The organism is Clostridium tagluense (assembly GCF_003865095.1).
Classification (GTDB): Bacteria; Bacillota; Clostridia; order Clostridiales; family Clostridiaceae; genus Clostridium_AD; species Clostridium_AD tagluense.
In genome coordinates this window covers 1-115,343 of record NZ_BHYK01000005.1, presented here as the reverse complement: position 1 = coordinate 115,343, position 115,343 = coordinate 1, and the positions used below count along the sequence as shown (strand labels likewise).

At 30.8% G+C, this 115,343-nt stretch carries 116 protein-coding genes and 2 pseudogenes (1 of these 118 running past the window's edge); 14 read left to right on the top strand and 104 right to left on the bottom strand.

Going from position 1 to position 115,343, the window contains the following annotated elements:
• The 25 genes and pseudogenes from Ctaglu_RS06090 to Ctaglu_RS05970 form a co-directional block, all read right to left on the bottom strand.
• Window positions 1-836: the beginning of a polyribonucleotide nucleotidyltransferase gene (locus Ctaglu_RS06090; RefSeq protein WP_124999102.1), read on the bottom strand. It extends 1,276 nt beyond the left edge of the window; only the first 836 of its 2,112 coding nucleotides appear in the window; the start codon lies at window positions 834-836; its stop codon lies beyond the left edge, outside the window.
• Between the two features lie 110 nt (window positions 837-946).
• A complete protein-coding gene (rpsO, locus tag Ctaglu_RS06085) occupies window positions 947-1,210 on the bottom strand; it encodes a 30S ribosomal protein S15 (protein WP_124999100.1) in 264 nt (87 codons plus the stop codon).
• A 138-nt stretch (window positions 1,211-1,348) separates the two neighbouring features.
• The gene (locus tag Ctaglu_RS06080) at window positions 1,349-2,266 is read right to left on the bottom strand and encodes a bifunctional riboflavin kinase/FAD synthetase (RefSeq protein ID WP_124999098.1); all 918 of its coding nucleotides are present in this window, start codon (window positions 2,264-2,266) and stop codon (window positions 1,349-1,351) included.
• A gap of 13 nt (window positions 2,267-2,279) precedes the next feature.
• Window positions 2,280-3,149, bottom strand: coding sequence for a tRNA pseudouridine(55) synthase TruB (gene truB / locus Ctaglu_RS06075; RefSeq protein WP_124999096.1), 870 nt, complete (start codon window positions 3,147-3,149; stop codon window positions 2,280-2,282).
• The gene (locus tag Ctaglu_RS06070; RefSeq protein ID WP_124999094.1) at window positions 3,146-4,108 is read right to left on the bottom strand and encodes a DHH family phosphoesterase; all 963 of its coding nucleotides are present in this window, start codon (window positions 4,106-4,108) and stop codon (window positions 3,146-3,148) included. Before Ctaglu_RS06070 ends, truB begins: the two co-directional genes overlap by 4 nt.
• A gap of 73 nt (window positions 4,109-4,181) precedes the next feature.
• A pseudogene (gene rbfA / locus Ctaglu_RS06065) lies at window positions 4,182-4,538 on the bottom strand (30S ribosome-binding factor RbfA); the annotation flags it as partial.
• 21 nt (window positions 4,539-4,559) lie between these two features.
• Window positions 4,560-6,632 (bottom strand): translation initiation factor IF-2, encoded by a 2,073-nt coding sequence (gene infB / locus Ctaglu_RS06060; RefSeq protein ID WP_124999090.1) that lies wholly within the window; start codon window positions 6,630-6,632, stop codon window positions 4,560-4,562.
• Between the two features lie 23 nt (window positions 6,633-6,655).
• Window positions 6,656-6,967 carry a ribosomal L7Ae/L30e/S12e/Gadd45 family protein gene (locus Ctaglu_RS06055; protein ID WP_124999088.1) on the bottom strand — a complete coding sequence of 104 codons (312 nt, stop codon included), beginning with the start codon at window positions 6,965-6,967 and terminating at the stop codon, window positions 6,656-6,658.
• Between the two features lies 1 nt (window position 6,968).
• Window positions 6,969-7,244 (bottom strand): RNase P modulator RnpM, encoded by a 276-nt coding sequence (gene rnpM, locus Ctaglu_RS06050; RefSeq protein WP_124999086.1) that lies wholly within the window; start codon window positions 7,242-7,244, stop codon window positions 6,969-6,971.
• 11 nt (window positions 7,245-7,255) lie between these two features.
• Complete coding sequence (gene nusA / locus Ctaglu_RS06045) at window positions 7,256-8,362, bottom strand: transcription termination factor NusA (protein ID WP_124999084.1); 1,107 nt, start codon at window positions 8,360-8,362, stop codon at window positions 7,256-7,258.
• Between the two features lie 13 nt (window positions 8,363-8,375).
• Window positions 8,376-8,837 (bottom strand): ribosome maturation factor RimP, encoded by a 462-nt coding sequence (rimP, locus tag Ctaglu_RS06040; protein ID WP_124999075.1) that lies wholly within the window; start codon window positions 8,835-8,837, stop codon window positions 8,376-8,378.
• 221 nt (window positions 8,838-9,058) lie between these two features.
• Window positions 9,059-13,396 carry a PolC-type DNA polymerase III gene (locus tag Ctaglu_RS06035; RefSeq protein WP_124999073.1) on the bottom strand — a complete coding sequence of 1,446 codons (4,338 nt, stop codon included), beginning with the start codon at window positions 13,394-13,396 and terminating at the stop codon, window positions 9,059-9,061.
• Window positions 13,397-13,420: 24 nt separating this feature from the next.
• Window positions 13,421-14,470: a flavodoxin-dependent (E)-4-hydroxy-3-methylbut-2-enyl-diphosphate synthase gene (gene ispG, locus Ctaglu_RS06030; protein ID WP_124999071.1), complete on the bottom strand. Its 1,050-nt coding sequence runs from the start codon at window positions 14,468-14,470 to the stop codon at window positions 13,421-13,423.
• Between the two features lie 12 nt (window positions 14,471-14,482).
• A complete protein-coding gene (rseP, locus tag Ctaglu_RS06025) occupies window positions 14,483-15,520 on the bottom strand; it encodes an RIP metalloprotease RseP (RefSeq protein ID WP_124999069.1) in 1,038 nt (345 codons plus the stop codon).
• 14 nt (window positions 15,521-15,534) lie between these two features.
• Complete coding sequence (gene dxr, locus Ctaglu_RS06020; RefSeq protein WP_124999067.1) at window positions 15,535-16,695, bottom strand: 1-deoxy-D-xylulose-5-phosphate reductoisomerase; 1,161 nt, start codon at window positions 16,693-16,695, stop codon at window positions 15,535-15,537.
• A 326-nt stretch (window positions 16,696-17,021) separates the two neighbouring features.
• Complete coding sequence (locus Ctaglu_RS06015) at window positions 17,022-17,828, bottom strand: phosphatidate cytidylyltransferase (RefSeq protein ID WP_124999065.1); 807 nt, start codon at window positions 17,826-17,828, stop codon at window positions 17,022-17,024.
• An 11-nt stretch (window positions 17,829-17,839) separates the two neighbouring features.
• Entirely contained in the window at window positions 17,840-18,544 is a 705-nt protein-coding gene (gene uppS / locus Ctaglu_RS06010) for an undecaprenyl pyrophosphate synthase (RefSeq protein ID WP_233439701.1), read from the bottom strand.
• Between the two features lie 144 nt (window positions 18,545-18,688).
• Complete coding sequence (gene frr, locus Ctaglu_RS06005) at window positions 18,689-19,246, bottom strand: ribosome recycling factor (protein ID WP_124999061.1); 558 nt, start codon at window positions 19,244-19,246, stop codon at window positions 18,689-18,691.
• A gap of 21 nt (window positions 19,247-19,267) precedes the next feature.
• The gene (gene pyrH, locus Ctaglu_RS06000; RefSeq protein WP_124999059.1) at window positions 19,268-19,990 is read right to left on the bottom strand and encodes a UMP kinase; all 723 of its coding nucleotides are present in this window, start codon (window positions 19,988-19,990) and stop codon (window positions 19,268-19,270) included.
• 71 nt (window positions 19,991-20,061) lie between these two features.
• On the bottom strand, window positions 20,062-20,982 hold the full coding sequence (tsf, locus tag Ctaglu_RS05995; protein ID WP_124999057.1) for a translation elongation factor Ts: 921 nt from the start codon (window positions 20,980-20,982) through the stop codon (window positions 20,062-20,064).
• 137 nt (window positions 20,983-21,119) lie between these two features.
• Window positions 21,120-21,821 (bottom strand): 30S ribosomal protein S2, encoded by a 702-nt coding sequence (rpsB, locus tag Ctaglu_RS05990; protein ID WP_124999055.1) that lies wholly within the window; start codon window positions 21,819-21,821, stop codon window positions 21,120-21,122.
• Window positions 21,822-22,110: 289 nt separating this feature from the next.
• A complete protein-coding gene (codY, locus tag Ctaglu_RS05985; protein WP_124999053.1) occupies window positions 22,111-22,887 on the bottom strand; it encodes a GTP-sensing pleiotropic transcriptional regulator CodY in 777 nt (258 codons plus the stop codon).
• A gap of 234 nt (window positions 22,888-23,121) precedes the next feature.
• Complete coding sequence (gene topA / locus Ctaglu_RS05980) at window positions 23,122-25,233, bottom strand: type I DNA topoisomerase (RefSeq protein ID WP_124999051.1); 2,112 nt, start codon at window positions 25,231-25,233, stop codon at window positions 23,122-23,124.
• Between the two features lie 34 nt (window positions 25,234-25,267).
• Window positions 25,268-26,350 carry a DNA-processing protein DprA gene (dprA, locus tag Ctaglu_RS05975; RefSeq protein WP_124999049.1) on the bottom strand — a complete coding sequence of 361 codons (1,083 nt, stop codon included), beginning with the start codon at window positions 26,348-26,350 and terminating at the stop codon, window positions 25,268-25,270.
• Window positions 26,351-26,385: 35 nt separating this feature from the next.
• Window positions 26,386-27,909 (bottom strand): YifB family Mg chelatase-like AAA ATPase, encoded by a 1,524-nt coding sequence (locus Ctaglu_RS05970; protein ID WP_124999047.1) that lies wholly within the window; start codon window positions 27,907-27,909, stop codon window positions 26,386-26,388.
• A 156-nt stretch (window positions 27,910-28,065) separates the two neighbouring features.
• Between Ctaglu_RS05970 and Ctaglu_RS05965 the strand changes: the two genes are divergently transcribed.
• Window positions 28,066-28,440, top strand: a complete 375-nt coding sequence (locus Ctaglu_RS05965) for a YraN family protein (RefSeq protein WP_124999045.1) — start codon at window positions 28,066-28,068, stop codon at window positions 28,438-28,440.
• Between the two features lie 53 nt (window positions 28,441-28,493).
• Here the strand turns inward: Ctaglu_RS05965 and rnhB are convergent, their stop codons facing one another.
• The 20 genes from rnhB to pta form a co-directional block, all read right to left on the bottom strand.
• Window positions 28,494-29,276 carry a ribonuclease HII gene (rnhB, locus tag Ctaglu_RS05960; protein ID WP_373861663.1) on the bottom strand — a complete coding sequence of 261 codons (783 nt, stop codon included), beginning with the start codon at window positions 29,274-29,276 and terminating at the stop codon, window positions 28,494-28,496.
• A gap of 239 nt (window positions 29,277-29,515) precedes the next feature.
• Entirely contained in the window at window positions 29,516-30,361 is an 846-nt protein-coding gene (ylqF, locus tag Ctaglu_RS05955; RefSeq protein ID WP_124999341.1) for a ribosome biogenesis GTPase YlqF, read from the bottom strand.
• A 109-nt stretch (window positions 30,362-30,470) separates the two neighbouring features.
• Complete coding sequence (rplS, locus tag Ctaglu_RS05950; RefSeq protein WP_124999339.1) at window positions 30,471-30,818, bottom strand: 50S ribosomal protein L19; 348 nt, start codon at window positions 30,816-30,818, stop codon at window positions 30,471-30,473.
• 184 nt (window positions 30,819-31,002) lie between these two features.
• Entirely contained in the window at window positions 31,003-31,725 is a 723-nt protein-coding gene (trmD, locus tag Ctaglu_RS05945; protein WP_124999337.1) for a tRNA (guanosine(37)-N1)-methyltransferase TrmD, read from the bottom strand.
• Window positions 31,722-32,213: a ribosome maturation factor RimM gene (rimM, locus tag Ctaglu_RS05940; RefSeq protein ID WP_124999041.1), complete on the bottom strand. Its 492-nt coding sequence runs from the start codon at window positions 32,211-32,213 to the stop codon at window positions 31,722-31,724. The genes trmD and rimM overlap by 4 nt, the downstream gene beginning before the upstream one ends.
• A gap of 130 nt (window positions 32,214-32,343) precedes the next feature.
• The gene (locus Ctaglu_RS05935; RefSeq protein WP_124999039.1) at window positions 32,344-32,571 is read right to left on the bottom strand and encodes a KH domain-containing protein; all 228 of its coding nucleotides are present in this window, start codon (window positions 32,569-32,571) and stop codon (window positions 32,344-32,346) included.
• A gap of 34 nt (window positions 32,572-32,605) precedes the next feature.
• On the bottom strand, window positions 32,606-32,848 hold the full coding sequence (rpsP, locus tag Ctaglu_RS05930; RefSeq protein WP_124999037.1) for a 30S ribosomal protein S16: 243 nt from the start codon (window positions 32,846-32,848) through the stop codon (window positions 32,606-32,608).
• A 43-nt stretch (window positions 32,849-32,891) separates the two neighbouring features.
• Entirely contained in the window at window positions 32,892-34,241 is a 1,350-nt protein-coding gene (gene ffh, locus Ctaglu_RS05925) for a signal recognition particle protein (RefSeq protein WP_124999035.1), read from the bottom strand.
• 10 nt (window positions 34,242-34,251) lie between these two features.
• Window positions 34,252-34,599, bottom strand: coding sequence for a putative DNA-binding protein (locus Ctaglu_RS05920; RefSeq protein WP_124999033.1), 348 nt, complete (start codon window positions 34,597-34,599; stop codon window positions 34,252-34,254).
• 108 nt (window positions 34,600-34,707) lie between these two features.
• On the bottom strand, window positions 34,708-35,619 hold the full coding sequence (ftsY, locus tag Ctaglu_RS05915; protein ID WP_124999031.1) for a signal recognition particle-docking protein FtsY: 912 nt from the start codon (window positions 35,617-35,619) through the stop codon (window positions 34,708-34,710).
• Window positions 35,620-35,666: 47 nt separating this feature from the next.
• Window positions 35,667-39,221, bottom strand: a complete 3,555-nt coding sequence (gene smc / locus Ctaglu_RS05910) for a chromosome segregation protein SMC (RefSeq protein WP_124999029.1) — start codon at window positions 39,219-39,221, stop codon at window positions 35,667-35,669.
• A gap of 339 nt (window positions 39,222-39,560) precedes the next feature.
• Window positions 39,561-39,821 (bottom strand): stage V sporulation protein S, encoded by a 261-nt coding sequence (locus Ctaglu_RS05905; RefSeq protein ID WP_124999335.1) that lies wholly within the window; start codon window positions 39,819-39,821, stop codon window positions 39,561-39,563.
• Window positions 39,822-39,886: 65 nt separating this feature from the next.
• Window positions 39,887-40,978: an elongator complex protein 3 gene (locus tag Ctaglu_RS05900; protein WP_124999027.1), complete on the bottom strand. Its 1,092-nt coding sequence runs from the start codon at window positions 40,976-40,978 to the stop codon at window positions 39,887-39,889.
• Window positions 40,971-41,672 (bottom strand): ribonuclease III, encoded by a 702-nt coding sequence (gene rnc / locus Ctaglu_RS05895; protein WP_124999025.1) that lies wholly within the window; start codon window positions 41,670-41,672, stop codon window positions 40,971-40,973. The genes Ctaglu_RS05900 and rnc overlap by 8 nt, the downstream gene beginning before the upstream one ends.
• Window positions 41,673-41,857: 185 nt before the next feature.
• The gene (gene acpP, locus Ctaglu_RS05890) at window positions 41,858-42,091 is read right to left on the bottom strand and encodes an acyl carrier protein (protein ID WP_124999023.1); all 234 of its coding nucleotides are present in this window, start codon (window positions 42,089-42,091) and stop codon (window positions 41,858-41,860) included.
• A 35-nt stretch (window positions 42,092-42,126) separates the two neighbouring features.
• Window positions 42,127-43,149 carry a phosphate acyltransferase PlsX gene (plsX, locus tag Ctaglu_RS05885; RefSeq protein WP_124999021.1) on the bottom strand — a complete coding sequence of 341 codons (1,023 nt, stop codon included), beginning with the start codon at window positions 43,147-43,149 and terminating at the stop codon, window positions 42,127-42,129.
• Between the two features lie 184 nt (window positions 43,150-43,333).
• A complete protein-coding gene (rpmF, locus tag Ctaglu_RS05880) occupies window positions 43,334-43,519 on the bottom strand; it encodes a 50S ribosomal protein L32 (RefSeq protein WP_124999019.1) in 186 nt (61 codons plus the stop codon).
• Between the two features lie 12 nt (window positions 43,520-43,531).
• Window positions 43,532-44,032 (bottom strand): YceD family protein, encoded by a 501-nt coding sequence (locus Ctaglu_RS05875; RefSeq protein ID WP_124999017.1) that lies wholly within the window; start codon window positions 44,030-44,032, stop codon window positions 43,532-43,534.
• 218 nt (window positions 44,033-44,250) lie between these two features.
• Window positions 44,251-45,444: an acetate kinase gene (locus Ctaglu_RS05870; protein WP_124999015.1), complete on the bottom strand. Its 1,194-nt coding sequence runs from the start codon at window positions 45,442-45,444 to the stop codon at window positions 44,251-44,253.
• A gap of 45 nt (window positions 45,445-45,489) precedes the next feature.
• Entirely contained in the window at window positions 45,490-46,491 is a 1,002-nt protein-coding gene (gene pta / locus Ctaglu_RS05865) for a phosphate acetyltransferase (protein ID WP_124999013.1), read from the bottom strand.
• Between the two features lie 344 nt (window positions 46,492-46,835).
• Between pta and Ctaglu_RS05860 the strand changes: the two genes are divergently transcribed.
• Both Ctaglu_RS05860 and spoVV read left to right on the top strand, forming a co-directional pair.
• Window positions 46,836-48,059, top strand: coding sequence for a nucleotidyltransferase (locus Ctaglu_RS05860; protein ID WP_124999011.1), 1,224 nt, complete (start codon window positions 46,836-46,838; stop codon window positions 48,057-48,059).
• A gap of 118 nt (window positions 48,060-48,177) precedes the next feature.
• The gene (gene spoVV, locus Ctaglu_RS05855) at window positions 48,178-49,356 is read left to right on the top strand and encodes a dipicolinic acid transporter SpoVV (protein WP_373861661.1); all 1,179 of its coding nucleotides are present in this window, start codon (window positions 48,178-48,180) and stop codon (window positions 49,354-49,356) included.
• Here spoVV and Ctaglu_RS05850 read toward each other — a convergent pair.
• From Ctaglu_RS05850 to Ctaglu_RS05825, 6 genes are all read right to left on the bottom strand, one after another.
• The gene (locus tag Ctaglu_RS05850) at window positions 49,339-49,863 is read right to left on the bottom strand and encodes an ATPase (RefSeq protein WP_124999008.1); all 525 of its coding nucleotides are present in this window, start codon (window positions 49,861-49,863) and stop codon (window positions 49,339-49,341) included. The genes spoVV and Ctaglu_RS05850 overlap by 18 nt on opposite strands.
• Window positions 49,864-49,873: 10 nt before the next feature.
• Window positions 49,874-50,356: a pantetheine-phosphate adenylyltransferase gene (coaD, locus tag Ctaglu_RS05845; RefSeq protein WP_124999006.1), complete on the bottom strand. Its 483-nt coding sequence runs from the start codon at window positions 50,354-50,356 to the stop codon at window positions 49,874-49,876.
• A gap of 39 nt (window positions 50,357-50,395) precedes the next feature.
• The gene (gene rsmD, locus Ctaglu_RS05840) at window positions 50,396-50,959 is read right to left on the bottom strand and encodes a 16S rRNA (guanine(966)-N(2))-methyltransferase RsmD (RefSeq protein WP_124999003.1); all 564 of its coding nucleotides are present in this window, start codon (window positions 50,957-50,959) and stop codon (window positions 50,396-50,398) included.
• Window positions 50,960-51,035: 76 nt separating this feature from the next.
• Window positions 51,036-53,072: an ATP-dependent DNA helicase RecG gene (gene recG / locus Ctaglu_RS05835; protein WP_124999001.1), complete on the bottom strand. Its 2,037-nt coding sequence runs from the start codon at window positions 53,070-53,072 to the stop codon at window positions 51,036-51,038.
• Window positions 53,073-53,133: 61 nt separating this feature from the next.
• Window positions 53,134-54,777: a DAK2 domain-containing protein gene (gene fakA, locus Ctaglu_RS05830; protein ID WP_124998999.1), complete on the bottom strand. Its 1,644-nt coding sequence runs from the start codon at window positions 54,775-54,777 to the stop codon at window positions 53,134-53,136.
• Between the two features lie 13 nt (window positions 54,778-54,790).
• Window positions 54,791-55,141 carry an Asp23/Gls24 family envelope stress response protein gene (locus Ctaglu_RS05825; protein WP_124998997.1) on the bottom strand — a complete coding sequence of 117 codons (351 nt, stop codon included), beginning with the start codon at window positions 55,139-55,141 and terminating at the stop codon, window positions 54,791-54,793.
• Window positions 55,142-55,338: 197 nt separating this feature from the next.
• Here Ctaglu_RS05825 and rpmB point away from each other — a divergent pair, with 197 nt between their 5' ends.
• A complete protein-coding gene (rpmB, locus tag Ctaglu_RS05820; protein ID WP_124998995.1) occupies window positions 55,339-55,530 on the top strand; it encodes a 50S ribosomal protein L28 in 192 nt (63 codons plus the stop codon).
• 208 nt (window positions 55,531-55,738) lie between these two features.
• Here rpmB and Ctaglu_RS25030 read toward each other — a convergent pair whose 3' ends face one another.
• From Ctaglu_RS25030 to Ctaglu_RS25025, 22 genes are all read right to left on the bottom strand, one after another.
• Window positions 55,739-55,909, bottom strand: a complete 171-nt coding sequence (locus tag Ctaglu_RS25030) for a hypothetical protein (RefSeq protein ID WP_164944224.1) — start codon at window positions 55,907-55,909, stop codon at window positions 55,739-55,741.
• 145 nt (window positions 55,910-56,054) lie between these two features.
• A complete protein-coding gene (locus Ctaglu_RS05815; RefSeq protein WP_124998993.1) occupies window positions 56,055-56,690 on the bottom strand; it encodes a thiamine diphosphokinase in 636 nt (211 codons plus the stop codon).
• A gap of 1 nt (window position 56,691) precedes the next feature.
• Window positions 56,692-57,342: a ribulose-phosphate 3-epimerase gene (gene rpe / locus Ctaglu_RS05810; protein ID WP_124998991.1), complete on the bottom strand. Its 651-nt coding sequence runs from the start codon at window positions 57,340-57,342 to the stop codon at window positions 56,692-56,694.
• Entirely contained in the window at window positions 57,339-58,208 is an 870-nt protein-coding gene (rsgA, locus tag Ctaglu_RS05805; RefSeq protein ID WP_124998989.1) for a ribosome small subunit-dependent GTPase A, read from the bottom strand. The genes rpe and rsgA overlap by 4 nt, the downstream gene beginning before the upstream one ends.
• Window positions 58,209-58,275: 67 nt before the next feature.
• Window positions 58,276-60,168 (bottom strand): Stk1 family PASTA domain-containing Ser/Thr kinase, encoded by a 1,893-nt coding sequence (gene pknB, locus Ctaglu_RS05800; RefSeq protein ID WP_124998987.1) that lies wholly within the window; start codon window positions 60,166-60,168, stop codon window positions 58,276-58,278.
• Window positions 60,143-60,889, bottom strand: a complete 747-nt coding sequence (locus Ctaglu_RS05795) for a Stp1/IreP family PP2C-type Ser/Thr phosphatase (protein ID WP_124998985.1) — start codon at window positions 60,887-60,889, stop codon at window positions 60,143-60,145. The genes pknB and Ctaglu_RS05795 overlap by 26 nt, the downstream gene beginning before the upstream one ends.
• A 2-nt stretch (window positions 60,890-60,891) precedes the next feature.
• Window positions 60,892-61,938 carry a dual-specificity RNA methyltransferase RlmN gene (gene rlmN, locus Ctaglu_RS05790; RefSeq protein WP_124998983.1) on the bottom strand — a complete coding sequence of 349 codons (1,047 nt, stop codon included), beginning with the start codon at window positions 61,936-61,938 and terminating at the stop codon, window positions 60,892-60,894.
• Window positions 61,939-61,958: 20 nt separating this feature from the next.
• Complete coding sequence (gene rsmB, locus Ctaglu_RS05785) at window positions 61,959-63,287, bottom strand: 16S rRNA (cytosine(967)-C(5))-methyltransferase RsmB (protein WP_124998981.1); 1,329 nt, start codon at window positions 63,285-63,287, stop codon at window positions 61,959-61,961.
• 29 nt (window positions 63,288-63,316) lie between these two features.
• The gene (locus tag Ctaglu_RS05780; RefSeq protein ID WP_124998978.1) at window positions 63,317-63,994 is read right to left on the bottom strand and encodes a zinc metallopeptidase; all 678 of its coding nucleotides are present in this window, start codon (window positions 63,992-63,994) and stop codon (window positions 63,317-63,319) included.
• 16 nt (window positions 63,995-64,010) lie between these two features.
• Complete coding sequence (gene fmt, locus Ctaglu_RS05775; RefSeq protein WP_124998976.1) at window positions 64,011-64,940, bottom strand: methionyl-tRNA formyltransferase; 930 nt, start codon at window positions 64,938-64,940, stop codon at window positions 64,011-64,013.
• Between the two features lies 1 nt (window position 64,941).
• Window positions 64,942-65,394, bottom strand: a complete 453-nt coding sequence (gene def, locus Ctaglu_RS05770; RefSeq protein WP_124998974.1) for a peptide deformylase — start codon at window positions 65,392-65,394, stop codon at window positions 64,942-64,944.
• A gap of 19 nt (window positions 65,395-65,413) precedes the next feature.
• Window positions 65,414-67,615 carry a primosomal protein N' gene (priA, locus tag Ctaglu_RS05765; RefSeq protein ID WP_124998972.1) on the bottom strand — a complete coding sequence of 734 codons (2,202 nt, stop codon included), beginning with the start codon at window positions 67,613-67,615 and terminating at the stop codon, window positions 65,414-65,416.
• 47 nt (window positions 67,616-67,662) lie between these two features.
• Window positions 67,663-68,853, bottom strand: a complete 1,191-nt coding sequence (coaBC, locus tag Ctaglu_RS05760; RefSeq protein ID WP_124998970.1) for a bifunctional phosphopantothenoylcysteine decarboxylase/phosphopantothenate--cysteine ligase CoaBC — start codon at window positions 68,851-68,853, stop codon at window positions 67,663-67,665.
• Window position 68,854: 1 nt separating this feature from the next.
• Window positions 68,855-69,073 carry a DNA-directed RNA polymerase subunit omega gene (rpoZ, locus tag Ctaglu_RS05755; protein ID WP_124998968.1) on the bottom strand — a complete coding sequence of 73 codons (219 nt, stop codon included), beginning with the start codon at window positions 69,071-69,073 and terminating at the stop codon, window positions 68,855-68,857.
• Window positions 69,066-69,677: a guanylate kinase gene (gene gmk / locus Ctaglu_RS05750; RefSeq protein WP_124998966.1), complete on the bottom strand. Its 612-nt coding sequence runs from the start codon at window positions 69,675-69,677 to the stop codon at window positions 69,066-69,068. Before gmk ends, rpoZ begins: the two co-directional genes overlap by 8 nt.
• The gene (remA, locus tag Ctaglu_RS05745) at window positions 69,677-69,949 is read right to left on the bottom strand and encodes an extracellular matrix/biofilm regulator RemA (protein WP_124998964.1); all 273 of its coding nucleotides are present in this window, start codon (window positions 69,947-69,949) and stop codon (window positions 69,677-69,679) included. The genes gmk and remA overlap by 1 nt, the downstream gene beginning before the upstream one ends.
• A 14-nt stretch (window positions 69,950-69,963) precedes the next feature.
• A complete protein-coding gene (locus tag Ctaglu_RS05740; protein WP_124998962.1) occupies window positions 69,964-70,842 on the bottom strand; it encodes a YicC/YloC family endoribonuclease in 879 nt (292 codons plus the stop codon).
• Between the two features lie 208 nt (window positions 70,843-71,050).
• Window positions 71,051-72,205, bottom strand: a complete 1,155-nt coding sequence (locus tag Ctaglu_RS05735; protein WP_124998960.1) for an aminotransferase class I/II-fold pyridoxal phosphate-dependent enzyme — start codon at window positions 72,203-72,205, stop codon at window positions 71,051-71,053.
• 149 nt (window positions 72,206-72,354) lie between these two features.
• The gene (locus Ctaglu_RS05730; RefSeq protein ID WP_124998958.1) at window positions 72,355-73,776 is read right to left on the bottom strand and encodes an NCS2 family permease; all 1,422 of its coding nucleotides are present in this window, start codon (window positions 73,774-73,776) and stop codon (window positions 72,355-72,357) included.
• Window positions 73,777-74,040: 264 nt separating this feature from the next.
• Entirely contained in the window at window positions 74,041-75,036 is a 996-nt protein-coding gene (locus Ctaglu_RS05725) for an asparaginase (protein ID WP_124998956.1), read from the bottom strand.
• A 280-nt stretch (window positions 75,037-75,316) separates the two neighbouring features.
• Window positions 75,317-75,517, bottom strand: coding sequence for a hypothetical protein (locus Ctaglu_RS05720; RefSeq protein WP_124998954.1), 201 nt, complete (start codon window positions 75,515-75,517; stop codon window positions 75,317-75,319).
• Between the two features lie 254 nt (window positions 75,518-75,771).
• Window positions 75,772-75,915 (bottom strand): hypothetical protein, encoded by a 144-nt coding sequence (locus Ctaglu_RS25025; RefSeq protein ID WP_164944240.1) that lies wholly within the window; start codon window positions 75,913-75,915, stop codon window positions 75,772-75,774.
• Between the two features lie 449 nt (window positions 75,916-76,364).
• Between Ctaglu_RS25025 and Ctaglu_RS05715 the strand changes: the two genes are divergently transcribed.
• Window positions 76,365-76,550 carry a hypothetical protein gene (locus tag Ctaglu_RS05715; RefSeq protein ID WP_124998952.1) on the top strand — a complete coding sequence of 62 codons (186 nt, stop codon included), beginning with the start codon at window positions 76,365-76,367 and terminating at the stop codon, window positions 76,548-76,550.
• Window positions 76,551-76,674: 124 nt separating this feature from the next.
• Here Ctaglu_RS05715 and Ctaglu_RS05710 read toward each other — a convergent pair whose 3' ends face one another.
• A complete protein-coding gene (locus tag Ctaglu_RS05710; RefSeq protein WP_124998950.1) occupies window positions 76,675-77,166 on the bottom strand; it encodes a ferritin family protein in 492 nt (163 codons plus the stop codon).
• A gap of 283 nt (window positions 77,167-77,449) precedes the next feature.
• Between Ctaglu_RS05710 and Ctaglu_RS05705 the strand changes: the two genes are divergently transcribed.
• The 3 genes from Ctaglu_RS05705 (at window position 77,450) to Ctaglu_RS05695 (ending at window position 81,829) form a co-directional block, all read left to right on the top strand.
• Entirely contained in the window at window positions 77,450-80,401 is a 2,952-nt protein-coding gene (locus Ctaglu_RS05705; protein WP_124998948.1) for a glycoside hydrolase family protein, read from the top strand.
• Between the two features lie 252 nt (window positions 80,402-80,653).
• The gene (locus Ctaglu_RS05700; protein WP_124998946.1) at window positions 80,654-81,199 is read left to right on the top strand and encodes a glutathione peroxidase; all 546 of its coding nucleotides are present in this window, start codon (window positions 80,654-80,656) and stop codon (window positions 81,197-81,199) included.
• Window positions 81,200-81,382: 183 nt separating this feature from the next.
• Window positions 81,383-81,829 carry a MarR family winged helix-turn-helix transcriptional regulator gene (locus Ctaglu_RS05695; protein ID WP_124998944.1) on the top strand — a complete coding sequence of 149 codons (447 nt, stop codon included), beginning with the start codon at window positions 81,383-81,385 and terminating at the stop codon, window positions 81,827-81,829.
• Between the two features lie 81 nt (window positions 81,830-81,910).
• Here Ctaglu_RS05695 and Ctaglu_RS05690 read toward each other — a convergent pair whose 3' ends face one another.
• Window positions 81,911-82,333, bottom strand: coding sequence for a putative ABC transporter permease (locus Ctaglu_RS05690; protein WP_124998942.1), 423 nt, complete (start codon window positions 82,331-82,333; stop codon window positions 81,911-81,913).
• A gap of 210 nt (window positions 82,334-82,543) precedes the next feature.
• Between Ctaglu_RS05690 and Ctaglu_RS05685 the strand changes: the two genes are divergently transcribed.
• The gene (locus Ctaglu_RS05685) at window positions 82,544-83,308 is read left to right on the top strand and encodes a YkgJ family cysteine cluster protein (RefSeq protein WP_124998940.1); all 765 of its coding nucleotides are present in this window, start codon (window positions 82,544-82,546) and stop codon (window positions 83,306-83,308) included.
• A gap of 91 nt (window positions 83,309-83,399) precedes the next feature.
• On the opposite strand, the gene Ctaglu_RS05680 is transcribed toward Ctaglu_RS05685, so the two are convergent.
• On the bottom strand, window positions 83,400-84,677 hold the full coding sequence (locus Ctaglu_RS05680) for an FAD-dependent oxidoreductase (protein WP_124998937.1): 1,278 nt from the start codon (window positions 84,675-84,677) through the stop codon (window positions 83,400-83,402).
• The gene (locus Ctaglu_RS05675) at window positions 84,674-85,633 is read right to left on the bottom strand and encodes a sulfide/dihydroorotate dehydrogenase-like FAD/NAD-binding protein (RefSeq protein WP_226170961.1); all 960 of its coding nucleotides are present in this window, start codon (window positions 85,631-85,633) and stop codon (window positions 84,674-84,676) included. Before Ctaglu_RS05675 ends, Ctaglu_RS05680 begins: the two co-directional genes overlap by 4 nt.
• Window positions 85,634-85,791: 158 nt before the next feature.
• On the opposite strand from Ctaglu_RS05675, the gene Ctaglu_RS05670 reads away from it, so the two are divergent.
• On the top strand, window positions 85,792-86,451 hold the full coding sequence (locus tag Ctaglu_RS05670) for a phosphatase PAP2 family protein (RefSeq protein WP_124998933.1): 660 nt from the start codon (window positions 85,792-85,794) through the stop codon (window positions 86,449-86,451).
• Window positions 86,452-86,523: 72 nt separating this feature from the next.
• Here Ctaglu_RS05670 and Ctaglu_RS05665 read toward each other — a convergent pair whose 3' ends face one another.
• Both Ctaglu_RS05665 and Ctaglu_RS25020 read right to left on the bottom strand, forming a co-directional pair.
• Window positions 86,524-88,860 (bottom strand): ATP-dependent Clp protease ATP-binding subunit, encoded by a 2,337-nt coding sequence (locus Ctaglu_RS05665; protein ID WP_124998931.1) that lies wholly within the window; start codon window positions 88,858-88,860, stop codon window positions 86,524-86,526.
• Window positions 88,861-89,032: 172 nt separating this feature from the next.
• Window positions 89,033-89,197, bottom strand: a complete 165-nt coding sequence (locus tag Ctaglu_RS25020; RefSeq protein WP_185732597.1) for a hypothetical protein — start codon at window positions 89,195-89,197, stop codon at window positions 89,033-89,035.
• 229 nt (window positions 89,198-89,426) lie between these two features.
• Here Ctaglu_RS25020 and Ctaglu_RS05660 point away from each other — a divergent pair, with 229 nt between their 5' ends.
• On the top strand, window positions 89,427-91,028 hold the full coding sequence (locus Ctaglu_RS05660) for a recombinase family protein (RefSeq protein ID WP_124998929.1): 1,602 nt from the start codon (window positions 89,427-89,429) through the stop codon (window positions 91,026-91,028).
• Window positions 91,029-91,257: 229 nt separating this feature from the next.
• Here the strand turns inward: Ctaglu_RS05660 and Ctaglu_RS05655 are convergent, their stop codons facing one another.
• Entirely contained in the window at window positions 91,258-92,388 is a 1,131-nt protein-coding gene (locus Ctaglu_RS05655; protein WP_124998927.1) for a D-alanyl-D-alanine carboxypeptidase family protein, read from the bottom strand.
• Window positions 92,389-92,510: 122 nt separating this feature from the next.
• On the opposite strand from Ctaglu_RS05655, the gene Ctaglu_RS05650 reads away from it, so the two are divergent.
• Together Ctaglu_RS05650 and ytfJ are read left to right on the top strand one after the other, a co-directional pair.
• On the top strand, window positions 92,511-93,095 hold the full coding sequence (locus Ctaglu_RS05650) for a DUF2953 domain-containing protein (protein ID WP_124998925.1): 585 nt from the start codon (window positions 92,511-92,513) through the stop codon (window positions 93,093-93,095).
• A complete protein-coding gene (gene ytfJ, locus Ctaglu_RS05645; RefSeq protein WP_124998923.1) occupies window positions 93,088-93,510 on the top strand; it encodes a GerW family sporulation protein in 423 nt (140 codons plus the stop codon). The genes Ctaglu_RS05650 and ytfJ overlap by 8 nt, the downstream gene beginning before the upstream one ends.
• 108 nt (window positions 93,511-93,618) lie before the next feature.
• Here ytfJ and scpB read toward each other — a convergent pair whose 3' ends face one another.
• The 24 genes from scpB to spoIIIAC form a co-directional block, all read right to left on the bottom strand.
• On the bottom strand, window positions 93,619-94,218 hold the full coding sequence (gene scpB / locus Ctaglu_RS05640) for an SMC-Scp complex subunit ScpB (RefSeq protein ID WP_124998921.1): 600 nt from the start codon (window positions 94,216-94,218) through the stop codon (window positions 93,619-93,621).
• A 1-nt stretch (window position 94,219) separates the two neighbouring features.
• Window positions 94,220-94,960 (bottom strand): segregation/condensation protein A, encoded by a 741-nt coding sequence (locus Ctaglu_RS05635; RefSeq protein ID WP_124998919.1) that lies wholly within the window; start codon window positions 94,958-94,960, stop codon window positions 94,220-94,222.
• A 188-nt stretch (window positions 94,961-95,148) separates the two neighbouring features.
• Window positions 95,149-96,297 (bottom strand): D-alanyl-D-alanine carboxypeptidase family protein, encoded by a 1,149-nt coding sequence (locus tag Ctaglu_RS05630; protein WP_373861662.1) that lies wholly within the window; start codon window positions 96,295-96,297, stop codon window positions 95,149-95,151.
• A gap of 240 nt (window positions 96,298-96,537) precedes the next feature.
• Entirely contained in the window at window positions 96,538-96,762 is a 225-nt protein-coding gene (locus tag Ctaglu_RS05625) for an endonuclease III (RefSeq protein WP_124998915.1), read from the bottom strand.
• Entirely contained in the window at window positions 96,759-97,409 is a 651-nt protein-coding gene (gene spoIIM, locus Ctaglu_RS05620) for a stage II sporulation protein M (RefSeq protein ID WP_124998913.1), read from the bottom strand. Before spoIIM ends, Ctaglu_RS05625 begins: the two co-directional genes overlap by 4 nt.
• Before the next feature lie 178 nt (window positions 97,410-97,587).
• Entirely contained in the window at window positions 97,588-98,403 is an 816-nt protein-coding gene (gene spo0A / locus Ctaglu_RS05615) for a sporulation transcription factor Spo0A (RefSeq protein WP_124998911.1), read from the bottom strand.
• A gap of 203 nt (window positions 98,404-98,606) precedes the next feature.
• Window positions 98,607-99,830, bottom strand: a complete 1,224-nt coding sequence (gene spoIVB, locus Ctaglu_RS05610; protein ID WP_124998909.1) for a SpoIVB peptidase — start codon at window positions 99,828-99,830, stop codon at window positions 98,607-98,609.
• Window positions 99,831-100,171: 341 nt separating this feature from the next.
• Window positions 100,172-101,860 carry a DNA repair protein RecN gene (gene recN, locus Ctaglu_RS05605; protein ID WP_124998907.1) on the bottom strand — a complete coding sequence of 563 codons (1,689 nt, stop codon included), beginning with the start codon at window positions 101,858-101,860 and terminating at the stop codon, window positions 100,172-100,174.
• A gap of 11 nt (window positions 101,861-101,871) precedes the next feature.
• Window positions 101,872-102,324 carry an arginine repressor gene (locus tag Ctaglu_RS05600; RefSeq protein WP_124998905.1) on the bottom strand — a complete coding sequence of 151 codons (453 nt, stop codon included), beginning with the start codon at window positions 102,322-102,324 and terminating at the stop codon, window positions 101,872-101,874.
• The gene (locus Ctaglu_RS05595; RefSeq protein WP_124998903.1) at window positions 102,293-103,174 is read right to left on the bottom strand and encodes an NAD(+)/NADH kinase; all 882 of its coding nucleotides are present in this window, start codon (window positions 103,172-103,174) and stop codon (window positions 102,293-102,295) included. Before Ctaglu_RS05595 ends, Ctaglu_RS05600 begins: the two co-directional genes overlap by 32 nt.
• A 60-nt stretch (window positions 103,175-103,234) precedes the next feature.
• Complete coding sequence (locus Ctaglu_RS05590; RefSeq protein WP_124998901.1) at window positions 103,235-104,065, bottom strand: TlyA family RNA methyltransferase; 831 nt, start codon at window positions 104,063-104,065, stop codon at window positions 103,235-103,237.
• 35 nt (window positions 104,066-104,100) lie between these two features.
• Complete coding sequence (dxs, locus tag Ctaglu_RS05585; RefSeq protein ID WP_124998899.1) at window positions 104,101-105,963, bottom strand: 1-deoxy-D-xylulose-5-phosphate synthase; 1,863 nt, start codon at window positions 105,961-105,963, stop codon at window positions 104,101-104,103.
• Window positions 105,964-106,207: 244 nt separating this feature from the next.
• Window positions 106,208-107,077, bottom strand: a complete 870-nt coding sequence (locus tag Ctaglu_RS05580) for a polyprenyl synthetase family protein (protein ID WP_124998897.1) — start codon at window positions 107,075-107,077, stop codon at window positions 106,208-106,210.
• Window positions 107,078-107,358: 281 nt separating this feature from the next.
• Window positions 107,359-107,589: an exodeoxyribonuclease VII small subunit gene (locus tag Ctaglu_RS05575; RefSeq protein WP_124998895.1), complete on the bottom strand. Its 231-nt coding sequence runs from the start codon at window positions 107,587-107,589 to the stop codon at window positions 107,359-107,361.
• A gap of 129 nt (window positions 107,590-107,718) precedes the next feature.
• Window positions 107,719-108,924, bottom strand: a complete 1,206-nt coding sequence (gene xseA, locus Ctaglu_RS05570) for an exodeoxyribonuclease VII large subunit (protein ID WP_124998893.1) — start codon at window positions 108,922-108,924, stop codon at window positions 107,719-107,721.
• Window positions 108,914-109,762: a bifunctional 5,10-methylenetetrahydrofolate dehydrogenase/5,10-methenyltetrahydrofolate cyclohydrolase gene (locus tag Ctaglu_RS05565; protein WP_124998891.1), complete on the bottom strand. Its 849-nt coding sequence runs from the start codon at window positions 109,760-109,762 to the stop codon at window positions 108,914-108,916. The genes xseA and Ctaglu_RS05565 overlap by 11 nt, the downstream gene beginning before the upstream one ends.
• A 142-nt stretch (window positions 109,763-109,904) precedes the next feature.
• Entirely contained in the window at window positions 109,905-110,300 is a 396-nt protein-coding gene (gene nusB / locus Ctaglu_RS05560) for a transcription antitermination factor NusB (protein ID WP_124998889.1), read from the bottom strand.
• A 137-nt stretch (window positions 110,301-110,437) separates the two neighbouring features.
• Window positions 110,438-110,827 (bottom strand): Asp23/Gls24 family envelope stress response protein, encoded by a 390-nt coding sequence (locus Ctaglu_RS05555; RefSeq protein WP_124998886.1) that lies wholly within the window; start codon window positions 110,825-110,827, stop codon window positions 110,438-110,440.
• 81 nt (window positions 110,828-110,908) lie between these two features.
• Window positions 110,909-111,409: a SpoIIIAH-like family protein gene (locus Ctaglu_RS05550; RefSeq protein WP_124998884.1), complete on the bottom strand. Its 501-nt coding sequence runs from the start codon at window positions 111,407-111,409 to the stop codon at window positions 110,909-110,911.
• Window positions 111,410-111,447: 38 nt separating this feature from the next.
• On the bottom strand, window positions 111,448-112,098 hold the full coding sequence (gene spoIIIAG / locus Ctaglu_RS05545; protein ID WP_124998882.1) for a stage III sporulation protein AG: 651 nt from the start codon (window positions 112,096-112,098) through the stop codon (window positions 111,448-111,450).
• 111 nt (window positions 112,099-112,209) lie between these two features.
• Window positions 112,210-112,803 carry a stage III sporulation protein AF gene (gene spoIIIAF / locus Ctaglu_RS05540; protein WP_124998880.1) on the bottom strand — a complete coding sequence of 198 codons (594 nt, stop codon included), beginning with the start codon at window positions 112,801-112,803 and terminating at the stop codon, window positions 112,210-112,212.
• A gap of 43 nt (window positions 112,804-112,846) precedes the next feature.
• Window positions 112,847-113,995: a stage III sporulation protein AE gene (gene spoIIIAE / locus Ctaglu_RS05535; protein WP_124998878.1), complete on the bottom strand. Its 1,149-nt coding sequence runs from the start codon at window positions 113,993-113,995 to the stop codon at window positions 112,847-112,849.
• Window positions 113,996-114,004: 9 nt separating this feature from the next.
• The gene (spoIIIAD, locus tag Ctaglu_RS05530) at window positions 114,005-114,388 is read right to left on the bottom strand and encodes a stage III sporulation protein AD (protein WP_124998876.1); all 384 of its coding nucleotides are present in this window, start codon (window positions 114,386-114,388) and stop codon (window positions 114,005-114,007) included.
• A 17-nt stretch (window positions 114,389-114,405) separates the two neighbouring features.
• Window positions 114,406-114,603 carry a stage III sporulation protein AC gene (spoIIIAC, locus tag Ctaglu_RS05525; protein WP_124998874.1) on the bottom strand — a complete coding sequence of 66 codons (198 nt, stop codon included), beginning with the start codon at window positions 114,601-114,603 and terminating at the stop codon, window positions 114,406-114,408.
• A 184-nt stretch (window positions 114,604-114,787) separates the two neighbouring features.
• Here spoIIIAC and Ctaglu_RS05520 point away from each other — a divergent pair.
• Window positions 114,788-115,343 (top strand): annotated as a pseudogene (locus Ctaglu_RS05520) (hypothetical protein); the annotation flags it as partial.

Below are 115,343 nucleotides of genomic sequence, written 5' to 3'. Positions count from 1 at the left end.
AATTCAAGGCTTATTTTTTGTTTTATTTCATCTACCATTTTATTTCTCTCATCTTTATCCATTATGTACATCGCTGTCTTAAACATATCAAATGAGAAATCTCTAACTTCACTTTGGAGAGTTTCATCTATTTTACTTATTTGAGGAATGACTTTTTCTTTTCCAAACTTAGCCACAGCTTCTTCTTGGAAAGCTACAATTTTTTTACATGCTTCAAAAGCAAAATCAATTGCATTTATCATTACATCTTCTGGTATTTCATTTCCACTAGCTTCTATCATTGTTACATTGTCTTTTGTTGCACAAACTGTAAGATTCATAGAACTAGCATTTCTCTCTTCTACAGTAGGGCTCAATATGAACTTATCATCAACAAGACCCACTGAAACCGTTGCAACAGCATCAGTAAAAGGTATACTTGATATACATAATGCCATTGATGCTGCATTCATAGCAAGTATCTCAGGTGAATTATCTTGTTCAACTGATAATACAGTACAAACAATTTGCACATCGTTTTTATATCCTTTAGGAAATAATGGTCTAAGTGGCCTATCAATACCTCTTGCTGTTAAAATTGCTCTTTCTGATGGTCTTGCTTCTCTCTTTATGAACCCACCAGGAATCTTACCAACGGCATAAAGTCTTTCTTCATATTCTACACTTAGTGGAAAGAAATCAATACCTTCCTTTGGTTTTTCTGATGCATTTGCATTGACCATAACTACTGTTTCGCCATAGCTCATGAATATTGAACAGTTTGAAAGCATTCCAACCTTACCATATTCAACTTTAAGAGTTCTACCTGCAACAGTAGTTTCTATAACATGAATCATATATTTGCCTCCCTTCAATTTTTACTAATATTATTAGCTAATATATGTGTTTTTAAAATCTAATTTTATTACTATTACTTAAAATAATAGAGCGGCTAAGCCGCTCTTAATTACTTTCTTAGTCCAAGCTCTGCAAGAATTGCACGATATCTTTCAATATCCTGGTTCTTTAAGTAACCTAACATACCTTTTCTTTGTCCAACCATCATTAATAGACCTCTTCTTGAATGGTGGTCTTTTTTATGAATTTTTAAGTGTTCAGTTAACTCTAAAATTCTTTCAGTAAGTAGTGCGATTTGCACCTCTGGAGAACCTGTGTCTCCTTCATGTCTCGCATGTTTAGTCATTATTTCTTGTTTTGTAGCTTTTTGCATTTTACAACACCTCCGAATATAATCCCCATATTCCAAGTACACCGTTAGCAATTCGGTGAACTTAGCATAAGGTTCAAATCAATTATAACAAACTAAAATTAAATTGTAAATTAGTTTTTATATCTTAATGATATTTTTCTACTTTTTTTGCTTAATAGCGTATTCTTTATCCTTTATAAGCTGTTGTCTTAATTCCTCAACGGTATCAAAATTAACTTCATCTCTTATCCTATTTACAAAGTTAATTTTAACCTTTTCACCATAGATTTGTTTATCAAAATTCAAAATATAGGTTTCTACTGATAGTTTTCCACCTTCTACAGTAGGATTATACCCTATATTTGTTATAGCTTTATAAATATTATTATCATACTGGGCTAAAGTATAGTATACCCCTCCCTTAGGAATGATATATTGCTTATTGTAATTTAAATTTACAGTTGGAAATCCAATAGTTCTTCCAAGTTGTTTCCCTTTAATTACTTCACCAGTAATAGAATGCGGTCTTCCTAAAAGTTCATTTGCTTTAATGATATTCCCCTCAGCTATAAGATGGCGTATATTTGAACTACTTACAACCTCATTGTTATTACTAATAGCTTCACAAACATATAGCTTATAACCTAGTATACCACTGTACTTTTGAAGCATTTCTACATCGCCTAAATTTTTATATCCAAATCTATAATTAAAACCAACAACTATTCCCTTTGTATTATAGAAATTCACCATGTCTTTTATGAACTGCTCTGGAGTTATCTTCATAAAATCCTTATCAAAACTAACTAAATTAACAATATCAATACCTGTTCCCTCTAGTAATTTTATTTTGGTGTCATTATCCATTATTAGCTGTGGACAAATTTCTTTGTTGATAACAGATAATGGATGATTTTTAAAAGTACAAATCATACTTTTAGCATTATTCTCTTTTGCTAATTCCACCGCTTTATTTACAAGATGCATATGTCCTAAATGGAGTCCATCAAAACTTCCCAGTGCAATGTATGTTGGATATTCAAGTTTAGTTTTAAAATTATCTTTTATAATTATCATTTTTAATATGCTCCTATATAAATGATTTTATTAGCCTAACACCATCATTTCCTTTATCCGCAATCCCAATAAAGTCGTTGTCATTATTATAGATACTATACATTTTTTCGCTTTCAAACTTAGAAGCTAAAGCTTTATCTTTTACTACAACACCATTTAATAAGAACTTAACAAATCTATCCTCTATGGTAATTTTAGTATTATTTTTAAAAATACTTTCTATAGGCATAATATGTCCATTTATATTTTCTTCATTTAAATCATTAATATTTATAGCATCTTCAATATGAAATTGCCCTGTAGCTGTTCTTTGCAAGTTCCACATCATTCCACCACATTTTAATAATTCTCCAATATCATAACATAGACTTCTAATATATGTACCCTTAGAGCATTTTACCCTAAAGCTTACGTAAGGTATTTTAATAGAACTAATTTCTATGTCATAAATTGTTATAGCTCTTGCTTCTCTCTCTATTTCTATCCCAGCCCTTGCCAGTTCATAAAGTTTTTTTCCATTAACCTTTAAAGCTGAGTACATAGGAGGAACTTGTTTTATTTCTCCTATAAATGAATTAATCGCCCGTGTAATTTCATCTTCACTCAAATTGACCTCACACTCATGTAGAATTTTACCTTCTCTGTCATAAGTATCTGTAATAACGCCTAACTTAAGTTCAGTTTCATAAATTTTAAAATCCGCCATTATATAGTCAATAGCTTTTGTTGCTTTTCCTATACAAACAGGTAAAACCCCGCTAGCCTCAGGGTCTAGAGTGCCAGCGTGGCCTACTTTTTTTATATGACTGATTTTTTTTATTATGCGAACTACATCAAAAGAGGTCATTCCTGTAGGTTTAAATACATTTAATATACCATTCATTTTATCAACTCTTTTTCTATAATTTCCAGCAATTTCACTTTAGTGTCATGGAAATCCCCTTCTGTGAAAAAACCTGAAGCTCTAATATGTCCGCCACCGTTAAATACCTCGGCAACTTTACTAACATCTACTAGTGATTTAGATCTTAAACTCACCTTAACACCATTTTCAGCATCTTTTATAAGAATAGTAACTTCAACCGTATCTATGGAAGCACCAAAAGCAATAACATCTGATGTATCTTCGGAAACGGTCTCATATTTTTCAAGCATGGTTTTAGATATATACATAATACACACTTTAGCATTGAGTTCTGAAGTCATACTATTAATAACTTCTCCATAGAATTTTATTTTTTCAAATTTCTTGTTTTCAAAAATCATTCTATGGATGTTACTAAACTCTATACCTGTATTAATAAGTTCACCTGCTATATTATGAGTTACTGCTGTGGTGCTGGAATGCCTAAATGATCCCGTATCTGTAAGTAGTGAAGTGTACAAGCATCTGCTTATTTCTTTGTCTATTTCTATATGAAGAAGTTTAAGCACTTCATACACAATTTCTCCAACTGCAGAAGCGCTTGTATCAACAAAATTTAAATCTCCATATAAATCATTAGATAAATGGTGATCCATATTAATTAATTCAAAATTCTTATTTTGCATACATAAATTTGCATTAATTCTTTTAAAATCACCACAATCTAATACTATAACACACTCTGTATCCTTTAATGGCTCAATTGTTTCACCATTAATTTCATTTGAGCATGGCAAAAACTGAAAAGTTTGTGGTATAATTTCTTTTGAAATTATATAGACTTCCTTTTTTAGTTTTCTAAGTCCAATAAGTAAAGCTAGTGCACTACCTAAGGAATCACCATCTGGTGAAGTATGAAAAGTTATAGCAATTTTTTTGAATAGCTTTATTCTATCAATAATATCATTAATTTTCATCGCTATCTTCGTTACTTATATCTTCTTCATTCATATCCTCATCATCTATATCTTCATCGCTTACGCTTTCTCCATCAATCTTTTCTTTTGCCTTTATCTGGTTGAAAATGCCCTCTAAATGTATTGCTTTTTCTATAGTTTCATCTACCTCTATGAGAACTTGAGGAACATGTCTTAGCTTAACATGAGCCCCTATTTCTTTTCTCATAAGTCCAGTTGAACTTTTAAGCGCTTGAATTGTTTCTTTTTTAGAAGCTTCACTACCAAATATACTAACATAAACCTTTGTATATGTTAGGTCTTTTGTTGTATCTACTTTTGTTACACTTACCATAGCACTTTTTCTTGGATCTTTTATTTTGTTTTGAATTGTATTGCTTACTTCTTTTTTGATTTCTTCGTTTATTCTACCATTTCTATAATTAACCATACAACCCACCACTCCTTATACTTATAATTTTGGTTTTACTTCTTCCATTATGAATGCTTCGATAATGTCGCCTTCTTTAAGATCATTGAATTTTTCTACACTTAATCCACATTCATATCCAGCAGCAACCTCTTTTGCATCATCTTTAAATCTCTTCAATGAAGCCAGTGTTGATTCAGTTATTACTATTCCATTTCTAAGCACACGTACACTACTATTTCTTGTAATCTTACCAGTTAATACATAAGACCCAGCTATTGTTCCTACATTTGAAACTTTGTATATTTGTCTTATTTCTACTCTACCTAGAACAACTTCTTTATATACAGGATCGAGCATTCCAACCATTGCAGCTTTTATATCATCAAGAGCATCGTAAATTACTCTATAAGTTTTAATTTCTACCTTTTCTTTTTCACCAACTATTGCAGCATTATTATCTGGTCTTACATTAAACCCTATAATTATTGCATTTGAAGCTGCTGCAAGTGTAACGTCTGTTTCTGTAATCGCTCCAACTCCAGAATGTATAACTCTTACTTTAACATTATCAGTAGATAATTTTTCTAGGGATTGACGTACAGCTTCTACAGATCCTTGAACATCAGCTTTTACAATAACACCAAGTTCCTTAACAGATCCTTCTTGTATTTGACTATATAGATTTTCCATAGAAACTCTATTACTAGATTGAAAATGTTCTTCTCTTGATTTTGATTTTCTAGTTTCAGCCATATTTCTTGCCGTTTTCTCATCTTTAACTACATTAAATCTATCTCCAGCTTCTGGTACTTCAGATAATCCAAGTATTTCTACTGGTATAGAAGGTCCTGCAGTTTTTATTTTGTTACCCTTATCATCAAACATCGCTCTTATTCTTCCGTAAGTTGAACCAACTATTATAGAATCACCAGTGCTTAATGTACCATTCTGTATTAATAGTGTAGCAAGTGGTCCTCTACCTTTATCAAGTTTCGCTTCTATTACAGTTCCTTTTGCACGTCTGTTAGGGTTTGCTTTGAGTTCTAACATTTCAGCTGTAATAAGCACCATTTCAAGTAGTGTATCTATACCCTCTTTAGTATGAGCTGATACTGGAACACAAATTGTATCTCCACCCCAATCTTCTGCTACAAGTCCATACTCTGTTAATTCTTGCTTAACTTTATCAACATTAGCTCCTGGTCTATCTATCTTGTTTATAGCTACTATCATTGGTACCTTAGCAGCCTTACAATGATTTATAGCTTCTGCAGTTTGTGGCATAATACCATCATCTGCAGCTACAACAAGTATAACTATATCTGTTATTTGAGCACCTCTGGCTCTCATTGCTGTGAACGCTTCATGACCAGGTGTATCTAAAAATGTAATTTTTTCTCCATTAATATTAACAGTATAGGCACCAATATGTTGTGTAATTCCACCTGCTTCTGTTTCAGTTACCTTAGCTTTTCTAATACAGTCAAGTAGTGATGTCTTACCATGATCAACGTGACCCATAACTGTTACAACAGCTGGTTTTTTTGCTATTGCTAAATCAGCTTCAACTTCTTCAACTTCTTCATCATCAGCAATTTTGCCTTCTTCTGCATCTTTGAGTACTGCAAGCGCGCCATATTTTTCTATTACTTTTTCAGCTGTAGCAAAATCAATTTCTTGATTCATTCCAGCCATAACGCCTATGAAAATAAGTTGTTTTATTACTTCAACATAAGGTCTCTTTAGCGTGTCAGCTAAGTCTTTAACTGTAATAGAAGCTTCAATTACTACAACCTCATCATCTATTGCTTCAACACCATTGTTACCATTTCCAAGCTCATCTCTACCTTTTCTACCTCTTTTTCTAATAATGACTTTGTTAGCATCTTCATTAGCTATATTTTCATAATGCTCTACTGTTTCATTTTTTTCATCTTTAAGTCCTGAATTTTCGTCATTATAAAGTTCCTTTATTAATTCAGCATCTTCTTCCTCAATTACACTCATATGATTCTTGGCTTTTATACTAAACTCTTCGAATAGTACATTAATTAATTCTTTACTTGACACCTCTAACTCTTTTGCTAATTCATATATTCTGACTTTTGCCAAATCATTCACCCCCGAAATTTAATTTATTCATTACTTTCATTCCATAAGCTAAGTAGCTTATCGCTCATTCTTTTATCACTTACGCACAAAACATTAATTTCTGCTCTTCCTAGACAATTTCCTAGAACCTCATTGGATACTCCTTCTATAAGGGGTATATTATTTTTAATACTAAATCTCTTAAATTTATCTTTAGTATTTGTGGCGCTTTCCTGAGACATTATTATAAGGGTTCCTCTCCTATGTGATAGTGCTTCTTCACATTGATTGTAACCTTCAATAAGTTTGCCGGCTTTCTTAGTCAAACCCAAAAATTGAAAAAATTTATTGTTCATGCTATACCTCACCTTCAGGATTTATTTGTTCCTTCAGTGTTCCATAAATTTCTTCACTTATTTTTCCACCTAAATTTCGCTCTAATCTTTTTGTCTTAAAAGATTTTTCAAAGCATTCTATACTTTTACAAATATATGCACCTCTGCCTGGCTTTTTCCCGATTAAATCTATAGAAATTTCGCCTTCTTTACTACGAACTATACGTAATAACTCTTTTTTACATTTCATTTCCATACAACCTGTACACATGCGCTGAGGTATTTTTTTAACTTTCATAAAGCCATCACCTACTCTTCAGTAATTGTCTGGATTACTTCATTTTCAATAGTTTCGATTGTTTCCATCTGATATTGTGCTTGGGTTCTACTTTTAATGTCAATTTTCCAACCTGTAAGTCTTGCTGCCAATCTAACATTTTGGCCTTCTTTTCCTATAGCCAGGGATAATTGATTATCTTCCACTATAACCTTTGCAGATTTAGAAGCTTCTTCAACTACTACATTCAATACCTTTGCCGGACTTAAGGCATTTGAAATATATTCTTCAGATCTTTTGCTCCACTTAATAATATCAATTTTTTCATTTCTTAATTCATTAACTATATTTTGAACTCTAATACCTTTTGGCCCAACACAAGCTCCCATAGCATCAACATTTTCATCATTTGAATATACTGCGATTTTAGTTCTTGAACCTGCTTCTCTTGAAATACTTTTTATTTCAACAACTCCACCAAAAACCTCTGGCACTTCCAGTTCAAATAAACGTTTTACAAGACCTGGATGAGTTCTTGATACTCCTACTTGAGCACCTTTAGTAGTATTTTTAACCTCAACAATATATAGTTTTAGTTTTTCATTGAAATTATATTCCTCACCAGGCATTTGCTCACTGGCTCCAAGCACAGCTTCAATTTTACCCAAATCTATAAATACATTTCCTCTATCTTTCCTTATAACACTTCCTGTAATAATATCAAATTCTTTGGTGATAAATTCATTGTAAATTATATTTCTTTCGGCTTCTTTAATTCTCTGAATAACAACTTGTTTTGCAGATTGTGCAGCTATTCTTCCGAATTTTCTTGGAGTTACTTCAATATCAACGATATCATCAATTTGATATCTAGGGCTATACTCTTTAGCTTCTTCGAGTGATATTTCATTAACTTCTTCAATCACTTCTTCTACAACTACCTTTTGACCATAAACATGTATTTCGCCTGTTTCTCTATTCATTGATACTTTTACATTTTGGCTATTGCTGGACAAAGTAGCATAATTTTTTTTATATGCTGCAACTAATGCATCTTCAATAGTTTGAAAAAGTAAATCTTCACTGATTCCCTTTTGATCTACAATTTCTCTCAATGCTTCAATAAATTCCTGATTCATTTTAACATCCTCCTTACAGCACTGGTTTCAAATTCACAATGGAAATCTTTTCTTTAGGAATAGATATATTATTCCCATCATATTGAATTTCTATTTGTATATCAGAAAATCCTAATAAATTGCCCTCAAGTTTTTTCTTGCCCTCATATAGACTATTTAAATTAACTAGTACATTCTCACCAATGTATTTTTTCAGATGATTATCATCATATAAAGTTCTCTCAATACCTGGAGAGGATACTTCTAAACAGTAACTATCAGTTATTGGGTCTTCTACATCTAATATCTCGCTTGTGGCTCTGCTGACCTTTTCACAATCTTCTAAAGATATTCCATTATCACTATCTATATAAATTCTCAGAAAATTTTCTCCTGCTTCTTTTACATACTCTATATGATATAATTCAAGATTATTTTTTTCTGCTATTGGCTCAGTTATTTTTCTAAGTTTTTGTATCAAGGTATCATTTTTCATTTTAACACCCTCCTTTTATTAATATTTTCTACAATTATTAACATAATTAATCATAATATTATAATTAAAACGCAACCATGAGTTGCGTTTCAATAAATAGAGAGTAGGCGGGCCTACTCTCTTACAATAAAATTCTCTCTTACAATAAAATTATCAGCCATAACCAATATATATTATTCTATCATATAAAATTTGCTATTTCAAGGGCTAATTATATTTCGCTAAAAAAACGACAGCTGATTTGTCTCAGGCAGTCCTTTTAAGCATCCATGATTCGCTAATGCTTCAACTACTGTTTTAGAAATTTTGCAACGAGTTCTCAAATCTTCTTTTGAGATGAACTCACCTTCATCTCTTATTGCAACTATGCTTTTAGCCGCATTTTCTCCTACACCCTCAAGACCGTTTAGTGGTGGTCTTATTGCATCATCTTCAATTTTAAATTTAACAGCATCAGATTTATAAAGATCCACATTTAATAATTTGATTCCTCTTTTAAACATTTCATAAGATAACTCAAGGGTTGTTAGAAGTCCTTTTTCTTTAGTTCCTATATCATTACCCATAGCCACTAGTTCATCCATTTTAAGTTTTATAGCACTCTCACCTTTTGCAATCAAATCCGCATCAAAGTCATCTGCTCTTATTGTAAAGTAAGTAGCATAGTATTCCTTAGGATAATATACCTTATGGTAGGCTATTCTTACCGCCATCATTACATAAGCTACTGCATGCCCCTTAGGAAACATATACTTTATTTTTTTGCAAGATTCTATATACCAATCAGGAACATCATGTTCTCTCATTATCTTTTCATCATCTTCCTTAAGTCCCTTACCTTTTCTTACACTCTCCATGATAGTGAAAGCAGTTTTAGGCGGAAGTTCTTTCTGCATTAGATATACCATAATATCATCTCTTGTAGAAATACAATCTTTTAATGTTGTAAATCCTTCTTTAATATAATATTGTGCATTATTAATCCATACGTCCGTACCATGAGATAATCCTGAAATTCTAACAAGATCTGCAAAAGATTTTGGCTGAGTATCGAGTAGCATCTGTCTAACAAATTTTGTACCAAACTCTGGCAGACCATAACTTCCTACTTCACAACCCAATTCTTTAATGGTAAGCCCCAATGCTTTTGGTGATGTAAATAAACTTATAACCTTAGGATCTGACAATGGAATAGTTTTGGGGTCAAGTCCTGTTAAGTCTTGAAGCATCCTAAGTACCGTAGGGTCATCATGACCAAGTATATCAAGTTTGAGTAGCCTACCACTTATGGAATGGTAATCAAAATGTGTTGTAACAATATCTGATGTTGGATCGTCTGCAGGATGTTGTACTGGGCAAAAATTATATATCTCATTGTCGCTTGGAACAACCATTATTCCACCTGGATGTTGCCCTGACGTCCTCTTAACACCAGTACACCCAAGTACAAGCCGTTCTATCTCGGCTTGGGGCACCATAATATCTTTTTCACCTAAATATTTTTTTACATATCCATAAGCAGTCTTGTCAGCAATAGTTCCAATTGTCCCTGCCTTAAAAGTATGCCCTTTTCCAAACAGCACCTCTGTATACCTATGGATGTCTGCTTGATTTTCTCCTGAAAAATTCAAATCTATATCCGGTTCTTTATCTCCTTCAAAGCCTAAGAAGGTTTCAAATGGGATATCATGACCATCTTTCATATATTGTGCACCACAATTTGGACACTCTTTTCCAGGCAAATCAGCGCCTGATCCAATAGATCCATCTAAAAAGAATTCACTCTTTTTACAACTCGGACATACATAATGGGGTGGAAGGCCATTTACTTCTGTTATATTAGACATATTGGCTACAAAAGAAGATCCAACTGAACCTCTCGAGCCTACTAAATAACCGTCAGCAAGAGATTTGGCTACTAGTTTTGCAGCTATTAGATACAGTACAGCATATCCATTATTTATAATAGAGTTTAATTCCTTGTCCAATCTTTTTTGGACTACTTCTGGTAAGGATTCGCCATATATTGAATGAACTTTATCCAAGGTCATCTCGCGAATTTCATCTTCTGCACCCGCTATTTTAGGTGGAAACGTTCCATCCGGTATTGGTTTTATAACTTCTATAAGTTCAGCGATCTTATTTGGACTTACAATTACTACTTCCCTGCATTTTTTTTCTCCTAAATAAGCAAACTCCTTTAACATCTCATTAGTTGTTTTAAAATATAGAGGTGGTTGGTCATCTGCATCTGAAAACCCTTTACCAGCCATTAAAATCCTTCTAAACACTTCATCTGAGGCATCTAAAAAGTGCACATCCCCTGTAGCCACTACTGGCAAATTATTTTTTTCTCCTAAAGCACATATTTTTTTATTAATATCCATTAATTCATTTTCATCTTTTACCATACCATTTTTAATCAAAAATTTATTATTTAGGAGTGGTTGTATTTCTAAATAGTCATAAAATTCTACAATGCTTTTAATATCTTCTTCCGATTTCCCTTGGAGCACTTCCTTATATACTTGCCCAGCTTCACAGGCGGATCCAATTATAAGACCTTCTCTATATTTTTCAATTAATGTTTTAGGAAGTCTAGGTCTTCTATGGAAATGTTCTAAATTTGAAATTGAAATAAGCTTATAAAGATTTTTAAGACCTATTAGATTTTTCACTAAAATAATCACATGATAGGTATTTGCCTTTTTTATATCGAAATCGCCTAAAAACTTTTTATTTAATGTATCTAAGTCTAAAATATCTTTTTCTTTTAATAAACCAAAGCAATGTAATAGTATTTCTGCAGTAGCTTTAGCATCATCTACAGCTCTATGATGATTTTCTAATGAAATGCCTAAATGCTTAGCCACAGTGTTTAGCTTAAAGCGTTTCAGAGTTGGAAGTAAAAACTTTGCTAGTGGGATTGTATCCATAATTGCATTTTCAAAGAGGAGTCCTAACCTCTTTGCATTTTTTATAATAAAAGCTGTATCAAAAGCAGCATTATGAGCTACCACCACGCTACCTTGTGTAAACTCTAAAAACTTAGGAAGAATTTCGCAAATGGAGTCTGCATCCTCCACCATTTCGTTTGTTATTCCAGTAAGTTCTGTGATCTTGTAAGGTATATCTATTCCTGGATTTACAAATTCATTAAATCTATCTACTATTTTCCCATTTTCGATTTTAACTGCCCCAATTTCAGTAATTCTATCATTTTCACTGGATAGACCAGTTGTTTCTATATCAAAGACTACAAAACAATCATCTAAAGTTTCATTTTTATTATTAATAACAATAGGAACTCCATCATCTACAAGGTAACCCTCAACGCCGTATATAATTTTAATATTATTTTTTTTTGCTGCATCCATGGCTTCAGGAAAAGCTTGCACTACACCATGATCAGTTATTGCTACTGCGCAGTGTCCCCATTTAGCAGCTCTTTCAATAAGTTTAGAAGTTGGAGTCATGCCATCCATTGCACTCATTTGAGTGTGCATATGAAGTTCAACTCTTTTCTCTTGCGCATTGTCCATTCTTTCTATTTTCTTTAGCTTTACTATATCTCTTGCCATTATAACAACTTCTTTTGCATAGGTATCATAACTTGCTTCTCCACGTAGCTTACAATATAGTCCTACTTTAATTTCTTCCATAATCTTTTCTACATCTTTAGGCTTTGGAAAACATTTAACTGTAATTGAACTTGTGTAATCCGTAATAAAAAACGTTATAATTATTCTTCCTGTTTTTGTTTCTATTATATTTACTTTAAAAATATCACCACAGGCACATACTATTCCTGAAGTTTCATTTATATCTTGTATTTCTATATTTTCACCATTTATATTTCTTCCCATTATTGTGTTTTCATCGGCAACCTCATTTTTTTTATAACCTTGCCCGTTACCTTTATTCCATTTATTACCGTTGCTGAAATCTTTATTTTGACTACTGGTCTGTGGTTTATCTTTCTTTTCTACATTTATATTTTTAATGATCTCATTAATTATAGTTTGATTTTCCTTTTCTTTTTTGCCAATATCCTCTTCTTTAGAAAGTTCACTGTTATGCTCTAATTTAACAAGTGAATTAACTCCGAACATATCATTTATAGTGTTTTTCAAAAGAAGTTCTATGTTTTTGTCTCTTAGAATTTTGCACATAAAATCATTACCACACTGAATTTTCAACGTACCATTTTCAATAGTTCTAGAAGATTTTAACAAACTATCTTTACTTGATGGTTGCGTGGTAGCTATTACATTGACAACATCTAACCAAAACTTATCTGCTACATCTTCTATTGTGGCATTTGATACATCTTGGTAACAAATTAATTGTATATCTTCAAAACTACTTAACCGTTTTGAAATAATATTTTTGATTAGTAGTTTTTTATAATCATCTATATTCACAAAAGATTTGATTATCACCCTTAATTTGTTGCTTTTTTTAAGGTATTGAACTCGGAGCACCTTAATATCATCTACTAATGTTTGTTCGTTTGAATCAAAATCATTTTTTAACATTTCAGCTAGGCTTACATTCATTAGTATTCCTCCTGATTTGGCATTTTATAGTTTATCTATCTCGCGAAGAAGTTCTTCCACTAAATCTTCTTCCTTAACAGTTTTAATTATTTCGCCTTTTTTAAATATTAGGCCAACTCCTTTGCCTCCAGCGATTCCAATATCCGCTTCTCTTGCTTCACCAGGACCATTAACGGCGCACCCCATTATTGCAATTTTTATGTTCTTATGGCAATTTGTGAGTCTCTGCTCTACTTCATTTGCAATTTTTATAAGATTAATTTGAGTTCTTCCACAAGTAGGGCATGATATAAATTTAATTCCATCATCAATATAGCCCAAAGATTTTAAAATTTCTATAGCAACTTTAACCTCGTCTACTACATCTCCAGTTAGAGATACTCTTATAGTGTCTCCAATTCCCTCCGCTAGTAGTGCTCCAATGCCCACACTTGATTTTATTGTTCCTCGCCATGTAGTTCCAGCCTCAGTAACGCCTAGGTGCAGTGGGTAATCTACCTTACCTGATATTAATTTATAACTTTCAATCATCATGACTACATCAGAAGATTTTATAGAAATAACTATATCATAGAAATTTAAACTCTCTAATATTTCAACATGCCTTAAGGCACTTTCCACTAGTGCCTGCGCACATACATGACCATATTTTTCAAGAATATCACTTTCTAAGGATCCTGAATTTACACCAATTCTAATAGGAATGCCCTTATCACTTGCTGCTTTTGCAACTAATTTTATTTTATCAATACTACCAATATTACCTGGATTAATCCTTAATTTAGCTATGCCATTTTCAATAGATTTTAATGCTAGCTTATAGTCAAAATGAATATCTGCAACTAAGGGTATATGAATTCTTTTTACAATATCTTTAATAGCCTCCGCCGCTAGCATATCAGGCACTGCGCATCGTACAATGTCACAGCCCGCCTCTTCGAGTTGAAGAATTTGTGCTACAGTAGCATCTACATCTCTTGTATCAGTGTTTGTCATAGACTGCACCGCTACCTTCGAGTCTCCGCCTATATATATACTTCCAACTTTAATCTTCTTGGTTTTGCGTTTTTTCATAGTCCTCATCTCCTAGAATTTTATTGGACTGACTATATCCTTAATGACTACCAATACCATTATTGCCATTAAAACCATAAATCCAATATTATTTACAGCTCCAACTTTATTTTCATCTAATTTTTTACCTGATATTATTTCAAATAACAGTATAAAAATCCATCCTCCATCCAAAGCCGGGAAAGGTATTATGTTGAATATTCCCAGTTGCACACTAAGTAGTGCAGTAAGAAAAAGTAATTTTACAAGGCCAGCGTGTGCCGCCATTGTTGATATTTTTATTATACTTACTGGTCCCCCAACATCATTGGCAGAAACTTGACCGCGAAATAAGCTACCGAAAAATCCAAAAGTTTGTTTTGCTGTACCAATAGTTTGATTAAATCCATATTCCACAGACTGACCAAAGTTCAATTTTTTTTCTACATTAGAAGCTGCAATTCCTATCATGAATCTTTTTTCTTTGGCATTCATAATAGGTTTTACTGTAATTTTTTCAGCCTTTGAATTTCTTACTATTTCAATATTCATACTTTCACCTTTAGAAGCGAAAATCTCATTTAAAGCTTGATCCCATCTATCTACTTTAACTTTATTAACCTTAGTAATTTCGTCTCCAACTTTTATTCCGGCCTGCATTGCTGGACTATTAGGAGATACTTGCCCTATTATTGGTAATACATACCCTTCTGAAGCTCCTACAATAGCAAATAAAACCACTGCTAAAATTAAATTCATAATTGCACCTGCTGAAACTATGCTTAATTTTTGACCTGGAGTCTTATTGTTGAAAGCTCTCGGATCATTGCTTCCTTCATCTTCACCTTCCATTTTAACATATCCACCAATAGGAAATGCCTTAATTAAATACTCGGTTTCTTTTCCTTTTATCCCAAAAATTTTTGGACCCATTCCTAGTGAAAATTCATATACTTTTACTCCATTTAGCTTACACATAGCAAAATGGCCTAATTCATGTATTATAATCAAAAGACTAAATGCTAATATGGCCATGATAAAATATGGTATATTTGCTATAATACTACTCATAGTAATTCTCCTCTCTATTCTTTATCATAATTATTTCTTACGTATTCTCTTACCCTTAAATCAATTTCTAAAATTTCTTCTAAATTAGGCCTGGTTTGGTGCTCAAATTTATTCATACATTTTTCTATAATATATTCTATTTGAAGATACTTTATTTTATAATCTAAGAATAATTCAACCGCTACTTCATTAGCTGCATTCATTATAGCAGGCATATTACCGCCCATTCTTCCTGCGCTATAAGCTAATTTAAGACATTTGAAAGTATCCATATCTGGCTTTTCAAAAGTCAAATTACCCATATTATAAAAATCTAACTTATCAATAACAGCGTTATTTCTTTCAGGATAGTTAATTGCATATTGAATAGGTAATCTCATGTCAGTAGAACTTAGTTGCGCTATTACACTTCCATCTACATATTCTACCATAGAATGTATTATACTTTGAGGATGAACTACTACTTGTATATTTTCGTAATCTACACCAAATAACCAGTGTGCCTCTATAACTTCAAGCCCTTTATTCATAAGCGTTGAAGAATCAATAGACACTTTTTTGCCCATATTCCATTTGGGGTGTTTTAGCGCCTCTTCCGGTTTTATTTCCACTAATTGCTGTTTGCTTTTCCCTCTAAATGGTCCACCTGATGCAGTTAGTATTATTTTATTAACATTCTCTAACCTATTACCTTGAAGACATTGAAAAATAGCACCATGTTCTGAATCAACCGGTAAAATATTTACATGGTTTTTTCTAGCTGCCTCCATTACAAGTCCACCAGCCGCCACTAGTGTTTCCTTATTAGCTAAAGCGATGTCTTTTCCAGCATTTATAGCTTTTATAGTAGGAACAAGTCCTATCATGCCTACAACTGATGTTACTACAACATCAACTTCTGCTAGTGTGCTTATATAGTTTAAGCCTTCCAGTCCTTGCAAAATTTCTGTTGAATAATTTTTCTCCCTGCAATGTTTTTCAAGTTTCACTGAAGCTTCCCTGTCCATCATGGCAACATATTTAGGTTTAAATTCCTCTATGATGGGTATAATTTTTTCCCAATTTGTATTAGCAGATATTCCTACAATATCAAAATTATTAATATCATTTCGAATAACATCTAAAGTTTGAGTTCCTATGGACCCCGTAACTCCTAAAATAGTAACCTTCTTCATGCAAATCTCTCCATTCGTGTATTGCTATAATTAAATCATCACTTGCGTAGCTATTTATCTTCTTCGAATCTACAATATTAGTTTTACCTTATTATACAGCATTTAATATAACATATTTATCTACTAAAATAAAGCGAGTAGCAACATTTCCTATTATATAAGATATTATTATATATGTAGTATAATTCCATAATCAGTGCAAATATTACTTTGAAATATAAAATCATATATTTTCGCCAATGCCAATTATTCAATTAAGTTAATAATAACTACGAATAGTTTTTTGCATTCTGCTAAATATATGTTTTTTTAAACATTATGTGAATTTATAATCCTAATACAAATGTAATGTAATAAAATGCTCCCACGGACACAAATAGAATACTATCAAACCGATCCAAAATTCCGCCATGTCCCGGTATAAGACTACTATAATCTTTAGCTCCTACAAATCTTTTTATAGATGAAGCAATTAAATCTCCAAATTGTCCAACAATGCCACAAAGAACACCAATTATAACGAAATGATATAATTGAATAGGAACACCATATTTTGAAATAGCATAACCATAAATTGTGCACCCTATAGTACTTCCAAGTAAGCCTCCAATCGAACCCTCAATTGTTTTATTAGGGCTAACTTTAGGGCATAGCTTATGAATACCTCCTTTACCAAAAAATCTTCCAGAGTAGTAAGCTGAGGTATCACAAACCCATGAGCAAATAAATATAATCCATACTAAATATCCACCATAGGGTTTACTATTTGTAAATACTATAAAGCTAAAAAACACTGCCACATACAAAAAACCGAATATAGTTATAGCCACATCCACAAAATTATAATTTGTATAAATCACAGGAACACATAACATCAAGAAAATTGCCCCTATCAAAATGTATATATTAAAACTACTTGAAAAATCATTTCCCATGTTTAAGTAATATCCTATACATAAAATATATCCTATAAGTCCCATGGGCTTATAGTGTTTTTTCCTAGAAACTTTGTAGAATTCATACATACCCAAAAGTGAAAGTACCATTACAAGATATTTTAGGTAATCTCCCCCTAAAAATAAAAATATTATTAGCGGTGCTAGAATAAGTGCTCCTATATATCTATTATTCATAATTTTCTCCCCTATTTAACCTTTCCAAATCTTCTGTCTCTTTTTTGGTAATCTACTATTGCAAGTGTTAGATGCTTCTCATTAAAATCTGGCCAATTGATATCTGAAAACCAAAATTCTGAGTATGCGCTTTGCCAAAGTAAAAAGTTGCTTAATCGAAGCTCCCCGCTAGGCCTTATTATAAGATCTGGATCTGGCATTTCCCCCGTATACATATATTTTGAAAATAACTCTTCAGTTATTTCATCCTTTGATATTTTTTTGTTAATTAAATCTAGTGAAATTTCTTTTACAGCATCCACTATCTCGTTTCTTCCACCGTAATTTAAAGCTAAATTTAAAACTAAGCCTTTATTATTCTTTGTTTTTTCATAAGCATTGTCCAGTTCCACTCTACATATCCTTGGTAACTTTGATATGTTGCCAATAGAATTGATAACAACATCATTAGCGTTTAATTCCTCGAATTCATTTTTTAAATATTCTACTAATAATTTCATTAGTGCATCTATTTCTTGCATTGGCCTATTCCAATTTTCAGTAGAAAATGCATATAGTGTTAAATATTTAACCCCTAGTTTGTTACATTCTTTTACAATTTTTCTTATTGTTTCTACGCCAGCCTTATGCCCAAGTGCTCTAGGAAGATTACGTTGCTTGGCCCATCTTCCATTTCCATCCATTATAATAGCAATATGCGCAGGTATTCTTTTCATATCTAAATCAATATTAGTACTTATATTTTTATCTTTTTTAAAAAAAGCGAATAATTTTTTCAATAAAATTCTCTCCTTTTTATTAGTTATAGTATAATTTTAAATAGAACCTGCATAACTGCAGGTTCTATTTAAAATTATATACTAAACTACCATTATTTGTTTTTCTTTAGTGTCTATCATTTTGTCTACTTCTTTAATAAATTTATCTGTTTCCTTTTGGATGGTATCTTCTGATTTTTTCACTTCATCCTCAGTAACTTCATTGTTTTTTTTCAAAGCCTTAATTTTATCATTAGCGTCTCGCCTAATAGACCTTATGGCTACTTTAGCATCTTCTCCTGCTTTCTTAACAGTTTTAAGCAGCGCTTTTCTTGTTTCCTCAGTAAGTTCAGCAATAATCAATCTAATCGCTGAACCATCATTTGATGGGTTTAATCCTAAATCAGATTTCAATATAGCTTTTTCTATATCTTTCATAGATGATTTATCCCAAGGCTGAATAAGCAATACTCTAGGTTCTGGTGCAGAAATGTTTGCTAGTTGACTTAGTGGCACAAAACTACCATAACATTCAACCTGAACCCTATCTAGCATTTTAGGATTTGCTCTTCCTGCTTTCATACTTTCAAACTCATGTTTTAAAACTGCAATAGTTTTATTCATTTTTTCATCAGCAATACTAATAATTCCCTTAATCATAGAATTCCCTCCATATTATTGTTATTCTTTAATAGAAGCAGTTACTAAAGTACCAATTTTTTCTCCTAAAACTGCTCTTTTTATATTTTCTGGTTTATCAAGTCCAAAGACTAATATAGGTATATTGTTATCCATACATAATGATGTAGCAGTAGAATCCATAACTTGAAGTCCTTTTTCAAGCACATTAATATAACTTAGCTCCTCAAACTTCACAGCATCCTTATAAATATGTGGATCCTTATCGTAAACACCATCAACTTTTTTAGCAAGCAGAATTACTTCAGCTTCTATTTCTGCTGCTCTGAGTGCTGCCGTTGTATCAGTTGAAAAATATGGATTACCTGTACCCGCTGCGAATATAACAACTCTACCTTTTTCCAAATGTCTCATTGCTCTTCTTCTTATAAACGGTTCTGCTACTTCTTTCATTTCAATGGCAGTTTGCACTCTAGTATTAACACCTAGATTTTCTAGTGAATCTTGAAGCGCTAATGCATTGATGCAAGTTGCCATCATCCCCATATAATCTGCAGTAGTTCTGTCCATACCTTCACCACTTCTACCACGCCATATATTTCCACCACCAACAACTATTCCTATTTCAACACCCAGTTTTACCAATTCTTTTATTTGAAGTGCTATATCATTTGTAGTATCAAAGTCTATTCCAAATCCCTGCGCGCCGGCTAGTGCTTCTCCGGAAATCTTTAACATAATTCTTTTATACTTAGCAACCTCCATAAACATTACACCTCCAAATTTAAAGTATTACTTATTTTAAAAAAGAGAACACGCAGTGTTCCCTTTAATTATTATTTACCTTGCACTTGTCTTTGAACTTCTTCAGCAAAGTTTTCTTCCTTCTTTTCTATTCCTTCGCCTCTTTCAAATCTTACAAATCTTGTTATCTTTATTTCAGCACCAAGTTTTGCAGATTCTTCTTGAAGATATTTCGTAATAGTATAGTCAGCGTTTTTAACCCAAACTTGTTCAAGCAAACAAACTTCTTTATAATATTTATTCACTCTACCCATAACCATTTTTTCAACGATTTTTTCTGGTTTTCCTTCGTTTAAAGCTTGAACCCTGTATATTTCTTTTTCTTTTTCTAAAGTTTCATGATCAACGCATGTATTATCTAAGAATAGTGGACTAGCAGCTGCTATTTGCATTGCAACATCTTTAGCAATTTGAATTAACGCGTCATCTTGTTTCTCGCAAGCTAGTTCTACTAAAACTCCTATTCTTCCGCCACCATGTATATAACTTTGAACTATACCTTTTTCAATAGCAAACTTTTGAAATCTTCTCACAGACATGTTCTCGCCCAATTTTGCTATTAGTGCTGTAACAGCATCATTAATAGTAATTGCTCCATCAGCTATGTATTTTTCTGAAACAAATTCATCAATAGTAGTTGAAGAAGTTTGTGCTGCTTGAATTGCTACGTTTTTTGCTACAGTAACAAAATCTTCATTATCAGCAACGAAATCTGTTTCACAGTTAACTTCTACAATAGATCCAGACTTCATATCTTCTGAAATAGATGTACATACTAATCCTTCTGCAGCTATTCTTCCAGCTTTTTTAGCTGCTGCTGCTAACCCTTTTTCTCTTAAAAGTTCAATGGCTTTCTCCATATCACCCTCTGTTTCACTTAGAGCTCTTTTACAATCCATCATTCCAGCCCCAGTTCTTTCTCTTAACTCTTTAACCATGCTTGCAGTAATCATTATTTATTTCCTCCTATTCCTATCTAACTTAAAAGGTAAATGAAAGAATTAACTTCCACCTACCCCTCAAATGTTATTTCATAATTATGTTTTAGATAAATATAGCTACTATTCTTATTAGATAAATATAGTTACTATTATTCAGCTAATTGTTCGCCTTGTCTTCCTTCTATAATAGCATCAGCTAATCTTTCAGTTATTAATTTAACTGCTCTTATAGCATCATCATTACCTGGAATTACATAATCAACTTCATCTGGATCACAGTTAGTATCAACTATAGCAACTACAGGGATTCCAAGAATTTTAGCTTCAGAGATTGCATTTTTTTCTTTTCTTGGGTCTACGATAAATAGAGCTCCAATTTTATTCGCATCCATACTTCTGATTCCGCCTAAATTCTTTTCTAGTTTTTCTCTTTCATTTAAAAGTTTACTAACTTCTTTTTTAGGAAGAACTTCAAAAACTCCATCTTCTTCAATTTTATATAATTCTTCTAATCTTTGTATTCTTGTTTTAATTGTTTTGAAGTTTGTTAACATTCCGCCTAACCATCTATTGTTTACAAAATGCATTCCTGATCTTATAGCTTCAAATTTAATAGCTTCTTGAGCTTGTTTTTTTGTTCCTACGAATAGGATATCCTTACCTTCTTCAGATACAGATTTAATAAAGTCATATGCCTCATCGATTTTTCTAACTGTTTTTTGTAAATCGATAATGTATATTCCGTTTCTTTCTGTAAATATGTAGGGAGCCATCTTAGGGTTCCATCTTCTAGTTTGATGTCCAAAATGAACACCTGCCTCTAATAATTGTTTCATTGAAATAACTGCCATTAATAGTAACCTCCTTGGTTTTTACCTCCATTACTATCATCTTATTGAAGACCAAATATTGGCACCCTTCCATAATCAAGCAATGTGTGTATTTTCTCACGGACTTATTGTATCACATGCTAAATATCTATTCAATAAAAATTTTCAATAAAACTAAAAACTTTTAATCGACTAAAGGATTTTTAATAGAATTTAAAAATAATACATTTATTAAAATGCTCATTTAATAAATATTTATACTTTAAAAAACAAAAAAAAATGGGTCAGGGCCTCATTGCCCTGACTCAATCTATTTTATTTTTTTAAGTTCGTCCATTAGTTTATCATTTAAAATTTTAATATGAGTACCCTTCATTCCAAGTGATCTTGATTCTATTACTCCTGCACTTTCAAATTTTCTAAGTGCATTGACTATAACAGACCTCGTTATTCCAACTTTATCTGCTATTCTAGATGCTACTAGCAATCCTTCAGTACCATCTAATTCGTTAAAAATATGTTGTACTGCCTCGAGTTCTGAATAGGATAAAGTTCCAATAGCAAGTTGTACTACAGCTTTCTTCCTTGCTTCTTCCTCTATCAAATCATTTTTCGATCTCAAAATTTCAAGACCAACTATAGTAGCACTATATTCAACTAAAACTAAATCTTCATCTGTAAAATCTTTATCAAATCTTGCAAGTAAAAGAGTACCTAGTCTTTCTCTATTTCCATTTATCGGCACAATTGTTGTTATTTTATTTTCTATTGCACATCCCTTACTATCTTCGAATACACAGTTTTTTTTGTTAGTAAGATTTTCTCTTGTTTCATTGATATTAAGTAAACTATTATTGTAATTTTCTGGGAACCTCATGTTTTTTATAATTTCATCTTTCATAATATCACATTCATATCCGCTTGATAAATTATAACCAAGTATTTTCCCTCTTCTGCTAATGATATACACACTACACTGTAGTACATCGCTTAGCAAATTACAAATATCATCAAAAACTACAGGCTCTGTTCCTGATTTTTGCAATATTTTATTTAACATTCTTGTTTTAGCTAATAGTGACACAATATTCCTCCTCGTTTATGTTATAAAACACAATCTATATTATTTAACCCAACTCATAAAGCAACTTTTTCAAAAACTACTTCTGAATAGATAGAAATCAAAATATTTTAAATTTTTAGAATCGTTCCTTCTCTATTTAATAATATCATAGTATTCATTCTATATCAACAGTGTTTTCATAAATTTCGACATAATATTTATAAATTTATTAAAAAATATGGTGATTTTACCTCGATTTTACTTTTCTTCGGCATTTTCTTCGGTATTCTCCTCTACTTTGTATTCCTTGTGTTTACATTCTTTATTTGAACATTCCATATATTCCCCTTTAGTTTTGCTATACCTTTTTAACATATACACACCACACACAGAACATTTTATTTCAGTGGGTTCAAACCAACTTACAAAATCACACTCTGGATAATTACTACATCCGTAGAATTTAGTGCCCTTCTTACTTCTTCGTTCTAAAATTTTCCCTCCACATTTAGGGCAAGGAACTTCTAACTCTTTAGTAATTGCTTTTGTATTTTTGCACTCTGGATACCCAGGGCATGCCAAAAAATCTCCAAATCTCCCATGTTTTATTACCATGAACTTACCACATTTATCGCATTCTACCTCTGTAACTTCATCCTCAATGGTAATTTTAGCTATCTCTTTTTCAGCAATTTCAATATCTTTTTTTAGTGGCGTAAAAAATTCATCAACTATATTTTGCCACTTTTCTTGTCCTTCTTCTATAAAATCTAAATTATTCTCCATTTGTGCTGTAAATTCAATATCCACTATTTGTTTGAAATATTCACTTACAATGTTATTTACTATATGCCCCAGTTCTGTTACTTCCAATGTTTTTTTATCTTTTTCTACATATCTCCTGTTTAGGAGAGTTGTAATAATTGGTGCATAAGTACTCGGTCTGCCTATACCATTTTCTTCTAATGATTTCACTAGAGATGCCTCTGAATATTTTGCAGGCGGTTGCGTAAAATGCTGTTTCCCTTCAGTTTTTTCACTTTGTAGAATATCATCTTCATTCAATTCTGAAATTTTCAAATTATTTTCTTCTTCATCAAGCTCTTCATTATAAATTTTTCTAAATCCATCAAAGGCTACTTTAGACCCGGATGCCTTAAGCATATATTCTCCGTTAATAATGTCTATAGAAATAGTGTCAAGTAAACATGATGCCATTTGGCTTGATACATATCTATTCCAAATCATTGTATACAGCTTATATTGTGGAGCTTTTAGAGTCTTTTTCGCTATTTCTGGCGTTATTTCAACATAAGAAGGTCTAATAGCTTCATGAGCATCTTGTATATTTTTTTTACTTTTAAATATTCTAGGAGTACCGGGATAGTATTGCTCCCCATACTTACTACAAATAAAGTCTTTTGCATTTATTTGGGCTTCTTCAGATATTCTAGTGGAATCAGTTCTCATATATGTAATTAGTCCTACTGTCCCATGTCCTTCTATCTCCATGCCTTCATACAATTCTTGCGCAATAGACATAGTTCTTTTAGTTGCAAAATTAAGTTTTCTGTATGCGTCTTGTTGAAGGGTACTTGTTGTAAATGGTGGTAGTGGATTTTTACTTTTAGATAATCTTTTTATCTTGCTTACAATAAACTCTTTTTCATTAAGTGAATTAATAATAATCTCGCTTTCTTCTTTAGAATTTATTTCAATTTTTTCTCCACCCTTAGAAGTTAATTTAACATTTAGCTTCTGTTTATCTCCGCCCTTAAAGAGCTGACATTCTATGCTCCAATACTCTTTAGTGATGAATTTTTCTATTTCTTTTTGTCTATCACAGATTATTTTAAGCGTAACTGATTGAACACGCCCAGCGCTAAGTCCCCATTTAACTTTTCTCCAAAGTATAGGACTAATTTCATATCCAACTAATCTATCCAGTATACGCCTTGCTTGTTGCGCATCTACTAGAGTTGCATTTATTACTCTTGGAGTTTTTATAGCATTTTTAACAGCTGCTTTTGTTATCTCATTAAATTCTATTCTGCATTTTTCTTTGTCATCTATCTTCAAGGCTTTTGCTAGATGCCAAGCTATAGCTTCACCTTCTCTATCAGGGTCAGTAGCCAAGTAAATTTTGTCACATTTTTTTGCTTCTTTTCTTAATTTATCAAGTAGTTCGCCTTTACCACGAATAGTTATATATTTAGGTTGATAATTATTTTCTGTATCAACCCCTAATTGACTCTTTGGCAAATCTCTAACATGTCCCATGGACGCCTCAACTATATAATTACTACCTAAATATTTTTTTATAGTTTTAGCTTTTGCTGGTGACTCAACTATAACAAGTTTTTGTCCCATCTTATCCCCTCCATCAATGTATTATATCTTTAACTTATATTTTGTTGTTTACTCTTACATAATAGTTTCCTGATAAACATAATATTTCATTTTTAATCTGCATTTCAAATAATACCTCATATAATTGTTTTATGTCAATGTTAGTTATTCTAATAATATCGTTAATATGTAACGGAGTATCATTTATAATGCTATATACTCCACTATGAATTTCACTATTAAAAGACCTTACAATGGTCTCATTTTGATTTTTCATTTCTATTCCAATTAAATTAAATATATCATTTGCGGATGTCAATGGGAAGGCTCCATCTTTAATTAATTTGTTTGTTCCTTTACTTTCCGCTGAAAATATAGACCCTGGAACAGCCATAACATCTTTACCTTGCTCAAGAGCTAAATTTGCTGTAATTAGGGACCCACTTTTCTCACCAGCCTCTATTACTATAATAATATCACTTAGAGCGCTTATTATTCTGTTCCTTAGTGGAAAATTGTAGGCATATGGCGGTGTTCCTGGTAAAAATTCTGAAATAACGCAGCCTTTTTGGACTATTTTATTGAAAATTTTAAAGTTTTCTTTAGGGTACACTATATCAAGGCCCGAGCCCAAAACTGCACAAGTATAACCTTCATTATCTAAACAGCTCTCATGAGCAAAAGTATCAATTCCCCTAGCCATTCCACTAATAATATTAATGTTATTAGCACATAAATCTTTGCATATAATTTTAGTAACATCCTTTCCGTAATTTGAATACTTCCTTGCTCCCACTATAGAAATATTATATCCTTCATTTATGGGCGTTATGTTCCCTTTATAAAATAATGCAAATGGTGCATCCTCATAATTTTTTAATTTCTTAGGATATCTATCTTCGTGATAGGATATTGATTTTATTTCATTTATTTCTAAGCTTGTTTTTATATTAGCAATTTCAATTTCATTCCAGGCATTATTTAGTATATCCATTAAATTATTTTTAAAATATTCTGTTTTTTTGCTACGTACACTATAATACCATATTTTTTCTGTGTCATGGAAATCATTTATTAATTTCAGCTTAACTTTAGGGGCTAATTTAGCTAGTGAAAACCATATATCATAATCATTCATATCATTATACCTCCAGTATATTAATTTTTTATTAATTAAATTATTCTCTCATCTATAAATTTTCTGTATTGCATAGCTTCAATGATATGTATATCTAAAATATTTTTACTGCTATCCAAATCTGCAATAGTCCTAGCTACCTTAAGAATTCTAGAATACGCCCTTGAACTTAGATTGAATTTATCATACATAAGTTCCATGATTTTACTAACACTGTTATCTAAATGACAGTATTTTTTAATTAGTTTTTGACCCATTTCTGCATTACAATGAATTACATCCTGGCTAAATCTTTTTTCTTGGATTTTTCTTGCTGCTTCAACTCTTTTTTTTATAATCACAGATTTTTCGCTACTTTCTACACCCGCTATTTTATTATAGGGCAAAAGATTCACTGCTGTAAAAATATCAATGCGGTCCAGTAAGGGTCCACTCAGTTTACTCAAATACCTTCGCCTTTCATAATCACTACAACTACATTGCTTTTCATAAGAGCCGTAATATCCACAAGGGCATGGATTTAAAGCACTTACAAACATAAAATTTGATGGGTATTCAACAGTTCCGTTATGCCTCGAAATAGTGATTTTTCTCTCCTCTAGAGGCTGCCTTAATATTTCTATTACACTCTTTTTAAACTCTAATATTTCATCTAAAAACAATACCCCTTTATGTGCTAAAGATATTTCTCCAGGTATTATTTTATTTCCACCACCAACTAAAGCAATCCGTGATATAGTATGATGAGGGTTTCTAAAAGGTCTTTGCAAAATGATGCCACAATTACCATCAAGCTTTCCAGAAACACTATAAATTTTAGTAACCTCCAGTGACTCCTCTTGACTTAGGGATGGTAATATAGTGGGAATCCGCTTTGCCATCATTGATTTTCCGGAACCTGGCGGTCCATACATAAGCAAATTATGACCTCCAGCCGCAGCTACTTCAATGGCACGTTTTGAACTCTCTTGCCCCATAACATCCTCATAATCTAACTCTTCATTAATTAATATCTCTAAATCCCTGCACTGCTTATAAGGCATTAAATCCTTATAATTTAAAAAATCCACTACTTGCTTTAAATTATCTAAAGGAAATATCTTTGCAGTTTTAACAAGACTACATTCTTTTGCATTATTCGTCGGAACTATAAACTTTTCAATTTTATTTTCTATCCCCTCCATGACTACCGGTAATGAACCTCTTACTTTTTTAAGTTCACCTGATAGTGATAATTCACCTATAAAAAGATAATCATTTATATCATTAACTATTATTTGTTTAGTTGCTAGCAGGATACCTATAGCTATTGGTAAATCAAATAGAGAACCTTCTTTTTTGAGGTCCGCTGGTGCTAAATTTATAGTTATTCTATTTACCGGGAAATCAAAGCCTGAATTTAGTATTGCAGATCGTACTCGTTCTTTTGATTCTTTAACTGAAACATCTGCAAGACCAACAATGTTTAGCGCAGGGAGTCCGCGAGTAATATCAATTTCAACTGTAACTAAAACTCCTTTAATTCCTGTAAATGCAGCAGACATAATTTGTATTGCCATATTATCACCTTCACCCTTATTATTTGTTATTACATAATTATTGACAAAATAAAACTCAGTAAACTTAATATTAAATTAAATTTACATTAATTTTTAATTTTATGTACATAATTATTAGTATGTGCATTAATAAGCTTATGGAAGGGTGTTTTATTCATGAAGGCTTTCAATAAAGATATCGGATCACTTGGTGAAGGTATATCAGAAAATTATTTAAAAAATTTAGGATATAGAATTTTAGAAAAAAATTTCAGATGTAAATGTGGTGAAATAGACCTAATAGCAACAAATAAAGGTTACATTTGTTTTATAGAAGTCAAAACTAGATATGCAACGAATTTTGGTGTGCCCGCTGAATCAGTCACTTTTTCAAAGCAGCATAAAATTCATAAAACGGCCGAGGTATATATTTTAAGAAAAAATATTATTGACTGTAATTTTAGATTTGATGTTATAGAAGTCTTACTGAGTCATGATAATAATAATTTTTCAGTTAATCATATCCAGGATGCTTTTCAATTAGGATTTTAGGCAAAAAAACAAAGGCACTTTTGTAATTTAAAAGTACCTTTGTAAATTTTCCGTTAATTATTATTTTCTAGTATGTTTCTCAAAAAACTTTTTCTATGTATTGGAGTAGTTCCATATTTTTTTATTGCAAGCACATGTTCCTGTGTACCATATCCAACATTTCTGTCAAAACCATAATTAGGATACTCCTCATGATACTTTAGCATCAGTTCATCTCTGTATACTTTTGCAATTATAGAAGCACAAGCGATACTTATACTTTTAGTATCTCCTTTTATCACAAACTCATTTAAACTAGAAAAGTTTTTTATTTTGTATCCATCTAATAAAACTAAATCAGGCACAATAGAAATCTCCTCACAGCAGTCTAAAAACACTTGATTATTACAAAATCCAACACCCTTTTCATCAATAATTTTATTATCAATAGCAATAATTTTATAGGCTAAGGCTTTTTCTTTAATAATATATGATAGTTCTTTTCTGCAAGCTATTGATAATTTTTTAGAATCGTTTGCTCTTAGGATTAAATCACTGGACCCATTTGCCTTTAAATCTAATATTACAGCCGCTGCTACTATAGGGCCAGCTAGAGGACCTCGTCCCACTTCATCAACCCCAGCAATGTATTTATAGTTTCCAAAATTTTTATCGAATTCGTACATTTTTTTTACTCGCTGAATTTCCTTTTCTTTTAACTCAATGCTTTTATACATTTTGTCACCTAGTTTTTGAACGGTTTTCCTACCGTCTTGTAATAACATTTTTATTATACTTTCTCTATTGATATCGTTTTCAATTTTTAATACATAATTGTGAATTTCACTATAGCTCATGTTTGAAAAATCAATATTAAACTCCATTACATTTTCTCCTTAAATCATGACATGTGCAGCTGTCTATCTTCTTCCAAGCTGCAATATTAACTTATCTAGATTAATCCTAAAAAAAGACAACCTTCCGTTATTTTTACAAGTAGATAGCAATTAATGCTCGTAATCTACTTTTAAACAGAAAGTTGTATATTTAATAAATTTAAAATTAAATGTGATTATCCTTATAAAATATTTTAAACTTATTTTACTCTTTCTAGAGATATAGCACCTAATTTTCCGCCTCTAAATTCATCTAAAAGCATAACCGCTATCCTATTATAGTCAATGTTACCCCCAGAAATTACAGCTCCTCTTTTTTTCCCTATGTTATCCATATTGTCTAGTGGATTCTCCATGATTTCTGAAAGTTTATATCTTTCCATTAATCTTTGTGCATTATTGGTCTGAAGTCTTTCAATTAATCTAAGGGCTAATTCCTCAATATCCATAATTTCATCTTTTATAGCTCCTGTAAATGCTAAATTAAGCCCAACTTCTTCATCTTCAAATCTAGGCCATAATACTCCTGGAGTATCCATTAGTTCTATGCCTAAGCTAGTTTTTATCCATTGCTTACTTTTAGTAACCCCTGGTCTATCGCCAGTTTTAGCAATATTGTTTTTGGCCAACTTATTTATAAAAGAAGATTTACCAACATTAGGTATACCAACTACCATAACTCTAGTAACTATATTAACTAATCCTTTTTTTCTCTGTCTATCTTGCTTTTCTTTTAATAATTCATCAAGAATAGGCTTTATACTTTTTAACCCTTCACCTGTAATACTATTTACAGCCAATGGTTTTACAGTATCAGTTGTAAGATTTTTAATCCATTCTTTAGTTACTTTATCTTCAGCTAAATCACTTTTGTTTAATAAAATGACTCTAGGCTTATCTTTACAAATCTCATCAATTTGTGGATTGGCACTTGATTTAACTATTCTTGCATCTCTAATTTCTATTACAGCATCAACAAGTTTTAAACTCTCTTGAATTTGTCTTCTTGTTTTCGCCATATGACCTGGAAACCAATTTATGGTCATACTCATGCTTATCAAATCCTTTCCATACTATTTAATGGATAAAGCCTTATAAAGGCTCTTCCTTCTTAAAGTAGCTTAAAAATAAAAAGGGACTCTGCAGCCCCCAATTTTATCTCATTCTTTCTTTAACTTTTGCAGCCTTACCAACTCTATCTCTTAAGTAGAATAGTTTAGCTCTTCTAACTTTACCTAATCTTACGATTTCAATTTTCTCAATAACTGGAGCGTTTACTGGGAATGTTTTTTCAACACCAACACCAGATGCTACTCTTCTTACTGTGAAAGTTTCTCTTAAACCGCCATTTTGTCTTTTAAGAACAGTTCCTTCAAATACTTGAACTCTTTCTTTGTTACCTTCACTGATTTTGATGTGAACCTTAACAGTATCACCTGCACCAAATTTCGGTAAGTCTGTTCTAATTTGTTCTGCTTCTATTTCTCTTATAATTTCTAACATGTGCATTCCCTCCTAAAATTTTATTGTGACGTTCATACTCATTATAATATGGGCAGAGGACCGTCCGTACTAGCACAAGCTACATTTTATCATATATATATATATATATCAACATAAAAATATTTTTTATACCCATATATATGATATTATTTATTTTATTTCAAATAAATCTTTGTTGCTTATACTACTTTTTTTCTAATTCCACACTTAATAGTTTTTTATCTTCCTTGGTAAGTTTAAGCTTTTCAAACATATCAGGTCTTTTTTCTTTAGTTATTAAAAGTGACTGCACTCTTCTCCACTTTCGTACGTTTTCATGATGTCCTGAGGTCAATACCTGTGGTACCAGAATGCCCTCAAAAGATTCCGGTCTTGTATATTGAGGATATTCTAGTACTCCATCATAAAAAGATTCTTCTGTATAACTCTCACTACTAGATAATACCCCTGGAATTAACCTACAAATGCTATCCACTATAGGAATACATGCCATTTCTCCACCTGTCAAAACATAATCGCCCAGAGATAGCTCCATATCTATATAATCATAGGTTCTCTCATCAATACCTTCGTAATGGCCACATATGAATATCAATTCACTTTCCTCGCATAGCTGCTTTGCAATTTCTTGAGTAAAGGTGACCCCTCTTGGCCCCAAAAATATTACCTTTCCAGCATTATGCAATTTGACATCCTTAATACTATCAACTAGTGGTTGAGCTTGCATTACCATTCCTGCTCCACCACCATAAGGGTAATCATCTACTTTTTTGTGCTTATTTAAGGCATAATCGCGAATATTATGAGGTGTAATATCCAGTATATTTTTCTCTATGGCTCTTCCAATAATACTTTGGTTGAAAATTTCAAACATTTCAGGAAATAGAGTTAAAATGTCTATTTTCATTCTTGCCATTCATTCACTGGCTTAATTATTATCTCGCGTTTATCAATATCTATACTAACCACGATATCCTTAAGTACTGGAATAAGCACTTCTTTATTTCCCTTAACCCAATATACATCATTACCTGGAGTATGAAGAACATCAAATACTTTTCCTAGTTCTTCTCCCTCTGAGTCGTAAACACTGCAATCTATAAGGTCAGCTACATAATAGCTACCCTCCGGAAGTTTAATAGCATCTTCACGACTAATCATCAAATACTTGTTTCTATATAATTCTGCCTGTTCTATGCTGTCTATACCTTCAATTTTTAGTATTGCTTTATCTGCTTGAAGTTTACAGCCTTCAACTTTTCTAATTTCCCCATCAATATACACACTTTTTAATTTTTTAAATCTTTCAAGCGAATCTGTTAATGAAAAAACCTTAACTTCACCTTTTAATCCATGTGTTTTACCAATCTGACCTACACTCATAAAATCTTTCATTTAAAACCCTCCTTTCAATATTGCTTATATGAATAGCTATAATTTTAACAATAAAACCTATTTATTTAAATTTTCCTTGTAGATAAAGCCCAATATTTAATTAAAATAAGAGTTAGGCAGAACCCAACTCTTACTTTATTTCAACAACTACTTTTTTGTTTTCTTTAACAGCAGCTGCCTTTACAACAGTTCTAATAGCTTTAGCTATTCTACCTTGTTTCCCTATAACTTTCCCCATATCCTCATGAGCAACAGATAATTCAAGAACTACTGTATGCTCATGTGCTACTTCGTTTACTACTACCATTTCTGGTTTATCAACTAAAGACTTTGCCAATACTTCAAGTAACTGTTTCATGGAAAACTCCTCCATTCATTACTTACAAACTTTTCTAGTTGACTGCTATTTTTTTAAGTAATCTTTTAACTGTATCAGAAGGTTGTGCACCATTCTTAATCCAACTAGCTGCTTTTTCAACATCAATTTTAATAGTTGTTGGCTCTGTTGTTGGGTTATAGTATCCTATTTCTTCGATAAATCTTCCATCTCTAGGTGCTCTTGAATCTGCAACTACTACTCTATAAAATGGAGCATGTTTAGCGCCCATTCTTTTTAATCTTATTTTAACTGCCATGTATATCACCTCCTTAAATTTATTCACTACCAAAGTTTTTTTATTAAAAAGGCATTTTACCAAATAAACCTTTTTTACCAGGCTTTTGGAATCCTTTTGCTTGCTTCATCATTTTTTTCGCCATTTCAAAATCCTTCAACAACTTATTTACCTGTTGTACCAAAGTTCCTGACCCATTTGCAATTCTCTTTTTTCTAGAAGAAGAGCTACTAATCATACTAGGATGTTTTCTTTCTGATGAAGTCATTGATTTTATAATAGCTTCAACTTTTCCCATGTCCTTTTCGCTTTTGGACAAATCTAGACCCTGCAATTCTTTTTTATTAGCACCTGGCATCATTTCAAGTATCTTGTTTAATGGTCCAAGCTTTTTCATCTGCTGTATCATTGCTAAATAGTCATCTAAATTAAATTCTTGAGAAAGCATTCTATTTCCAAGTTCTTTTGCTTCATCTTCATTTATAGCTTGCTGTGCCTTTTCTATTAATGAAAGTACATCACCCATACCAAGTATCCTTGATGCCATTCTATCTGGGTAAAAAACTTCTAAATCATTCATTTTTTCACCAACACCAACAAATTTTATAGATTTGCCAGTCATTGCTTTAATAGATAACGCTGCTCCGCCTCTTGTATCTCCATCTAATTTAGTCAAAATCACTCCAGTTATATCTAGCTGCGAGTTAAAACTTTCTGCTACATTAACTGCATCTTGTCCTGTCATAGAATCTACAACAAGCATTATTTCACTTGGCTGCACACTGGATTTTATATTTTGAAGTTCTTCCATTAAATTTTCATCTATATGAAGTCTTCCTGCTGTATCTATTATAACTACATTATTACCATTATCCTTGGCAAATGCTAAGGACGCTTTTGCTATATCTACAGGACTAACCTTATCTCCCATAGTAAATACCGGAATATCAATTTGCTTTCCTACTACTTGCAATTGTTTAATTGCAGCTGGTCTATATACATCGCAGGCAACTAATAGTGGTTTTTTGTTTTTCTTTTTCAATGAAAGAGCAAGTTTTCCACCCATTGTAGTTTTACCAGCACCTTGAAGACCTACCAGCATTATTACTGTTAATCCATTTACAGAAAACTCTAATTTACTTTCTGCATTACCCATTAAATTAGTTAACTCATCATTAACAATTTTGATAACCTGTTGCCCAGGTGTTAAGCTTTCTAACACTCCATTACCTAAACACTTTTCACTAACATTTTTCACAAAATCCTTAACTACTTTATAATTAACATCTGCCTCAAGCAATGCTAATTTTACTTCTCTCATAGCTTCTTTAATATCTTTTTCGGAAAGCTTACCCTTACCTTTTAATTTTTTTATGGTATCTTGTAACTTAGAAGATAATCCTTCAAAAGCCATAATAAACCTCCTAAATGTTTTCACTAATCTGAGCTTTTATATCATATATAAGCTGATGCATTTTTTCATCTTTTATATCAATTTGTAAATTATCTAATTCTAATATAATGTTTTTTAAAGTTTCTTTTAGTTTATGGTCTTTATTTAATAATTTTAATTTCTCTTCATATACTAAAAGCACTTTTTCACATGTTTTAATTGTATCATGAGTGGCCTGCCTACTAGTATTGTTTATCTCTGCTATTTCTGATAGAGACAAATCATTATTAAAATATAAATCCATTACATCTCTTTGCTTTTCAGTAAGCAATTCACCATAAAAATCAAATAATAGGGAAATTTCAAATCTTTTTTCCATTTAATCACCCTGCTCACAAGTCATATAATATCAGAATTCAAAGACCCTGTCAAGTAGTTTTACTTAACAGTTTAATATTTTTATAAATTAACCTAAAAAGTATTCATTTTAAAACAGTGCCTCTACAAAATCTCTTGAATTAAACTCTTGCAAATCATCTATACCTTCACCAACGCCTATATATTTTACAGGTATATTAAGTTGTTTTTTTATTGATATTACAACACCGCCTTTAGCGGTACCATCCAATTTAGTTAGTATTATCCCATCTATAGGACATATCGCCATAAATTGTTTAGCTTGTTCTACACCATTTTGACCAGTTGTAGCATCAAGAACTAATAAAGTTTCCATATTAGCCTCACTATACTCCCTCTGAATTACCCTATTTATTTTTGCCAGTTCATCCATAAGATTTTTTTTATTATGAAGTCTACCTGCAGTATCACAAATAAGCACATCAACTTTTCTTGCTTTTGCTGCTTGAACCGCATCAAAAACTACAGCAGCTGGATCCGAGCCCTCTTGATGTTTTATAAGTTCCACAGAAGCTCTACTACTCCAAACCTCTAACTGGTCAATTGCTGCTGCTCTGAATGTATCTGCTGCTGCAATGAGAACTTTATATTTTTCAGCTTTTAGTGCTGCGGCGATTTTTCCAATAGAAGTAGTTTTTCCAACACCATTAACACCAATTATGAGCATTACCTTTGGTAATTTTTTAGGGTTTATTGAATTCTCATCTTCCCCTAATAATTCAATTAAAACTTCTTTTAAACAAGGTCTAATCTCTGTTGGATCTTTTATTTTATTTTCCTTTACCTTTTTTTTAAGTTTCTCAATAACATAAATAGAAGTCTCTGCACCTATATCTGCTGTTATTAATATTTCTTCTAGTTCCTCATATAATTCATCATCAATTCTAATGGCTAAGTTTAATACTTCACTAACTTTTTCCGTTATGCTATTTCTAGTTTTAGTTAGGCCATCTTTTAGTTTGTCAAAAAATCCTCCGAACATTTTTAGTCCTCCTTTTAGTCTTACATTTATTATAACTTTGCTACTTTTTACTTATTAAAATCCACAGACACTATTTTTGATACTCCCTTTTCTTCCATTGTAACCCCATACATTACATCACTAGCTTCCATGGTTCCTTTTCTGTGAGTTATTATAATGAACTGAACATTATCAGAGAATTTCGTTAAAAACTCTGCATATCTAACTACGTTTGCATCGTCAAGAGCTGCCTCAATTTCATCTAAAATGCAAAAGGGCGTTGGTTTCATCTTTAAAATAGCAAATAATAATGCAATGGCGGATAGCACTTTCTCCCCACCAGACATTAAACTTATGTTTTGGAGTTTTTTTCCTGGTGGTTGTACGTTAATATCAATTTTAGCTGTAAGTTCATCACCTTCTGTAAGTATTAAATCCGCACTTCCACCTTTAAACAATTCTACAAAGGTCTCATGAAAATTTTGCCTTAATATATCAAAGTTTTCTGCAAATATCTCTTTCATTTTTTTGGTCATTTCACATATTACCGTTAATAATTCATCTTTAGATAACACTAAGTCTTGTTTTTGCACATCCATAAAAGTAAATTTCTCTTTTACTTCTTTATACTCCTCAATAGCGCCTACATTAACTTTTCCCAGCATGGATATATTCCCTTTTAGTATTAAAATTTCTTTTTTAAGCTTATCAATATCATCAATTTCATTTTTAAATTCTAAGGCTTCTGCATAGGTTAATTCAAAGTCTTCATTCAATTTTTGATAGTAATTATCCTTTTCCGTGCCTATTTTCTCAAGAATCAGCTCACTTTTATAGGAATCTTTCTCATTTTTTTCTAGGATTTGCGAAACATTCTCTAACTGTTCCAGACTTATTTTTATTTTTTCTTTAATTTTAATTCTTTGAATTTCACTCTCTTCAAAGTTTTTTTCCATATTTTCTAATGTTGCCTTTATTTCACTTGCTTTTTCTTCACCACTTTTTATTTCATCTTCACTTATATTCTTATTTTCCATTGCTTCTTGTATTTCTTTAGAACATATTATTATTTTTTTATTATATACTAACATTTCCTCATTTAACCTTTGAATTTCAGAAACCTTATTACGTATTGTTTCGTCGACTCCAGCTTTTTTTATCTTAGCATCAATAATAGATGCTTTTATATTTTCAATTTCTTGTAATCTATCTTTTAATTTTAAAAAAGCCACACTTCGTTTTTGCTGTATTTCATCTTTTGAACGTGTCAATTTACAAACAGACATATTCTTTTCTTCTACTTCACTCTTGTCATTTTTCAGCTTACTCTCTTCTGACAATTTTTCAGTATTTAAAGTCCTCACATTATTTTCAAGCCTATTTGTTTCATCTTCTATTGTATTTATTTTAGCTTCCATTTTCGTTTTTTCAATATTTTCTAAATGAATATTATCCTTTAAGTTTGTATTTTCCTGTTCTAACCTTAAAGTTTCAGATTTATTTTGTTTAATTTTTTCTAAATAAATAAGTGATTCACTTTTTAAGATATTTAAATCTTTAGCCAGTTCTTGTAGTTCCCTTTTTCGTCCAATTATACTTGAGGTTTTTGAATATACACTTCCACCAGTTAATGATCCACCAAGGTTTATAACCTCTCCTGATAATGTCACTATTTTATATCTATAATTATTTTTTTTAGAAATGTTTAAGGCTGAGTCCATATCTTTACATATAATTGTTCTACCAAGTATAAAAGAAATTACTTCACTAAACTTTTCGTCATAGCCTATTAGTTCGCTAGCAATTCCAACAAAACCAGGATTATTTTTAGTTTCAATATCAATTGTGAGCTTTTTACCTTTAATAATGTTTAAAGGCAAAAATGTTGCACGTCCAAGATTATTTACCTTCAAATATGTAATTAATAATTTTGCCACAATTTCATCTTTAGTTATCATGTGTGATATTGTGCCGCCTAAAGCAATTTCTATAGCTACTTCTAAGTTTTTTTCAACTTTTATAACTTCTCCAAGTACAAAGCATTCATTAATATTGCCTACTTTACCTTCACTAATATGTTGCATTAAATTTTTTACTGATTTATTATACCCTTCATGCTTCTTTTCTAAAGCATTTAGCACATTAAAATTAGCTTCATTTTTATTTATTTTGAAATTACAATTTTTCATAGTTATTTCATGGTTATTTAAATCCTTTTGAAGTTTACTAATCTTTTGCTTGTTTTCCAGGAGTATACCATCATAATTGAGTATTTTCTCTTTAAATTCTTCCATTTGGCTCTGAAACATTATTTTTGTAGTGGCATTAACTTCTATTAAATCACTAAAATCTTCAATATTATTTTTCAAAAAAGCTATCCTTTTTTTAGCACTATCTATATTATTATTTAAAATTAATAATCTATTAGTAAATAAAATAGTTTTCTCAATGCTTTTTTGTTCTTCTTCCTTAAGAGATTTAGCTTCAGTATTTTCAACTTCTATATTCTCTTCGATAATCTTAATTTTCATTTCCTCAGATTGAATTTTTTCTTCTATTTCTATTTGAGTGTTTTTTATATTACTTAAAGAATTATCTATTCCGTGTAGATTAAGTTTAAAATCTGACAGTTTTTCATTAATGCCATCGCTGTCCTTTGATGTCTTATTGATTAGTTTTACCAAATTTTCTATTCTCTCATTTAAAATATTTATTTCTGAAATACTATTTTGGTAAATTAACTTATTGTTATAATATAGTTGCTTTTCTTCCCGATTCTTATTGTCAAACTTTTCAAATTCACTATTCCAGTATTCAACATCCTGCTTTAACTGGTTTTTTTCACCTGTAATTTTTATAACTTCTAGCTTTAATCTAGAACATTCTTCTTGCGTTATTTTAATTTTTTTTTCAACTTTATTTATAGAATCAATTATTATGCTAACTTCTTTACTTTTTAATTGTTCAAAAAATTTTAAAAATTTCTTTGCCTTTTCACTTTCATTCATTAATGGTTCTAATCTCTCTTCATAAGTACTTAATATATCTTCTATTCTAATAAGATTCTGCTGGGTAATGTCTAATCTCTTTTCTGCTTCTTCTTTTCTGCTCTTAAACTTCACAATTCCTGCAGCCTCTTCAAACAATCTTCTTCTTTCTTCAGTTTTTCCACTTAATATAGCATCAATTTTACCTTGACCAATAATAGAGTATCCTTCTTTTCCTATGCCTGTATCCATAAAAAGCTGTTGAACATCTTTTAATCTACAAGATGTATTGTTTATTAAATATTCACTTTCTCCAGAGCGATATAATCTTCTGGAGATGGTGACATTAGAATAATCAATATCCAATTCGCAATCACTATTATCTAGTGTCAAGGCAACCTGTGCAAGGCTAACAGGTTTCCTAAACTGTGTGCCTGCGAATATAACGTCCTCCATCTTATCTCCTCTTAGATTTCTTACACTTTGTTCTCCAAGAACCCATCTAACAGCATCAGAAATATTGCTTTTACCACTACCATTAGGTCCTACTACCGCTGTAATACCCTTCTTAAATGTTAATTCTGTTTTATCTGCAAAGGATTTAAATCCTCTTATTTCAATAGACTTTAAAAACATGATAACACTCTCCTATTTTACCTAAATAACATGGGTAGTACGATACTTAATGTAAAAATTATAACCACTCCATAAATCATTACCTTTGTATACTTATCTCTTTTTTTCTTATTCATAATTCACCTCATATTTTTATTTTGTAATATCTTTAATATAAAAAATAAAAGTATATATTACTACAAATTTAGTAATCGTAATATATCCTTTATTTAATGTGCTAACTTTTAGAGCTTATATGTATAATTCAAAATTATACTATTATATAGTCTATAGCATTTATATGAAAATATCAATTGCTAGACTAACAATAAATTAAGAAAACCGTGCATGCACGGTTTTTTATCTTGGTTCAACTATGAATTTTATAGCTGTCCTTTTTTCTCCATCTATGCTTATTTCCACAAAAGCTGGAACTACTACTAAGTCCATACCATTGGGTGCAACAAAACCCCTTGTAATGGCAATAGCTTTTACAGCTTGATTAACGGCTCCCGCACCTACAGCTTGTAACTGCGCAATTGAATTTCCCCTTAGTGCTGCTGCTAATGCTCCTGCTACTGATTTAGGTTGTGAATTTGCCGACACCTTTAATACTTCCATCATATATTACCCCCTACTAAATTCCTTGTTACAAGTACTATAGGTAATATATTCTATACAGTAAATTAAAATCCTTTTTTATATTTTGCATGTGCATATTCATATATGCTCATATTAATACATTTTTCTCCTATGCACACTCTAATACTTCCACGTTCTATAGTGATATCTTGAAATACTTCTATCAAAATTGTAGCTATTTGTTTCTTTATGTCATAAAAAAAGCTTTTGCCATTAGCGTAAAGTTTTGAAATGTCTTTTGGATTTATTTTAACTAAAACCCTATTAACAGTGTGATCATTTTTAACATTATTAATTATAGCATCATATAGTATATCATTATATATACTGCCTTCAACCAACTCCCTAAATGCGGGATGAAATGGTCCTGCAACTAAATCATTCCCCTCTGAGATTTCTTCAGTGGGCTGTAATCCTATTCTAATAACGTTTATTTTGTTTACCATCATCATAAGGTAAATTATTTTGCTTATATTTACTGCCTCACTTAATGAATAAGGTTTGAATGTTTGATTTTCATACATTTTTTCCATAGGCGTATCTTTAATTACAAGAGCCGGATATATTCTACAAATATCTGGCTTAAGAGCAATAACCCCTTTAGCTGTATCCATATCTTTGTTTATATTATCTCCTGGCAGACCTATCATAATTTGATGCCCTAATATAAAACCATATTCCTTTATAAGTTTTGAAGCAAGCTCTACATCTTTTGCAGTATGCCCTCTGCCTGATTTTAATAGAACTTCCTCGTCCATGGACTGCACTCCTAGTTCTATAATATCTACAGTGTATTGTTTAAGAACGCGAAGTACACTATCGTCAATATAATCTGGTCTTGTAGATAACCTAATGAATTTTATTTTGTTACTATCTTTAAACTTCTTCGCAACAGTTAGAAGTTCTATCTGCTTTTCTGTTTTTATAGCTGTAAAAGTTCCTCCAAAAAATGATACCTCAATAATAGCTTCATCATTGTTTATTGTTTTTAAATATTCATTTACTGTTTTCTCAACATAAGCTGCATCAACTTTTGATTTTGTTCCTGTTATGCTATTTTGATTACAGAACACACAATCATGTGGACAGCCTTCATGTGGAACGAAAATTGGAATAATGTAATGCAAATTACTCATGCATATCCTCCCGACTTATCATAACTTCTTTGGCTGCATTTTGCTCTGCTTCCTTTTTACTAAGCCCTTGCCCTGATCCACTTATAGAACCATTTATTAATACGTCAACAAAAAATTTCCTTTTATGCGGTGGTCCTTCAAATTTTACAAGTTCATAGCAAATATGAACTTCTCCATTTTGCTGTAATATTTCCTGAAGCTTAGTCTTGTAATCCAAAACTATCTCATTACTAATTGCTTTATCGATAGTTGCCTTAAAGTTAGTAAGTATAAAAGTCTTTGAATATTCTATTCCGGAGTCTAAGTATACAGCAGCTATTACCGCTTCAACGCAATCAGCCAATATTGAAACCCTATTTCTACCACCAGTAATTTCTTCACCTTTGCTCATGTTCATATACATTCCAAGGTTCCAACCACTCGCAATATCACACAGTGAATTTTCACAAACAATTAGGGACCTAATTTTAGTTAGATATCCTTCATACTTTTCAGTGAAATTAGTATATAAGTATTCGGATATAATAAGTTGTAACACTGAATCTCCGAGGAACTCAAGTCTTTCATTAAATTCAACTTTTTTTTTCTGATTTGCAAAAGAACTATGGGTTATTGCGGTTTTTAATAACTCCTTATCACTAAAATTTAGTCCTAGCTGGTTCTCAAGGTCCTGTAACTTTATATCGCACTTCATTAATCATTGCTCCTTTAGGAATTTTATTTAAATATTTTTTATTCTATGCACCTTAGCCATATTTATCAAGTTTATTATTCAATTTACTTCGCCAATCCTAATAAAACAACTAGATTTGATTTTTATAATAAATTCAAAAATAAGTTTGAAAAAGCTAAAGGCCCGCAATACTGCGGAGCCTTATATTATTCTTCGGTGTGGGCTTTAATATATTCTACTACATCGCCTACAGTAGCAATTTTCTCAACATCTTCATCTGGAATTTCTATTTCATACTCTTCTTCCAATGCCATGATTAATTCAACGATATCAAGAGAATCAGCTCCTAAATTATTCATAAAAGATGATTCCATTTTTATCTCTTCTTCATCTATACTTAACTGTGATGCTATAGTAGCTCTAATTTTTTCAAACATAATATTTTCACCTCCTTAACTTTCTCCAAAATATTTTTTTACAAATTATTACTTATGTTTTTTTCCTGCTCAGATAATTTTTCAATTTCCAATTTTAATTTTTCTACAACATTATTTTCATTAAATATTACAGCCTGTTTAATGGCATTTTTAAAAGCTTTGGCATCTGAACTCCCATGAGCTTTTATACAAATCCCATTTACTCCTAGAAAAGCAGCACCACCATATTCTTTATAGTCAAAATCAGCTTTAAACTTTTTAAAGACTGGTTTTAATAACATTCCTCCAAGCTTGGTTCTAAAGGAACTCATTATACCAGTTTTTAATATATCAAATATATTAGCAACTGCGCCTTCGTATAATTTTAAAATTACATTTCCTACAAACCCATCACATACCAAAATATTAGTATCGCCAGTTGGTATTTCTCTAGCTTCTACATTTCCTACAAAATTTAAATTTGCTTCTTTAAGTAGTTTATGAGCTGATTTAGAAAGTTCATTACCCTTTTCTTCCTCAGTTCCTATATTTACAAGGCCTACAGATGGATTTGATATTTTAAGAATATTTTCGAAATATGTTTTACCCATAAGTCCAAATTGCACTAAATAATGAGGCTTACATTCTGCATTAGCTCCACAGTCAATTATCATAAACGGGCCATTCTTACCCGGCATTATAGGTGCAAGTGCAGGTCTATCTATGCCTTTTATCCTTCCTACTATAAGCGTAGAGCCAGCTAAAAATGCACCAGTGCTTCCTGCTGAAATAATAGCATCTGCATCCCCACTTTTTACAAGATTCAATGCTTTTACAAGGCTTGAATCTTTTTTACGCTTAATAGCCATTACTGGATGTTCGCTTGTACTAATAACCTCTTTGGCATCAACAATTTTTATTCTATTACAATCATATGTATATTTCAATAGCTCGCATCGAATTAATTCCTCAGACCCAGTTATTAATATATCTATATCATATTCTTTTAAAGCCTCAACGCAACCTTCAACCACAGCACTTGGAGAAAAATCTCCTCCCATGCCATCTACAACAACTACCATTTTAAAACCTCACTTTGAATTTGCCTTATAAATAAATATAATATATATAAATTATATTTATATATATTATATACTATATAGTGCAAATATTTCTAGTATTATTAATACCAGACTGAAATATAATTATATTTTATTTACCATAATTATATTTAAATAATAAAAAAAAAGTCTTTCGACTTTCTTTTTATTTTGGTTCCATAACAATAACTTCTCTATTTTTGTAATAACCACAGTTTTTACATACTCTGTGAGAAAGTTTCATATCGTGGCATTGAGGACACTCAACTATTCCCGGTAAACCAAGTTTAAATGTTTGCGCTCTTCGAGAATCTCTTCTACCTTTAGAAAATTTTCTAGCTGGATTTCCCATTGTAACACCTCCTTAATCAGTTAAAAACAGTTCTTTTAATTTTGCCAACCTTGGATCAACATCGTCAATAGCACATTTACACGTACTATGATTCAAATTAATTCCACAATGATGGCATAAGCCTTTACAACCTTTACTACAAAGTCGTTTTATAGGCAACATAGAAATGATATTATTTTCCACGATTTCATCTAAATCTAATCTATCATTATTAATAAAAATAATATCCTCATCTTCACTCTTTAGAGTTTTCGACAATCTCTCATTTAATTCAATGTTTACTGAATATGAAAAAGTCTCAAGACACCTAGAACAAGCAAGCAATAGTTCTGTCTCTATTTCCCCAGATAAATCTATTTCATCACCGTTCGGTTTTAAAATCAAATCTAACTTAACTGGTTTAGAAAATTGTACAAATTCATTTTCATAAAAAAACTTATCTTTTTCTAAATCTAAATGAATTTTTTTTCTTGTGTTTTTATTACTAAACAATTCTGAAACATCTATTACCATATCATCCACTCTGAAAAACTAAATAACATTTAGTTTTTTCTCATATAAAGAAAAACTTTATACCTTGTATAAAAAATATACAGCTCGAGCAAAGCTTCTGCGTCCCTCCTAACTAAATAGTTTTTTACTTACATCAAACACAGACTATTATATAAACAATACAGTAAAAAGTCAAGATTTATTTATCATAGCAATTAGCAATGACTTTATTAAAGTCTTTATTTTATTAAAGCCTGCGTGTCTCTTGCAATTACTAATTCTTCATTTGTTGGTATAACAAATATTTTAGTTTTAGAATCCACTGTATTTAATTCCACAGCTTTTCCGCGAACCTTATTTTTAGATTTGTCTAAAACTGCTCCTAAAAATTCTAAGCCATTACATACGTCTTCTCTTGTTTCCGGAGAGTTTTCGCCAAGTCCAGCTGTGAATATAATTGCATCTACGCCACCCATTACTGCAGCATAAGATCCTATGAATTTTTTAACTTTATAGGAGAATATATCAAGTGCTAACTGTGCTCTATGATTTCCATCTTCCCATGCAGCTTTTTCTATATCTCTAAAATCACTGCTTACTCCAGATATTCCTAGAACTCCTGATTTTTTATTCATTAAATCATTTACTTCATCAATTGTTAAATTTAGCTCTTGCATTATATATACTATTATAGCTGGGTCTATGCTTCCACATCTAGTTCCCATAGCTATTCCTTCAAGTGGAGTAAATCCCATACTTGTTTCTATAGATTTACCATTTTTTATAGCAGAAATACTTGCTCCATTTCCTAAGTGGCAAGTTATTAATTTTAAATCTTTTATGTCTTTGCCCATCATTTCTGCAGCTTTTTCTGAAACAAATTTGTGAGATGTACCATGGAAGCCATATTTTCTAACGCCATTGTTAGTATAAAGCTCATATGGTAGTGGGTATACATATGCAACCTCTGGCATTGTTTGATGGAATGCAGTATCAAATACAGTTACCATAGGAGTATTTGGCATTAATGCTTTGCAAGCATTGATTCCAATTATATTAGCTGGATTGTGAAGTGGTGCAAGTTTTGAACATTCCTTAAGATTCTTCATCACTTCATCATTAACCACAACTGATGAAGCATATTTTTCTCCACCATGAACAATTCTATGTCCCACAGCATCGATTTCTGATAGTTCTTTAATAACACCATGCTTCGGATCTACAAGTGCTCCAAGTACTAATCTAATTGCATCTGTATGATCTTTCATGGACTCTTCAATAATATATTTCTCTCCACTCGCCTTTTGAGTTAATATTGATCCTTCTATTCCTATTCTTTCTACCAGGCCAAGCGCTAAGCATTCTTCATTTTCCATGTTTATTAATTGATACTTTAATGATGAACTTCCACAGTTTATAACTAATATTTTCATTAAATTCGCCTCCCGAGCTGTATGTGTTTTTAAATATATATAAAACTATTTTTGAATTTGAGCTTGAACTGCAGTTACAGCAACAACATTAACTATATCTTGAACACTGCATCCTCTTGATAAATCATTTATTGGCTTTGCAAACCCTTGACAAACTGGTCCAATAGCTTCAGCTTTTGCAAATCTTTGTACTAATTTGTACCCAATATTTCCAGATTGTAAATCCGGGAAGACTAATACATTTGCATTTCCAGCTACAGTGCTATTTGGTGCTTTTTGTTTTGCTACACTAATATCTATAGCTGCATCTAGTTGAAGCTCTCCATCAATTTGTAAATCTGGTCTAGCATTTTTTGCAATTTCAGTAGCTTTTGCAACTTTATCAACTAATTCATGCTTTGCACTTCCCATAGTTGAAAAAGATAACATTGCAACCTTAGGTTCAAAATTACATAAACATTTTGCATTATCTGCAGTACTTATAGCTATAGACGCTAATTCCTCTGCATTAGGATTTGGATTGACAGCACAATCTGCAAATAAAAGCAGTCCGTCTTCACCATATTCATTGTTAGGTAATTCCATTATAAAGAAACTTGAAACAACCTTAATTCCCGGTGCAGTTTTAATAATTTGCATTCCAGGTCTAAGTAAATCTCCTGTAGTATGTACTGCTCCTGATACCAATCCATCCGCATCTCCCATTTTAACCATCATGGTTCCAAAATACAGTGGATCCTTTAATGTCTCTGCGGCTTTTTCCGGAGTCATTCCTTTATTTTTTCTTAATTCATAAAATGCTTTTGCATATCCATCAGTTTTTTGAGAAGTTTTTGGATTTACAATTTCTATCCCCTCAAGGTTAACTCCAAGCTGAGTTGCTTTTGTTTTTATTACAGTTAAATCACCTATTAATATTACCTCAGCTATTGAGTTATTTTTTATGATTTCACTAGCTCTTATAGTTCTTTCTTCCTCACCTTCTGGAAGTGCTATTATTTTCACATCTGATTTTGCCATTTTACATATTTTCTCTATAAATGCCATTCTTATTTCTCCTCTCCCTTATTATCAACTTATATACACTAATAATATACTACTTTTCTGGTATACATTTCAACCTAAAATATGAAAATCCACTACATATATTGTATTTTATTTATTCGCCCTATTCGTAATTTTCTCTTATTTTTATTTTATCCTTGAATATATATGCTTTTATTAATTTGTATTATATAATATAAACTAATAAATAGAAGTTTTCACCGCACTCCAAAATAAAATTTTTCCGCTTTTTCTTTAGCTTATATTTATACATAAATTTTAGCTTATATTTAGTATGGTGGGAATTTATCTACTTGTATTTATATAAGCTTTCATGAGGTGATTAAATGAATATTTCAGGTATAATTGTTGAATATAACCCATTACATAATGGTCACGTGTATCATATTAATAAAACCAAAGAAATCACAAATTGTGATGCACTAATCTGTGTTATGAGTGGGAATTTTGCGCAAAGAGGAATTCCATCTACTATAGATAAATGGACAAAAACTAGAATGGCACTAAACAATGGAGTAGATTTAGTAATAGAACTACCCGCAATTTACAGTGTTTCTTCAGCAGATTTTTTTTCCTATGGCTCTGTAAGTCTTCTAAATAGCCTAGGCATAGTGGATAATATTTGTTTTGGTAGCGAACAGGGGAATATAAAGGACATATACGATATTTCCAATATACTGCTTAAAGAACCTATTGAATTTAAATCATTATTAAAAACTTATTTATCCAAAGGTATTGTCTACCCACGAGCTAGATCTAATGCACTTTATGATTATTTAATTAATTCAAAAAATGACATATCAAAATTATTATTGGAGGATTTTCTTAAATCTCCTAATAATATACTAGGTATCGAGTATTGCAAAAGCTTAATAAAGTTAAATAGTTCAATTAAACCCTATACCTTAAAAAGAGAAGGTGCCTCCTATAACAGTAACATGTTGCATAATGAATTTTCAAGTGCCACGGCTATAAGGAAATTCATTAAAGAAAATGGTTCGCTAGGGGAGCTAGAAGGTCATGTTCCAAATTCAGTATTAGCTGAAATCTTAAATTTATACTCAAATAATTACGGATTCACCTTTGAAGATTCAATGTTTCCGTACATAAAACATAAATCTGCTACATCAAAAAACTCATTAGTAAACTTACCAGACGTGTCAGAAGGTATTGATAATAAGATTATTAAATCCTTACAAAACAATTTAAACTACGGAGGCGCCCTAGAAGATATAAAAAGTAAACGCTACACATATACCCGAATTAGCAGGATATTATGCCAATATTTTATAGGATTTGATAGCTTTGATTCCAAAAAATTAAGAGCAATGGCTTGCCCTTATGCACGTGTCTTAGGATTTAATTCAAAGGGAAAATCAATTCTAAAATCTATAAAATCAAACAGTAGCATTCCACTTTATACTAAACTCCCTAAAGATCAAAATGATACCTTGCAGCTAGATATTCAGTCTACAAGAGCTTACAGCATAATAAATAGCAGTATAAATCCTAATAGTGATTATTTAATATCCCCAATAATTGTAGATTAAATAAATAGTACTATCATAAAAATATAGTAGTATTTATTTTATTTTAACCACTTCAATACATAAGTTTATTAAAATTCAAATATATTTAATACAGAAATACTTTAAAAGGGGTTTAAAATTGAAGTTACTATTAGTTATAATATTACTTCTCATAATGTTCTTATTGTTTAAACTATTTAAAACTTTGAATATAAATATTTTAATAACAATAATTTGTTCCCTTGCTATTCTCCAAATAATATTGGCACCAAATATTTGTATAAAGTACACTATATCTGGTGCAAAATTGTTTTTCAATGCTGTTTTTCCCTCTCTTTTCCCGTTTTTAGTCGTAATAAATATTATAATAAGCTACGATGGTATTCATATTTATTCTAAATTATTAGGTAATATAATTTGCAAACCATTAAAACTGACTAAAGAATGTAATTTTGCACTGTTAATTAGTATATTATGCGGTTACCCCTTAGGCGCACGATATACTTGTGATTTATATGAAAAAAATCTAATTGATTTAAATACCTGTGAAAGGTTGCTAAACATAGCTTCCAACTCCAGCCCTTTATTTATTATAGGTTCAGTAGGTGCTTCTATGATGCTTAGTGCTAAGATTGGCTATATATTATTGCTTTCTAATCTTCTATCTTGCATGTTTATGGGATTTATTATTCCATCAAAAAATTCACTTTATAAAATTAAAAGTAAAAATACTAATTCTTCTAAAATGGCAGATTCAACTAAAAATATTGGTATAATATTTAAAAATAGTATCGAAGATGCCCTAAAGAATTCCTTAAATATAGGTGGTTTTGTCATCGTATTCTCTGTAATAACAGGCATAATTAAAGACAATGCGCTATTCCACATTGTCATTAATAAGATTTCTTTGATTATTGGTTTTTCTAGAAGTTTTATAGAGGGATTAATATTAGGATTACTCGAGGTAACTAATGGATGTTATTTAATATCTTCTAGTAATTCAAGTTTATATATAAAACTTCCAATTTTAAGCTTTTTAATTGCTTTTAGCGGTTTATCTATCATTTCGCAAGTTTATAGTTATACCTATAAACACAATGTGTCAATAAAAAAATACATCCTTCGAAAATTTATTCAAGGCATAATTTCTTCAATTTTAACAATAATTTTATATTATGTTTTTCTTCAAACTTCATCTATCTTCACCTTTAATGATATAAATTTATATAGCAGTAGTAGTTTGTACTTTTTAATACTATTGATTTTGTTTGTCCCACTACTACTCATAAACATAATTAGACTATTTCATAGTTCTTAATTCTTTAACATTTTCTCTTATTAAAGTTGTGGTATCCGTAACTTCTTCTTGCAAAGAGATTAAAAATGTTTGAACATCCGCTTTAATCTTATGAAGCATTTGTTGACCTTTTAACTCAATTTCTTTATCTAATTGAGATAATATTTCATCCGCATAGTCTTTAGCACCTAGCCTCATGATTTTAGCGTCTCTTTGCGCTGCAGCTATGATCTCTTCAGCTCTTGTTTGCGCTTCTTTAACTAGGTCTTGCTTTTCAACTCTTCTTCTTATTTTGTCAATGGTTTCTTCCTCGAAAATTTTAGCTTGTTTTTTTGCATCAATAAGAATTCGCTCTTTTTCATCACAAATCCACTGAGCCTTCTTAAATTCATCTGGCAAGTGATTTACAACTTGATCAATTATATCCAATATTTCTCTTTTGTTTATCACTGACTTACCTGTAACAGGTATTTTAGATGAACTCTCAATAATTTCTTGAAGATATTCTAAAAGCTTTATAACATCCATATTTACCCTCCTATTTAGAATTAATTTTCCTCATAATATCTGGAATAATCTGGTCAGGTACTAATCCCTTAATACATCCCCCAAACATTGCAACCTGCTTAACTGATGAAGAACTTAAATAGCAATATTCTGCCTTCGTCATCATAAACATAGTTTCCTTAGTTGGATCCAATTTATTATTCATGGATGCCATTTGAAACTCATATTCAAAATCTGAAAAAGCTCTAAGGCCTTTCACAATAACTCCTGCTTCCTCTTTATTCATCAGATCAACAAGTAAGCCGCTAAACTTCTTTACCCGTACATTAGGTAAATCCCTCACTAAGCTTTTTATTTGTTCTACTCTCTCATCTACAGAAAAGAGATTTTTTTTCTCAGGGTTAACAAGCACTCCTACAATCAATTCATCAAAAACCCTAGCCGCCCTCTCAATAATATCTAAATGTCCATTGGTTATTGGGTCAAAACTTCCAGGGCAAATCGCTTTTTTCATGTTATTCCTCCATGTCTTCCTTTGGTATACTAATAATTTTTAACTATTAGCTCCCTTATATTCATAAAATAAAACAGTGGTATTCCCATATTTCCTCAAATCAGAAAGATGAATAATATTATTTCCTTCATATATTTCTTCTGAAGAATCTATTTTACAAACAATCAATCCATCCACGCTTAAAAGTTTATTTGCTGAAATAATCTCAATTGCAGGCGGAATCATATCTTTAGCATATGGCGGGTCTATAAAAATTAAATCAAAAACAACTTTTTCCTGCGCAAATTGTTGCATATATTTATATGTGTCACCTTTTAAGCAGATGCATTTATCGTTAAACTTTAAATTATCTACATTCTTCTCTAACATGGCAAAAGTAGTATCTCCCATGTCAATTAGATAGCATTTTTCAGCTCCTCTACTTGCAGCTTCTAGACCTAAGCTCCCCGTACCTGAAAACATATCTACCACTACTGCATTCCTTGTTCTGTCTTGGATTATATTAAATATAGCTTCTTTTATTCTATCTAACGTGGGCCTCGTTCCCATCCCAACAGGGGACAACAACTTTCTTCCTCGTGCACTTCCCGAAATTATTCTCATATGTTTATTCCTCCATCTAGCCAGTTTCGATAATATTTTAACATATTTATGTAATATATACAAAGATATTTTTCCCCTAATTAAAACAAATATAATTAGAACTTTGCTGTATTTTTTCTGTTATTTCATTCTTTACCTTTATGTCTTCAATGTTATTACTTTTTATTAACTCTTTTGCTTCACTATTTGCTAGTTTTAATATATTAATATCTTCAATTACATCGGCTATTATTAGACCTGATTCACCATGCTGCTTAAACCCAAATAATTCTCCTGCGCCGCGAGTTTTCAAATCCTCTTCAGCAATAAAAAAACCATCATTACTTTTTATCATTATTTCTAATCTTTTTCTTACTATTTTGTTTGTTATATTAGCAAGTAAAATGCAATAGGACTTATGCTCTCCTCTTCCTACGCGTCCTCTAAGTTGGTGAAGTTGTGCAAGACCAAACCTTTCTGAATTCTCAATTATCATAACAGTAGCATTGGGAACATTCACTCCAACTTCTATAACAGTGGTACAAATCAATGCTTTAATTTCTCCAGTTTTAAATTTATCCATGATTTCATTTTTTTGCTTACTAGGCATTTTACCATATACCATTGCTATTTCTGTAGAGTTAAAATATTCACCCTTTAGTTTTTCATAAAGCACCTGAACTGAACTTAATTTCATTTCTTCATTTTCTTCTACCAAGGGGCAGACTATGTAAACTTGTCTTCCTTTATTAATTTCACTTAATGCAAATTCATATACGTGTCTACTGGAGGTCATACTTTCATAGGAGGTGTCAATATTCTGCCTACCTGGTGGCAATTCATCTATTATAGATACGTCTAAATCACCATATAAATATAAAGATAGTGTTCTTGGTATAGGTGTAGCTGTCATTACAAGAATATCTATATTTTTACCTTTATTAGAAAACCTATTTCTTTGTGACACTCCAAAGCGATGCTGCTCGTCAGTAACAATCATACCTAAGTTTTTAAATTGTACATTATCTTCAATAAGTGCATGTGTTCCAATAATAACATCAATGGTTCCATTCTTTAGTTCTTGTTTTATTAATTCCTTATTTTTAGGGGTTGTACTTCCAGTTAATAGCTTTATGGTAAGCGGAAAATCTTTTAATACATTTTGAATTTCCTCATAATGTTGATTGGCTAGAATTTCAGTTGGTGCCATCATAGCTGCTTGATAACCATTTTTCACCACATTAAACATGGTAATTATAGCAACTATTGTTTTACCGCTTCCAACATCCCCCTGCAAAAGCCTATTCATGCCTTTATCCTTCTTTTGATCTATTAAAATTTCCCGAACAACTTTACTTTGTGCTTTTGTAAGGTTAAAGGGAAGTCGCTCTTTTAATGTTGTAAGTTCTGGAGCTATTTTAAACTTGATGCCATCATTATTAGTTTTTATAAACTCTTTTAACATTAATATTTTCAATGAATATGTGAATAGCTCTTGAAATTTTAGTCTTTTTTTAGCTGAATTAAGTAATTCTAAACTTTTAGGGCTATGAATACTTCGAATAGCTTCATCTAAAGAACAAAATCTGTATTTATCCAGGAGCCATTTAGGCAAGTTCTCTGTTATTTCAATATTACAGAGAACGTCAGATATAATTTTATTGAAAAAATTATTTGTAACATTATTTTTAAGTGGATATGTTGCAATAATTTTATTTGTATCCATCGACGTATTTTTCACTATTTTTGGATTCATCATTGTGATTTCACCCTTAAAATTATTCACTTTGCCAGTGATGATATAACTATTTGAATTTTTAAAGCTATTCTTTGCATAAGTTTGATTAAACCACTTACCTTTGAATTTATTTTCACCTTGGCAAAATAGTATCGTAGAAAGAGTTTTATTATTTTTTAACCTCTGATCTTTTAATATATTTAAAACAGTGCATTCTACAATGATTTTTTGATTATCTTCGCAATCCATAATATTTTTCACAGCAGATACATTCTCATAATTTCTTGGAAAATATAATAAAAGATCTAATACATTAAAAATTCCACATTTATTCAATGTTTCTGCCATTATAGGCCCAACACCTTTTATATATTTTATATCACTATAAATATCCACAAATACCACTCCAAAAATAAGATTTTAATTAATATACCTAAGAAAAAAAGCCCTAGGGCTTTTATTCAACTGAAGCAATAAAATAATATAGTGGCTGTTTTCCATTGTAATGTTGAACATCTATATTTGGATATTTATTCTCTAACTCCGAAATAAATGCTTCCACTTCACTTATTATACAATCTTCACCATAGAAAATCGTAACAAGCTCGCTATCTTCAGTAATCATACTATCTATAACATCGGTGCAAACTTTGTAAATATCTGTTCCAACTTCTTTAATTTTGTTCTCAACTAAACCTAGGATATTTCCTTGTTTTATTGTTTTACCATCAGATTCAGTGTCTTTAACTGCATAAGTCACAGAAGCGGTTACAACATTTTTAATTGCTTCTTTTAGTGTATTTTCATTTTCTTCTACACTAGCTTCTGCGTTAAACATTGTTACGGCAGTTATTCCTTGAGGAATAGTTTTAGAAGGAATAACTATTACATTTTTATCTGACAGTTCCACTGCTTGTAGCGCTGCCATAAGTATATTTTTATTATTAGGTAATACAAATATATTATCCGCATTAACTTTATTAATACTATCTAATATATCTTGTGTACTTGGATTCATAGTTTGGCCGCCCTCTATTACAACATCCACACCTAAATCCTTAAAAATATTTCTAATGCCCTCACCAAGTGCAACAGATACAAATCCGTATTTTTTATTTTCAGTGGTATTTTCTGCTGCGGATTGCTCTGCTACTTCCTCTTGAATCCCTAATAAATTTCTATGTTGCTCTCTCATGTTTTCAATTTTTATCTTAGAAAGCTCACCTAGTGTTACTGCTTTTGAAAGCACTAAACCTGGATCATTTGTGTGTATGTGAATTTTAAGAAATTCATCTTGGGTCACCACAACCATTGAGTCTCCATGTTTTTCTAAGTAAGTCTTTAATTCATTAGTATCAACATTTTCAGCAATAACTAATAATTCAGTACAGTATCCATACTTTATGTTTACAGGCATATCTGTAGCTACAGGTGGTATTATTTCTGATTTACTACTTTGCTTGTCTGATTTATTAATGGTAGCTTCCATATTGTTTTTTAAAGCTTCATGCATGCCCTTAAATATTATTAAAAGTCCCATGCCACCTGCATCAACAACTTTTGCTTCTTTTAATGCTTGAAGCATATCTGGAGTTTTATCTAACATAATTTGACTATGCGTGCAAACTTCTTCCATAAGCTCAACGACATTGGTTGCTCCGCTACTAACTGCACTTTCACCAGCAGCTTTAATTATTGTTAAAATAGTTCCTTCAGTAGGTCTCATAACAGCCTTATATGCAAAAGTGGCACCTTCCAAAATACTTTTAGCAAATTCTTCAGAAGTAACTTCATTTTTACCTTCTAGGCCTTTTCCAATACCTCTAAATATTTGTGATAGTATAACGCCTGAATTGCCTCTTGCACCCATCAGCGCGCCTCTAGCTATCTTTTGTGATATCTCACTAATAGATGTAGTTGACATATTTTCAATTTCACACACTGCAGCCTTAAATGTCATTGACATATTAGTGCCTGTATCTCCATCTGGAACTGGAAACACATTAAGTGCATTTACGTATTCCTTTTGATCTTCTAACCTATTAGATGCATTAATTACCATATTACGGAAGTGTTGTCCGTTTATTTTTAAGTATTCCACTGTCTTTACCCCCTTAAACCCTTACACCTTGTACGTTTACTGTTATTGCTGCCACTTTTAGTCCTGTATAATTTTCAACATTATATCTTATTTTTTGAATTATATTATTTGCAATTACAGAGATTTTTGTGCCATATTCAACTATTATATACAATTCAATAAATAGTTGATTTTCTTTAGAATGAATTTTAACCCCTTTATTTAAACCATCACTTTTAATTAATTGCCAAAATCCATCCTTAGCATCTTTTAATGCCATTCCCACAACTCCATAACACTCCATTGTAGAAATGCCAACTATATTAGCTAACGATTCCTCTGAATAATATATAATACCATTCTCGCTCGTAATGTTACCTTTCATTGTAATTCCTCCTTATAACGCTATATAGATTATTTTATAGTATAAAGCTAATTTATTCAAGAAAATTAATTGTTAAATTACTTTAGTCAGTAATAATTTTGTATTCTACTTGCAAGAGTAGTAGTATCTATGTTACAATAATGCGTGTTTCAATTGAGAAATTTTTTTTTCTTATTAGTCTTAAGGAGGTGTTTTCATTGTCAAGAAAATGCGATATATGCGATAAAGGTGTTATTTCTGGTGTTCAATATAGTCACTCACACCGTCAATCAAAGAGAAAATGGGCTCCAAATATCCAAAAGGTTAAAGCTATAGTTAGCGGAACGCCTAAATCTATACATGTATGTACTAGATGTCTTCGTTCAGGTAAAGTACAACGTGCTATATAATTAGGAACAAAAAATGCAGCTTATAAAGCTGCATTTTTTTATTTTAACGACATTAGTGAGAATATTAACATCATTATAAACTTTTCTATGTTATTTTCTAAAGAAAAATCTGATTATTCGAGATATAAACCTGGGTACTTTAATAGCCACAATTTTCATCTTTATTCCCCCCTAAACCTGAGCTATAGACCTGCCTATCACCACATCACTAACAATGATCGTTGTGATTCATTATAGTAAAGCCGCAGTAAACAATTCCTCCTCCCGCAGCAATCAGCCACCACCAAAATGGAACTATTACTGCTGCTATAATCCCTATTCCTACACATGCAACAATTACTCCAAGTTGATCTCCTAGATGCTTATAATACTTTTTCATAAGTTGTTATCCTCCAAAAGTATTCCAATATTATTATATGATTTACTATCAGTAATGTTGCAAAAATAAAAAACTATTTTTTTATCGAAATTATCAATAAAAAAATAGCTTATATATATATATATATATAGTTTCTATAAAAATTTTAATCTGATGATAATATTATCATTAGAGTTCCAGATTTAAATTTAAGTTCAACTTGAGGTAGCACAAACTCGTTTGAAATAGTTATACTCTGTCCAGTTTTCAAATTATAATTATTTAATGGATATTTTGAACCCTCAATGGTTAATCCAATTATTTCATCACCATAAGATTGCAGTGAGAATATCTGCCCCACAGTGCCACTTAATGATGTTGAGGTATTAACTAACCTAATATCATTGTTTTCATCCTTTATGCAAGCATCAACGCCATTTTCCATGCAAATTTTCAGCATTCCAATATTGCCAAGCAAATGATCAACTCTACTTCCTATGCAACCGAGAAACACTATTTCATTTGGTTTCATACAGAGAGCCTTTTGGGCTGCAATTTCAGTATCAGTAAAATCTTTTTCTGCAGGATAAATGTCTATAATACATTTGCCTTTTTTAAAATACTCAAATGCCCCTTTATCAATGGAGTCAAAATCTCCTACTAATAAATGAGGCTCTATATTATAGTCATATAGACAATTTGCCCCACTATCAGCTCCAATTAAAAATGTATCCTCAGTGATTTCCTTTGTGATAAATTCCTTGGATGGCGGATTACCTCCTGATATTATTATGACCTTCATTCTAAATACCAGCTCTTAATTCTTTTATATTTTTCTGAATTTCATCATTCTTAAATATAGCAGACCCAGCTACAATTACATTAGCACCGCTACGCACGACTTCCGAAATATTAACTTTATCAATGCCACCATCTACTTGAATCATAAGGTCTTTATTATATTTATCCGAAAGAGCTCTGACTTCTTTAATTTTGTCTGAGCAATATTTAATATATTTTTGCCCACCAAATCCAGGGTTTACAGACATAATAAGTACCATATCAAGATTACTTATTAAATCTTTAATACAGTCTACAGGTGTAGCAGGATTTAATGCAATTCCTGCTTTAACACCAAAACTTTTTATGTAATTAATAGTTCTATCAATATGCCTATCTGCTTCATAATGAACAGTTATAATGTCAGCTCCTGCCTTTGCAAAATCTTCTACATATCTAGATGGTTCTTCAATCATAAGATGCACATCAAAGGTTAATTTTGTTAGTTTGCGAACACTCTTAATAATTGGAATACCAAAAGAAATGTTAGGTACGAACATACCATCCATTACATCAATATGAATCATATCAGCACCATATGCATCTAGCTGCTTTATATGTTCTCCTAGCCTTGAAAAATCCGCTGACAATATAGACGGTGATATTTTAATCATTTTCTATTCCCCCTAGCAATAATTTCTTCTAATGTTTTTACATAAAACTTATACCTATCCCCGTAAATTTCATTATTTTCTACAGCTTCTTTAACTCTGCAGTTAGGTTCCTTATGGTGCATACAATTAGAAAACCTACATTCACATCTATGTTTTTCAAATTCTGGAAAACAATATTGTAATTGTTCTTTGTCTATGAAATCTAAACTTAAAGAGGAAAATCCTGGTGTATCTAACAAAAATCCTTCTTCATATTCAATAAGTTCACTGTGCCTTGTAGTGTGCTTACCTTTTTGGGATTTCTTACTTATATCTCCGGTTATCATAGCTTCTCTTCCAACTATACTATTTAGTATAGTTGATTTTCCCACTCCAGAAGGTCCACAAAAAACACTAATATTATTTTTTATTTTTGTTTTAAGTCCGTCTAAACCTTCGCCTTCCTTTGCTTTTAAAAATACTATATCACATCCCACACTCTTTAATTCTTTTATAAGGTCCTCATTAACTTCTTCAACTAAATCTAGCTTATTTAAACAAAGAACTATTTTTAACTTATAAAATTCACAAAGCACTAAGAATTTATTGAGCAAATCCATATTTAAATCAGGTTGCTTAAAAGCAAAAACCACAAAAGCTTGAGTGACATTAGCAACTACTGGGCGTATCATCTCATTATCTCTTTCAAAGATTTTTTCGATTACACCTTTGCTCTCGTCTACCTCTAGCATTATTTCTACTTTATCACCAATAACAGGGGAAAGCCCAGCATACCTGAACTTCCCTCTTGCCTTACATTTAATAACTTTATCTTCAACTTTTACAAAATATAATCCGCCTACACCTTTTATGATTACTCCTTGCATATATCCTCCAATGTTTAACTTTAATTTAATTTTTTTAAATGTATTTCATATCCTACTTTATATTTTTTTATTGACCGGTTGGCGGTGTTACTGGAGCCTGGGCCTTTGAAGTTAATGTTATAGTATCTCCAACATTTACCTTAGCCCCTGGCTCCTTATCTTGTTTATCAATGATATCTGCATCATTACCACTAAGAACTATAGTTATGTCATTTTTAGCAGCTAAATCTCTTGCATCCTTAACTGTTTTTCCTATAAAATCTGGAACAGTAAATTGCTCTTTTGGGGGTTCTTTATATCTATAATAACTAAAACCTACAGAATTACCTTGCTCAACTTTTGTATTTGCAGGAATTGTTTGATTGAAAATTTTACCATCCTGTGACTTATCCTTAGTTTCCACTTCGCTTGTATTACCTAATTTTAAATTTGAATTTTGCAATTTTTCTTGTGCTTCATTTTGAGATAATCCGATTAGTTCTGGAACTTTTGACCACTTAACATCTGCTCCCTTACTTATTACTAAATTTACTTTATCACCTTTTTTGGCTAAACTTTCTGCACTTGGATCTTGATTTATTACTATACCACTAGCAACAGATTCACTGGATTCCCTTACAACATTACCTAATACAAAACCCTTTTGTTCAATAGCAGATTTAGCGGAAGCTTCGTCAAGTTCTTTAACATAAGGAACTGGCAAACCCTCTGGCCCTTTACTCACCCTAACTCTTACTTCTTTATTAGCTTCTATTTCTGTTCCTTCCTTTGGCCAGCACTCTACCACCGCACCTTTGGGTTTTTCACTATTTTCTTCTCCAATTTCTGTATAAATCAAACCTTTTTCTTCAACTGTTTTTTTTGCTTCCACTTTATCTAACCCGACAATTTTAGGCACTAGTAATTGAGCTGTAACTTTAACATTATTCTTAGAAAAACCTTTATATATTACGCCTGCTGCACCCAGTAGCACAATTAATAAAATTACTGCAACAGATACTATTATTTTTGTTTTATTTTTTTTATTAATTTTTGGTTTTTCATTTTTGGGAACCTCTGGTTTTTCGTAATCCTCTACATTTACAGGTGCCATAACTCTAGTATATTCATTTTCCATGGTATTTGTTGTGACAGTATACTCACTATTTTTTTGTATCCTTTGTAAATCCAAAAGCATTTCATTGGCAGTTTGATATCTCTTTATAGGTTCCTTCTCTATTGCTTTTAATATTAATTTATTTAAATTTTCAGGAACATTGTCATTTATGTCCTTAGGTGGCACAACTGGTTCCTGTATATGTTTCAAGGCTACGGATACAGGACTTTCAGCATCATAAGGCACTCTCCCTGTAACCATCTCATAGAGAACTATTCCAAAAGAATAAATATCCGTTCGAAAGTCTACAAAGCTGGCCTTAGCTTGTTCTGGTGAAAAATAATGAGCTGACCCCATTACTGTACTAGTATTAGTTATAGTTACAGAACTAGAAGCCTTTGCTATACCAAAATCTGTAACTTTCACTGTCCCATCTTCAGTCACTAATATATTATGCGGTTTTATGTCCCTATGTATAATGTTATTCTTATGAGCACACTGGAGTGCTTTTGCAATTTGAATACCATAATCTATTACCTGACTATTATTCATACTACCATTTTGAAGTATAACTTGCTTTAGTGTTTTACCTTTTATATATTCCATTACAATATAGTTAATGTCATTCTCTTGACCAACATCATAAATGTTAACTATATAATTTGATGAAAGACTAGCTGCAGAAGCGGCCTCTTTTTTAAATTTTTCCATGAAATCTATATTATTTGAAAATTCTTCTTTTAATATTTTTACAGCAACATTACGATTAAGAAGATGACACTTAGCTTTATAAACTATTGCCATTCCACCTTCTCCAATTTTTTCAAGGAGTTCATATCTACTCCCTAACATGGTTCCTATCATCTCTGCACTCTCCTTCAAATACGATAACTGATATGTTATCGCGTCCACCCTTAGATTTGCTTAAATCCACTAACATTTTGCAGCTAGAGTCATTGTCATTTTTGATAATAATATCATACATTTCATCATAAGTCACATCATTGGTAAGACCATCTGTACATAAAATACATTTAATTACGCTAGTCAAATCCACATCAAATAAATCAACTTCTACTTCTACATTTGTTCCAAGTGCCCTTGTAATAATATTTTTATTTGGATGATTTCTAGCCTTTTCTTCAGTAATAGTACCATTATCTAAAAGTTGTTGTACAAGTGAATGATCTCTTGTAATTTTTGATAATTTTCTTTTATTATCGATAACATAACAACTACTATCACCAACATTTGCAACAACCATCTTATCTTGCTTTTTAAAACAAATTGTTATAGTTGTGCCCATACCTTTAAGTGAATCATCCTCACTTGCCATATCATAAATTTCCTTATTTGCATGTTTTATTCCTTCAGAAAGCACTTCTTTTAGATCGGAGCCATATTGATTCGCCTTTACATATTCTATTATAACCTTAATAGCCAGTTCACTTGCAACCTCTCCTGCGTTGTGTCCTCCCATACCATCAGCTACAGCATAAATGCCAAAATCACTACATTCAAAATAACCTACAGAGTCTTCATTTGTTTTTCTAACATTTCCAACATCAGATAAAACCCCCAGCATTTCTACACCCCCTCATTAACCTTATTCCCCTTAATGTAGCTTCTTCTAAGCTGTCCACATGCCGCATTAATATCTAGGCCCATTTCGCGTCTTATTGTTGTCTGAATATTATTAGCTTCAAGTACATCCTTAAATCTAGAAATAGCATCATTTGAAGCTCTTTTTAACTCGTTCTCTTTTATCTCATTAACTGGGATCAAATTAACATGGCATAACATACCCTCTAGTAAAACACTTAATTTTTCCGCATCTCTCGTGGTATCATTAAGATCCGCTACAAGAGCATATTCAAAAGTTATTCTTCTATTGGTTTTATTTATATAGTATTTACATGCATCAATAATTTCTGCAATAGAATACTTATTTGCAATTGGCATGCTCCTCATTCTAATTTCATCTGTAGCTGCATGAAGTGAAATAGCTAGTGTTGTTTGCATATCCATATCTGCAAACTCTTTTATTTTTTCTACAATACCACAAGTAGAAATAGTTATATGTCTTTGACCAATATTAAGTCCGTTTTCTGAATTCACAATATCCAGAAATTTTATAACATTTTCAAAGTTATCAAAGGGTTCACCACTTCCCATTAGTACAACATTAGAAATTCTCTCGCCAATTAGATGCTGTGCTTTCATTATTTGAGACAACATTTCTCCAGTTGTTAGATTTCTAATAAGTCCTCCAATGGTAGAAGCACAAAATTTACATCCCATCCTACATCCAACTTGAGTGGATATGCATATAGAATTTCCATGTTTATATTTCATAACAACGCACTCAATTAAATTGCCATCATTTAGTGCAAAAAGGTATTTTCTTGTATCGTTTATTTTTGAAGTATATTCTTCTACAAGCTCCGGTATTCCTATATAAAAATTACTTTGAAGTTTTTCTCTTGTAGCTTGTGGAATATTATTCATATTTTCAAATTTCCAAATGCCCTTATAAATCCAGTCTGAAACTTGTTTAGCTCTAAATTCACTCTCGGAATTACTTTTCATCCATTGTTTTAGCTCTGCTAAATTTAAGTCTAAAATATTTGTCATTTTATACACCTACCACCATTTTATAATTTTACGATTTTGGCTATAAAAAATCCATCCATGTACTCATTTGGCAATATAGTTACATAACCACTATCACTATAGTTTATATTCTTCAGATCACCATAAAATACTGGCTGAATTTTAAACTCTGGATGGTTTTCTATAAACCAATCAATATTGCCTTCATTTTCTTCCTTGTTAAGGGTGCATGTTGAATATACAAGCACTCCACCTTTTTTCAGGTATTTAGATGCATTCTCCATTATTTTTCTTTGTGTATGGACTATATTCTCTATATTTTTTATATGCTTACTCCACTTTATCTCAGGTTTTTTCCTAATAATTCCAAGACCAGAACAAGGTACATCAATAAGTACCCTATCTGCAGATTCCAAAAGATTTGAATCATAAATCGTAGCGTCCATAACATCACAACTTGTATTTATAATTCCTATTCTATCTAAATTTTCTTTTATTAAGGACAACTTGTTTTTATGGATATCAAATGCAGAAATATGTCCTGTGTTTCTCATGATTTCTGCAATGTGTGTCGTCTTTCCACCTGGCGCACTACAAAGATCTAATACTTCTAGATTTGGTGCAAGGTCCATAGAATGAGCTGTAAGCATTGCACTTTCATCCTGAACTGTAATGCTGCCTTCATTAAATAAAAGGTTATTCTCTATATTTTTCCCTTTTATAATTCGTATTGCATCAAGGCACGCGTAACCCTTTTCTATATTATACCCATTTTCTATAAGTTTTTCCCATATTTCTTCATAAGTTAATTTCAGAGTATTAACTCTAACTGTAACATCAGGTTTTTGATTTAAGCCACTTAGAATTTTCTCAGCGGTTATAATACCATATTGTTTTATAAAAAGTTTAACTAAAGCCTTAGTGAAGGAATACTCAAAACATAATCTTTCAATATCATTTTTTTCATTATAGTACACTGCTGCATCATCTCTTAAGTAGTTCCTAAGTACTCCATTAACAAATTGTGCAGCTCCCACATTACTCATTTTTTTTGTTAAGTTTACAGCCTCATTAACCACAGCAAAGCTTGGAACTTTATCTAAAAACCTAATTTGATAAATTGATATTCGGAGTATGTTTAAAACAAAACTATCTAAGGATTCGAAACCTTTTTTTATAAAGCTACTCAGTATTTTATCTATAGTATATTTATATTTTAAAGTACCATAAACTATTTCTGTAACTAGTGCTTTATCTTTATCATTTAAATCTGATTTATTAAGTTCCAGGCCTAAAACTATATTAGAATATGCATTTTCATTTATTACTTTTTCTATAACTACAATTGCTACTAACCTACTATTATTCATATTTTTACCTCTATTTTCCATTAAATTATTTATCTATCCCGACTTATAAGAACAAGACGTATAAGCTGAGAAATTGCCATAAGTGCTGCAGATACGTATGTCATAGCTGCTGCGCTTAATACTGATTTAGCTCCTTTTATTTCATCTCCATAAAGTATACTTCTGGATTCTAAAATTGCGAGTGCTCTACTAGATGCATTAAATTCAACGGGCAAGGTAATTAACTGAAATACTACTACCCCTGAAAATAATATAATTCCAATATTTACTAAAGAAGGAACACTTAAAATTATTCCCAGTAAAAATAGTAACCAGGATGCATTAGAACTAAAATTAACTACCGGCACTATAGCGTTCCTTATTTTTAAAGGTGCATAATTTTCTTTATCTTGAATCGCATGCCCAGTTTCATGCGCTGCAACTCCTATAGCCGCTACTGTTGTACCATTATAGACCTCCTGAGAGAGTCTCATAACTCGTTTAGAAGGGTCATAATGATCAGTAAGTTTTCCGCCTACTATTTCCACTGGTATATCAAAAAGACCACCATCATCCAATAGCATTCTAGCTACCTGTGCTCCTGTATAACCATTTGCACTATTTACCTTTGAATATTTACTAAAGGATGCCTTAATTTTAAACTGTGCTAAGGCTGATATAATTATAGCTGGTAATAATATGATCATAGTACTATCATAAAAAAACATATTACTGCACCTCTCTTTATTTTAAAACCACACCTTCATCTATCTTGTTTCCTATTATATAATCTTTAACTTTTAGTGGTTTTTTGCCAGGAAATTGTATCTCTTCAATAAGTAGAACACCACTACCCGTTGATACCTTTAATCCCTCTTTTGAAACCTCTATAATACTTCCACTACTTTTATTTGACTGCTCGTTTATTACTCTTGATTTATATATTTTCATTACCTTATTCTCATAATGAGTATAGGCAATAGGCCATGAATTTAACCCTCTTATGAAATTGTGAATGTTCTCGCTACTATGCTCCCAATTTATCACAGCCATTTCCTTGCCTAGCATGGTTGCATAGGAGCTAAGCTCATTTTCTTGTTTAACTGGCTGCACCTCATTATTTACTATACCATTTATGGTTTTGATTAAAAGCTGCCCACCACTACTGCTAAGAATATCATGCAATTCACCGGCCGTAATAGTATTTGTTAGTTCTATTTCCTCTGTTAAAAGTATATCCCCGGTGTCAAGGCCAACGTCCATAAGCATAGTTGTATTTCCACTTTTAGACTCACCATCAATTATACACCAGTTTATAGGAGCGGCACCTCTATACTTTGGTAATAGTGATGCATGTAAGTTTATGCATCCATATTTAGGGATATCCAATACTTCTTTTGGAAGGATTTGGCCAAAAGCTACTACTACAATAAAATCTGGTTTTAAATTTTTTATTACCTCTATCATTTCCTCATTTTTTTTAAGTTTTAAAGGCTGATATACTGGTATATTATAGGAGCTCGCTAAAATTTTAACTGCGGACATTGCTAGATTTTTGCCTCTACCCTTAGGTCTATCTGGCTGAGTAAAAACTGCTGAAACCTCAAATTCATTTATAAGTTCTTGAAGGGCAGTTGCTGAAAATTCTGGTGTACCCATAAAAATTATCTTCATATTATTTCTCCTCGTCGTCTATTGCTTTATCTACAAATAAAATACCATCTAAATGATCAATTTCATGGCAGAGGGCTCTTGCAAGAAGACCTTCTCCGTTTATTATTATTTCTTCAGCCTTTTCGTTTATTGCCTTCACTGTTACTTTTTCAGGCCTCTCTACATTTTTTTGTACCCCTGGTATACTTAGGCAACCTTCATTAGATATATTTGAACCTTGCATTTCCAATATTTCCGGATTAATAAGTGCCATAGGTCCATCTCCAACATCAATAACTATTATTCTTTTTAAAGTTCCAACCTGTGGTGCTGCAAGACCTATGCCCTTAGAATTGTACATAGTTTCTTCCATATCTTTAATTAATAATAATATCCTTGGGTTAATTTCATCTACCACTCTGCTTTTTTTTCTTAATAATTCATCGCCATAGTTTCTAATTGTTCTTATAGCCATACAAAAACCTCCTCGCTTCTTAAAACATGCTGCTAGGATTAATATCTATACTAACCCTTATATTATTATAAATATTTTTAACTAATTCATAAACTAAATTTTTTATATTTTGCGCTGTAGTTTCTTCAATATTTCCTTTAATGATAATTTGCCACCTGTAGAAATTTTTAATTTTAGAAATTCCACAAGGACAAGGTCCAAGTAATGTAATTTTATCATTATTTTCAAGCTTATATTTTAAATTTATGCCAACATTCTGTATACTTTTTATTAACAAATTTTCATCTTCAGAGCTCATAGTTATGACTAGTATTTTTGTAAAAGGCGGATAATCCATAGCTCTTCTCATCATAATTTCGTTTTTATAGAAACTATCATAATCATTAGCTGCTGCATATTGTATAGTAGGATTATCTGCACTGTATGTCTGAATAACCACGCTACCTTCTTTTTTACCTCTACCAGATCTTCCTGATACTTGAGTTAAAAGTTGAAATGTTCGCTCAAAAGCCCTAAAGTCTGGTAAATTTAAGGATAAGTCTGCAGCTATTACTCCTACCAAAGTAACATTTTCAAAATCTAACCCTTTAGCCACCATTTGAGTTCCAATTAAAATATCTGCCTCTCTGTTTTTAAAGGTATTATATATATATTCATAAGAATTTTTTTTCCGTGTTGTATCAAAATCCATTCTTAGAGTTTTTGCACTTGGAAAAATTCTATTAATTTCTTGTTCAATTTTTTCTGTTCCTACTCCAAAATATTTCACATAACTACTTCCACAACTAGGACAATTTTTACTAATTCTCTCTTTCTCACCGCAGTAATGGCAAGTTAAAAACTCCCCTGCATTATGATAAGTTAATGAGATATCGCATTTTTTACATTTAAAAACATATCCACATTTTCTACAAGATACAAAGGTTGAAAAACCTCTTCTATTTAAAAATAATATCACCTGCTCTTTTTTACTTAGAGCCTCGATAATACCTTCATGTAGTAGCCTACTAAATATTGAACGATTGCCTTCCATGAGTTCTTCCCGCATGTCAACAATTTCTACGCTGGGCATGGCCGCACCATCCGCCCTATCATTAATAGTAATCAATTCTAATTCCTTTATGGAAGCCCTATAATAGCTTTCTATAGAGGGGGTAGCTGAACCGAGTAATAATTTGCAGTTTTCTAGTTCGCATTTCATGTAAGCTATTTCACGAGCATCAAATTTGGGGTCACTGTCTGATTTATAACTGAGTTCATGTTCCTCATCTATAACAATTAATCCTAAGTTTTCAAAGGGCAGAAATATAGCAGATCTTGCACCAATGGCTATTTTAACATTGCCAAACTTAACTCTCATCCATTCATCAAATCGTTCACCATCTGATAACCTACTATGAAAAACTGCTATATCGCGTCCAAATCGGCCTTTAAAGCGCTCTACCATTTGAGGTGTTAAAGATATTTCTGGTATCAAAATTATAGATTGTTTGCTCTCTTTTAACATATAACTAACCAAATTCATATATATTTCAGTCTTTCCACTACCTGTAACTCCATGCATTAAAAATTTTTTCTTGTTAGAATTTATTATAAAATCTACAGATTGTTGCTGTTTCTCATTTAATATTTTTTCTTCGTACCTAGAATAGTTTTTTTCATTATACCTATTAATTATAATCTCCTGAGTGGCTAAGAATCCATATTTAATCATGGTATTAATTGAGGATAGTGACTGATTGAAATTTTTACTGAATTCACTTTTGTTATATTTCATATTATTCAATTGTATTAACCCATAGATGTTTTTATAAGGCTCATTTAAAAATTTTCCTTCTAACTCTCTACTTACAATTAATACTTGCATGGTCTTTTTCTTTATACCTTTTGTTATGCCTCTTGGAATAATAACTTTTATACACTCTAAATATGTACAAAGGTACTTTTTTTTCATAATTTTTACAAGTTCAATATCAGTTAATCTAAGCAGTGGCATTTCATCGCAAATGCTGGCTATATCCTTAATTTTATTCACATTATCACATTGTTCATATAATTCTAATACAAAAGCATCTAATGTCTTATTTCCCCTGCCAAATGGTACTTTTATTCTAAATCCCAAAAGGACCTTTCCTATCAAACTAATAGGTATCTTATATGTGAAAATCTTATCTACTTGAACAGAATCGTTATTCACCACAACTCCAGCATACTGATACACACAATCACCCTTTTAATTTATAATTTTCTATAATATAAAAAAGCGCATTAGCGCTTTTTATTTATTAAACTAAACAATTCCCTAGCGACTTGTTTTTTTCCCATTTTATCTAATGCTATTGGACTGTTATCTTTACTTAGTATAATTACTTTATTATCATCAGCTCCAAAACCAACATCTGCTTTTGATATATCATTGGCAACTATATAATCCAAATTTTTCTTCAAAAGCTTTGCTTTTGCATTTTGGAGTAGGTCATTGCTTTCAGCTGCAAAGCCTACCAATATTTGCTTTTTCTTGCTCAATCCTAACTCTTTCAAAATATCATTGTCACGTACAAATTCTATATTTAATTCATTTTCGCTTTTCTTTATTTTACTACTACTATAACATTTAGGTTTGTAGTCAGCTACAGCGGCTGCACTTATAACTATATCCGTATCTTCATAATTATTTATTACAGCTGCCCTCATCTCCTCATTAGTATTTATCCTTATGACCTTTGCGCCAAAAGGTACTTTTTCATGACATGGACCAGATATTAAAGTTACAATCGCTCCTCTATCTATAGCTTCCCTTGCAATTGCATATCCCATTTTACCTGTTGACCTATTTGTTATAAATCTTACAGGATCAATAGGTGCAATTGTTGGCCCTGCTGTTACTAAAACTCTAGTTCCCAGCATATCTTTTATTGGATACAACTTACTCATTATTATTTCAACAATTTCTTCGGCCCCTGCTAATTTCCCTTGTCCTATGTCACCACAGGCCAATCTTCCTGAGGTTGGGTATATAAAATCGTACCCATAGTCCTCAAGCTTTTTAATATTATCCTGTACTATTTTATTATTATACATATTTACATTCATTGCTGGTGCAAAAATCACTGGTGCCACTGTTGCCATAATAGTAGTAGTAAGCATATCATCTGCAATCCCATTTGCAACTTTACCAATTATATTAGCAGTTGTTGGAACTACAAGGAGCAAATCAGCTTTTTTAGCAAGAGCTATATGTTGTATCTCCCAAGCTCTAGGCTCTTCAAACATATCATGAATCACCATGTTTTGACTTAGTGTTTGAAAACTTATTGGGTTTACAAATTCTAAGGCGGATTTAGTCATGATAACATGTACGCAAACATTTTCTTTTCTTAATCTACTAATAACATCTAGAGCCTTATATGCTGCTATGCCTCCTGTTACACCAATAACTACTGTTTTTGTATTTTCCATACTATTTTATTCCTTCTGTTGTTGTAATAGCCACAATAGCTCCTTCATAAATCTCATGTATAGCTATAGTAACAGGTTTAGTTGAATCCACATGTACAAGTGGACTTTGACCCTCTATTATTTGTCTTGCCCTTTTTGATGTTGCTACAACTAAAGAATATCTGTTGTCAACTCTTTCTAATAAATTTACTATTGATGGGTTAATCATTGAATTATTCATTAATAATTTCCTCCTTTAGAAAATCTCCATTCATTCTATCTACTCTACATCTTTCTGCAATTATAATGCTTTTAATTTTTAAGCAAGCAATACTTACAGTATCATTTACAACTGCATAATCATATTTTGATACAAAACTAATTTCTTTATGAGCTGATGTAAATCTAGTAATTAAAGATTCTGGGGTTTCACTACCCCTATTTGTAATTCTATTTTTTAATTCCTCCATAGATGGAGGAAGAATAAAAATAAATAAACCATTTGGATAAGCTGTTTTTACCTTAAGAGCACCTTGAATATCTATTTCGAGTATTACATCCCTGCCGCTATCTAATACTTTTAAAACTTCTGATTTAGGTGTTCCATAAAAATTTCCATAAACTTCTGCATATTCAAGAAAATCATCTTTCTCAATTTTTTGCAGAAATTCTTCTTTGGTTATGAAATAGTAGTTTATGCCATCTATTTCATCCTTTCTTGGACTTCTTGTGGTGGCGGACACCGAAACCCAAAAATTGTTTTTTTCAAGAATTGCCTTACATACAGTTCCTTTACCAGCACCAGAAGGTCCTGAAATAACAATGAGCTGCCCTTTACTCATCATTATTCCTCGACCTCATCTATATGTTCCTCATCTTTAACAGATAATCGGTGTGCAACAGTTTCAGGTTGAACAGCTGATAAAATAACATGATCACTATCAGTGATAATAACTGCTCTGGTTCTTCTTCCATAAGTAGCATCTATTAGCATGCCTCTATCTCTTGCTTCTTGAATTATTCTTTTAATTGGTGCTGATTCAGGGCTAACTATGGCTACCAATCTATTTGCTGAAACAATGTTCCCAAAACCTATGTTTATCAATTTTATACTCATTGCGCGCCTCCTGTTTATTCTATGTTTTGTATTTGTTCTCTGATTTTTTCTATTTCGCTTTTCATATTAATTACTGTATTTAAAATTTCTAAATCATTTGCTTTTGATGCTATTGTATTAGTTTCTCTGTTCATTTCTTGAATAATAAAGTCAAGCTTTCTTCCAATTGGTTCGTCTAAAATTAGCGTTTCCCTCATTTGCTGTATATGACTATTTAATCTTACAATTTCTTCATCAATTCCAGCTTTGTCCGCAAAAATTGCGACTTCCATAGCAACTCTATTTTCATCAAATTCAACTTCCTTACTCAGAGCATTTAGTCTTTGAGTCAGTTTGACTTTATACTCATTAAAAACAAAGGGTGATCTTTCCTTAACCTTTTGAACAAGCCCACTTATAAAATCACATTTAGTTATAACATCCTCTAGTAATTTTTCGCCTTCCCTTTCTCTCATAAAAAGAAGAGCTTCAATGGCTTCATTTAATGATTGCTCAATGGCATCAAAGGTTTCTGAGATATCTTCCTGCTTTTGTTTAAGAGTTATTACCTCAGGTAATCTAGCTATTTGAGAGACTGATATATCGCCTTCTAGACTATATTTTTCCTTTAAAACTCGAAAGCATTCCATATAACTTTCAGCTAATTTTTCATTCAAATTAGCAAAAGCGTCGTCCTTATCATAATTGCCTTGAGTTACAAATACATCAAGTTTTCCTCTTTTTACTTTTTCACCAATTATTTTTCGGATTTTATCCTCAAAAGATATTAATGCTCTAGGCATTCTTATATTAGTTTCAAAATATCTATGATTAACACTTTTAATCTCAATGGTAAAGTTTTTACCATCTTTTTCGCAGTTTCCTCTCCCAAACCCAGTCATACTCCTAATCATAACAACGCATCCTTCCAATGTTCATTGTGAACCCTTACAATTATACATAAACTATCACTACAATTTCAAGTTAAAATTATAAGTTGTCACTTTTATCAGGATTTTTATTAAAAAAATACTGTGATATTGTAATTTAATGTATTTTAAAAATAGTTCACACTTATAATAAAATATTTCCTATATAATTTATATTATACCAATAATATTATTAATCACCACATTTATTTAGAGATTTTAAAGCTTCTTCGATAATAACCTTATCTTTAGTCAATGCTATACGGAAATAATCATATCCAAGTTTTCCAAAAGCATTACCAGGCGTAACCACAATTCCATTATTAATCAATAGCTCTTCACAAAACTTATTAGTTGTATAATTGTCAGGTGTTTTGCACCACAAATAAAAAGTCCCCTCTGCATCAAAAAAATTAATGTTTTTTTGTAGTAAAACACTTTTAGCAGCTTCTCGCCTTTCATCATATATTTTTCTCATATTGTAAACATAATCTCTTTCTAAGTTAAGAGCAGCAATTGCAGCCTTTTGCACCGGAATAAATTGCCCAGAATCGCAATTACTTTTCACCTTTAAAAGAGCATTTATTACTCTAGCATTACCAACAGCATATCCTATTCGATACCCTGTCATATTGTATGTTTTAGATAATGTTCCAAACTCAACACATTGCCTTTTTATATCATACTGCATAAGACTAATGGCTTTCTTATCTGCCTTAATTATCTCATTATATGCCGAATCATTGCATAAAACAATATTATTATCATAAGAAAACTTTATAATACTCTTATAAAACTCACAACTTGCTACAGCACCAGTTGGATTATTGGGATAATTTATAAACATAAGTTTACAATTAGCAATTATCTCTTCAGGTATAGCATTAAAATCTAGCATATATCCGTTTTTTGGCGTTAAAGGTACAGTATAAGGTATAGAGCCCCATAGTTTGGAACAAATGCTGTAAACAGGGTATGCAGGTTCTGGCACTATTACAATATCTCCTATGTCACATACTGCTGGAATAATATTGCTTATTCCTTCTTTTGAGCCTATAAGAATTATTACTTCATCGGAGTTTAGACTTACAGAATAAACCTGTTTATAGTATTTAATAACGGCTTTTTTAAGTTCCATTACGCCATCATAGGGTGGGTAATTATTATACCTATAATCTTTTAATCCATCTATTAGGGCACTTGTGATTTTCAAATTAACTTCTAAATCTGGATCTCCAATACTCAAGTCAATAATTTTTTTACCTGTTAGAATCGCTGCATTTTTCATGTCCTCAATTTTTTTAAAATGATATTCATTAACATTTGACAGTCTATTATTTATTTTCATAATATCACCCTTTACACAATTTTTTATTATGTTATTCAAGTGATACTAACTTTGTTACAGTACTTTATTTATAAAAAAAAGAAGAGTATGTTTAAAACTCTTCTTAACTGTTTTATCTATTAATAATTGGTGTATAAATATATTCTCCCTTAAGGTAATATAATAAATCTAACTATAAATAATAGTGCTAAAACATAAACTATAGGGCTTACTTCCTTGCTCTTTCCTGTTGCTATTTTTACTATTGGATAGAAAATAATTCCTGCTGCTATACCATTTGCTATACTATAGCTAAAAGGCATTATTGCTATAGTAAAGAATGCTGGAAGTGCTTCTGTAAAATCGTCAAAATCTATTTTAGTCACCGAACTCATCATAAGCACTCCAACTATTACAAGTGCTGGAGCAGTAGCTTCAGCTGGTACTATTCCTACAAGTCCACTAAAGAATAATGAACATAAAAACAACACTCCAACTGTGGCTGATGTAAGGCCTGTTCTTCCACCTTCGGCAACTCCTGCTGTGGATTCAACATAGGTTACTACAGTACTTGTTCCCATGAATGCTCCTGCCGTAGTAGCTACTGCATCTGACATCAATGCTTTTTTCATATTTTTCACTCTACCTGTTTCGTCAAGCATGTTAGCTTTTGTTGCTGTTCCTACAAGGGTTCCTATGGTATCAAACAAATCTACTAAACTAAAGGTTATTACAACCATTATTACACTCATTATTGCTGCAAACAATCCTTTACCAGAACCTGCTCCTAAAAGACCTGCAAAATCAAATTGCATAAATGTAGGTGCAAGAGATGGTGGTGCACTAAATACTTGAATTCCTGAGAGTTTAGTAATTCCAAAAGGAATTCCTACTATTGCACTTATGACGATTCCAAATAAGATAGATCCCTTTACTTTTCTAGCCATAAGTATTGCCGTAACAGTTATACCTATTAATGTTACTATTGCACTTGGATTTGTAAAGTTACCAAATGTTACTAGAGTTTCTTTACTTCCTACGATAATCCCACCACTTTTAAAACCTATAAGTGCTATAAACAGACCAATACCACCTGAAATAGCGAGTTTTAAATTTTGTGGCAACGCATCCACTATCTTTTCTCTTATTGAAGTAAGCGTTATTATTATAAATAAAATTCCAGATATAAGAACCGCCGATAAGGCTTGTTGCCATGTATATCCCAGTGTTAAACATACACTATATGTAAAGAATGCATTGAGTCCCATGCCTGGTGCCTGTGCAAAGGGCAAATTAGCATAGAATGCCATTACAAAAGTACCTACTGCTGCTGCAAGACATGTAGCTGCAAAAACTGATGCTACAATTGGATCATTTAGAGCATTAAATCCTGCTGCCCCATCTCCCTTTATCCCTGGTAGATTCATTCCAGCAAATTTGAGAATGTTAGGGTTTACAAATATAATATACGCCATGGTAATGAATGTAGTTATACCAGCGAGTATTTCTGTTTTAACTGATGTATTATTTTCTCTTAGTTTGAAAAGTTTTTCAAATATAGAATCTTTGGCCTTGTTTTTTATTGATTTCATATTTATCCCCTATTCTGTATTTTATTATATCTTGGGTAATGATTACAATTTTATCTTTCGTTTATAAACGAACTCCTTCCGTTTTAAATTAGCTACATAAGTTAAAAAATATCGTTAAAACAACGAAGCTAATATATTTACATTACAAAATAAAACCACTAAGGTTCGTGAAACCTTAGTGTATATTTACTTTTATACAAACATAATACCAAAAACAGAGTTCTACGTCAATGCCATCACGAATATTTAATTTTAAAATTCATTTTATATTCGGCTTTTATATCTTCCTCTTTCAAACATAGCTTCAATTTCTTCTAAATTTGTGGTGCTAGCAAGTGCAAGCATAAGTTTAATTCTAGCCTTTTGCCCCGGAAGGCTATCTCCAAAAATCACACCAGCATTTCTAAGCTCTTTGCCACCACCGGGATACCCATAAGAATCTAATACTCTTCCTTTGAAGCATCTAGATACCATAACTACTGCCACACCCTTTTCTATAGCTACTTTTACTCCTTCTGCCATTTGAGGTGGAATGTTTCCTCTTCCCATGGCTTCAATAACAAGTCCTCTTGCACCCTGCGCCACACAAAAGTCAATTAATTTCGAATCCATCCCAGCACAAGCTTTTATTAAATCTACTCTAGTTTCTATTTTTTCTGTTAGTATATGTTCTTTTTTTAAACTATCTCTGTAGAATATTACCTCATTATTGTCGATAATTCCTATAGGCCCAAATTCAGGGCTCTGAAAAGTATTTAGATGCATTGAATGTGATTTAGTGACTTCCCCTGCACAATTAAGTTCATCATTTAAACACACTAGTACTCCCCTATTTCGTGCCTCTTCTGAAATTGCAGTACAAATAGAAGCTGATAAATTTGCTGGCCCATCATACCCAAGTTCCGAACTATTCCTCATTGAACCTGTAACAATTACCGGCTTTGGATTATCTATAGTTAAGTGCAATAGATAGGCTGTTTCCTCAAGTGAATCCGTACCATGTGTCACTACAACCCCACATATATCGTCTCTAAGCAGGAAAGTTTGTATATATTTAGACAATTCCATCATAAGCTCTGGTGTCATATGAGGCCCCGGTAAGCTTGAAAACGTATATGATTCTATTTGTGCATAATTTTCAATTCCCGTAACCATAGACATTATTTCTTCTCCACTTAGAGTTGGAATTGCAGCCTTCATTCTTGGATCAACCGTCATAGCTATTGTCCCGCCATTAAATATAACCGCAACTTTTTTCATTTGAAACTCCTCCTAAAATTTAGTCTTAAAATTAAATAATGTATTTTATTGTTTGTCAATAATAGAAATAATTTTTCTAAGACAAACAAACTCTATTTTACAATATATTAATAATAATTACATCTCTTATATTAAAATTTTGTGTCTTATAATAAAAGAAAATAAGATATGCTATTTGTTACAAGCATATCTTATTTCCATTACAATGATTAATTATTGCTAATATGTTCCATTTAATATAAAATAGTCATTCACGAATATGACAGTATAAATATACAAACTATTTACTTTTTAAATATTCAAATAAATTCCTTTCTATTTCATCTGCAGCATTATCATCTAAGGTTATATACTCCCTACGTCCATCTAATGCTTTAACTTCAACCCTCCCTATTTCTTGGCCATTAACTTTATCAATATCACGTTCAAACTTCATTATCTTATAACCTTGATTTATAAAATACTCTGTTTTATTTTCCATGGGTTCTCGCTCCCTTTCTAATTGCAGATGTGTACTTTAAAGTTTAAAATTAAATATACCTCTAATCCTAAAAATTTATTTCAATTTCTTCTTTCCTTCTTCTGGTCCTTTTGTTTATCGCTAGCATCTGTTCTTTTAGTCCCAATATTAACTTCTTGCCTATTAGCTTCACTTTTTTTACCCTTTTGCATATTACTCACTCTCCTCTAAATGATTTTTTTCGCAGCATAGTTTTTTTAAATTCATTTGAGTATTTACTCAAGAGTTTCTCCATTGAAATTTTCATACAAAGGTGGTGATTTTTTATCTCCTTTACTTTTTTTAGGTTTACTAATATTGTCACGTTTAACGTTAATATTGCTATTTTTACTACCTCCAACATGTTGATGATCAGGCATCTTTAACACTCCTTTCAAATTAATTTAGGTTCTATTTTCAAACCACATCTAATATTTTTACCTTAATAATCTCATTTGCTACTAACTACGTTACATGTACTTTATTATTTTCTCTCATTGCAAGAATAATTATACCTAGAAAGCAGATTTAAAATTCATTTTAGCATAGACTTATAAAAATCTTTATCTATTTATTTTATAAACAATGTAAAACTTAGTAACAATTTCTTTGAATCTCCATAGTATATATTAAAGTAACTTTAATTATAGGATTTTAATATTATTACCACTTATTTGTTTGTTTCTATCCCCCCCATAAAAAAACCACCGCTCTATTAAATAGATTGGTGGTTTTATCATTATTATTGAAATATTTATTTATATATGGAATATATATTTGACTGTAGATAATATATATGTATAAGCAAGTAATTGATGAGGTGTATTAAATGGATGATGACTTAAAAAAAATAATCCATGACGAAATTAATGAACCGCTTAATAATATTGTTGATGTTTTCACTCCAAAGCCTAAAAAAGCAGATTACAAACTAATGGTCCTTTGGTTTCTAGTTGGCTTTTTAGCTATATTATTACTTTACTATGGTTATGAAATGATTTTCATTTATTTTTAGTGTATTTTCACTCTATAATATGATTTAATAAAACAATTTTATAATTTCTTATAAAAAAATGAGGCATCTATGATTATAACATAGATACCTTATTCCTATAATTAAATCATCTTCTGAAATATAGTTAAAATGGTGCATAACCCTGCTCTGACCACCATTCTTCTTTTAGCTCTTCATACTGCAATGAAAATTTATCCAAATGGATTTTTTCCCATTTAATTAAAATATTAAATAGTTCCTTTGCCTTTTTAATTCCCGTCTCTTTAGCAGCCTTTGTATAGTATTCTATTGATGCTTTTTCCATTTGTATTCCAATACCAAAAGCAGATACTGCAATGCCAGCATCCTTTCTATCAAGGTTCTCCCATTTAAAAATTGCTGGAGAAGCTGGTTCTGGAATTAATGCCAATTGAAAATCCACCACATTATCATCTTTAACCTTATTAAATAGATCTTTTAACCAGACTACATGTTGCATCTCTTCCTGCGCAAGTTCCAAAAAAGCGTTTTTCACCTCAGCGGAACTAGAATTATTCGCTGCCATATTATAAAATTCATACCCTTCTATCTCGTTTATAATAGCTTGTTTTACAATCATAAGTTCTTGATTATTCACTAATATCTCCTCCTAAATATATTATTAAATTATCATCTTTGATGTTACATTAATAAATAAATATTAGTTATTTATTAATAATTAATATTTATTTATTATGTTAGCATATTTTGAAAAATAATACAACAATTATGTTTTTTCACTTTAACGTAGGCAAACCATTATGCGCCTTTTAATAAATATAGATAAAATTAAATTTTCCCAATCTTGTTATAAAATTATAACAATTGTGTTAAAATAATTGAGAACGTAAAAGAAAGTATACTAGGGGGTATTACAAGAGATGAAAAAACTATTGAAAAAAGCATTTATTTTATTGTCATTTTGTATTTTATTATTATCTGCACATACTTCATATGCATTTGAACCAAATAATGATCAAGTAGTTAGTGCAAATAAAGTCTGGAATATTCAATTTAATAAAGAACTTAAATATGATGATGCAACACAGAAATCTATTACCGTAATAGATAGTGTTGGGAAATTAATAAATACAAAATTAGAACTAGGAAAAGATCTGAAATCTATTTTAATTAAACCACCAGTAAAAGGATATGCACTTGGAGAATCATATACCTTGAAAATTGCTGCAGACATTTATTCAAAAGATGATATGAAACTTTCCAAGCCGCTTCAAATGAATTTTAAAACCAATAATAATCTGCTTGTAGAAAACAATGAAAACCTTAAGGTTATTTTTAATGACAATTGCATTAACCTTTTAGATAGTGGTTGGAGTAGAAATTCTGAAAATACACAAAGCAACTTTATAGGCGATACTAGTGATCATAATAACTATTATACTCATGTTCCATATGAACAATATTTGTTTTATAATAACTCTCAAAATTCAATTTCAAAAATAAGTAAAGATGTAGAAATAGGCGCTGGGCCTTTTAATATAGAATTCGACGCTAAAATGACTGATTTGCAAACTCCAAGTAAAAATGCAAACTGGAGAGGCTTTGCAATAGATATAATTGCTAATAATAAAAGGTACCGCTTAAGCCTTAATAGCAAAGACTCAGATAACAAAATAAAAATAAACTTAATGAATAAAGCATCAGGAGATGGTTCTTTTCAAACCGTTGATGCATATTTACCAAAAGATAATAATATTCATAGATGGTCTATCAAAAATAATGGAAATAACAATATTTCCATATTATTAGATGGAACTAAAATAGCCAGCTTCAATGACCCACAATTAGCAAGTACTGGTCTTTCTGATATGGTTGTTTTATATAATGATATGACTGATGCACTTACTGGTATAAATCAAATCTATATTGAAAATTTTGCTATAACGAAATCCCTATCAATAAAAGATTGTACTGTAACAGCTGATGAAAATAATCAAACTGTAAATGCTTCCATAGCTATGACTATTGAGGATGAAAAGCTTATAAAGGAAAAACATTATGTAGTTAAATGTGCCTTATACAAAAATGATAAAATTGTAGCAGAAAATACAAAGACACTAGACAATAAAAATATCAGTTTTGTCCTTAGTAATATAACCCAATCTGGCGAAATGAAGCTTGTACTTACAGTTATTGCAGTTGACAAGAAAATTGAGGAAATATCAAAAGTTGTTACCCTTAATGTTAAGACAATTAACTTAGAGCCAGGTCAAACTGTAAGTTCCCAGCCAGGAAAAGTATACTTATATAATAAAATAGATAAGATGTTGGCAAACGATCAAAATGACGCTCCTCACTCAGGTTGGGGACTAGAGACTTACAAAGATTATGACTCAAATGAAAATGGAACAATACTTGAAAATGTAGAAAATGCTCTTCCCATAAATATGCCAGTAAAACTAAATGGCTGGTTTAGGGTTTATGTTGGATATGTTACAGGTACTGAAAGCTTTAAAATAAGTCAAACAGATGGCTCTTCCACACTTCAAATAAAGGGTGATATTTCTCTTGAATCTAAGGAGTTATACGGTGATCAGTTTATTAATGAGAAATCTACAATAATATCAAATTTTAATAATAGCTCAATTAAAATTTCTCCAAACCCATCTCAAAGAGCAAGGATTGCTTATATTAAATTAGTAGGTTTAACTAAGGAACAGATCTCAATATATGAAAAACAATCGGATAATAAAAAAACAGCTCTATATGATTTTGATGGATATTCTGGTTTTTTTGATGGGTCATACCCTGATATTGAAACTCTTAAAAGTAAAACGGTAGATATTTTTACTGGAAAAAATGTTGGAGAATTAAATTGGTGTTTAGGAACTACTGGCATGTTAAATTATAATAGTAAATATGCTGGCAACGCTTTTGAAGGTTTAGAAATATATGATGACCAACTTAGAGATGGTGATAGGTTAGCAAAAAATCAAATATTAAACATCTTAAGTTCTGGTAAATCCCCTTTAGAAATCATTGCTGATAGAGGCAGGGAAAAAGGATTGAAGGTTAATGCTTCACTTAGAATGGATACATTTTATAGTCCATTAATTTACGGATTTTTAAATGGTGCTATGTATAATAAATTTTATAATTTTACTCAACCTGGAAGCTTTTACTTAGACTATTACTATCCAGAAGTCAGAGCTTACATAAAAAATGTACTAATGGAAGCAGCATCTTTTAATAATGTGGGAGGCATAACATTGGATTTTTGTAGGTATCCTACACTCTTCGGTGAAAATCGTTCAAATGAGGAAAAGATACGTATTATGAATGATTTTTTACGAGATTTAAGAAAAGACCTACCAAAAGACAAAACCATTAACATAAGAATACCTTATAATGACCCCATTAAATATGGTTATGATATTAATACTTGGATTAAAGAAGGTTTGCTTAATAGATTAATACCCTCAAGCATTAGTCGCGAGGAATATTTCAACATTAAACCTTATGTAGACATGGTTAAAAACACCAATGTACAATTATATATTGGTATTTCTGCAGATGTTAGTGGGCATGATATAACAAAGCAAGAAGAAGAATTAGTAAAACAAGGTCTATACGTAAATAATAAAGTTTATTTGGATGTCCAACAGTATTTGCTACGAGCTTATGAAGTATATAAAGCTGGTGCTGATGGAGTATTTTTATTCAACTCAAGTTCTAGCCTTCTCGTGGATAACAATGCGCCAATTGAATCAACCTTCTTAGGTGATAAAACATTAATTCAAAAGTGGCGTGAATTTGATTATGTATCAGGCTTTATGATAAATAAAATTAATGTTCAAAAGCCCACCTTTTAAGTACAATATAAGTATTTATTTATTTTCAATAATATACGGATTATTATAAGCATGCCTTATGATAATCCGTATATTTTTTTATACAAAAATTAAATCTCTTATTTCACAAAAGAAGTCCTTGACAGTTTATGATTAACATGATATATTAAGGTCATAAACTAGTTGCATGCAATTTAATTTTACATATTTAAATTGATGCAAACTAATATATTGCTATATAAGAAAAAACATATAAAGGAGGATTATTAAATTATGAATATTTATGACTTTAAATTTAAAACTATCGATGGAGAGGATGCAGCCTTAGATAAATTCAAAGGCAAAGTATTATTAATTGTAAATACTGCAAGTAAATGTGGTTTTACACCTCAATATAAAGATTTACAAAAACTATATGAGAAATATAATGCTAAAGGCTTTGAGATACTAGGTTTTCCTTCTAACCAGTTTGCAGACCAAGAACCTTCAAACAATGATGAGGTAAAAAACTTTTGTGAAATTAATTTTGGAGTAACTTTCCCACTTTCTGAAAAAGTTGAAGTTAGAGGTAATGATGCACACCCAATATTTAAGTATTTGACACAGCAAGTAGCCTTTGGAGGCTTTGATATGAATAACCCAAGCGGTAAAATGTTACATTCATTTTTACAAGAAAAATTTCCTGATTTTCTATTAGGTGATTCAGTTAAATGGAATTTCACTAAATTTTTGATAGACAAAAGTGGTAATGTTGTAGAAAGATTTGAATCTCCTATAGAACCAATGGAAATTGAAGGTAACATTAAAAAGCTTCTATAAAACCCATTAAATTTATCCATCTCATTAATTTTACTAGTGTGGACGTAGAACATATTTTCAAGCTATAATATATGTTTTATGTTCATACCTTTTTTTATTTTAATGACATTTCTATAAGTGCGTGTCATTAATATTACAGCGTCTAAGATGATGATTTAATAAACTATAAAGGAAGTGATTAAAATGAACTATGAACCACTTAAATTAGATAACCAATTATGCTTTGCTCTATATGCTTGTTCCCGTGAAATAACAAAATTGTATAAGCCCGCCCTAGATAAACTGGGTATAACCTATACTCAATATATTTCTCTTTTAGTATTATGGGAGAAAGATAATATAACAGTAAAAGAGATGGGAAAAAAATTACATCTTGATTCTGGCACCTTGACTCCACTATTAAAAAAATTAGAATGTATGGAGCTAGTAAATAGAACTCGAGATACCGTAGATGAAAGAAAAGTATTTGTTAAGTTAACCCAAAAGGGTATTGAATTAAAAGAAATGGCCATTGAAATACCAAATAGAATCCTTTGCTCTACAGGACTTACTCTTCAAAGTGCAGAACTTTTGAAGGAAAATATCACTTCACTATTGCTAAGCTTAACTCCTAGCTATAATAGCAAATAAAAAATATACGGTGTGCTTAATGTATTTATTACATTAAGCACATTGTATATTTTTTTACATTCATAACTTTCTTCCCACTTTTCATTTAGAATTACAATTGATACTGCTTTCAATGCATATTATAGCATCATGGATTTTTTCAAATATAATCCCAACCACAATCCATACTGGTGCATAACCCAATGTAATTATTCCACCTATTGATAATGTTTTATTTTCATAGTTCCAAGGACACACACCTAAAACAGATTTAAGCAGTAGTCCGCAAAGTAATTCTACTGCAAATATAAGAACCATGTATATACCTCCCCGAGCTATAAGCGGAAGATGTTTTATCCTATAATGCACCGGTTCAAGAAATACAGCAAGCCCATATATAGGAAACATCCAAATACAGGTAGTGCCCCTAAGTAAAACATCACCCCTAAGCATTGCGCCCAAACCATTCCACAAAACCTCTGCGCAGAGACCTAAAAGTCCGTATATAATAAATCTTTTCCACATAAATCTATTGTTTGTATTACTTTATAAAATATACTGCTAACTTTATTTATTAGCTTAAAAATAAAAATATATTTTTACATTTGCAGTAGATGATACTATAATAAATTTACCATTACTTTTAGAATCAACATATTTATTGTAATATAATGAAAAACCACAAATCATATATAGGTATTTATTCAAACGTAATTAAACAAGGGGCGGATTAAAATGAAATTTAATGCTAGTGTATCAATAATTCCCAAAAATCAATTATGTATATGCGGAAGTGGATTGAATTTTTCTGATTGTTGTATGAAAAAAAATCATACTTATGAAGCAATATTGTTACCTGACACTGGAAGGCAAATCATTTATGATCAAACTGAAATTATCATAGCAGTACAAAAAATAAATGGATTTATTGAATCTAGAATTGATTCAATAATTTCTGGATTATCTCCAGAGGAGGCCTCGCGGAAACTCAGGCGCCTTTACGAAAAACTTGATAATGCATTAAAGCCTATAGAGAAAGTTACTTCTTGCAAGCAAGGCTGTAACCATTGCTGTTTTTTACCAATATTATCAAGTCAACTTGAAAATGAATTAATAAAAGTTTACATGAGTGAGCATTATTCTAAAGATATGATGGCTGAATTTAATTATAAAATCAACCAAAACAAAGAAACTTTATCACGCCTTGTGCATACTAACGGTAGATTTTTGGATGAAAATTATAAATTATATGCAAACGCTAATATTCCTTGTGCCTTTTTAGACAGCAATAGCAATTGTACAATCTATTCTGTAAGGCCTTTTATATGCAGAAAATATTTAGTTTTTAATGAGCCAACCCTTTGCGAAAACACTTTAAATAAAACTGATCAGTATTATTCAACTTACCTAACTAAAGTAAAAGATTCCATAATAAAACTTAACAAGCTAACCTATGGTGATGATTTTCAATACAAACATATATTATCTTGGTTTGTTTAGGCTTAATAATTTTAAAATACCTAGCAATTATAAATGTTTAGAAAAGTGAAAAGGTCCGCTCCACCTTAAGCTGACCTTTCCAAATCTTTATCTATATAAGTTTTTCACTAAATATATTAGTTAAATTTAATTTTTCTACTTTTCCCTTTATCTTATCTATATCCAAAGTATAAAGCCCCATTTCCACCATTCTATTAAAATACTCCGCTCCTGCAAAAGTATATCTATTTGTTCTTCCTTCTTTAGAATTTATTTTTTCATTTGCATAGGCAATTATATCTCCAACGGCTAGGGCTCTTGGTAATATAAGTAGTGGCATGCCCAAATAATTCCTTATTGCATTATGTCCAGCTAAAGCACCAGTTATAATGGCTTCTGTATGACCTACAAATAATCCAGCCTTCTCACCTGCACAAAACAAATTATCCAGGCCTACAACCTTCATACTGTTTGTTCTTGGAGCTACGGATAGATACCTTATGGAGTTTCCCTTTCCCCCTGCATATGGATCTATATATTTTGCGTTTTCAAGTCCTTTAATTTTTCTTAACTTTTCCAATGGATAATACGAAGTCATTAATTTTGCATGACCTGTATCTAAAAGAATTATATTTTCTGCAAACTCTTTAAGTGCATACTGCTGACATACCTTTAGTTTAAGTTTATCCAAATTAATATCTTCTTCTGGAACTTTTAAAATAACTAATCCGGTTTCATCCAGTTGTTTAATAACATCCTCCGCTAATGAATCTTTGGCTAGTTTGCAAGAACCACTAATAGCTCCATATACATCTTCTTCTCTCTCACCCTTTAGGTCTTCAATGCCTGCTCTGTAGCTTATGCTTACCCTTGGCCCAAAAGCTGGACATCTTAAAATGCACATTGAGCATCCATTTCCATATTTTAAACAGTTACCCATTGGCCCTGTTGAACCTGTAGTTTCTATAAATACATCAGCCTGCACATATTCTCCATCTGATAAATATATTCCTTTTATTCTATTTCCTTCTTTTTCAACATCTACTATTCTTGTTATCAAGTTTATTTCTATATCCATAGCTTTTAAATATTTTAGAACTGCTGGCTCAATCTTGTTTACATCATAAAGCCAGGCATGTTTATGTCCAGGAAAGTCAATATTTTTATGTCTACTATTTCCATCAGTCAAATGTATTAAATCTCCTGCCCCTAGCGCTATCATTTCTTCTGACGCGGTATACCTTCCATTATTTCTCATTATACCACCTACATTACCAAGTCCTAAAAGCATATCTGTTTTTTCGTATAATACAACCGTAGCGCCCGCTTTTTTTGCTGCTATTGCCGCACTACAACCAGACCACCCACCACCAATTACAATAACCTTCAAAATATTCTCCTCCCCTCTAATACGTATTTAGGTTCTGTCTGCATTTTGCAGAGCCTTCTTAGTTTACGGTCATTATTTTTTCTTGTACAGCAACCACATATGCCTTCTCCACAGCACATCTTTGCATTATTACAACATGAATATTTAATATTTTCATCTATACCTTCTACGACCTTCATCAATTCATAATTTAAAACATCCGCAGCATCACAATGCACTAATTTGATATCATTATTACTAATTAAATCCTTCAATATATTATTAAATTCCTCTGTAATCTTTCCACGGCATATAGTACTTACCAGTATAACTTTTGAAGCATATTTTTCCATATATTCATTAACAAAGCTATTTTTATAGGGGGCATTATCAATTATAACGGTAATTTCATTATTATTTCCATGCAAATGTTTAAGCGGAGGTATCATAGGGGCCTGCCCTATACCTCTTGCTACAATTAAACATTTACTATTTTTAATATTATTTATGTTTTTCACACCTAAAATACCATTCCAAAATGGTGCTTTTACTAGCATCTCTTCTCCTTCTTTTAATATATCTAAGTCCTTGGTTTTTGTTCCTTTTAATTCTATAGCAATAGTTATCGTATTATTTCTCGTATCAGTATCCATTATTGATATCGGAGTATCAAACCTCGTATCTGTATCCGGGCGGCGAGCAAAAACATAACTCCCCGCATGAACCAATTCGCTTACCAATTTATCACTTACCTCAAGAGTAAATATAACAACATTATCTTCAAATTTATTTTTCTCTACTATTTTGCAATGATAATATTTCCTGCTTTCTTTAGCTTTGTAATTGTTTGAAGCATAGTCTTGATATATGCATACTCCATTCCAATTACAACAATCACAGAAATTTTTACCTGCTAGCTGCGAACATAATATACAGTCTCCTGTTTCTGCCAGACGGCAAGGACATGCTCGAAACACCAAACTGCGATGATCTCTTGTGCATTTTATACCCTCTTTTCAACACATTTTTTTATTTTTTTATAATAATGTCACAATATCCATAAAAAATTTCACGAAAATCATTGAAAATATTGTAATTTTCCGTTAAAATAGTCTTTGAAGAGAGGACTGATTACTTGAAGAAACTTTTTAAAAATTTATTACCACTGTTACTTATTGGTTCTATCCCTTTTTCTAATTTGTTTTATTGGACGCTAAATAATACCCAAAGAGGAGTTTATGACCTAACTACTGATTTAGATAGATTTTTACCACTTATAAAAGTCTTCATAATACCTTATATGACTTTATGGTTTTTCTTAGCCTTTTGTTTTGTTTATTTGTGCTTTAAAAACAGAAAAGTTTATTATAAAATTATGCTTACCTTAATCCTATGTTATGTTGTTGCTTTTATAACTTTTTATTTTTTTCAAACCACTGTAGCAAGGCCTATTGTCACTGGAGAGGATATATTCTCAAAATTAATTTTATTTACTTATAGCTCTGATATGCCTTATAATTGCTTTCCAAGCATACATGTAATTACTACATACCTAGCAGTTAAAGGGATTAATCTTACAAACGCTAATAAACGAATTAAATTTCCAGTTAATGTGGTAGGATTTCTTATTATAATATCTACTCAGTTTATTAAACAACACGTGATAATGGATATATTTTTCGCAATTTTTTTATGTGAAGTATTTTTCACAGGGATTACTTATGTAGAGGAATATTACAAAATCTACAATTCCAAAAAATCTTATAATTTATTAGAAAAAGATATTAAACAATAACGTGCAAAAGCTGCTGAATAATTTTCAGCAGCTTTTACACATTACTCGGTACATTAACATAATTTAACTATACTAAAGGCTTATAACAATTTTACCTTCTTTTAATTCTATGGATATATTTGACCCTTCACTAAATTCATTTTGGAGATACTGCTCTGCAATCTCATCCTCGATATACTTTTGAATAGTTCGTCTCAGTGGTCTTGCTCCATATTTGTCATCGTATCCTTTTTCTAATACAAAGTCCTTTACTGCGTCTGTTACGTCCACGGTAATTTTCTTTTCTTTTACCTCTTCCACAACTTCCATAATCATTAAATCTACTATTTTGCGAAGTTCTTCTTTTTTAAGAGGAGTAAATACAATAGTTTCATCTACTCTATTTAAAAATTCCGGTCTAAAGGTTTCTTTTAAAGCATCCTTCACACGGGCTTCTAAAATATCATAATTATCCTGAACAAACCCCATACTACCTGCTTTAAACTGAGTACCTGCATTGGATGTCATTATTATTACAGTGTTATCAAAGAAAACAGTTCTTCCCTGACTATCTGTTAATCTTCCATCCTCAAGAATTTGTAATAGCATATTAAATACATCCGGATGAGCTTTCTCAATTTCATCTAAAAGAATCACGCTATAAGGCTTTCTTCTGACTTTTTCAGTTAATTGGCCAGCTTGCTCATAGCCTACATACCCTGGTGGTGCACCAATCAACTTTGAAACAGTATGTTTTTCCATGTATTCAGACATATCTATACGAATTAATGCATCCTCGCTTCCAAAGAGTTCAGAGGCTAGTGCTTTAACTAGCTCTGTTTTTCCAACCCCTGTTGGTCCAACAAAAATAAAAGAGGAAGGCTTTTTCTTCTTTCTAAATCCTGAACGATTCCGCCTAATTGCTCTAGATAAACTAGCAATCGCCTCATTTTGGCCTATAACTCGTTTATGTAGTCTGTTTTCTAAGTCCAATAGCTTTTTCGCTTCTTTCTCTGTAATCTTTTGAATTGGAATTCTAGTCCATGATTCAATTACAAAAGCAATATCCTCCTGCGTAATTTTGACCTCACTGCATTTTTTCTTAATTTCAACAATATTCTCTTTTATTTTACATAGTTTCATCCTATATTCTGCAGCTTTTTCAAAGTTTCCAGTAGCTTCTGCATCATCCTTTTCATTTTGCACTTTTTCTGATTGCTGCTTTAATCCTGAAAGTTCAATAAGTCCAATATTTTTCAAATTAGCCCTAGAACCAGCTTCATCAATAACATCTATAGCTTTATCTGGAAGAAACCTGTCCGTTATATATCTTTCAGATAAGTTTACAACTTCCTCAATAATTTCATCAGATATTTTAACTTTATGATATTCTTCATAATAGCCTCTTATTCCCTTTAAAATTTCTATTGTCTCTTCTATGCTTGGTTCTTCAACTAGGACTGGCTGGAATCTTCTCTCAAGAGCTGCGTCTTTCTCTATATATTTTCTATATTCCTCGAGAGTAGTAACTCCAATAACTTGTATTTCACCTTTGGCTAAAGCTGGTTTTAAAATATTTGCTGCATTCATTGACCCACCCTGAACTTCACCAGCGCCCATAATATTGTGCACCTCGTCAATAACCAATATTATATTTCCACTTTCCTTAGCTTCTTCAATAATTGACTTCATGCGACTTTCAAATTGTCCTCTAAATTGTGTACCTGCAACAACCGCAGTGAGGTCAAGCAAATAAACTTCGGCATTAAACAATTTCTCTGGAACTTGTTTTTCTGAAATTCTCACAGCTAAACCCTCTGCAATAGCTGTCTTACCAACACCTGCTTCCCCAATTAATATGGGATTGTTTTTGGTTCTTCTATTTAAAATCTGAACTACGCGATCAATTTCTTTATTCCTCCCAACAACCTTGTCTACACCCTTTTGATTTGCTTTGTTTGTTAGGTTTATCCCATATGTCTCTAAGTGCTTTCGCTTCTTTTTAAAGGGATTCTTTTTTGACTTATCTTCTGGTGCATTCACACTCTTTGGTGAAGTTTCAATTTCCTCATCTATGAAATCTTTATTTTCATCTTTAGGTGAAAATAAGCCATTAAAAATATTACCAATAAGTTTTTTACCGTCACCATTCTCATTGCTCATATCTTCAAGCTTCATATCCTCAAGGTTCATATCTTCTAAATTCATATCTTCTAAATTCATATCTTTAAAGATATTACCCATTTGCTGATTTAAGTTTTGAATATCCTCTGAAGATATCCCAGCTTGTTGCATCAATTGATCCATAACTGGAACTCCCCTCTTTTTAGCGCATTCTATACATAAAGCTACAGTTTCAGTTTTTCCGCTTTCAATTTTTGATGTTAATATCATTGCTATATTTTTTTTACATACATCACATAACTTCATATAAATCATCTCCATATTTCATCTTGTATTAATATTATAATAGTATATCATTCTTTAATAGAATTTGTTTAGTATATTCAGGATTGTTTGTTTTTTATTAATAAATAACACTACTCATTAGTATTTAACTCGCTCTTTTCTATTTATTCTACACTTTTAACCATATTACCTTTTAAATACTAGTGTTACTTTTGGTTAAATCATCTATTAATTCGTTTATTTCTTGTAATGAAAGCTCAGGCGCTAATATTTTTAAAGCAGTCCTTGTATATAATCCATTCAAAAGTTCTGTTTCGCCCTTATTTAATTCTAAAAGAATAGTAGATTTAACCTTCATTTATATTCCCCCAAATACACTATTATATTATAGTATGCAGTTTTATCAAGAGTGTTACAAAGGTATATATAGCTAAATATATTTACTTATATAGATAACCTAAGCATATTATTTTTTTAAAATACATATCTTTATTTTGTAAAGCTATTATAGTAATTAGAGAATTTCACTTATTATATTCATTTTACCTTTTAACAAACTTTAAATCAATTATTAAGGAGTAAGTAAATTGAAAATTGCCGCTATATACTCCAGAAAATCAAAGATTACAACAAAAGGTGAATCAATAATTAACCAAATTGAACTATGCACGCATGAAGGTACTCATTTAGGGATTGAAAAATTTATAATATACGAAGATGAAGGCTTTTCAGGAAAAAATATTAAAAGACCTCAGTTTCAAAAAATGCTAAGTGATGCAAGAGAAAAAAAATTTAATGTTATTATCTGTTATAGACTAGATAGAATCAGTAGAAATATATCCGATTTTTCTACCCTTATAAATGAATTAGATAGTCTGCATATAAGTTTTATAAGCGTTAATGAACAATTCGATACCTCAACTCCTATGGGACGTGCAATGATGTATATTGCCTCTGTTTTTGCACAGCTGGAACGTGAAACTATCGGTGAGCGGGTTCGTGACAATATGTTGGAAATGGCTAAAAATGGAAGGTGGTTAGGAGGTCAAACACCTTTAGGCTATGAAAGTAAAAAAATCACCTATTTAGATTCCCAGTTCAAAGAAAAAACTATGCATACATTATCACCTATAAAAGAAGAACTAGATGTTGTAGCCTTCATATACGATAAATATTTACATTATAAATCTATTAGCCAAGTTTTTATCTGTGTTTTTCAAAAAAACATAAAAACAAAAAATGGGGCTGACTTTAATAAGAAAAGAATTCAACTTATATTAAGAAATCCCCTCTATGTTAGAGCAAATGAAGCTGTTATGAAACATCTTGAATTTATTGGAATGAATGTAATGGGAAAATTTGATAATAAGCATGGGATTCTAATTTATAACAAAAGTAAAGGAACTAAGATTAAGCGAGATATAAATGAATGGGTAGCTGCTGTTTCTACACATGAAGGAATTATTGATCCGTCTGTTTGGCTTTTAATTCAAGAAATTTTAGATGAAAATAAAAATAAAGCACCACGCCTTGGAACTTCCTCTGCTGCATTACTTACCGGAACTTTAAAATGTTCTAAATGCGGTAAAAGTATGATTGTTAAACATGGACACATTAGTGCACATTCCAATAAAAAAATTCAATACTATGTTTGCAGTACTAAAGATTATTCAAGAGGCCTTAGGTGTAACAATCCTAATATCCGCGTAGATGAACTCGAATCAATAGTTATAGAAAATTTGAAAAATGTCACACTAGACAGAAGTGTTCTGCTTGAAGAGTTAAATAAAATTAAATCTGATATGACCAAAAATAATTTTATGCATTGTGAAATAAGTAATTTACCAGGACAAATAAAAACAAAACAATCCCAAATGGATATTCTAATAAGCCAATTATCACTAGACAATGAAATATCAAAATATATAAGACCGCAAATTTTGAAATTAGGAGATGAGATAGAAAAATTAAATGATAAATATGAAAGCTTAAAAGCTACTTCATATAAATATAAAAACAATGAGTGGGATGCAAATAAATTTTTATATTCCTTAAGTAACTTTTCTTTTCTAGTAGATGTCTTAGATTTTAATGAAAAGCATCTATTAATCAATAGTATTGTACAATCAATATATTGGGATGGTACTAAAGGTATCATTAAAATAAATCTAATGTCTTTAAAAATGTAATCTCATTATCGCAGTTTAGTGTAGTTAGGACAAAATTCACTTCCTACATCAATACAATCATAGGGTTCATAACTCATAAATATAACCTCCTAAGCACTATACTATTAAAATATTTATAAATGTAAAAATTGTGACAAGTTAAATAATAATAATTAGAAATGCTAGATGAATACCTAGTCACCCCCTTGTGAACTTATCCCTAATAAATAAAAGAGTCTTATGGACTCTTTTATTTACTAGGGATAATGAAATTCACAATTTCATCTAATTTTTGTCTAAAAACATTTTTCTTTGCCACAGAATTTTTAGCTACTAGAGCCTGCGTAAACAAAAGTTTATTATTTGAATATATATCTACCCTACCGAGTTTTTCGCCTAGCTGTACTGGAGCAATTATCTCATATAGTGGCTTTTTTATTTTAATCTCAATATTTTCATCCTTCTTTACTGGAATTATAATATCTCCCTTACTTGCTATTTGAACACTAGATGCACCATTTTTTATATTAAGAGATTCCAAAGTATCATCTTTACTAATCACTTTCTTATATTCATAATTTTTCTCTATATATTTACTTATTTTTTCAGTTTCTTTCCATCTAGGGGTACAATTCAAAGTAATTATAATAACCTCTCTATTTTGAATTTTAACAGAAGTAACTAAACATTTACCTGCCTTTCCGGTAAAACCGGTCTTTACTCCTGTGGCATTTGGTAAAAGATATAGAATTTTATTTATATTATGGTAACTTCTATTAAAACCGTATTCTTTAGCATCAATATCTTTAGAACTTACTATATCATTAAATAGTTTTATTTCTTTTGCCTTTGCAGTAACCATCGCTAAATCATAGGCTGTAGAATAATGATTACTACTATCTAAGCCATGAGGAGATTCAAAGTTACTATTTAGCAATCCAATTTCTAGTGCATACTCGTTCATTAGTTTTAGAAATTCATCAACACTTCCACTTACTCCTTCTGCAATGGCGATTGCTGCATCATTTCCAGATCTTAACATAAGTCCATATAATAACTCTTTTAAGGTTATTTCTTCCCCAACCTTTAACCCTATTTCTGAACCACGTATAGATGCCGCCTTTTCTGATACAACTATTTTTTTGTTTAAATCCCCACATTTAATTGCTACAAGGCAAGTTATTATTTTTGTAGTGCTTGCAATTTCAATTGGAGTGTATGCATTTTTTTCATATAAAACAAGTTTAGAATCACAATCTAATGCTATAGAACTTATAGCGTTAACATATATATCTTCAGCATAAACATTTTGAATTAGTGACGTGAATAAAAAAAATATACTTAAAATAAGTGATAAAAATATTTTATTATTTTTCTTCATGATTTCACCTCTTTTTATATATTAGTGTATAATTTTGAATACCTATAAATAATAGTGATTTACTGATTTTTTTATAGATTTTTGGACATAATACCAATTATTAGGCATACTGGGAGGTTAACATGTTTAAAGGTATAATAGTATTTCTTTTAACCTTAACAATTATATTATTTCCAATCCCTTTGAAAATAACTCTTAAATATAAAAACAAAGTTTTGGAAATTTACATATATAATAAAAAAATAAAGGCAAAAACGCCATCTAAAGATAAAGTAAATTCAAAAATAAAAACCATGGAAAAAGAAATCGCAAAGGCAGATTTTTTAAAATCATTAACTTTTAATGATTTTAAATTAATTATTAACAAAATTAAGAATTTAAAATTCAAGCCAACAATGAGTTTAAATACTTATTTAGAATATGGTTTTGATGATGCTGCTTTTGTAGCTATTTTATTTGGCTTAATTCACTCCACCTATAGTTTTTTTTATTTACTATTACAAAAATTCACTAAAGTAAAAAAGATAGATTTAAAAGTTACCCCTCACTTTAAAGAAAATGATATTAATATGGAAATTTCGGGTATAATTTATGCCAATTTAGGGAAAATTATTTATATATCATTTGTAATGATAAGTTGCCTTATAAGTATTAAGCATAAGAAAACAAATTCTAAGAAATATAAAGGAGGAAATGTACATGGATAATCATCCAATCGAAAATTTAATGAGAACCACTATGGAGAGTATAAAAGATATGATAGATGTGAACACCATTGTAGGCGACCCTGTAGAATCTATAGATGGTACTACAATTATTCCTATTTCAAGAGTATGTGTTGGTTTTGCATCTGGAGGTAGTGAATTTAATAATATTAAACCTAGTGTTTCAAGCGATAAATACCCTTTTGGTGGTGGTTCTGGCGCTGGAGTTACCGTTAGGCCTGTTGCATTTTTAGTAGTTAAAAACGATTCAGTAAGGCTATTATCTGTAGATCAACAGAATACATATGATAGAATTGTTGATACCGTACCACAGGTTATAGATATTGTTAAAAATATGTTTAAGGATAAAGATGATAAACATACAGAAAATGAAGACAATGAAAAGTGTGATGAATAATTTAATATAAAAACTTATAAATATACCCCCCCATAATAAAGTTTTCAATATAAAAACTTTATTATGGCGAGGTTTTATAATTTTATACCTATAAATCTTTGAAAATAGTTATTCAGCTTCATTGCTTTCAATATTTGTTTGTAAATTTTCTACATTAAAATCTTCTAAGGGCGGCATTTCAGCCAGACTATAAAAATTAAAATGTTTAAGAAATTCATCTGTAGTTACATAAATTATTGGTCTTCCAGGAACGTTTTTTCGTCCACTTTCTTCAATTAACTTTTTTTCTGCTAAGGTATATATTGCTCTATCACTCTTGACACCTCTTATATCTTCTATTTCAACTCTAGTTATAGGTTGTTTATATGCAATTATTGCTAAGGTTTCAAGGGAGGCCTGAGATAATGATTGTCTAATATTGGTTTTTAACAGTTTTTGAACATATTCGCTATTACAGGGCTTTGTAACAAATTGATATTGATCATTAGTTACTATGATTTTAATTCCTCTGTCCTCTTCTTCATATTTTACTATTAATTCATTTATTAGTTCTCTTGTAAAATCATTGCTACATTCTAATATATTTGCCATAACCGTTAGTTTTAATGAATCTCCAGTAACAAACAACAAGGATTCAATAATGGAAAAATATATTTTTTTAGTAGATACCTCTTCAATGTCTAATTGTTTAATATTAAATTCATTCATTTTAATTTACCCTTTCTAAATATATATCTTTAAAAGTACTTTCCTGAATTACTCTCACACTTCTAATCTTAATTAGTTCGAGTAATGCTAAAAACGTAACAATAACTTCTATTTTTGATGAATATCCAGTGATTAACTTTGAAAAATAGACTTTTCCAAATAAATCAAGCGCTTCTTTCAATTCTAGCATTTTATCTTCTATTTTGTATTCATCTACTAATATTTTTTTATTTATAATATTATCAACGTTCATTTTATTTATATATTGTTGCATTAAATTATTGTACAAATTATACAAGTCAAGCATTGTAACATTTTTCAGAAAATCTATTTCTTTAATGTTTTTACTATCTTCTTCAATTATTTCTGGTTTCTTACTAAACATTATACCTGCTCCCTGCTCTAGCATCTTTAAGTTATCGGCTATAACTTTATATTTCCTATATTCTATTAATTTATTTAATAATTCTGCTTCTACATCATTTTCTTCTTCTTTACTATTTTCCTCTTTATTTTTAGGTAGCAATCGTTTGGATTTAATTTGGATTAAAGTTGCGGCTATAACAATAAATTCTGATGTAACCTCTAAATCCATTTCTTTCATAGTTTTAAGATACTCAAGGTACTGGTTAGTGATTTCATAAATATTAATATCATAAATGTTCATCTCATTTTTCTTAATAAGATGCAATAACAAGTCAAAGGGGCCCTCAAAATTAGTTACTTTTATACTTAATGGCATGTACACTCTCTCCTAGATAAAAATTTAATTATAAAGAAATATGGAATTTATATTAGTTTCTTTATATCAAGTTCTTTTAAGTATAGTGCATCTTTAAAAAAATAACTAGTCAGTATAAAAAATTAGCTTCTAAGCAAAGAAATTTTTGCCTAGAAGCCATAATTTTGTATTACAATAAATGTATTAATTTAAATTGCCCTATCAAACAGGTCAGTAAAATTATTTTTAATATTATCCCATACTCTAGATTTTTTTATATCTCTATCACTATAGATAATAATCTTCCCACATAATTCATTGTCAACATATATTTCACAAGCTCCAATTGCTACATCTTTTTTATATTCTGCAAGGCCTTCATCTAAAACTAATTTTTTAGTGATTTCATTTTTTTTACCTCTCTCAATAGTTATAAGAAAATTTTCTTGAGCTTTAGCTATTATAAATTTATCACCTTTTTTATTTAAAGGTATTTTTTCTAATTCTTCATCTTTTGCTATTACTTTTTTAGTTTCAAATTTAGAGAATCCATAGTTCATTAACATGCTAGCATCACTATTTCTTATTTTAAAAGTTGGAGCACCCATAATTATTGCTAACATCCTTACATTATTTTGCAATGCAGTCGCCGATATACAGTATTTTGCCTCACTTGTGAATCCTGTTTTAAGTCCATCACAACCTTTGAAAAATCTAACAAGCTTATTATGATTTACAAGACCTATAGGTGTCTTTCTGCCCTCAGTAATAGTCTCCATATAAGTTGATGAATATTTAAATATTTTAGGATGTTTTAATAACTCTCTAGACATAATTGAAATATCAAAGGCTGAGGTAAAATGTCCATCTGCACTTAGCCCTGTGCAATTTTTAAAAGCTGTGTCTTTCATATTGAGGCTTTTTGCTTTTTCATTCATCATAGATACAAATGCACTTTCGCTACCACCTAAATATTCTGCCATTGCTACCGCTGCATCATTTCCAGATGCAATAGCAATACCTTTTAAGATTTCTTCCACAGTTCTAATTTCACCAGTATCAAGTATCATACTACTTCCACCCATTTTTTTCGAGTTTTCACTTATAGTTATTTTATCTTGTAATTTAATCTTCCCTGAATCTACAGCCTCCATAGCGAGTAACATAGTCATTATTTTAGTTACTGAGGCCGGAGCAAACTTTTCATGAGAATTTTTTTCATATATTATTTTGCCACTAGACGGTTCCATTAGTATTGCCGACTTTGCTTCTACTGTAATTCCGCTGTTAACTTTATTTTCTCCTTCTGCCTTTGCTGATATGGTAAAACCCTGCGCCGTAAAAATTAACGATAACATCAAACATAATACATTTTTAATATTTCTTTTCATATGTATCCTCCTCATGTTTTTTCCGCTAGGCAACAATTATTAAATGCTGTCTACCTTGCTTAAAATTTATATCATTATTTTTACCAAGTTACCACAATATTATCACTATATATTTAAATAAAGTAAAAAAATTATAATATGTATAAAACAAAACTTGCCTTCACATTTGAAAGCAAGTTTTGTTTTATTATTTATTTTATGAATGCTTTAGCCTCTAAAAAACAAATAAAATGTAAGAACATAGTTATAAGCTAATTTGTAATTTTTATCCACTAATTTATAAACAAATATAGAGTTTTTGTAAATTGTTGTATTATTTAAATTTTGAAGTATGCAATCCACAGCTTTAGGCAATAGAACTCCAATTACTAATAAAATCACAAAGCATTTTATCGTTAGCATTACAAACCTACATAAATCCTTATTCTTCATTTACTTACGCTCCCAAGACCATTAATAAGATTTTTTATGAAATAGGGTGCAATATAAGATTCTATAATTATACCTATAAACAAGAATGCTATTAGTACAATAAATATTGCGCTATAATATATTATTCTGCTAGATATACTACTTGTCCATTGTTTATTAAACTTGTCTTTAAGTAGCATTATAGAAAATTCCATTGATACTACAGATGCGAAAATAATGCATGGAATATAAATCAAATTTTGAGGCAGAACTCCTAGTACTGCCATTCCAATCCCACTTTTTCCAAGTCCACTAATCATAAAACTAAATGTAAATCCAACTGTAAATCCCTTTAGTAAATCAATAATTATGATTATTGGTATTCCCACAATAGTTAAACCTAAAAACCAAAGAAAAATAATCACAGGTAGATTATTTTTAAGTGATTGGAAGAATATTAATTTATAACTTATGCCACTTGTATTAGAAGGGTCAATAAAATTCATCAAATAATTTACTAAATCATTTTGTTCAATTTCCCCCATGTATTTCACACTATAGATTCCTAAAATTATACCTGTAAATACACAAAGAATACTTATAATATATAGCCAAAAATTTTCTTGTATGTGTTTGTTTATATTACTTATTAGTGTATTAGATGACATAAATTAATCCCCCTTTGTTAATCATTTTTCTTATTTATTAGTATCATAATTAATTATAAAATTAACTTATTTCATATTTATGATAAGGAAGAGTGTTATATGCCTACTTAGTTTAAGATTATTTTCTTATTAAAAAAATATAACCTATGTGCATAGTGCACATAGGTTATATTTTTAATTAACTTACTCTATTTTGTAATCTTAGCTTATCAGCTACCATAGCTATAAACTCGCTATTTGTGGGTTTACCTTTAGCATTATGTATGGTGTACCCAAATATCTTATTTATAGTTTCCACTTGACCACGACCCCATGCTACTTCTATAGCATGCCTTATTGCTCTTTCTACCCTACTAGCAGTTGTATTGAATTTTTTAGCAATAGATGGATATAATTCTTTTGTTACTGCAGATAAAAGTTCAATATCGTTTACTACCATAGTTATTGCTTCTCTTAGATACATATATCCTTTAATATGAGCTGGAACACCAATTTCATGAATTATACTTGTGATTTCAGCTTCTAAATCCATTGGTTCATTGCGATTACTTTTTCTAGGTTCAGTTGTGTCAATAAAAGAGATTGATTTCTTACTGCTATCACTAGAGATTGTATTATTAAACATCTGTCTTATTCGTTTTGTAAAAACATCCATATCGAAAGGTTTTACTACATAATAATCTGCTCCCAAAGTAATGGCTCTTTGCGTTATTTTATCTTGACCTACCGCCGATAATACTATTATTTTAGGTATTGGATCAAGATCCATGCTACCTAATCTCTCTAGTACACCAAGACCATCTAAATGAGGCATTATTATATCTAGTACTACTAAATCAGGTTTTCTCTCCTTTATTAATTTGAGAGCTTCTATTCCGTCTTTTGCAATGCCTGTAACCACAATATCCCTTTGACTTAACAAATAATCATTTAATATATTACAGAATTCTTTATTATCATCTGCAATAAGTACACTAATTCTAGGTTCTTCCATATTATAACTCCCCCTTACAAATAAATTATCATTTCCCATAACTTAACAAATTATAAATTCGACAAAAGAATCTTAATTCATTCTAATATTGAAAAAAATTACAAATAAATAAATATTTATTATTATTCATAAAATAAAAGATAGCATTTGCTATCCTTTACCTGTTAATCTCTATTTTACCTCTTTTTTTTTAAAATTGCTAGTTATTTTGATAATATACCTGCATCTTTAAGCATCCACTCTATATATATCCCATATCCCATATCAGGCTTATTAATTAAAACGTGGGTAACCGCTCCAATAATTTTATTGCTTTGAATTATTGGACTGCCGCTCATACCTTGCACTATACCTCCAGTTTTTTCTAGAAGCCTAGGATCCGTAATTTTAATAACCATGCTTTTAGATCCAGATGTATTTTGAGGTAATAATTTCTGAATTTCTATTTGGAACAATTCAGGTTCACTACCATTTATAGTAGTTAGAATTTCAGCTTTCCCTTCTTTAATTTCATTTCTTAGACCTATTTTCATAGGCTTATTAAATTTACTATTTATAAGGCTTTTAGTTCCATTCCCAAATATACCACATTCTGTATTATTTATTATCTGCCCTTTAATTTTATTTTCATCTATAAAAACCCCTCTTAATTCTCCTGGATTTCCTTTTGTTCCTTTTTTTATAGATGCAATATTAGATGATACAATTACACCATTACTGACACTTAGTATTGTTCCAGTATCTGCATCTGTAATAGGGTGTCCAAGCGCTGCAAATTTTTTAGTTTTATCATCATATAAAGTTAATGTTCCAACGCCGGCTGTTGAATCCCTTACCCATAGTCCTATTTTTCTTTTCCCATCTTTAGAATCAACCGCAGGTTTAACCTTGATTTCAAAAGTGTTTGCATTATTTTTTCGCTGTACTTTAAGAGTGATTTCTGAATTATCTTCCCTATTTACAAATCTTGTTACATCTTCTGCATGATTTATTTCAATATCATTTATTTTTATTATACTATCTCCTATTTGCACACCTGAAGTTGCCGCTGGACTTGCTATTTTGCCATTACTGCTATCAATATCAGATAAAGCTACTACTAAGACACCTTTAATATTCAATTTGACACCAATTGGTTGTCCTCCTGGATAAACCATGATTTCTTCATTTTCTTGCACAAAAGTAGATTTAGTTTCTATAAGCTTTGAAGGATTTAAATCTCGATCTTTACTTTTCTCAGTTACATAGGAATTGGTAAAAATATTGTCTTTGCCTCCATTAACTTTTGGAATTTGACTAGAATATAAATTTTTCATTGGTATATTAAATATAGGAGCGATATTATTTTGAGTTTTAAAATATAAATTTAAAGCAATAATTACTATAGGTGTCATAATCCAGCATATTAAATTTAATCTTTTCTTCATGTGCTTTACCTCCTTCTTATAGTTATGAGTTTAAGTTACCCTCGAATTCTTTACATTATGCTATAACATTAATTCAATAATAGTTAAAGACATAGATTGAAAACTAATTTATCATAAATTAAAAAAATTGTTCAGTATTTCAATTATTTTCACATTTCTTTATAAATTATATAGCTTAAAATTTATTATTATAGATATTCCAACATTATTTTCTTATGGGGTATATTTTTAAAAGAATAAAATTATAAAAAAATAAAGTTATCAGTGAAATTTTTCACTGATAACTTTATTTTTTCCTATAAACCTATTTTTATTACTACATTATTTTATAAAGACAAAAACTAAAGTAACTTTTGTTTTTTTGCCATATTTATCATTTCTTTAGAATTTTCTAAAGTTAATTTTGTAACCTCGGTACCACCTATCATTCTAGCTATTTCCTGTTGTTTTTCACCATCATTCATTTTTATAATATTAGTATAAGTTTTATCATTTTTAACATTTTTAGATATTAAATAATTTGTATCCGCCATACTAGCTATTTGTGGCAAATGAGTTACGCAAAAAATTTGATGGTTTTTAGATATTAAATACATTTTTTCTGCCACACATTGTGCAATTCTACCACTAATACCAGTATCTATTTCATCAAATATAACAGTAGGTATTTCATCCTTATCAACGAATACTGTTTTCAGTGCAAGCATTATACGTGATAGCTCTCCTCCAGACACAATATCCGCAAGTGGGCTAAGTGGTTCTCCTGGGTTTGTAGATATACAAAATTGAACCCTATCACATCCATTTTCATAAAATTCATTTTCTAATTTTACTTCTATATAGAATTTGCTTTTTTCAAGTCCAATATAATTTAATTCATCCTTTATTTTGTCTTGGAGCTCTTTTGAAATATCACATCTAATTTCATGAATTTCACTGCCTAAAATTCTCATTTCACGCTCATACTCTGCTTTTTCTTTTTGAAGACCAGTAATTATTTCATCACTATTAGTTAATTCTTCATATTCAGTTTCAATTTTTTCTTTATATTCATAAATTTCTTCAATAGTGGGTCCATATTTCCTCTTGCAAATATTAATTTGGTTTATTCTGCTATTTAAATATTCCAATTCTTTTTCATCATAGTAAATTGTCTCTTTTAAGTTTCGAAGGTCTGCAATATTTTCTTCTATATTATAGTAGCTTTCTTCTATTGAGTCTGTAATTGTTTTTATCTTTTCCATATGTTTTTCTATGGTCCGGAGTTCCTTAATAGCTATAGCTAAATTGTAAAAAACAGAGGTACTTTCCTCATCGTTAATATATAACAATCCATAACTTTTTGATAGATGCTTCTCTAATTTTTCTGCATTACTAAGGATTGCATATTTTTCTAAAAGTTCTGTGTCCTCACCAATTTTTATATTAACACTTTTAATTTCTTCTATTTGGTAATTTAAGAAATCAATTCGCTTTGCACGTTCTCCTTCATTTCCTTCAAGTTTGTGAATCTTGTTTTTAATCTGGGTGAGCCTTACATATTTCTCATTATATCTTGAAAGAACCACATTAATCTTATCATCACCAAAGGAATCTACATAAAATATATGATTAGCACTATCTAATAAATTATGATTATCATGTTGACCATGAATATCAAGTAAGGTCTTACTAATATATTTAATCTTTGATAGTAGCAATGATTTACCATTAACTTTAGCAATACTTTTTCCAGATTGAAATGTTTCCCGACTTACAATTACCATGTCTTCATAATCAATTTCCATCTCATCTAATGCATTTTTGTTATTTTTATTATCGATGGTAAATATGGCTTCAACATAAGTTTTGTCTTCCCCCGTCCTAATTGTGCTTTTATTAAATTTCCCACCTAACACATAATTTATAGCATCAATCAAAATTGATTTTCCTGCTCCTGTTTCACCAGAAAGCACGTTAAATCCCCCTTCAAAATTAATACTTAAATTTTCAATTAGAGCAAAATTTATAATATTTAATTGTAGGAGCATACTAATTCCTCCTATACGTTAATCATTTTTTTGATTTTTTGAACTATTACTTTAGTATCTTCTTCATTTCTAGCTAAAATAAAAACAGTGTTATCCCCAGCTAAAGTTCCTACAATACCATTGAATTTCAAAGAATCTAAAGCTTCAGCAGCAGCTGGAGCCGCTCCAGATATAGTTTTAAGTACTATAAATTTATCTACATTGTCAACATATATAACGGTTTGACAAAAAATATTAACCAATTTATTTGATAAGAAACTATCCTCTGGAGAAGTAGTAGCATATTTGTGAGTTCCATGTGAATTCATAACCTTAATTAATTTTAGCTCTTTTATGTCTCTTGATACTGTTGCTTGAGTAATATCAAAACCTTTACTTCTTAGTTCTTCTGCTAACTGCTCTTGTGTTTCAACTTCTTTTACCTGAATGATTTCAATTATTTTCGCATGACGTGCAATCTTCATTTTTATCCCCTTCACAATCTGTAGTTCTAGAAATTATTTTTTTTCTTAAGATTTCAAAATAATTATAATCATTAAATTTAACCAATCTACATTTTTTATTTGAAACACTTACTAATATTTTCTCATAATTATTTAACTTTATTGCGCGTTGTCCATCTAGTGTCAAAAATATGCTTTCATGTTCACATTTTATATTTATAGCTATTTCACTTTTACAGTCCAGCACTATAGTTCTCATGGATAGTGACAATGGGCAAATAGGTGTTACAGCTATAACATCTAGATTCGGATAAATTATAGGCCCACCAGCAGATAATGAATATGCTGTAGATCCTGTTGGTGTAGCAATTATAAGTCCATCTCCTGTAAAATCAATATAGAATTTATTATCTATGTAAAGTTCATATTTAACAACTCTTGCTAGTGTTCCCTTTGATACTACTATATCATTTAAAGCAGTATACTCTTCATGTCTTGTTCTACCAGGTAATGTGCAATTAAGAATCATTCTATCTTCTACATAATAATCATCTTCAATAAATCTTTTCATGGCCTTTTCAAATTCTAGAAGCTCCACACTGGAAAGAAAGCCCAAATTGCCTATATTCACCCCGAGTATTGGAATATTATAGTTATTTAGATTTCTTGATGTTCTCAAAATAGTTCCATCTCCACCTAAGGCTATAATAATATCTAAATCGTTATGTTTTATATTTTCAAGGCCAATTGAATCTTTAAACATGAATATATTAGTTTCATCAATATATTTGCTAATAATATTTTTTACATGTTTAATTATTTTGCCATCTTTATCCTTTGTGGTATTTATATTAATGCCAATGCTTTTCATAGTTCCTCCTTGCCCTTCTCTATAGCAAATATGGACTATTAATTTTTGCTTGCCCTGCCACTAATCTAGATTCTTATGGGCATTACTAACTAATAGCTCTATATTTTCCATCACAAAATTCACATAGTGATCTTTAGATTTTGTAAAATAAATTAAATATTCAATATTACCATTAGGTCCTTTTATTGATGAGTAATCAATATTGATAACATTTACATTAAGACATTTCAAAAAGTTTATTACTCTAGTTATTACCTCTATGTGTTCACTCTGTTTTTTAACTACACCTTTTTTATTAACTTTGCCTACGCCTACTTCAAATTGTGGCTTTAATAATGCTACAACACTTGCATTATTTTTTAATAGGCCCAGCAAATTTGGAATAACTTTTTCCAGTGATATAAAGGACACATCTATACTTGCAAAGTCGGCAAGTTCCCCTATACTATCCAGGCTTAAATACCTTATGTTTGTATTTTCCATTGAAACTACTCGCGCGTCGCATCGCAACTTTTCATCTAATTGGTCGGTTCCAACATCTATAGAGTATACTCTGCATGCCCCATGCAAAAGCATGCAGTCTGTAAACCCTCCTGTGGATGCTCCTATGTCCAGGCACACTTTATCTTTAAGGTCAATGTGAAAGGAGTCTATAGCCTTTTTTAGTTTTAATCCACCTCGGCTTACATAAGGAATATCTTCTCCAATAAATTCAATCTTGGATGATAAATCTATTTTTTTTCCGTATTTGCGAGTTATAATTCCATCCACAAATATATTACCAGCAATAATATTTTCCTTTGCTCTTTCTCTAGAAAACAAAATTCCCCTTTGGACTACAAGAACATCTAATCTCTCTTTATTTTCTATTCTCTCTTTATTTTCTATCATGAAAAACTCCTTATAAATCCACTAAAGTGGATTGTTTAAATTAACTTTAGAATGCTTTGGAAAATTCCAGAAGCGTCTAGTTTATATAATTTATATAATATATCAACTGTTCCATGAGGAATAAATTCATCTTTAAACCCTAAATTAATAACCTTTGTTTTCTCTTCAAGTGTATTTACATATTCTAGTACTAAGGAACCTAATCCTCCATGTACAATATTATCTTCTATAGTTACTATTGAATATTTTTTATGGACTAATTCTGAAATTAGTGCTTCATCAATGGGCTTAATAAAGCAGGCATTAATTACTGTAACTTCTACCCCCATGTCTTTCAGTTTTTCTCTAACTAAAACAGCATTTTGGACCATTTTGCCTGTAGCTACTAAGGCTATTTTACCGCCTTGGAAAAGAATCTCCCATTTCCCTCTTTTAAAATTTTGAATAGAAGACATGCTAACATTGGGATTGTCTCCTCCCCTAGGATATCTTATAGCAATTGGATAATCTTGTTTAACTGCAAAAGTGAGCATTGACTTAAGTTCACTGATACATTTTGGAGCCATGATTGTCATATTAGGAATATGAGATAAGTAGGATAAATCAAATATGCCTTGGTGTGTCTCTCCATCTTGACCAACTATACCAGCTCTATCTATGGCAAAAATAACAGGTAGCTTTTGAATACATACATCATGTACAATTTGGTCATAAGCTCTCTGAAGAAAAGTTGAGTAAACTGCAAAAATAGGTTTTAAACCTTGCGATGCCATTCCTGCTGCCATAGTAACTGCATGTTGCTCCGCAATACCTACATCAAAAAATCTAGTTGGAAACTGTTTTGAGAACTTCTCTAGCCCAGTGCCTTCAGGCATAGCAGCTGTTATTGCCACTATATTTTTGTTTTCCTTTGCAAGGCGTGCAATTTGCTCCCCAAATCCATCTGAATAACTTTCCTTAGAACCACCACATAGCTCTCCAGTTAAGGGGTTAAATGGACCTACGCCATGATATTTACCTGGCTGATTTTCAGCAAATTTATAACCCTTTCCTTTTTTAGTTATAACATGAATAATTACTGGTCCCTCTATATTTTTAGCTAGCTTTAAAACCTTACTTACTTCTTTAATATCATGTCCATCTATAGGTCCTAAATATTTTATACCCATATGTTCAAATAACATCCCTGGAACAACAACCTGTTTAATTCCATCCTTAATTTTATGAATTGATTTGGCCATACCATTGCCTACACTAGGAATTTTTCTAAGGGTAGAATTTATTTCTTTTTTTAATCTATTATAAGTTGGATCAATTCTAAATCCGCTTAGGTACTTAGATATTCCTCCAACATTTTTAGAAATAGACATTTGATTATCATTGAGTACAATAATCATTTTAGTTTTCCTAAAGCCTACATCATTTAAAGCCTCCATTGCCATGCCGCCTGTAAGTGCACCATCACCTATTACTGAAATAACATCGTAATCTTTACCTTGCAGATCTCTAGCTCTTGCCATACCAAGGCCAGCAGAAATAGAAGTGCTACTATGTCCCGATTCAAATATATCATATTTACTTTCTTCTCTTTTAGGAAATCCACTGAGTCCATCAAAATTTCTAAGTGAATCAAATTTATCTTTTCTCCCTGTAAGAATTTTATGTACGTAGGATTGGTGCCCTACATCCCATATTATTTTATCCCTATCTAAATCAAATACATTGTATAAACTTAGGGTTAATTCTACTATACCTAAATTTGAAGCTAAATGCCCTCCAGTTTTAGAAACTTTTTCAATTAGAAAATTTCTAATTTCCAATGCAAAAATATTTAATTCTTCTATAGACATTTTTTTCACTGCATTTATATCATTAAAATCATCTAAAATTCTACTCATATTTTTCTACCTTCTTTATTAATTATAATATTTAAAAATCCCCAAAAATAAAATCAATGCACCCTTACTATAATAAACTATTAATAGAAATGTACCAAAAACTAATAAGGCATTGACTTTATTTTGACCGCATTTATGGGGACATTATATCATATAATAATATTTAATTCAAAAGCTATTTCCACTTATATAAGCAATTTAGTGTAATTTTAGAATGTTCTCATTAATACCAATATACCCATTTTTAAAATTCCCTTTTCAATAAAAATTCTGTAATTTCTTCTAGATATTTTGTATTTACCTCAAGTTTCTTTAATATTTGGAAACATTCCTGAGTTAAAGTATTACACTTTTCCTTGCATTTTTCTAAGCCATACATGGTTATAAAAGTTGTTTTATTATTGCATTCATCACCTTTTATATTTTTACCCAGAATATCAACGTCACCAATTACGTCCAATATATCATCTTTTATTTGAAAAGCCAGACCCAATTTTTCACCGTAGTCACTTAAATCCTCTAAATCTTCCACCGGTGCATTTGCAAGGATTGCACCACTCACTATTGCCGCTTTAATTAGTTGACCCGTTTTATTTCTATGCATATAAAGAAGCTCTTCCTCGGATATTGTGATGCCTTCACTTAAAATATCGCAAATTTGCCCAGCTATCATTCCTTGAGATCCAGAAGCAGTTGCTATAACAGTACTTGCTTTAATTTTGTTTAAATCTCCATCTAAACATTGATTTAGCATTATTATCATGGCCTCATTTAATAATCCATCTCCTGCAAGTATAGCTATTGCTTCCCCATAAATTTTGTGATTTGTGGGCTTTCCTCTACGCAAATCATCATTGTCCATGCTAGGCAGATCATCATGAATAAGAGAATATGTATGAATCATCTCAAGAGCTGCTGCAAACGGCATTATGTCTCTATAATCACTCTTGTACATATCATATGTAAGAAGCATTAAAATTGGCCTAACTCTCTTGCCACCAACCTTTATACTATAAATCATTGCTTCAAAATTTCTATTATCAACTTCAGGCTTATTATCAAAATAATCGCTTATCCACTGTTCTAATGCATCCTTAACGAATTTTATATTCATTTTATCCCTTCTTTTCTTTACAAATTTTAAAAATAATATAGTTCAAGGCACATTAAATCATCTCCTGCGGAGCTGTAATTAACGACTTCAGAAGGAAATTTGGACTCCCACTGAAGTTTTCTTTTTATTGTAGTATGTAATCCTCACTTATAGAAGTGGGAAACTTCCTTCTGAAATGTCGTTAAAATAAATAACAAGCACCTATACTAATCTATTTTCACTTGTTGTTTATTTACATGTACCTAAATTGATTTTTAAGGAAATTTTAGAATTAAAGTCTTCTATTTAACCACTTCTGGTATCGCCATAAAATCTTTTTCGCCTTCAGCTGTTAGTATTTTTATTTTACCCTCTGTATCATTTAAAATTTTATATAAACTGTTACAAATTTTCGTACCTTCTTCGTAAATAGTCATGGTTTGCTCTAATGTAATTTCATTGCCATCCATGGTATCTACAATTTCTTCAAGTCTTAACATCATATTTTCATAAGATTCTTTTTTCTTTGCCATTAAATCATCTCCTTCGGAGCTATAATTAACGACTTCAGAAGGAGATTTAGACTTCCACTGAAGTTTTCCTTTTGTTATAGTATACGACCTCCACTTATAGAAGTGAGAGACTTTCCTTCTGAAATGTCGTTAAAACTCCACCAAATCGCTTATTTTAAATTCAGCGCTACCATCTTTTAATGTAATTTTAACCTGTTTTATATTTTTCAAATTGCTAATTTCACTAATAACTTTATTTTCATCATTTTGCAATAGTGCATAGCCCTTATTTAATACATTCAAAGGGTTATGTGCCTGCAAAAGAGCATTGAACTTGGAAAGTTTCTGCTTTTCTAATGAAATCACAACATTAAATTTATAACTTAGATTTTCTTTTAAATTATCTATATGAATATATTGATTAACTATATAATTTAAAGGGTTATTTATTTTTAGTGATTTATTTAGTAAATTAACCTTATTGTATTCCTTAGTGAGCTTAGATTCCACAGATCTTAGTAATAATTCTCTAAGTGCTTTAATTTCATTATTTAAATCTTTTAAATTCTTCACAGCAATTTCCGCTGCAGCTGATGGAGTTGGTGCTCTATAGTCAGATGCGAAATCTGCTATAGTAAAGTCTGTTTCATGGCCAATTCCAGTAATTATAGGTATTTTAGAATTGTAAATTGCGTAAGCTAAATTCTCTTCATTGAATGCCCATAATTCCTCTATAGAGCCTCCTCCTCTTGCAATAATAATTAAATCAACATTTTTTGTGCTATTAAAATATTTTATGCCACCTTCAATGTCCGCGCTTGCGCTTACACCTTGAACTAGTGCTGGATATATTAAAATGTTAACCAAAGCGTTACGTCTTGTAGCAACATTAATAATGTCCTTAATCGCAGCCCCTGTTTCTGATGTAATTATTCCTATTTTAGTAGGAAATAATGGTATATTTTTCTTATGAGTACTTTCAAATACTCCTTGTTTTTCTAACTTTTCCTTTAGATTTTGAAAAGCTAAATATAACTGCCCTTCACCATCTGGCTCTATAGACTCACAATAAATTTGATATGCCCCATCTCGTTCATAAACTGAAACCTTCCCACGAACAATAACATTCATACCATCTCTAGGGGTAATTTTAAGTTTATGTGTTTGAGATTTAAACATTACACAATTTATCTTCCCAAATGCATCTTTTAATGAAAAATATATATGCCCACTAGAATGCAATTTTACATTAGATAACTCGCCTTTAACATTCGCATTGTTTAATATAAAGTCACTATCTACTATTTTTTTAATGTATCCATTAAGGGCAGTTACTGTTATTACTTTAATAAACATTATTCCTCCAGGCTTCGCAAGCATTTTTAATAAGCATTGTAGTAGTCATGAGGCCCGTTCCACCTGGTACAGGTGTAACATAGCTTGCATGATTAATAACATCGTAAAAATTTACATCCCCTGCAATTTTATCATTTATCATTGTAGTACCAACATCTATAACTACTGCTCCCTCTTTAATAAAATCACTTGTAACAAACCCTGGTTTACCAATAGCCGCAACTATTATGTCTGCTGTTTTACAAATTTCTTTTAAATTTAGTGTTTTAGAGTGACATATAGTTACTGTTGCATCTTCATTAAGTAGTAATTGTGCTGCTGGTTTTCCTACAATATTACTTCTACCCAAAACAACAGCATGCTTTCCTTTAATAACGCATCCAGTATTTTTAATCATTTCAATTACCCCTAAAGCAGTACAAGGAATAAAACAATTCTCTCCCTTATAAAATCTACCCATATTCTTATCGGTTAATCCATCAATATCCTTTTTATATGAAATTTTAGAAGTAATTTCTTTCTCATTATATTTTTTTGGTAATGGCAATTGAAGTATTATACCGTCTACACTACTATCTTCATTAAATTTTTCTATAAGCTCTATAATATCTCTTTCGGAAGCGTCTTTATCTAAATGAGTACAACTATATGAAACACCTAATTTATCGCAGAGGTTATTCTGACTTTTTACATATGACAAGGAGCCACCATCATCACCAACTAAAATAGTTTTAATTGAAGGCACTCTTAGTCCCTTTGAAGTCCCTTCACTTATAACTGCCTTAATTTCATTTCTGTAGTTTTCAACTATTATTTTACCATTAACTTTAATTCCCATATTATCCTCTCCTTATTGGTTTTAAAATATTAATTACTACAATAGACTTCTCTTATAATTTCAAATTTCCTCTTTTAAAGTAATAAAATAGACTAGTATAGTGACTAGTCTATTTAAAAATAGCATAAAAGGCTCTAACTTTTTAAATCATTTTTGCTAAAATACCATTTATAAAAGCAGGAGAAGCATCTTCCCCATATTTCTTAGCAAGTTCTATTCCCTCATTTACAGAAACTACACTCGGGATCTCTTCCTCGAATAATATTTCATATGTACTAATTCTTAAAATGGCTAGGTTCATTTTTGATAGTCTATCCAATTTCCACTTAATTAAATGCTTTTCAATATTTTTATCAATTTCCACACCATGTTCATGAATTCCTGCGAGCACCCTTGTAATATATGACATATCAACATCGTTTAAATCCACATCTGTATACTCTTTGAAGTTTTCAATTATCTCCTCATAGCTCTCTTTATTTATTGACATTTCAAAAAGTAATTTCATTGCTACTTCTCTTGACTTTCTTCTATTCATTAGTAATCCTCCTAGTTTTTCTATCAAATATAATAATAAACATCATAAAAACATAAAATTTGTTTTAATTATAATTATGTCCAAATTTATATATTTTTAACGTATAAACACCCTCTGATTAGAGAGGGTGTTTATTCCTATGCTTCTATTTCCTCTACCTTTTCTGTTTTAGGTAGTACAACATTTTGTACATACACATTTACTGCTGAAACTGTAAGTCCAGTCATTAGCTCTACAGATTTTTTTACATTCATTTGTGCTTTCTCAGTTACTTCTGGAATTTTAACCCCATATTCAACTACAACGTGTAAATCAATTACTGCACTATTTTCTCCAACATTGACTTTAACGCCTTTAGATAAATTTTTCTTACCACTTAATATTTGAGTTATTCCACCAACGAGACTAGCACTCATTCCCACAATTCCCTGTATTTCAGCAACAGCGAGTCCCGCTATAACACTAACTACATCCTCAGATATCTTAACAGTACCCATTTCCGTTTCATTTAAAATATTATCTTCCATATTAGTACCCCCTTGTTTAGCTTAGGTAAAACATGATAATGCTACATTTATTATAGCAGATAAATATTTGATTTACAATTATTATTCTTTTACCTTAACATCGATATTCTCTAATTTTGTTTTACTCATTACAACATCTTGAATACCTCGAAGCTCTTCTTTTGAAAGTTCTTTCTTAGAACTTTTAACAAATATCTCCACCTTATCATCCACTATACTGCAAAGTGCTTCCTCAAATCCTTTAGCTTTTAGTGCAAGTTCCACGTCTGATTCTTTCTGGTTAGTCGTTGATACATCTAAATATTCATCAGCAGCCTTTGTCTTTTGTTCTTTTGGAGTATTAGCGTCATCCATTAGTAGCTTAATTTCTTGAAGCGCTTTTGCATTTTCTTGATTTCTTGATAATTTTGCTTCTGCAAAAAAGGTTGAAGAACTTTTGTTTTCTTTTAAAGATATTGCACTCTTCTCACCAAAATCACCATCATTTACATATAACGGCCCATTTACCTTTGTTGCAAGATACCCTGCACAAATTATAAGTACTACCAACGTAACAATTATACCTGATTGTTTTTTATTCATAATATTTCCCCCCATCTACCTTTCTAAGAAATTATATGCTAATTATTCATAGGATATACATTAACTTTATTTTCAGGCAAATTAAATAAATTAATTACTGCCTGTCTAATCCTAAGTTCAGTTATTTTTTCATTTGATCCTTCTGCCACCACACATACGCCAGTAATAATAGGCTTGTATTTTTTTACAATTAGCGGTTCATTTGTATTTCCGTTATTGGACATAACAACTGTTCTTCCATCATTTTTTTGAGTGATATTTCTTTTCCCTCCTCCAGTATCATTTTCTACTGTAAGACTTTCAGAATCATTTATGTTTACTGCAGGGACACTCTCCTCACCACTCTCAAAATATATCATAAGCTGTACCTTTCCAACTCCTCTAATTCCTTCAAGTGTTGTTTTAAGTTTATTTTCTAATTGTGATTCATAATCACTTAATCCTGAAACCTTTGTTTCTTTTATAATTTTATCCTTCTGCGTCTCTTCTAAGGCAGCTGATGTTGAACTGTTATTTTTAAAAAAACTACTCCCAAGGACTATTACAACTGCCACTAAGATCATTAATACCAAATTTCCGAGTAGCTTGTCAGATTTTTTACCATTACCCAGTTTCTTTTTGTCATCACCACCATTTAATTTTGATTTAATATACTTAGTAAATTTACTAAGCAAATCATCATTGTTCATAGAAATCCCCCTTTTTCTTATTTTTAATCTTAATCACATATAGATAAATAATCAGTATGCTATTCTAACTTAACAAGCCTTATGCAATATGCTAATTGTTAATCTCATCTTTTATAAGTTTAATTTATAAACAGTAACAATATTCGCAGATATTTTAAATTTACTACTTAATAGCCTCTTTATTTTGTCCCCTTGTTCACCCTTTAAAATATCTCTTTTCGAGGCATTAACACTTTTAGCATTAATTTCTATTTTCCTAATATTTCTAACTCCTTTATCTACAATTCCAATTTCAATTTTATTAATATTAAATACTGCCTTTTTATCATCATAGATAATATCTATATCAGCATTATACTTATTTTCGGGATAAGATTGTTCTAAGTCTATAATACATTGCTTCTCTAAGTTTTTTTTAAAATTTTCAGTAGTATTTAGCATGTTAATATCTTTATACTTTTTTATATCTGTGACTGCAGTACTTGACTCCATGTAACTTGTTGCTTTATTGGTATAAGAATAAAAATTAAAGTCCTTATTAAAAATCTTTATTATAGGGTTTATAATTACTACAATTAACATCAGTCCTAATACAAATTTAGCATATTTTTTCATATTATTATCTGGTAAAATCATCTCCACTGCTGTAATAAAAAATATAGCAATAGTGATGTTGATTACCCAGACTTTTAATGCTTCAATCAAATTAGCACCACCCCCTTTTTTATAAGCTTAGAGCTTATTTGTTTCAACCCATCATTATCCCTTTTCCAGTGGAAGCTATTATTGCCACCATTATGAAAAACATTACACTTACAGATATTACGCAGGACATTAAAAGAATAATAGAATCCCCTACTGAATTTATACAATCTACTGTGCGACTATCACTTATTGGTTCAATTATTGCAGCTGTAACTTTATATAAAAAAGCCATAATTAACAGTTTTATAATAGGCAATAAGACTATTACTAAAATAATAATAAGACCTAACCCACTTATGGCATTTTTTAAAAGAAGTGAGTATCCAGCTACTGTAGAAATTGCATCAGATAAACATTTTCCAACTACAGGTATAAAATTATCTACTGCAAATTTTGCTGTTTTTATAGTAACTTGATCTATAGTTTTTGCTGCTATACTTCTTAAGGTAATTACCCCAATGAAGACTGTCATTACTATTCCCTGAACCCATATAGCAACTTGTTTTAAAAGTTTTGTTAAATTATTAATTTTAAAATCACTAGATATGTTGTTAACAAATTGTAGTACAAAGCTCATAAATATTATAGGAATGAGAATATCCACATAAACTCTAGAACTTACAGTAGCAAAACCCATTATTACAGGGTCCAGCAGTGTAGCTTCTGTAAATCCTCCCACACTAGCTAGTAGCATCATTAGTACTGGCATAAGCGCTGCCATAAAATCCGCCATATTAATAATGGTGCTTTTAGCAAGCTCTACTCCTATATAAAAACTTTTAGTTATTAGAATTATCATTACACCATAACAGGCAAAATAAGCAATGCTTGATAAATTTTCGCTACTAAAAGCACTTTGTAGATTATGAAGTAGGGCGCACACAATAGCAATAATTAAAAGACTACCAATTAGTTGCAATGACGCACATATTTCTTTAAATGTGAATTTAATAAGATAATTAGAGATATTTTTAAAACTAAATCCATTTTCGCCAGTTTTCATAAATCCATCTACAAAAGCTTTTGGCTCCATATCATTAAATATCTCATACTTTGTTTTTATATTAGTAATGTAATCATATAAATTGCTTATTTCTTTTTGCTGTTTTTCTCCAATTTTACCTACTTCGGTAGCCTGTACACTAATAGGTAAACATATTAAAAGTAATAAAATCATCAATATTTTTTTCATATTATACCTCTACATTATTTTTAGAATAGATTGCATTATTGCCATTAAGATAGGTATTGCCAAAACTAATATCAATATTTTCCCGGCAAATTCAACTTTTGCCCCAATGCTATTTTCACCAGCATCCCTACAAATCTCACTGCAAAAAGATGCTAAATATGCAATGCCAAGTATTTTGAAAACTGTGTTTAAATATACAACATCAATATTGGCCCTATTTGCTAATGTTTGCAAAAAACTCATTATTATTGTAAGTTTGTTTATCATAAACAAAAAAATTAATATTCCTGCTGCAATACTAACTTGAATAGCTAAATCATCCCTTTTGTCTTTAAATATAAGCACAATAAATAAAGCCATGAAAGCAAATGCAACAACTTTAATTATTTCCATAATGCCCTCCCCTTGTGCTAAAACTGAAACAAAGTTTTTACAGAAGTAAATAGTTTGCTTACTAGATTTATCACCATAATAAGAATTATTATTACTCCGGCTAAATTTGCAACTACAGCAATATCTTCCTTTCCCCCACTTTTTAAAATCTTGTCAATAATAATTATGAGAATACCTGTTGCCCCTATTTTGAACAGCAAACTAACATCTAACACTTAGAAAACCTCCCCCCTATATTAATAGAGCGTTCACGGAAACTCCTTAGTTCCTGTGATTACTCATTTTTAGTATCATTAATTTTTGTTGATTCCCCCACTTTTTTCGCATAAAACACTTGACAAGTTTGTAGAATTTTGCGGTCCTTCTCTTAAAGACATGTTTTAATAGGAGGATTATTTTATGCTTAAAAATTGGAGCTCTCATGCTGATTATCAGCAATTTATTATTTCAAATCTCTCATGTTTCTACAAAGTTTTTCCTAAAAAAATTATACAACTTGAACCTTCTATCTCTAAGTTGTATTGCTTAGATTTAGATATTCTTAGAGAGATATTAAAACCTTATTATTCTAATATTGGTAGACCCGCTTCCCTTCAACCTGAAATATTTCGTTCATTTTCTTTAATGCTTTTTCAAAAGGAAACAAGCATTACCAACTGGGTTAAAAAGCTTCATGCAAGTGAGTTACTTTCAACCTGTATAGGCTGCACTAAAAATAATGTCCCATCACTTGGTGCTCATTATGATTTTATCTCTAGATTATGGCTCTCCAATCTGTCTACCGACAGGGTCAAACTAAAAAATACGTATTCTTACAAGAAGAAACCCTCTAAAATTAAGGCACCAGGAAAAAATAAAAAGCTTCCTAATAAAAAAACAGGTGTTGTTAAGAGAATTTCAGATTTTTTTGAAGCTGGTCGCTCATTTTCCCTAAGAGCCGAAAGGCTGCTTCAAA

What these genes read in the sequence shown, in the direction of transcription:
- Ctaglu_RS05550 (WP_124998884.1), bottom strand. Translation starts at nt 111,409, where the DNA reads ATGAATAAAAAACAATCAGGTATAATTGTTACGTTGGTAGTACTTATA.
- Ctaglu_RS05555 (WP_124998886.1), bottom strand. Translation starts at nt 110,827, where the DNA reads ATGGAAGATAATATTTTAAATGAAACGGAAATGGGTACTGTTAAGATA.
- rseP (WP_124999069.1), bottom strand. Translation starts at nt 15,520, where the DNA reads ATGAGTAGTATTATAGCAAATATACCATATTTTATCATGGCCATATTA.
- dxs (WP_124998899.1), bottom strand. Translation starts at nt 105,963, where the DNA reads ATGAGTAGAATTTTAGATGATTTTAATGATATAAATGCAGTGAAAAAA.
- rnpM (WP_124999086.1), bottom strand. Translation starts at nt 7,244, where the DNA reads ATGAAAGTTAAAAAAATACCTCAGCGCATGTGTACAGGTTGTATGGAA.
- remA (WP_124998964.1), bottom strand. Translation starts at nt 69,949, where the DNA reads ATGAGTATAAAATTGATAAACATAGGTTTTGGGAACATTGTTTCAGCA.
- def (WP_124998974.1), bottom strand. Translation starts at nt 65,394, where the DNA reads ATGGCTATAAGAACAATTAGAAACTATGGCGATGAATTATTAAGAAAA.
- Ctaglu_RS05655 (WP_124998927.1), bottom strand. Translation starts at nt 92,388, where the DNA reads ATGAAGAAAAATAATAAAATATTTTTATCACTTATTTTAAGTATATTT.
- spoIVB (WP_124998909.1), bottom strand. Translation starts at nt 99,830, where the DNA reads ATGAAGAAAAGATTAAATTTAATATGCTGGATTATGACACCTATAGTA.
- ylqF (WP_124999341.1), bottom strand. Translation starts at nt 30,361, where the DNA reads ATGACCATAAATTGGTTTCCAGGTCATATGGCGAAAACAAGAAGACAA.
- Ctaglu_RS05695 (WP_124998944.1), top strand. Translation starts at nt 81,383, where the DNA reads ATGAACTATGAACCACTTAAATTAGATAACCAATTATGCTTTGCTCTA.
- Ctaglu_RS05920 (WP_124999033.1), bottom strand. Translation starts at nt 34,599, where the DNA reads ATGGAAAAAAGATTTGAAATTTCCCTATTATTTGATTTTTATGGTGAA.
- frr (WP_124999061.1), bottom strand. Translation starts at nt 19,246, where the DNA reads ATGATTAAGGGAATTATTAGTATTGCTGATGAAAAAATGAATAAAACT.
- rnc (WP_124999025.1), bottom strand. Translation starts at nt 41,672, where the DNA reads ATGAAGTGCGATATAAAGTTACAGGACCTTGAGAACCAGCTAGGACTA.
- Ctaglu_RS06080 (WP_124999098.1), bottom strand. Translation starts at nt 2,266, where the DNA reads ATGATAATTATAAAAGATAATTTTAAAACTAAACTTGAATATCCAACA.
- rsmB (WP_124998981.1), bottom strand. Translation starts at nt 63,287, where the DNA reads ATGAATAATAGTAGGTTAGTAGCAATTGTAGTTATAGAAAAAGTAATA.
- Ctaglu_RS06070 (WP_124999094.1), bottom strand. Translation starts at nt 4,108, where the DNA reads ATGAAAATTAATGATATTATTGATAGAATAAAGCTATTCAAAAAAATT.
- rsgA (WP_124998989.1), bottom strand. Translation starts at nt 58,208, where the DNA reads ATGCAAGGAGTAATCATAAAAGGTGTAGGCGGATTATATTTTGTAAAA.
- Ctaglu_RS05735 (WP_124998960.1), bottom strand. Translation starts at nt 72,205, where the DNA reads ATGAAAATAAATAATAGACTGTCAAATGTTAATGAATATCATTTTAAA.
- rimM (WP_124999041.1), bottom strand. Translation starts at nt 32,213, where the DNA reads ATGAAAGATTTTATGAGTGTAGGTCAGATTGGTAAAACACATGGATTA.
- Ctaglu_RS05565 (WP_124998891.1), bottom strand. Translation starts at nt 109,762, where the DNA reads ATGGGAATTAAAGTTAATGGTAAAATAATAGTTGAAAACTACAGAAAT.
- spoIIM (WP_124998913.1), bottom strand. Translation starts at nt 97,409, where the DNA reads ATGTCATCTAATACACTAATAAGTAATATAAACAAACACATACAAGAA.
- rpsB (WP_124999055.1), bottom strand. Translation starts at nt 21,821, where the DNA reads ATGGCAGTTATTTCAATGAAACAATTATTAGAGGCAGGTGTTCATTTT.
- smc (WP_124999029.1), bottom strand. Translation starts at nt 39,221, where the DNA reads ATGTTTTTAAAGTCTATTGAAATAAGAGGATTTAAATCCTTTGCAGAT.
- ytfJ (WP_124998923.1), top strand. Translation starts at nt 93,088, where the DNA reads ATGGATAATCATCCAATCGAAAATTTAATGAGAACCACTATGGAGAGT.
- Ctaglu_RS05795 (WP_124998985.1), bottom strand. Translation starts at nt 60,889, where the DNA reads ATGCTGGGGGTTTTATCTGATGTTGGAAATGTTAGAAAAACAAATGAA.
- spoIIIAG (WP_124998882.1), bottom strand. Translation starts at nt 112,098, where the DNA reads ATGAACAATGATGATTTGCTTAGTAAATTTACTAAGTATATTAAATCA.
- Ctaglu_RS06035 (WP_124999073.1), bottom strand. Translation starts at nt 13,396, where the DNA reads ATGAATGTAAGCCTAGCTGAAATGTTAAAAAATGATTTTGATTCAAAC.
- fmt (WP_124998976.1), bottom strand. Translation starts at nt 64,940, where the DNA reads ATGAAGATAATTTTTATGGGTACACCAGAATTTTCAGCAACTGCCCTT.
- rnhB (WP_373861663.1), bottom strand. Translation starts at nt 29,276, where the DNA reads ATGAGCTATAGTGAAATTCACAATTATGTATTAAAAATTGAAAACGAT.
- Ctaglu_RS05600 (WP_124998905.1), bottom strand. Translation starts at nt 102,324, where the DNA reads ATGAAGATTGCACGTCATGCGAAAATAATTGAAATCATTCAGGTAAAA.
- spoIIIAE (WP_124998878.1), bottom strand. Translation starts at nt 113,995, where the DNA reads ATGAAAAAAATATTGATGATTTTATTACTTTTAATATGTTTACCTATT.
- uppS (WP_233439701.1), bottom strand. Translation starts at nt 18,544, where the DNA reads ATGAAAAGAATACCTGCGCATATTGCTATTATAATGGATGGAAATGGA.
- trmD (WP_124999337.1), bottom strand. Translation starts at nt 31,725, where the DNA reads ATGAAAATAGACATTTTAACTCTATTTCCTGAAATGTTTGAAATTTTC.
- Ctaglu_RS05725 (WP_124998956.1), bottom strand. Translation starts at nt 75,036, where the DNA reads ATGAAAAAAGTTGCGGTTATATTTAATGGCGGGACAATAGCTATGACG.
- Ctaglu_RS05730 (WP_124998958.1), bottom strand. Translation starts at nt 73,776, where the DNA reads ATGAAATCAATAAAAAACAAGGCCAAAGATTCTATATTTGAAAAACTT.
- Ctaglu_RS05715 (WP_124998952.1), top strand. Translation starts at nt 76,365, where the DNA reads ATGGATGATGACTTAAAAAAAATAATCCATGACGAAATTAATGAACCG.
- Ctaglu_RS25025 (WP_164944240.1), bottom strand. Translation starts at nt 75,915, where the DNA reads ATGCCTGATCATCAACATGTTGGAGGTAGTAAAAATAGCAATATTAAC.
- pta (WP_124999013.1), bottom strand. Translation starts at nt 46,491, where the DNA reads ATGGCATTTATAGAGAAAATATGTAAAATGGCAAAATCAGATGTGAAA.
- tsf (WP_124999057.1), bottom strand. Translation starts at nt 20,982, where the DNA reads ATGATTACTGCAAGCATGGTTAAAGAGTTAAGAGAAAGAACTGGGGCT.
- coaD (WP_124999006.1), bottom strand. Translation starts at nt 50,356, where the DNA reads ATGAAAAAAGCGATTTGCCCTGGAAGTTTTGACCCAATAACCAATGGA.
- Ctaglu_RS05625 (WP_124998915.1), bottom strand. Translation starts at nt 96,762, where the DNA reads ATGAAGAATAAGGATTTATGTAGGTTTGTAATGCTAACGATAAAATGC.
- spoIIIAD (WP_124998876.1), bottom strand. Translation starts at nt 114,388, where the DNA reads ATGGAAATAATTAAAGTTGTTGCATTTGCTTTCATGGCTTTATTTATT.
- Ctaglu_RS05825 (WP_124998997.1), bottom strand. Translation starts at nt 55,141, where the DNA reads ATGAAAGGTAACATTACGAGCGAGAATGGTATTATATATTATTCAGAG.
- Ctaglu_RS05590 (WP_124998901.1), bottom strand. Translation starts at nt 104,065, where the DNA reads ATGATAGAAAATAAAGAGAGAATAGAAAATAAAGAGAGATTAGATGTT.
- Ctaglu_RS25030 (WP_164944224.1), bottom strand. Translation starts at nt 55,909, where the DNA reads ATGAAAAAGTATTATAAGCATCTAGGAGATCAACTTGGAGTAATTGTT.
- rpe (WP_124998991.1), bottom strand. Translation starts at nt 57,342, where the DNA reads ATGATTAAAATATCACCGTCTATATTGTCAGCGGATTTTTCAAGGCTA.
- Ctaglu_RS05665 (WP_124998931.1), bottom strand. Translation starts at nt 88,860, where the DNA reads ATGAAGTTATGTGATGTATGTAAAAAAAATATAGCAATGATATTAACA.
- pknB (WP_124998987.1), bottom strand. Translation starts at nt 60,168, where the DNA reads ATGATAGGAACCATGTTAGGGAGTAGATATGAACTCCTTGAAAAAATT.
- scpB (WP_124998921.1), bottom strand. Translation starts at nt 94,218, where the DNA reads ATGAATGAATTTAATATTAAACAATTAGACATTGAAGAGGTATCTACT.
- coaBC (WP_124998970.1), bottom strand. Translation starts at nt 68,853, where the DNA reads ATGGAAAATACAAAAACAGTAGTTATTGGTGTAACAGGAGGCATAGCA.
- Ctaglu_RS05630 (WP_373861662.1), bottom strand. Translation starts at nt 96,297, where the DNA reads ATGTTATCGTTAATTTTTACGGCGCAGGGTTTTACCATATCAGCAAAG.
- Ctaglu_RS06015 (WP_124999065.1), bottom strand. Translation starts at nt 17,828, where the DNA reads ATGAATAATAGATATATAGGAGCACTTATTCTAGCACCGCTAATAATA.
- Ctaglu_RS05650 (WP_124998925.1), top strand. Translation starts at nt 92,511, where the DNA reads ATGTTTAAAGGTATAATAGTATTTCTTTTAACCTTAACAATTATATTA.
- xseA (WP_124998893.1), bottom strand. Translation starts at nt 108,924, where the DNA reads ATGTTTATTAAAGTAATAACAGTAACTGCCCTTAATGGATACATTAAA.
- rpsO (WP_124999100.1), bottom strand. Translation starts at nt 1,210, where the DNA reads ATGCAAAAAGCTACAAAACAAGAAATAATGACTAAACATGCGAGACAT.
- truB (WP_124999096.1), bottom strand. Translation starts at nt 3,149, where the DNA reads ATGAATGGTATATTAAATGTATTTAAACCTACAGGAATGACCTCTTTT.
- nusA (WP_124999084.1), bottom strand. Translation starts at nt 8,362, where the DNA reads ATGAATCAGGAATTTATTGAAGCATTGAGAGAAATTGTAGATCAAAAG.
- Ctaglu_RS05860 (WP_124999011.1), top strand. Translation starts at nt 46,836, where the DNA reads ATGAATATTTCAGGTATAATTGTTGAATATAACCCATTACATAATGGT.
- Ctaglu_RS05870 (WP_124999015.1), bottom strand. Translation starts at nt 45,444, where the DNA reads ATGAAAATATTAGTTATAAACTGTGGAAGTTCATCATTAAAGTATCAA.
- Ctaglu_RS05635 (WP_124998919.1), bottom strand. Translation starts at nt 94,960, where the DNA reads ATGCCATTAAGTATAAAAGTAACTAATTTTGAGGGCCCCTTTGACTTG.
- Ctaglu_RS05740 (WP_124998962.1), bottom strand. Translation starts at nt 70,842, where the DNA reads ATGATTAGGAGTATGACTGGGTTTGGGAGAGGAAACTGCGAAAAAGAT.
- dprA (WP_124999049.1), bottom strand. Translation starts at nt 26,350, where the DNA reads ATGAATGATTATGATATATGGTTTTCACTAGCTAAATTAGCCCCTAAA.
- Ctaglu_RS25020 (WP_185732597.1), bottom strand. Translation starts at nt 89,197, where the DNA reads ATGAAGGTTAAATCTACTATTCTTTTAGAATTAAATAAGGGCGAAACA.
- Ctaglu_RS05970 (WP_124999047.1), bottom strand. Translation starts at nt 27,909, where the DNA reads ATGGCAATACAAATTATGTCTGCTGCATTTACAGGAATTAAAGGAGTT.
- ispG (WP_124999071.1), bottom strand. Translation starts at nt 14,470, where the DNA reads ATGAAAAAACGCAAAACCAAGAAGATTAAAGTTGGAAGTATATATATA.
- rlmN (WP_124998983.1), bottom strand. Translation starts at nt 61,938, where the DNA reads ATGACAAATATTTTAGACTTAAATTTAGCAGAGCTAAAACAATGGATG.
- nusB (WP_124998889.1), bottom strand. Translation starts at nt 110,300, where the DNA reads ATGAATAGAAGAAAGTCAAGAGAAGTAGCAATGAAATTACTTTTTGAA.
- Ctaglu_RS05580 (WP_124998897.1), bottom strand. Translation starts at nt 107,077, where the DNA reads ATGAATATAAAATTCGTTAAGGATGCATTAGAACAGTGGATAAGCGAT.
- spo0A (WP_124998911.1), bottom strand. Translation starts at nt 98,403, where the DNA reads ATGGAAGAACCTAGAATTAGTGTACTTATTGCAGATGATAATAAAGAA.
- rplS (WP_124999339.1), bottom strand. Translation starts at nt 30,818, where the DNA reads ATGTTAGAAATTATAAGAGAAATAGAAGCAGAACAAATTAGAACAGAC.
- Ctaglu_RS05905 (WP_124999335.1), bottom strand. Translation starts at nt 39,821, where the DNA reads ATGGAAGTATTAAAGGTGTCGGCAAATTCACAACCTAAATCAGTAGCA.
- ffh (WP_124999035.1), bottom strand. Translation starts at nt 34,241, where the DNA reads ATGGCTTTTGAAGGATTATCTTCTAAGTTACAAGATACCATAAAAAAA.
- rpmF (WP_124999019.1), bottom strand. Translation starts at nt 43,519, where the DNA reads ATGGGAAATCCAGCTAGAAAATTTTCTAAAGGTAGAAGAGATTCTCGA.
- gmk (WP_124998966.1), bottom strand. Translation starts at nt 69,677, where the DNA reads ATGATGAGTAAAGGGCAGCTCATTGTTATTTCAGGACCTTCTGGTGCT.
- Ctaglu_RS06055 (WP_124999088.1), bottom strand. Translation starts at nt 6,967, where the DNA reads ATGAACAATAAATTTTTTCAATTTTTGGGTTTGACTAAGAAAGCCGGC.
- Ctaglu_RS05935 (WP_124999039.1), bottom strand. Translation starts at nt 32,571, where the DNA reads ATGAAACAGTTACTTGAAGTATTGGCAAAGTCTTTAGTTGATAAACCA.
- plsX (WP_124999021.1), bottom strand. Translation starts at nt 43,149, where the DNA reads ATGGTAGTTGTTGTAGATGGCATGGGAGGAGATTTTTCTCCAAGTGCT.
- rpsP (WP_124999037.1), bottom strand. Translation starts at nt 32,848, where the DNA reads ATGGCAGTTAAAATAAGATTAAAAAGAATGGGCGCTAAACATGCTCCA.
- Ctaglu_RS05705 (WP_124998948.1), top strand. Translation starts at nt 77,450, where the DNA reads ATGAAAAAACTATTGAAAAAAGCATTTATTTTATTGTCATTTTGTATT.
- rpoZ (WP_124998968.1), bottom strand. Translation starts at nt 69,073, where the DNA reads ATGAATAATTCAATGATTAACCCATCAATAGTAAATTTATTAGAAAGA.
- Ctaglu_RS05575 (WP_124998895.1), bottom strand. Translation starts at nt 107,589, where the DNA reads ATGGCAAAGAAAAAAGAATCTTATGAAAATATGATGTTAAGACTTGAA.
- Ctaglu_RS05685 (WP_124998940.1), top strand. Translation starts at nt 82,544, where the DNA reads ATGAAATTTAATGCTAGTGTATCAATAATTCCCAAAAATCAATTATGT.
- ftsY (WP_124999031.1), bottom strand. Translation starts at nt 35,619, where the DNA reads ATGTTCGGAGGATTTTTTGACAAACTAAAAGATGGCCTAACTAAAACT.
- Ctaglu_RS05720 (WP_124998954.1), bottom strand. Translation starts at nt 75,517, where the DNA reads ATGGAAAATAAAACAGAGTATTTTATAAATCAAGGTTATAAGATAATG.
- recN (WP_124998907.1), bottom strand. Translation starts at nt 101,860, where the DNA reads ATGCTCCTACAATTAAATATTATAAATTTTGCTCTAATTGAAAATTTA.
- Ctaglu_RS05780 (WP_124998978.1), bottom strand. Translation starts at nt 63,994, where the DNA reads ATGTTTTTTTATGATAGTACTATGATCATATTATTACCAGCTATAATT.
- Ctaglu_RS05900 (WP_124999027.1), bottom strand. Translation starts at nt 40,978, where the DNA reads ATGAGTAATTTGCATTACATTATTCCAATTTTCGTTCCACATGAAGGC.
- rsmD (WP_124999003.1), bottom strand. Translation starts at nt 50,959, where the DNA reads ATGAGAATAATTTCGGGAAGTGCACGAGGAAGAAAGTTGTTGTCCCCT.
- Ctaglu_RS05875 (WP_124999017.1), bottom strand. Translation starts at nt 44,032, where the DNA reads ATGGTAATAGATGTTTCAGAATTGTTTAGTAATAAAAACACAAGAAAA.
- Ctaglu_RS05965 (WP_124999045.1), top strand. Translation starts at nt 28,066, where the DNA reads ATGAAGGCTTTCAATAAAGATATCGGATCACTTGGTGAAGGTATATCA.
- Ctaglu_RS05850 (WP_124999008.1), bottom strand. Translation starts at nt 49,863, where the DNA reads ATGGATGTTATAAAGCTTTTAGAATATCTTCAAGAAATTATTGAGAGT.
- Ctaglu_RS05690 (WP_124998942.1), bottom strand. Translation starts at nt 82,333, where the DNA reads ATGTGGAAAAGATTTATTATATACGGACTTTTAGGTCTCTGCGCAGAG.
- Ctaglu_RS05595 (WP_124998903.1), bottom strand. Translation starts at nt 103,174, where the DNA reads ATGAAAAGCATTGGCATTAATATAAATACCACAAAGGATAAAGATGGC.
- Ctaglu_RS05700 (WP_124998946.1), top strand. Translation starts at nt 80,654, where the DNA reads ATGAATATTTATGACTTTAAATTTAAAACTATCGATGGAGAGGATGCA.
- pyrH (WP_124999059.1), bottom strand. Translation starts at nt 19,990, where the DNA reads ATGGAGGTTGCTAAGTATAAAAGAATTATGTTAAAGATTTCCGGAGAA.
- dxr (WP_124999067.1), bottom strand. Translation starts at nt 16,695, where the DNA reads ATGAAGAAGGTTACTATTTTAGGAGTTACGGGGTCCATAGGAACTCAA.
- Ctaglu_RS05815 (WP_124998993.1), bottom strand. Translation starts at nt 56,690, where the DNA reads ATGAAGGTCATAATAATATCAGGAGGTAATCCGCCATCCAAGGAATTT.
- rimP (WP_124999075.1), bottom strand. Translation starts at nt 8,837, where the DNA reads ATGAAAAATGATACCTTGATACAAAAACTTAGAAAAATAACTGAGCCA.
- topA (WP_124999051.1), bottom strand. Translation starts at nt 25,233, where the DNA reads ATGGGACAAAAACTTGTTATAGTTGAGTCACCAGCAAAAGCTAAAACT.